This window comes from Pseudomonas lalkuanensis, assembly GCF_008807375.1.
In the GTDB taxonomy this organism is placed as follows: domain Bacteria; phylum Pseudomonadota; class Gammaproteobacteria; order Pseudomonadales; family Pseudomonadaceae; genus Metapseudomonas; species Metapseudomonas lalkuanensis.
Genome location: NZ_CP043311.1, coordinates 491,257 through 597,500, shown reverse-complemented (window position 1 = coordinate 597,500; position 106,244 = coordinate 491,257). Strand labels below are relative to the sequence as shown.

At 64.9% G+C, this 106,244-nt stretch carries 103 protein-coding genes, 1 tRNA gene and 1 pseudogene (2 of these 105 only partly in view); 53 read left to right on the top strand and 52 right to left on the bottom strand.

All coding sequences use genetic code 11. The features are described 5' to 3' along the window. On the bottom strand, positions 1 to 627 hold the 5' portion of the coding sequence (gene tyrS / locus FXN65_RS02780) for a tyrosine--tRNA ligase (RefSeq protein ID WP_151131562.1). 573 nt of this gene lie to the left of the window's left edge; the window shows 627 of its 1,200 coding nt (coding positions 1–627); it begins with the start codon at positions 625 to 627; the stop codon falls past the left edge of the window. 184 nt (positions 628 to 811) lie between these two features. On the opposite strand from tyrS, the gene FXN65_RS02775 reads away from it, so the two are divergent. Both FXN65_RS02775 and FXN65_RS02770 read left to right on the top strand, forming a co-directional pair. Next, positions 812 to 2,251, top strand: coding sequence for a peptidoglycan DD-metalloendopeptidase family protein (locus tag FXN65_RS02775; protein ID WP_151131561.1), 1,440 nt, complete (start codon positions 812 to 814; stop codon positions 2,249 to 2,251). A 4-nt stretch (positions 2,252 to 2,255) separates the two neighbouring features. Further along, a complete protein-coding gene (locus FXN65_RS02770) occupies positions 2,256 to 3,347 on the top strand; it encodes an anhydro-N-acetylmuramic acid kinase (protein WP_151131560.1) in 1,092 nt (363 codons plus the stop codon). 57 nt (positions 3,348 to 3,404) lie between these two features. Here FXN65_RS02770 and erpA read toward each other — a convergent pair whose 3' ends face one another. Both erpA and argC read right to left on the bottom strand, forming a co-directional pair. Further along, positions 3,405 to 3,755, bottom strand: coding sequence for an iron-sulfur cluster insertion protein ErpA (gene erpA / locus FXN65_RS02765; protein ID WP_151131559.1), 351 nt, complete (start codon positions 3,753 to 3,755; stop codon positions 3,405 to 3,407). A 151-nt stretch (positions 3,756 to 3,906) separates the two neighbouring features. After that, on the bottom strand, positions 3,907 to 4,941 hold the full coding sequence (argC, locus tag FXN65_RS02760; protein ID WP_151131558.1) for an N-acetyl-gamma-glutamyl-phosphate reductase: 1,035 nt from the start codon (positions 4,939 to 4,941) through the stop codon (positions 3,907 to 3,909). 133 nt (positions 4,942 to 5,074) lie between these two features. Here argC and hemJ point away from each other — a divergent pair, with 133 nt between their 5' ends. The 5 genes from hemJ to FXN65_RS02735 all read left to right on the top strand — a co-directional run bounded on the left by hemJ (position 5,075) and on the right by FXN65_RS02735 (position 9,721). Continuing rightward, complete coding sequence (gene hemJ / locus FXN65_RS02755) at positions 5,075 to 5,500, top strand: protoporphyrinogen oxidase HemJ (protein ID WP_151131557.1); 426 nt, start codon at positions 5,075 to 5,077, stop codon at positions 5,498 to 5,500. Between the two features lie 20 nt (positions 5,501 to 5,520). After that, positions 5,521 to 6,483 carry an NAD(P)H-dependent flavin oxidoreductase gene (locus FXN65_RS02750; protein WP_151131556.1) on the top strand — a complete coding sequence of 321 codons (963 nt, stop codon included), beginning with the start codon at positions 5,521 to 5,523 and terminating at the stop codon, positions 6,481 to 6,483. Continuing rightward, the gene (locus tag FXN65_RS02745; RefSeq protein ID WP_151131555.1) at positions 6,480 to 7,739 is read left to right on the top strand and encodes an alanine racemase; all 1,260 of its coding nucleotides are present in this window, start codon (positions 6,480 to 6,482) and stop codon (positions 7,737 to 7,739) included. Before FXN65_RS02750 ends, FXN65_RS02745 begins: the two co-directional genes overlap by 4 nt. Before the next feature lie 97 nt (positions 7,740 to 7,836). Beyond that, complete coding sequence (locus tag FXN65_RS02740; protein WP_151131554.1) at positions 7,837 to 8,877, top strand: DUF805 domain-containing protein; 1,041 nt, start codon at positions 7,837 to 7,839, stop codon at positions 8,875 to 8,877. A gap of 55 nt (positions 8,878 to 8,932) precedes the next feature. Further along, positions 8,933 to 9,721, top strand: a complete 789-nt coding sequence (locus FXN65_RS02735) for an SDR family NAD(P)-dependent oxidoreductase (protein WP_151131553.1) — start codon at positions 8,933 to 8,935, stop codon at positions 9,719 to 9,721. A gap of 6 nt (positions 9,722 to 9,727) precedes the next feature. Here FXN65_RS02735 and FXN65_RS02730 read toward each other — a convergent pair whose 3' ends face one another. Beyond that, positions 9,728 to 11,209 carry an AAA family ATPase gene (locus tag FXN65_RS02730; RefSeq protein ID WP_151131552.1) on the bottom strand — a complete coding sequence of 494 codons (1,482 nt, stop codon included), beginning with the start codon at positions 11,207 to 11,209 and terminating at the stop codon, positions 9,728 to 9,730. 91 nt (positions 11,210 to 11,300) lie between these two features. Between FXN65_RS02730 and FXN65_RS02725 the strand changes: the two genes are divergently transcribed. Together FXN65_RS02725 and coq7 are read left to right on the top strand one after the other, a co-directional pair. After that, positions 11,301 to 11,639, top strand: coding sequence for a histidine triad nucleotide-binding protein (locus FXN65_RS02725; protein ID WP_151131551.1), 339 nt, complete (start codon positions 11,301 to 11,303; stop codon positions 11,637 to 11,639). A 118-nt stretch (positions 11,640 to 11,757) separates the two neighbouring features. Further along, positions 11,758 to 12,405, top strand: a complete 648-nt coding sequence (coq7, locus tag FXN65_RS02720) for a 2-polyprenyl-3-methyl-6-methoxy-1,4-benzoquinone monooxygenase (protein WP_151131550.1) — start codon at positions 11,758 to 11,760, stop codon at positions 12,403 to 12,405. Positions 12,406 to 12,465: 60 nt separating this feature from the next. Here the strand turns inward: coq7 and speD are convergent, their stop codons facing one another. Together speD and FXN65_RS02710 are read right to left on the bottom strand one after the other, a co-directional pair. Further along, complete coding sequence (speD, locus tag FXN65_RS02715; RefSeq protein ID WP_151131549.1) at positions 12,466 to 13,260, bottom strand: adenosylmethionine decarboxylase; 795 nt, start codon at positions 13,258 to 13,260, stop codon at positions 12,466 to 12,468. A gap of 247 nt (positions 13,261 to 13,507) precedes the next feature. Further along, complete coding sequence (locus tag FXN65_RS02710; protein ID WP_151131548.1) at positions 13,508 to 13,933, bottom strand: OsmC family protein; 426 nt, start codon at positions 13,931 to 13,933, stop codon at positions 13,508 to 13,510. 226 nt (positions 13,934 to 14,159) lie between these two features. Between FXN65_RS02710 and crp the strand changes: the two genes are divergently transcribed. Then, on the top strand, positions 14,160 to 14,804 hold the full coding sequence (gene crp, locus FXN65_RS02705) for a cAMP-activated global transcriptional regulator CRP (RefSeq protein ID WP_151131547.1): 645 nt from the start codon (positions 14,160 to 14,162) through the stop codon (positions 14,802 to 14,804). Between the two features lie 202 nt (positions 14,805 to 15,006). Here crp and trpC read toward each other — a convergent pair whose 3' ends face one another. From trpC to FXN65_RS02645, 12 genes are all read right to left on the bottom strand, one after another. Continuing rightward, positions 15,007 to 15,843: an indole-3-glycerol phosphate synthase TrpC gene (gene trpC / locus FXN65_RS02700; protein WP_151131546.1), complete on the bottom strand. Its 837-nt coding sequence runs from the start codon at positions 15,841 to 15,843 to the stop codon at positions 15,007 to 15,009. Next, a complete protein-coding gene (gene trpD / locus FXN65_RS02695) occupies positions 15,840 to 16,889 on the bottom strand; it encodes an anthranilate phosphoribosyltransferase (protein WP_151131545.1) in 1,050 nt (349 codons plus the stop codon). Before trpD ends, trpC begins: the two co-directional genes overlap by 4 nt. Further along, positions 16,889 to 17,482 carry an aminodeoxychorismate/anthranilate synthase component II gene (locus FXN65_RS02690; protein ID WP_151131544.1) on the bottom strand — a complete coding sequence of 198 codons (594 nt, stop codon included), beginning with the start codon at positions 17,480 to 17,482 and terminating at the stop codon, positions 16,889 to 16,891. The genes trpD and FXN65_RS02690 overlap by 1 nt, the downstream gene beginning before the upstream one ends. Before the next feature lie 10 nt (positions 17,483 to 17,492). Beyond that, positions 17,493 to 18,980 (bottom strand): anthranilate synthase component I, encoded by a 1,488-nt coding sequence (trpE, locus tag FXN65_RS02685; protein WP_151131543.1) that lies wholly within the window; start codon positions 18,978 to 18,980, stop codon positions 17,493 to 17,495. 94 nt (positions 18,981 to 19,074) lie between these two features. Beyond that, the gene (locus FXN65_RS02680) at positions 19,075 to 19,914 is read right to left on the bottom strand and encodes a phosphoglycolate phosphatase (RefSeq protein WP_151131542.1); all 840 of its coding nucleotides are present in this window, start codon (positions 19,912 to 19,914) and stop codon (positions 19,075 to 19,077) included. 1 nt (position 19,915) lies between these two features. Further along, on the bottom strand, positions 19,916 to 20,584 hold the full coding sequence (gene rpe, locus FXN65_RS02675; protein WP_151131541.1) for a ribulose-phosphate 3-epimerase: 669 nt from the start codon (positions 20,582 to 20,584) through the stop codon (positions 19,916 to 19,918). A 140-nt stretch (positions 20,585 to 20,724) separates the two neighbouring features. Continuing rightward, positions 20,725 to 21,552, bottom strand: coding sequence for an ABC transporter permease (locus tag FXN65_RS02670; RefSeq protein ID WP_151131540.1), 828 nt, complete (start codon positions 21,550 to 21,552; stop codon positions 20,725 to 20,727). Positions 21,553 to 21,663: 111 nt separating this feature from the next. Continuing rightward, positions 21,664 to 22,911, bottom strand: a complete 1,248-nt coding sequence (locus FXN65_RS02665) for an ABC transporter permease (protein WP_151131539.1) — start codon at positions 22,909 to 22,911, stop codon at positions 21,664 to 21,666. Between the two features lie 110 nt (positions 22,912 to 23,021). Beyond that, positions 23,022 to 24,053, bottom strand: coding sequence for an ABC transporter substrate-binding protein (locus FXN65_RS02660; RefSeq protein ID WP_151131538.1), 1,032 nt, complete (start codon positions 24,051 to 24,053; stop codon positions 23,022 to 23,024). 49 nt (positions 24,054 to 24,102) lie between these two features. Continuing rightward, positions 24,103 to 25,212: an ABC transporter ATP-binding protein gene (locus FXN65_RS02655; RefSeq protein WP_151131537.1), complete on the bottom strand. Its 1,110-nt coding sequence runs from the start codon at positions 25,210 to 25,212 to the stop codon at positions 24,103 to 24,105. A gap of 151 nt (positions 25,213 to 25,363) precedes the next feature. Beyond that, positions 25,364 to 25,993, bottom strand: a complete 630-nt coding sequence (locus FXN65_RS02650; protein ID WP_151131536.1) for a response regulator — start codon at positions 25,991 to 25,993, stop codon at positions 25,364 to 25,366. Beyond that, a complete protein-coding gene (locus FXN65_RS02645; RefSeq protein WP_151131535.1) occupies positions 25,990 to 28,380 on the bottom strand; it encodes a PAS domain-containing sensor histidine kinase in 2,391 nt (796 codons plus the stop codon). Before FXN65_RS02645 ends, FXN65_RS02650 begins: the two co-directional genes overlap by 4 nt. A 135-nt stretch (positions 28,381 to 28,515) precedes the next feature. Here FXN65_RS02645 and FXN65_RS02640 point away from each other — a divergent pair, with 135 nt between their 5' ends. Continuing rightward, positions 28,516 to 29,547 (top strand): alpha/beta hydrolase family protein, encoded by a 1,032-nt coding sequence (locus FXN65_RS02640; protein ID WP_151131534.1) that lies wholly within the window; start codon positions 28,516 to 28,518, stop codon positions 29,545 to 29,547. Between the two features lie 35 nt (positions 29,548 to 29,582). On the opposite strand, the gene FXN65_RS02635 is transcribed toward FXN65_RS02640, so the two are convergent. From FXN65_RS02635 to FXN65_RS02625, 3 genes are read right to left on the bottom strand one after another with little or no spacing between them, the layout of a single operon-like run. Continuing rightward, a complete protein-coding gene (locus tag FXN65_RS02635) occupies positions 29,583 to 30,350 on the bottom strand; it encodes a TerB family tellurite resistance protein (protein ID WP_151131533.1) in 768 nt (255 codons plus the stop codon). A gap of 1 nt (position 30,351) precedes the next feature. After that, positions 30,352 to 31,023: an N-acetylmuramate alpha-1-phosphate uridylyltransferase MurU gene (gene murU, locus FXN65_RS02630; protein ID WP_151131532.1), complete on the bottom strand. Its 672-nt coding sequence runs from the start codon at positions 31,021 to 31,023 to the stop codon at positions 30,352 to 30,354. Next, positions 31,020 to 32,045 carry an aminoglycoside phosphotransferase family protein gene (locus FXN65_RS02625; RefSeq protein ID WP_151138640.1) on the bottom strand — a complete coding sequence of 342 codons (1,026 nt, stop codon included), beginning with the start codon at positions 32,043 to 32,045 and terminating at the stop codon, positions 31,020 to 31,022. The genes murU and FXN65_RS02625 overlap by 4 nt, the downstream gene beginning before the upstream one ends. Before the next feature lie 125 nt (positions 32,046 to 32,170). Between FXN65_RS02625 and FXN65_RS02620 the strand changes: the two genes are divergently transcribed. The 12 genes from FXN65_RS02620 (at position 32,171) to FXN65_RS02565 (ending at position 46,810) form a co-directional block, all read left to right on the top strand. Next, complete coding sequence (locus tag FXN65_RS02620) at positions 32,171 to 34,966, top strand: LPS-assembly protein LptD (RefSeq protein WP_151131531.1); 2,796 nt, start codon at positions 32,171 to 32,173, stop codon at positions 34,964 to 34,966. Continuing rightward, positions 34,947 to 36,239 (top strand): peptidylprolyl isomerase, encoded by a 1,293-nt coding sequence (locus tag FXN65_RS02615; RefSeq protein ID WP_151131530.1) that lies wholly within the window; start codon positions 34,947 to 34,949, stop codon positions 36,237 to 36,239. Before FXN65_RS02620 ends, FXN65_RS02615 begins: the two co-directional genes overlap by 20 nt. Before the next feature lie 73 nt (positions 36,240 to 36,312). After that, positions 36,313 to 37,311, top strand: coding sequence for a 4-hydroxythreonine-4-phosphate dehydrogenase PdxA (pdxA, locus tag FXN65_RS02610; protein ID WP_151131529.1), 999 nt, complete (start codon positions 36,313 to 36,315; stop codon positions 37,309 to 37,311). A gap of 123 nt (positions 37,312 to 37,434) precedes the next feature. After that, positions 37,435 to 38,241: a 16S rRNA (adenine(1518)-N(6)/adenine(1519)-N(6))-dimethyltransferase RsmA gene (gene rsmA, locus FXN65_RS02605; protein ID WP_151131528.1), complete on the top strand. Its 807-nt coding sequence runs from the start codon at positions 37,435 to 37,437 to the stop codon at positions 38,239 to 38,241. A 31-nt stretch (positions 38,242 to 38,272) separates the two neighbouring features. After that, positions 38,273 to 38,653 (top strand): Co2+/Mg2+ efflux protein ApaG, encoded by a 381-nt coding sequence (gene apaG, locus FXN65_RS02600; protein ID WP_151131527.1) that lies wholly within the window; start codon positions 38,273 to 38,275, stop codon positions 38,651 to 38,653. A gap of 10 nt (positions 38,654 to 38,663) precedes the next feature. After that, positions 38,664 to 39,491 carry a symmetrical bis(5'-nucleosyl)-tetraphosphatase gene (locus tag FXN65_RS02595; RefSeq protein ID WP_151131526.1) on the top strand — a complete coding sequence of 276 codons (828 nt, stop codon included), beginning with the start codon at positions 38,664 to 38,666 and terminating at the stop codon, positions 39,489 to 39,491. Continuing rightward, positions 39,484 to 39,813: a thiosulfate sulfurtransferase GlpE gene (glpE, locus tag FXN65_RS02590; protein WP_151131525.1), complete on the top strand. Its 330-nt coding sequence runs from the start codon at positions 39,484 to 39,486 to the stop codon at positions 39,811 to 39,813. The genes FXN65_RS02595 and glpE overlap by 8 nt, the downstream gene beginning before the upstream one ends. Before the next feature lie 287 nt (positions 39,814 to 40,100). Beyond that, positions 40,101 to 42,023 carry a PrkA family serine protein kinase gene (locus FXN65_RS02585; protein ID WP_151131524.1) on the top strand — a complete coding sequence of 641 codons (1,923 nt, stop codon included), beginning with the start codon at positions 40,101 to 40,103 and terminating at the stop codon, positions 42,021 to 42,023. A 98-nt stretch (positions 42,024 to 42,121) separates the two neighbouring features. Further along, positions 42,122 to 43,393 (top strand): YeaH/YhbH family protein, encoded by a 1,272-nt coding sequence (locus FXN65_RS02580; protein ID WP_151131523.1) that lies wholly within the window; start codon positions 42,122 to 42,124, stop codon positions 43,391 to 43,393. A gap of 13 nt (positions 43,394 to 43,406) precedes the next feature. Continuing rightward, on the top strand, positions 43,407 to 44,972 hold the full coding sequence (locus FXN65_RS02575; RefSeq protein WP_151131522.1) for a SpoVR family protein: 1,566 nt from the start codon (positions 43,407 to 43,409) through the stop codon (positions 44,970 to 44,972). A gap of 63 nt (positions 44,973 to 45,035) precedes the next feature. Next, on the top strand, positions 45,036 to 45,545 hold the full coding sequence (locus FXN65_RS02570) for a DUF4136 domain-containing protein (RefSeq protein ID WP_151131521.1): 510 nt from the start codon (positions 45,036 to 45,038) through the stop codon (positions 45,543 to 45,545). 32 nt (positions 45,546 to 45,577) lie between these two features. Continuing rightward, the gene (locus tag FXN65_RS02565) at positions 45,578 to 46,810 is read left to right on the top strand and encodes a multifunctional CCA addition/repair protein (protein ID WP_151131520.1); all 1,233 of its coding nucleotides are present in this window, start codon (positions 45,578 to 45,580) and stop codon (positions 46,808 to 46,810) included. Here FXN65_RS02565 and folK read toward each other — a convergent pair. Both folK and folB read right to left on the bottom strand, forming a co-directional pair. Beyond that, positions 46,783 to 47,325 (bottom strand): 2-amino-4-hydroxy-6-hydroxymethyldihydropteridine diphosphokinase, encoded by a 543-nt coding sequence (folK, locus tag FXN65_RS02560; RefSeq protein WP_151131519.1) that lies wholly within the window; start codon positions 47,323 to 47,325, stop codon positions 46,783 to 46,785. The genes FXN65_RS02565 and folK overlap by 28 nt on opposite strands. Beyond that, on the bottom strand, positions 47,316 to 47,669 hold the full coding sequence (gene folB / locus FXN65_RS02555; protein ID WP_151131518.1) for a dihydroneopterin aldolase: 354 nt from the start codon (positions 47,667 to 47,669) through the stop codon (positions 47,316 to 47,318). Before folB ends, folK begins: the two co-directional genes overlap by 10 nt. Positions 47,670 to 47,720: 51 nt before the next feature. On the opposite strand from folB, the gene plsY reads away from it, so the two are divergent. Next, the gene (gene plsY, locus FXN65_RS02550) at positions 47,721 to 48,290 is read left to right on the top strand and encodes a glycerol-3-phosphate 1-O-acyltransferase PlsY (protein ID WP_151131517.1); all 570 of its coding nucleotides are present in this window, start codon (positions 47,721 to 47,723) and stop codon (positions 48,288 to 48,290) included. A gap of 30 nt (positions 48,291 to 48,320) precedes the next feature. Here the strand turns inward: plsY and tsaD are convergent, their stop codons facing one another. Continuing rightward, on the bottom strand, positions 48,321 to 49,346 hold the full coding sequence (gene tsaD, locus FXN65_RS02545; protein ID WP_151131516.1) for a tRNA (adenosine(37)-N6)-threonylcarbamoyltransferase complex transferase subunit TsaD: 1,026 nt from the start codon (positions 49,344 to 49,346) through the stop codon (positions 48,321 to 48,323). A gap of 206 nt (positions 49,347 to 49,552) precedes the next feature. Between tsaD and rpsU the strand changes: the two genes are divergently transcribed. The 7 genes from rpsU (at position 49,553) to FXN65_RS02510 (ending at position 58,684) form a co-directional block, all read left to right on the top strand. Beyond that, on the top strand, positions 49,553 to 49,768 hold the full coding sequence (rpsU, locus tag FXN65_RS02540) for a 30S ribosomal protein S21 (protein ID WP_003085057.1): 216 nt from the start codon (positions 49,553 to 49,555) through the stop codon (positions 49,766 to 49,768). A gap of 189 nt (positions 49,769 to 49,957) precedes the next feature. Beyond that, complete coding sequence (dnaG, locus tag FXN65_RS02535; protein ID WP_151131515.1) at positions 49,958 to 51,952, top strand: DNA primase; 1,995 nt, start codon at positions 49,958 to 49,960, stop codon at positions 51,950 to 51,952. Between the two features lie 67 nt (positions 51,953 to 52,019). Continuing rightward, on the top strand, positions 52,020 to 53,870 hold the full coding sequence (rpoD, locus tag FXN65_RS02530) for an RNA polymerase sigma factor RpoD (RefSeq protein ID WP_151131514.1): 1,851 nt from the start codon (positions 52,020 to 52,022) through the stop codon (positions 53,868 to 53,870). A 141-nt stretch (positions 53,871 to 54,011) separates the two neighbouring features. After that, complete coding sequence (locus FXN65_RS02525) at positions 54,012 to 57,749, top strand: bifunctional diguanylate cyclase/phosphodiesterase (RefSeq protein ID WP_151131513.1); 3,738 nt, start codon at positions 54,012 to 54,014, stop codon at positions 57,747 to 57,749. A 15-nt stretch (positions 57,750 to 57,764) separates the two neighbouring features. Beyond that, a tRNA-Ile gene (locus FXN65_RS02520) sits at positions 57,765 to 57,841 on the top strand. Positions 57,842 to 58,016: 175 nt separating this feature from the next. After that, positions 58,017 to 58,373, top strand: coding sequence for a toxin (locus FXN65_RS02515; protein ID WP_151131512.1), 357 nt, complete (start codon positions 58,017 to 58,019; stop codon positions 58,371 to 58,373). Continuing rightward, entirely contained in the window at positions 58,370 to 58,684 is a 315-nt protein-coding gene (locus tag FXN65_RS02510) for a helix-turn-helix domain-containing protein (RefSeq protein ID WP_151131511.1), read from the top strand. The genes FXN65_RS02515 and FXN65_RS02510 overlap by 4 nt, the downstream gene beginning before the upstream one ends. 213 nt (positions 58,685 to 58,897) lie before the next feature. On the opposite strand, the gene FXN65_RS02505 is transcribed toward FXN65_RS02510, so the two are convergent. Then, complete coding sequence (locus FXN65_RS02505; RefSeq protein WP_151131510.1) at positions 58,898 to 59,395, bottom strand: DUF1543 domain-containing protein; 498 nt, start codon at positions 59,393 to 59,395, stop codon at positions 58,898 to 58,900. A 320-nt stretch (positions 59,396 to 59,715) separates the two neighbouring features. Here FXN65_RS02505 and FXN65_RS02500 point away from each other — a divergent pair, with 320 nt between their 5' ends. Further along, complete coding sequence (locus FXN65_RS02500; protein WP_178119264.1) at positions 59,716 to 60,309, top strand: BRO-N domain-containing protein; 594 nt, start codon at positions 59,716 to 59,718, stop codon at positions 60,307 to 60,309. On the opposite strand, the gene FXN65_RS02495 is transcribed toward FXN65_RS02500, so the two are convergent. Next, positions 60,279 to 61,016, bottom strand: coding sequence for an aspartate/glutamate racemase family protein (locus FXN65_RS02495; protein ID WP_151131509.1), 738 nt, complete (start codon positions 61,014 to 61,016; stop codon positions 60,279 to 60,281). The two genes, FXN65_RS02500 and FXN65_RS02495, sit on opposite strands and share 31 nt — an antisense overlap. Before the next feature lie 8 nt (positions 61,017 to 61,024). Beyond that, positions 61,025 to 61,714, bottom strand: a complete 690-nt coding sequence (locus tag FXN65_RS02490) for a GntR family transcriptional regulator (RefSeq protein WP_151131508.1) — start codon at positions 61,712 to 61,714, stop codon at positions 61,025 to 61,027. Positions 61,715 to 61,856: 142 nt separating this feature from the next. Between FXN65_RS02490 and FXN65_RS02485 the strand changes: the two genes are divergently transcribed. The 7 genes from FXN65_RS02485 (at position 61,857) to FXN65_RS02455 (ending at position 69,306) form a co-directional block, all read left to right on the top strand. Continuing rightward, positions 61,857 to 62,945: an ABC transporter ATP-binding protein gene (locus FXN65_RS02485; RefSeq protein ID WP_151131507.1), complete on the top strand. Its 1,089-nt coding sequence runs from the start codon at positions 61,857 to 61,859 to the stop codon at positions 62,943 to 62,945. Between the two features lies 1 nt (position 62,946). Next, the gene (locus tag FXN65_RS02480; RefSeq protein ID WP_151131506.1) at positions 62,947 to 63,861 is read left to right on the top strand and encodes an ABC transporter permease; all 915 of its coding nucleotides are present in this window, start codon (positions 62,947 to 62,949) and stop codon (positions 63,859 to 63,861) included. Next, positions 63,861 to 64,652 (top strand): ABC transporter permease, encoded by a 792-nt coding sequence (locus tag FXN65_RS02475; protein WP_151131505.1) that lies wholly within the window; start codon positions 63,861 to 63,863, stop codon positions 64,650 to 64,652. Before FXN65_RS02480 ends, FXN65_RS02475 begins: the two co-directional genes overlap by 1 nt. Positions 64,653 to 64,700: 48 nt before the next feature. Then, positions 64,701 to 65,753 carry an extracellular solute-binding protein gene (locus FXN65_RS02470; RefSeq protein ID WP_151131504.1) on the top strand — a complete coding sequence of 351 codons (1,053 nt, stop codon included), beginning with the start codon at positions 64,701 to 64,703 and terminating at the stop codon, positions 65,751 to 65,753. A 175-nt stretch (positions 65,754 to 65,928) separates the two neighbouring features. Next, on the top strand, positions 65,929 to 67,125 hold the full coding sequence (locus FXN65_RS02465; protein WP_151131503.1) for an amidohydrolase family protein: 1,197 nt from the start codon (positions 65,929 to 65,931) through the stop codon (positions 67,123 to 67,125). A 17-nt stretch (positions 67,126 to 67,142) separates the two neighbouring features. Beyond that, complete coding sequence (locus tag FXN65_RS02460; RefSeq protein ID WP_151138639.1) at positions 67,143 to 68,627, top strand: amidohydrolase family protein; 1,485 nt, start codon at positions 67,143 to 67,145, stop codon at positions 68,625 to 68,627. A gap of 4 nt (positions 68,628 to 68,631) precedes the next feature. Then, positions 68,632 to 69,306, top strand: coding sequence for a flavin reductase family protein (locus tag FXN65_RS02455; RefSeq protein WP_151131502.1), 675 nt, complete (start codon positions 68,632 to 68,634; stop codon positions 69,304 to 69,306). A gap of 310 nt (positions 69,307 to 69,616) precedes the next feature. Here FXN65_RS02455 and FXN65_RS02450 read toward each other — a convergent pair whose 3' ends face one another. Then, positions 69,617 to 70,495: a LysR substrate-binding domain-containing protein gene (locus FXN65_RS02450; RefSeq protein WP_151131501.1), complete on the bottom strand. Its 879-nt coding sequence runs from the start codon at positions 70,493 to 70,495 to the stop codon at positions 69,617 to 69,619. Between the two features lie 118 nt (positions 70,496 to 70,613). On the opposite strand from FXN65_RS02450, the gene FXN65_RS02445 reads away from it, so the two are divergent. Then, entirely contained in the window at positions 70,614 to 71,462 is an 849-nt protein-coding gene (locus FXN65_RS02445) for an EamA family transporter (protein ID WP_319000067.1), read from the top strand. 101 nt (positions 71,463 to 71,563) lie between these two features. Here FXN65_RS02445 and FXN65_RS02440 read toward each other — a convergent pair whose 3' ends face one another. After that, positions 71,564 to 71,722, bottom strand: coding sequence for a YqaE/Pmp3 family membrane protein (locus FXN65_RS02440; RefSeq protein WP_003450258.1), 159 nt, complete (start codon positions 71,720 to 71,722; stop codon positions 71,564 to 71,566). A gap of 468 nt (positions 71,723 to 72,190) precedes the next feature. On the opposite strand from FXN65_RS02440, the pseudogene FXN65_RS02435 reads away from it, so the two are divergent. Continuing rightward, positions 72,191 to 72,577 (top strand): annotated as a pseudogene (locus tag FXN65_RS02435) (acyl CoA:acetate/3-ketoacid CoA transferase); the annotation flags it as partial. A gap of 50 nt (positions 72,578 to 72,627) precedes the next feature. On the opposite strand, the gene speB reads toward FXN65_RS02435, so the two are convergent. Both speB and FXN65_RS02425 read right to left on the bottom strand, forming a co-directional pair. Then, positions 72,628 to 73,590: an agmatinase gene (gene speB, locus FXN65_RS02430; protein WP_151131500.1), complete on the bottom strand. Its 963-nt coding sequence runs from the start codon at positions 73,588 to 73,590 to the stop codon at positions 72,628 to 72,630. A gap of 82 nt (positions 73,591 to 73,672) precedes the next feature. Then, on the bottom strand, positions 73,673 to 74,755 hold the full coding sequence (locus FXN65_RS02425; RefSeq protein ID WP_151131499.1) for a polyamine ABC transporter substrate-binding protein: 1,083 nt from the start codon (positions 74,753 to 74,755) through the stop codon (positions 73,673 to 73,675). Positions 74,756 to 74,865: 110 nt separating this feature from the next. On the opposite strand from FXN65_RS02425, the gene FXN65_RS02420 reads away from it, so the two are divergent. Next, the gene (locus FXN65_RS02420) at positions 74,866 to 75,765 is read left to right on the top strand and encodes a LysR family transcriptional regulator (protein WP_151131498.1); all 900 of its coding nucleotides are present in this window, start codon (positions 74,866 to 74,868) and stop codon (positions 75,763 to 75,765) included. Between the two features lie 213 nt (positions 75,766 to 75,978). Here FXN65_RS02420 and FXN65_RS02415 read toward each other — a convergent pair whose 3' ends face one another. The 4 genes from FXN65_RS02415 to FXN65_RS02400 all read right to left on the bottom strand — a co-directional run bounded on the left by FXN65_RS02415 (position 75,979) and on the right by FXN65_RS02400 (position 80,612). Beyond that, the gene (locus FXN65_RS02415; protein ID WP_151131497.1) at positions 75,979 to 77,331 is read right to left on the bottom strand and encodes a glutamine synthetase family protein; all 1,353 of its coding nucleotides are present in this window, start codon (positions 77,329 to 77,331) and stop codon (positions 75,979 to 75,981) included. A 25-nt stretch (positions 77,332 to 77,356) separates the two neighbouring features. Further along, entirely contained in the window at positions 77,357 to 77,914 is a 558-nt protein-coding gene (locus tag FXN65_RS02410) for a helix-turn-helix domain-containing protein (RefSeq protein ID WP_151131496.1), read from the bottom strand. Positions 77,915 to 77,951: 37 nt separating this feature from the next. Further along, positions 77,952 to 79,241 (bottom strand): NAD(P)/FAD-dependent oxidoreductase, encoded by a 1,290-nt coding sequence (locus FXN65_RS02405; protein ID WP_151131495.1) that lies wholly within the window; start codon positions 79,239 to 79,241, stop codon positions 77,952 to 77,954. Positions 79,242 to 79,700: 459 nt separating this feature from the next. Continuing rightward, positions 79,701 to 80,612 carry a LysR substrate-binding domain-containing protein gene (locus tag FXN65_RS02400; RefSeq protein WP_151131494.1) on the bottom strand — a complete coding sequence of 304 codons (912 nt, stop codon included), beginning with the start codon at positions 80,610 to 80,612 and terminating at the stop codon, positions 79,701 to 79,703. Between the two features lie 225 nt (positions 80,613 to 80,837). Between FXN65_RS02400 and FXN65_RS02395 the strand changes: the two genes are divergently transcribed. Next, positions 80,838 to 81,401, top strand: a complete 564-nt coding sequence (locus tag FXN65_RS02395; RefSeq protein WP_151131493.1) for a tetratricopeptide repeat protein — start codon at positions 80,838 to 80,840, stop codon at positions 81,399 to 81,401. On the opposite strand, the gene FXN65_RS28495 is transcribed toward FXN65_RS02395, so the two are convergent. Continuing rightward, positions 81,314 to 82,075, bottom strand: a complete 762-nt coding sequence (locus tag FXN65_RS28495) for a cupin domain-containing protein (protein ID WP_394351295.1) — start codon at positions 82,073 to 82,075, stop codon at positions 81,314 to 81,316. The genes FXN65_RS02395 and FXN65_RS28495 overlap by 88 nt on opposite strands. Between FXN65_RS28495 and FXN65_RS28120 the strand changes: the two genes are divergently transcribed. Beyond that, positions 82,011 to 82,178: a hypothetical protein gene (locus FXN65_RS28120; protein WP_178119263.1), complete on the top strand. Its 168-nt coding sequence runs from the start codon at positions 82,011 to 82,013 to the stop codon at positions 82,176 to 82,178. The genes FXN65_RS28495 and FXN65_RS28120 overlap by 65 nt on opposite strands. A gap of 111 nt (positions 82,179 to 82,289) precedes the next feature. Here the strand turns inward: FXN65_RS28120 and FXN65_RS02375 are convergent, their stop codons facing one another. Next, a complete protein-coding gene (locus tag FXN65_RS02375; protein ID WP_151131492.1) occupies positions 82,290 to 82,547 on the bottom strand; it encodes a DUF2790 domain-containing protein in 258 nt (85 codons plus the stop codon). Between the two features lie 204 nt (positions 82,548 to 82,751). Further along, a complete protein-coding gene (locus tag FXN65_RS02370; RefSeq protein WP_151131491.1) occupies positions 82,752 to 83,204 on the bottom strand; it encodes a YMGG-like glycine zipper-containing protein in 453 nt (150 codons plus the stop codon). Between the two features lie 179 nt (positions 83,205 to 83,383). On the opposite strand from FXN65_RS02370, the gene FXN65_RS02365 reads away from it, so the two are divergent. The 3 genes from FXN65_RS02365 (at position 83,384) to FXN65_RS02355 (ending at position 86,659) form a co-directional block, all read left to right on the top strand. Further along, entirely contained in the window at positions 83,384 to 83,851 is a 468-nt protein-coding gene (locus tag FXN65_RS02365; RefSeq protein ID WP_151131490.1) for an Lrp/AsnC family transcriptional regulator, read from the top strand. A 316-nt stretch (positions 83,852 to 84,167) separates the two neighbouring features. After that, complete coding sequence (locus FXN65_RS02360; RefSeq protein WP_151131489.1) at positions 84,168 to 85,850, top strand: flavin monoamine oxidase family protein; 1,683 nt, start codon at positions 84,168 to 84,170, stop codon at positions 85,848 to 85,850. Between the two features lie 14 nt (positions 85,851 to 85,864). Further along, positions 85,865 to 86,659, top strand: coding sequence for a carbon-nitrogen hydrolase family protein (locus tag FXN65_RS02355; protein WP_151131488.1), 795 nt, complete (start codon positions 85,865 to 85,867; stop codon positions 86,657 to 86,659). A gap of 44 nt (positions 86,660 to 86,703) precedes the next feature. Here FXN65_RS02355 and FXN65_RS02350 read toward each other — a convergent pair whose 3' ends face one another. From FXN65_RS02350 to FXN65_RS02335, 4 genes are read right to left on the bottom strand one after another with little or no spacing between them, the layout of a single operon-like run. Further along, positions 86,704 to 87,408 (bottom strand): type 1 glutamine amidotransferase, encoded by a 705-nt coding sequence (locus tag FXN65_RS02350; protein WP_151131487.1) that lies wholly within the window; start codon positions 87,406 to 87,408, stop codon positions 86,704 to 86,706. Between the two features lies 1 nt (position 87,409). Next, a complete protein-coding gene (locus FXN65_RS02345) occupies positions 87,410 to 88,606 on the bottom strand; it encodes an aminotransferase class III-fold pyridoxal phosphate-dependent enzyme (RefSeq protein ID WP_151131486.1) in 1,197 nt (398 codons plus the stop codon). Then, on the bottom strand, positions 88,599 to 88,838 hold the full coding sequence (locus FXN65_RS02340; protein WP_151131485.1) for a hypothetical protein: 240 nt from the start codon (positions 88,836 to 88,838) through the stop codon (positions 88,599 to 88,601). Before FXN65_RS02340 ends, FXN65_RS02345 begins: the two co-directional genes overlap by 8 nt. Then, a complete protein-coding gene (locus tag FXN65_RS02335; protein ID WP_151131484.1) occupies positions 88,835 to 89,533 on the bottom strand; it encodes an MOSC domain-containing protein in 699 nt (232 codons plus the stop codon). Before FXN65_RS02335 ends, FXN65_RS02340 begins: the two co-directional genes overlap by 4 nt. Positions 89,534 to 89,636: 103 nt before the next feature. On the opposite strand from FXN65_RS02335, the gene FXN65_RS02330 reads away from it, so the two are divergent. Beyond that, the gene (locus tag FXN65_RS02330; protein WP_151131483.1) at positions 89,637 to 90,536 is read left to right on the top strand and encodes a LysR family transcriptional regulator; all 900 of its coding nucleotides are present in this window, start codon (positions 89,637 to 89,639) and stop codon (positions 90,534 to 90,536) included. A 371-nt stretch (positions 90,537 to 90,907) separates the two neighbouring features. Then, entirely contained in the window at positions 90,908 to 91,558 is a 651-nt protein-coding gene (locus FXN65_RS02325) for an endonuclease I family protein (RefSeq protein WP_151131482.1), read from the top strand. A 115-nt stretch (positions 91,559 to 91,673) separates the two neighbouring features. On the opposite strand, the gene FXN65_RS02320 is transcribed toward FXN65_RS02325, so the two are convergent. The 10 genes from FXN65_RS02320 to bioB all read right to left on the bottom strand — a co-directional run bounded on the left by FXN65_RS02320 (position 91,674) and on the right by bioB (position 103,953). Next, entirely contained in the window at positions 91,674 to 93,452 is a 1,779-nt protein-coding gene (locus tag FXN65_RS02320; RefSeq protein WP_151131481.1) for an acyl-CoA dehydrogenase C-terminal domain-containing protein, read from the bottom strand. A 186-nt stretch (positions 93,453 to 93,638) separates the two neighbouring features. Beyond that, complete coding sequence (locus tag FXN65_RS02315; RefSeq protein ID WP_151131480.1) at positions 93,639 to 95,432, bottom strand: acyl-CoA dehydrogenase C-terminal domain-containing protein; 1,794 nt, start codon at positions 95,430 to 95,432, stop codon at positions 93,639 to 93,641. Between the two features lie 105 nt (positions 95,433 to 95,537). Next, entirely contained in the window at positions 95,538 to 96,833 is a 1,296-nt protein-coding gene (locus FXN65_RS02310; protein ID WP_151131479.1) for a GGDEF domain-containing protein, read from the bottom strand. 164 nt (positions 96,834 to 96,997) lie between these two features. Continuing rightward, the gene (locus FXN65_RS02305) at positions 96,998 to 98,803 is read right to left on the bottom strand and encodes a phenylacyl-CoA dehydrogenase (RefSeq protein WP_151131478.1); all 1,806 of its coding nucleotides are present in this window, start codon (positions 98,801 to 98,803) and stop codon (positions 96,998 to 97,000) included. 279 nt (positions 98,804 to 99,082) lie between these two features. Next, positions 99,083 to 99,328 (bottom strand): hypothetical protein, encoded by a 246-nt coding sequence (locus tag FXN65_RS02300; RefSeq protein WP_151131477.1) that lies wholly within the window; start codon positions 99,326 to 99,328, stop codon positions 99,083 to 99,085. Between the two features lie 63 nt (positions 99,329 to 99,391). Next, positions 99,392 to 100,087, bottom strand: coding sequence for a dethiobiotin synthase (gene bioD, locus FXN65_RS02295; protein ID WP_151131476.1), 696 nt, complete (start codon positions 100,085 to 100,087; stop codon positions 99,392 to 99,394). Between the two features lies 1 nt (position 100,088). Beyond that, complete coding sequence (bioC, locus tag FXN65_RS02290) at positions 100,089 to 100,904, bottom strand: malonyl-ACP O-methyltransferase BioC (RefSeq protein WP_151131475.1); 816 nt, start codon at positions 100,902 to 100,904, stop codon at positions 100,089 to 100,091. Further along, positions 100,897 to 101,622: an alpha/beta fold hydrolase gene (locus FXN65_RS02285; protein WP_151131474.1), complete on the bottom strand. Its 726-nt coding sequence runs from the start codon at positions 101,620 to 101,622 to the stop codon at positions 100,897 to 100,899. The genes bioC and FXN65_RS02285 overlap by 8 nt, the downstream gene beginning before the upstream one ends. After that, a complete protein-coding gene (gene bioF, locus FXN65_RS02280) occupies positions 101,615 to 102,796 on the bottom strand; it encodes an 8-amino-7-oxononanoate synthase (protein WP_151131473.1) in 1,182 nt (393 codons plus the stop codon). The genes FXN65_RS02285 and bioF overlap by 8 nt, the downstream gene beginning before the upstream one ends. A gap of 98 nt (positions 102,797 to 102,894) precedes the next feature. Beyond that, entirely contained in the window at positions 102,895 to 103,953 is a 1,059-nt protein-coding gene (gene bioB, locus FXN65_RS02275) for a biotin synthase BioB (protein WP_151131472.1), read from the bottom strand. Between the two features lie 226 nt (positions 103,954 to 104,179). Between bioB and FXN65_RS02270 the strand changes: the two genes are divergently transcribed. From FXN65_RS02270 to FXN65_RS02255, 4 genes are all read left to right on the top strand, one after another. Next, positions 104,180 to 104,473 (top strand): hypothetical protein, encoded by a 294-nt coding sequence (locus tag FXN65_RS02270; RefSeq protein WP_151131471.1) that lies wholly within the window; start codon positions 104,180 to 104,182, stop codon positions 104,471 to 104,473. Positions 104,474 to 104,497: 24 nt separating this feature from the next. Then, on the top strand, positions 104,498 to 105,226 hold the full coding sequence (locus FXN65_RS02265) for a ComF family protein (protein WP_151131470.1): 729 nt from the start codon (positions 104,498 to 104,500) through the stop codon (positions 105,224 to 105,226). A gap of 65 nt (positions 105,227 to 105,291) precedes the next feature. After that, positions 105,292 to 106,056 (top strand): TOBE domain-containing protein, encoded by a 765-nt coding sequence (locus FXN65_RS02260; RefSeq protein WP_151131469.1) that lies wholly within the window; start codon positions 105,292 to 105,294, stop codon positions 106,054 to 106,056. A 68-nt stretch (positions 106,057 to 106,124) separates the two neighbouring features. Beyond that, positions 106,125 to 106,244: the 5' end (the start) of a serine/threonine protein kinase gene (locus FXN65_RS02255; protein ID WP_151131468.1), read on the top strand. It continues 855 nt past the right edge of the window; the window shows 120 of its 975 coding nt (coding positions 1–120); it begins with the start codon at positions 106,125 to 106,127; its stop codon lies off the right edge, out of view.

Below are 106,244 nucleotides of genomic sequence, written 5' to 3'. Positions count from 1 at the left end.
GGATTCTTGCCCATAGGCACGCTGCAGTTCGCGCCCCATCAGCAGGTTGAACTTCTGGTCAGTACCACCCAGCTCGACATCCGCACGCAGCGCAACGGAGTCATACCCCTGCACCAGCGGATAGAGGAACTCATGAATGGCGATCGGCTGATTGGTGCTGTAGCGCTTGTTGAAGTCATCGCGCTCGAGCATGCGAGCAACGGTGTACTGGGACGCCAGGCGAATGAAGTCAGCCGGGGTCAGCTTGTCCATCCAGGTGGAGTTGAATGCCACTTCGGTCCTGGCCGGATCGAGGATCTTGAATACCTGAGCCTTGTAGGTTTCGGCATTCTCCAGGACCTGCTCACGGGTCAGCGGCGGGCGAGTGGCGCTCTTGCCGCTGGGGTCACCGATCATCCCGGTGAAATCGCCAATCAGGAAGATCACCTGATGGCCCAGCTCCTGGAACTGGCGCAGCTTATTAATAAGGACGGTGTGACCGAGGTGAAGATCGGGAGCAGTCGGGTCGAAGCCCGCCTTGATGCGCAGCGGCTGGCCACGCTTGAGCTTTTCCACCAGCTCGGACTCGACCAGGACCTCTTCCGCACCGCGCTTGATCAGCGCCAGCTGCTCTTCAACCGACTTCATGACAGGACTCGTAGACCGTTGGATGGACAAAAGGGGAACCAACCATACAAGATCGCGAACTAATTACAAGTTTTGCGCCCAGCCCCATGCCAGTCAGCGGAAGGCACCATCCCAAGGTTGCCTAGGGCGGATTTTGATTATATTTTAGGCAGTTAGTTCACATTCCAAAACAACACCACACGCCATGACGCATTCAGTACCTAAAGCGCCGCCGTATCCGAAGAGCCATTTGCTGGCTGCAAGCGGTGTGGCTGCGCTGCTCAGCTTGGCCCTGCTGGTGTTCCCGTCTCGCGAGGTCGAGGCGAAGAAGACCTTCATCAATCTGGAGCTGGAAAACGGCTCGGAGATGGTGATCCAGGAGAAGGACGACCTCCGACCAGGATCCGTCACCGGGGATGAGGGTATCTCGCCATTCGCCAAGATCGAGAACCCAGCTGAAAACCAGAACAGCGCCGGAAAAGACGCGGACAAGAAGAAAGAAGAGACCACCGACCTCGCCACCAAGCAGACGCCTACCGATCCCAGCCTCAAGACTGTGACCGTGGGCAACGGTGACACTTTGTCCACTGTGTTCGACAAGGTCGGCCTGTCCGCAAACGTCCTGCACGACGTCCTGAACAGCAGCAAGGACGCCAAACAGCTCAGCCGCCTCAAGGTAGGCCAGAGCTTTGAATTCAAGCTGACCCCCAGCGGCGAACTCGAGAAGATCAGCACCAAGCTGAGCGGCCTCGAGAGCGTTCACCTGGAAAAGACTTCCAAGGGTTATGCCTTCAAGCGTGACCTGATCAAGCCGGAGCTGCGCTCGGCTTACGCCCGCGGCGTGATCGACAGTTCCCTGTTCCTGTCGGCCAAACGCGCGGGTCTGTCCCATGATCTGACCATGGATCTGGCCAACATCTTCGGCTACGACATCGACTTCGCCCTCGACATCCGCGAAGGTGACGAGTTCGAGATGATCTACGAAGAGAAGGTGGTCGAGGGCAAGAAGGTGGGCAGCGGGGAAATCCTGGCCGCGCGCTTCACCAACCGAGGCAAGACCTTCTCCGCGATCCGTTACGTCGACAAGCAGGGCACGGCCAGCTACCTGCGCGGTGACGGCACCGCCATGCGCAAGGCCTTCATCCGTACCCCGGTGGACTTCGCCCGCATCAGTTCGCGCTTCTCCAACGGCCGCCGCCACCCGATCCTGAACAAGATCCGCGCCCACAAGGGTGTGGACTACGCCGCTCCCCGTGGCACCCCGATCAAGGCGACCGGCGACGGCAAGATCGTCCTGGCAGGTCGCCGCGGCGGTTACGGCAATGCAGTGATCATTCAGCACGGCAGCAAGTACAAGACGCTCTACGGCCACATGCAGGGCTTCGCCAAGGGCATCCGTACCGGCGGCAGCGTGAAGCAGGGCCAGATCATCGGCTACGTGGGCACGACGGGTCTTTCCACTGGCCCGCACCTTCACTACGAGTTCCAGGTGAATGGTGTGCACGTCGACCCACTGGGGGTGAAGCTGCCGATGGCGGACCCGCTGATTGCCAGCGAGAAGAAGCGCTTCCTGCAAATGAGCCAGCCGCTGATGGCGCGCATGGACCAGGAAAAGGCCAGCATGCTGGCCTTGAACAAGCGCTGACCCGATGCCGCGCTACCTTGGGGTGATGTCCGGGACCAGCCTTGATGGCCTGGACATCGCTCTGGTCGAACAGACCGATCGCATCACCCTCCTCGATACCCACTACATTCCCATGCCGGGCTCGCTGCGCAGCGAGCTGCTGGCACTTTGCGCTTCCGGCCCTGACGAGCTGGCCCGGGCGGCCCTCGCGGAGAACGGCTGGGTCGAACTGGCCGCCGCGGGGATCAACGCCCTCCTGGTACGCAACAATCTGGGGAGCCGGGACATTCGCGCCATCGGCAGTCACGGCCAGACCGTGCGCCACGAACCAGCACGCGGTTTCACCATCCAGATCGGCAATCCCGCCCTGCTCGCCGAGCTCACCGGCATCACCGTAGTCGGCGACTTCCGGCGACGCGATGTAGCAGCTGGCGGCCAGGGTGCGCCGCTGGTTCCGGCGTTCCACGAGTCCCTTTTCAGCGACGCGAACTGCAACCGTGCCGTGCTCAACGTTGGCGGCTTCAGCAACCTGAGCCTCATCGAGCCGGGCAAGGCAGTGCATGGATTCGACTGCGGCCCAGGCAACGTCCTGCTGGACGCCTGGATTCATCTCCAGCGCGGTGAGAGCTACGACCGCAATGGCGACTGGGCTGCCACCGGCACCCTGCAGCAGAAGCTGCTGGATACCCTGTACGGCGATGCCTTCTTCACCACACGAGGCCCGAAGAGCACCGGCCGCGAGCTGTTCAACCTCGGCTGGCTGCAGTCCCACCTGGCGCGTCTGCCCCGCTTCAAGCCCGAAGACGTGCAGGCCACGCTGCTGGAACTCACCGCCCGCAGCATCATCGAGTCCCTGCGGGCGGCACAGCCGAAGACCGACGACCTCCTGGTCTGCGGCGGTGGCGCCCATAACCGGCAACTGATGCTGCGTCTGGCTACCCTGTTACCGGGCGCCCGCGTCAGCAGCACTGCAGATTTTGGCGTGGATCCGGACTGGGTCGAGGCCATGGCCTTCGCCTGGCTCGCTCACTGCTGCCTCGAAGGCATTCCCACCAATCGCCCCAGCGTCACCGGCGCCAAAGGGCTGCGCATCCTCGGCGCGATCTACCCCGCCTGAGCCACAAACGAAAACGCCGTGCCCAAGGGCACGGCGTTTCTGTGTTCGGAAAGTGAATCAGATCGAGAAGGACGAACCGCAACCACAGGTGGTGGTGGCATTCGGGTTCTTGATGACGAAACGGGAACCTTCGAGGCCTTCCTGATAATCCACTTCGGCGCCGGCGAGGTACTGGAAGCTCATCGGGTCGACGACCAGGCTCACACCGTCGCGCTCGACGATGGTGTCATCATCAGACACGTCCTCATCGAAGGTGAAACCGTACTGGAAGCCCGAGCAGCCGCCGCCGGTCACGAAGACACGGAGCTTCAGGCGCGGATTGCCCTCTTCATCGATCAGGTTCTTCACCTTGTTGGCCGCACCTTCGGTGAACATCAGGGCTGAAGGGGTGAAAGTTTCGACGCTCATGCTGCAACTCTCCCGGCTCGACGCCGCCATACTGCGCTAAGGCGAGGCATTATCCGCTTACCCTAGAAAACTGGTCAACTATTAAGCGATCCGACTCGATCGACAGACCGAAGTGCGGCGCCGGCGAGCAAGTCGCCGGCGCCGACGGACATCAGGGCAGCAGCGCAGCGTGGGACAGGCCCAGGCTCTCTTCGAGGCCGAACATGATGTTGAGGTTCTGCACCGCCTGGCCCGATGCACCCTTGACCAGGTTGTCGATCACCGAGAGCACCACCACCAGATCGCCACCCTGGGGACGATGCACCGCGATGCGGCAGACGTTGGCACCGCGCACGCTGCGGGTTTCCGGATGGCTACCGGCCGGCATCACGTCGACGAAGGGCTCATTGGCATAGCGCTTCTCGAACAGGGCCTGCAGGTCCACCCCCTTGTCCGCGACGTTCGCGTAGAGGGTCGCGTGGATACCACGGATCATCGGCGTCAGGTGCGGCACGAAGGTCAGGCCGACCGGGCCGCCGGCTGCGCGACGCAGGCCCTGGCTGATTTCCGGCAGGTGACGGTGCCCCTTCACCGAGTAGGCCATCATGCTCTCGCCGGCCTCGCAGAACAGCGAACCCACCTTGGCACCACGGCCGGCGCCGCTGACGCCGGACTTGCAGTCGGCGATCAGTCGACTGGTATCGGCCAGGCCGGCTTCCAGCAGCGGGATGAAGCCAAGCTGGGTGGCGGTCGGGTAGCAGCCGGGAACAGCGATCAGGCGCGCACCCTTGATGGCTTCGCGGTTCACTTCCGGCAAGCCATAGACGGCTTCCGGCAGCAGCGCCGGGGCACCGTGGGGCTGGCCGTACCAGTTGGCCCACTCTTCAGCATCCTGGAGGCGGAAGTCCGCGGACAGGTCGATGACACGGGTACCGGCATCCAGCAATTCGCCAGCCAGGGCATGGGCGACGCCGTGGGGAGTGGCGAAGAAGACCACATCACAGGCGCCCAGGGTGGCCACGTCGGGCACGCTGAACGCGAGGTTGTCATAGTGACCGCGCAGGTTCGGATACATGTCGGCGACCTTCACCCCGGCCTCGGATCGCGAGGTAATCACCGCGACCTCCGCCTGCGGGTGCTGAGCCAACAGACGCAGCAGTTCGACACCGGTGTAGCCCGTGCCGCCGACGATTCCGACCTTGACCATCACTTGCCCCTCAAAGAACCGATTGGAAAGCTGCCGATGATAAGGCCGCATCGGTCAGGGGCCAACCGCCGAGGTGACGTGCGGCCCATCTAGCCTCTACTATCCGGGCAATCTGCCCGATGGAAACCGTCCCATGCTCTACCTGTGGCTCAAGGCCCTGCACATCATCGCCGTCATCTGCTGGTTCGCCGGCCTGTTCTACCTGCCTCGCCTGTTCGTCTACCACGCCATGGCGGAGGACGAACCCAGCCGCGAACGCTTCAAGGTCATGGAGCGCAAGCTCTATCGCGGCATCATGGGCCCCTCGATGATCGCCACCCTGGTCTTCGGCATCTGGATGCTGTACCTCAACTCCGGATGGCTGAGCCAGGGCTGGCTCCATGCCAAGCTCACGCTGGTGGTCCTGCTGATCGGCTACCACCACGCCTGCGGATCCCTGCTCAAGCGCTTCGCCCGTGACGAAAACCGCCGTGGCCACGTGTTCTACCGCTGGTTCAACGAAGTCCCGGTGTTGTTCCTGATCGCCATCGTCATCCTGGTGGTGATCAAACCCTTCTGACCTGACAAGAGGAATGCCAGATGTCCCTGCCCGCCCTGCTCGATCAACGTCTGCGCTTGCCGGTGGTGGCTGCGCCGATGTTCCTGGTGTCCAACCCCAAGCTGGTCCTGGCGTGCTGCAACAACGGCATCGTCGGCAGCTTCCCGGCCCTGAACCAGCGGGAGAGCAGCGGCTTCCGCGCCTGGCTGGAGGAGATTGAAGCAGGCCTGGGAGCGGACGCGGCGCCCTTCGCGGTCAACCTCATTGTCCATCACAGCAATCCGCGCCTGCAGGCCGACCTGGCCATCTGTGTGGAAAAGCGCGTCCCGATCGTCATCACCAGCCTGGGCGCGGTGAAGGAAGTGGTGGACGCCGTGCACAGCTATGGCGGCCTGGTGTTCCACGACGTGACTACCCGCCGCCATGCGGAGAAAGCCGCGGAGGCCGGCGTTGACGGCCTGATCGCGGTTGCCGCCGGCGCGGGTGGCCACGCCGGGACCTGGAGCCCCTTCGCCCTGATCGCAGAGATCCGCCAGTTCTTCGACAAGACTCTGCTACTCGCCGGTTGCCTCAACCACGGCCACGAGATCTTCGCCGCACAGATGCTCGGCGCCGACCTGGCCTACCTCGGCACCCGCTTCATCGCCACTCAGCAGAGCGATGCCGAAACCCGCTACAAGCAAATGATCCTCGACGCCCGCGCCGCCGACATCATCCACACCCCGGCGGTATCCGGCGTCCCCGCCAGCTTCATGCGCCAGAGCCTGGAAGCCGCCGGCTACGACCTGAAGCGCCTCGCCGACAAGGGCGACATCAACTACGGCGAGAAGCTGAAGCCGGTCAGTGACGAAGCCAAGGCGTGGAAGACCGTATGGTCCGCCGGCCAGGGCGTCGGCAATATCCGCGACCTGCCGACGGTTGACGAGCTGATCGCCCGCCTTGACCAGGAGTATCGGGCCGCACGCGAGACAGCCGTGCAACTGGGCCAGCGCTGGGCCCGATGAGGCGACGCACCCTGCTCGGGCTCGGGGCGATCGGTGCACTGGGACTGTGGACGGCGCGCCCGAGGGATCATGGCCGCCCCCACGACGCCTACTTCGCACGCCTGAATGAATTGCTGCGCCTGGAGGGCGGTGGCATCCCGCAGTTGGTCATCGACCTGGACCGACTGGATGCCAATGCCGACCTGCTGGTCTCCCGGCTCGGCCAGCGCCCCCTGCGCCTGGTGACGAAATCCCTGGCTTGCGGTGGATTGCTCGACTATCTCGCGCGCCGCCTGAGCTGCACGCGCTTCATGGTCTTCCACCAGCCGCAGCTGAACCAACTGGCCCGGCTCTTCCCCAATGCCGATCTGCTGCTGGGCAAGCCCCTGCCCGCCGCCGCAGCCCTCGCCTTCTACCAGCAACTGCCCCGCCACCTGGGATTCGATCCCAGCCGCCAGGTCACCTGGCTGGTGGACAGCCCCCAGCGCCTGCAGGAATACGCCGAGCTGGGCCGGGCCCTGGGCCGGCCGCTGCAGGTCGCGCTGGAAATCGATATTGGCCTGGCCCGGGGAGGATTCCCCACGCCCGAGGCGATGGGCAGTGCACTCCAGCACTTCGCCAACAGCCAATCCCTGCTGCAACTGCGCGGTCTGATGGGCTACGACGCCCAAGTCGCCCACGCCCCATTCTGGGTAAGCCGGGCGAAGGCATTGGACGAGAGCAACGCGCGCTACCAGGCCTTCATCCACGCCGCCCAGGCATCACCGCTCTGGCCGCAAGCGCCGCTACTGAATGGCGGCGGCAGTCAGACTTACCCTCTGCACGGCGACAGCAGTGGGCCCTTGAACGAGATTGCCGTGGGCTCGGCGCTACTGAAGCCCGCCGGCTTCGACAGCGATCTGCTCAAGGAGCACCAGCCAGCCCTGTGGATAGCCGCACCGGTACTCAAGGTGCTCGATGGCGCCCTCCCCTACCTGGAAGGGACACAAGCCTTGGCGCAGGGCTGGAACCCGAATCGCCAGCGCGCCCATTACCTCTACGGTGGCAACTGGCAGGCCGAACCGGTTTCCCCGGCCGGGCTTGCGTACGACAGCCTCTACGGCCGCAGCACCAACCAGGAGCGTCTGATCGGTTCACGCGCCACGAAGCTCGCCGTGGACGACTGGGTCTTCCTGCGCCCCATGCAGTCCGAGGGCACCCTTGGCGATTTCGCCGACCTGAGGCTGCTGCGCCGCGGCAGCCTGGTCGGCCGCTGGAGCCCGCTCGGACTCACCTGAGCCCTGTGCGTTTTGTGCGCCAGGCCGCTTGTGCCGCGGGCCGCAGCGCAATTACGCTGTGCCATCATCCATTTCTGTCGTCGACAAGGACGCCCGCATGACCGAAGCCCGCTACAAGATCGTCTTCGATGGTCAACCGATGCCCGGTGTGGCACTGGAAACCGTCAAGGAAAACCTCGCCCGCCTGTTCAAGAGCGATGCCGACAAGATCGAAAGCCTGTTCGGCGGTCGCAGCGTCGCCCTCAAGCGCGACCTGGTGGAAGCCGAGGCGGACAAGTACCTGGCCGCATTGCAGCGGGCCGGCGCCAAGGTGCGCAAGGAGCAGGACGTCGCGGCAGGGCTGAGCCTGGTGGCCACCGATGACCACCCGGAACCGGCGACCGCTGCAGCCGAAGCTGCGGCTGCATCCAACGACAGCATGAGCTGCCCGAAATGTGGTCATGAGCAACCCAAAGCGGCTGAATGCCAGGCCTGCGGCATCATCGTCGACAAGTACCTGGCCCGCCAGGCGCAATTGGCCCAGGAAGCCCCCCAGGAAGGCGCCTCGAATGGCGGCAGCGCAGCCACTTCCCCCTATGCGCCGCCACAGGCCCAGGTGGGCGAGCAACTTCCTGAATTCGGCGAACTGAAAGTCTTCGGTACCAGTGGCCGGATCGGCCGGGTTCGCTACCTCGGCTGGAGCATGGCGTTGATGCTGGCCTTCCTGCCCATCGGCGGCGTGATCCTCGGCAGCTACGCGCTTTCCGATGCCCTCGCCGGCCTGCTGACGATTGCCGCCTGCCTTGCGCTGGTGGTAGCGAGCGTATGCATCGGCGTACAGCGCCTGCACGACATGGGCTGGTCCGGCTGGCTCTGGCTGTTGAACTTCGTCCCCGTCGTCGGCAGTGTGTTCGCCTTGCTGATGCTGTTCATGCCGGGTACCGACGGCCCCAACCGCTATGGCCCGCCGCCGCCGCCCAACAGCCGTGCAGTCAAAGTGCTGGCCTGGTTGATCATTCTTGTGCCGGTTATCGGTATAGTCGCCGCCATTTCGATACCGGCCTACCAGGACTACGTGATGCGCGCCCAGATGGGCGATGCCGCCAGCTTCGAGCAGCCCGCCGAAGCGCCCACCCTTGAAGGCGAGTCCGCCGAGTAAGCAACCTCCCGGGGCCGGCGCTGTCCAACCCGGCCCCGTTACGGAGAACCTCCAGATGCCTCGTTATGCCCTGATCACCGGCGCCTCCAGCGGTATTGGCCTGGCCATGGCCGAGGCGCTGGCACGCCGGGGTCGGCACCTGCTGCTGGTCGCCCGGCAGCGGGATGTGCTGGAGAGCGTCGCCTGCGAGCTGACCCAGCGTTTCGGCGTGGAAGTGCTGTTCCGCTACTGCGACCTGGCTGAGCCCCTGCAGGTTTCCGGACTGTTGATGGACCTGGAACAAGGGGAGCGGGAGATCGACCTGCTGGTGAACAACGCCGGCATCGGCACTTCCGGGGCCTTCGTCGACCAGGACTGGGGACGCGAGCAGGAACTGATCGAAGTGAACATCCTGGCCCTCGCCCGACTTTGCCATGGCATTGGCGGCCTGATGGCGCGCCAGGGCGGCGGCCAGATCCTCAATATCGCCTCGGTGGCCGGCTTCCAGCCCGGTGCCTGGATGAGCAACTACTACGCCAGCAAGGCCTACGTCCTGAATTTCACCGAGGGGCTGCGCGAGGAACTGCGTCCGCGCGGCGTGAAAGTCTCGGTGCTGTGCCCCGGCCCCACCCGCACGGCCTTCTTTCGCGGAGCCCACATGCAGGTCGGCAGCCTGGAAGGCAGCAAGCTGATGATGAGCCCCGAGGAAGTGGCACTGATCACCGTGCGCGCGCTGGAGAAGAACCGTGCAATCATCATCCCCGGCTGGCGCAACCGGCTGGCCGCCTTCCTCCCCCGACTGGCCCCGCGCTGGCTGGTGCGCCGCATGCTGGGCCAGGTCATTCGCCGCTTCGCCCAGCCCTGAGCGACGTCAGTCGGCTTTCACGCAACGGCCATTCGCCCAGGCCCGCAGGCTCGCCAGTTGCTCTGCCATCAGTACCGATAGCGGCGCGGTACCCTTGATCTCACGCAGCAGCAGCGCCTGGTCTGCCGGGCATTGCTGGGCCTGCGCCGCATAGAGCATCCCCACCACCGCCTGCTCGATCTCGGCGCCGGAGAAACCATCACTGGCGGCCACCAACTGATGCAGATCGAACTGCGCCGGGTCGAGTTCGCGGCGTCCCAGGTGGATACAGAAGATCTCCGCACGGACTTCGGGCTGCGGCAGGTCGACGAAAAACAGCTCGTCGAAACGCCCCTTGCGCAGCAGTTCCGGTGGCAGCCGGTCGATGGCGTTGGCAGTGGCCACCATGAACACCGGCGCCTTGCGCTCGGCCATCCAGGTCAGCAGCGTGCCCAAAACCCGCTGGCTCACGCCGCCATCGTGATCGCCGCTGGCCAACCCCTTCTCCACTTCGTCCATCCACAACACGCAAGGCGCCATCTGCTCGGCGAGTTTCAGGGCCTCTCGCAGATTGCGTTCGGTCTCGCCGAAGAACTTGTTGTACAGGCAGGCGAAATCCAGGCGCAGCAACGGCAACCCCCAGAGACCGGCGACCGCCTTGGCCGCAAGACTTTTGCCGCCGCCCTGCACACCGACCAGCAACACGCCCTTGGGCCGGTCCACCGGCTTTTCCTCCAGCACCGCCGCCTGGCGCTCGGCCAGCCAGCGCTTGAGGTTGGCCAGGCCGCCCACTTCGGCGAAGCGCGCCGTTTCGTACTCGAAGCTGAGCACGCCTTCCAGATCCAGCAACTGGAACTTCGCCTTGTTCAGTTCCGGCAGGTCTTCCTGGGTGATGGCGCCGTCGTCGCAAATCACGTTGCGCGCCAGGGCGCGGGCTTCGCCGTGGCTCATGCCACGCAGGTTCTTCACCACCTGCTGCAGGGTGCGGTTGTCCGTGCGAACCCGCGCACCGCGATTGCGCTCGCTCCAGCGGGCCGCTTCCTCACGGACGATGCTCATCAGCTCGTCCTCCCCGGGCAGCGCCAGGTCGAAGCGCGCGGCATAGCGCTGCACTTCCGGCGGCAGCTTCAGGGCATGGGATACCAGCACCAGCGTCGGCTTGTGGTTGCCCTCGGCCATCGCCACCTCCTTGAGCAATCGCACCACCTTGGGGTCGTCGTCGAGGAAGGGATGCAGGTCGCACATCACATAGAGGTTGGGTTGCGGGTCGGCCTTGATCAGCTTGAGTGCGGTTTCCGGCTCGCGGCTGTCCCCTTCACCCAGGCTGTCGCCACCGAATCCCAGGCGCTGGAGCCCCTCGCTGATCGCCCAGGTGAACAGGCCGAGCCCGCGCTTGACCGCCAGGCTGGTGAGGGTTTCCAGTACCCGGCGCTCATCCCAGGACTCGATCAGGATCAGCTTCACGCGCGAATCCAGCACCAGGCCGAGGTCGTGGATGTCGTTCTTCACAGGGGCTCCTTGGGGGGGGGCGGCCGGCGCTGGCCGGGGCATTCGCTCGCCGTTAAACTCGGGACCTCTTATAACAGGCCGGAGAATTCCCGTGGACTGTCTGTTCTGCAAAATCGCCGCCGGGCAAATTCCCGCCCGCAAGCTCTATGAAGACGATCACGTCGTCGCCTTCCACGACATCGCGCCGCAAGCCCCGGTGCACTTCCTGGTGATCCCGAAGAAGCACATTCCCGTCCTCACCGACCTCACCGAAGACGACAAGGCCCTGGTTGGCCATATCGCCTACACCGCCCAGCGCCTTGCGGCCGAACAGGGTTGCGACGAGGGCTTTCGCCTGGTGATGAACTGCAATGAGCAGGGCGGCCAGACCGTCTACCACATCCACATGCATGTGCTTGGCCAGCGCCAGATGCATTGGCCTCCGGGCTGATCCGCCAGCACCGTCCGGGGCGGGAAGCCTCCCGCCCGTCAGGCTCGGCCTGACGCCAGTCAAGCCTTGATCATGGCCTTGCGGTAGAATGCCCGCCGACGACCCACGGAGGTGCCGCATGGCCAGCGAACGTTCCTACTCCCCCGCCGACCGCCTGCTGCTGCAGGCCGATGCCGCACTGCGCACCCTGCTGCCGTTCACCGGCCAGCCTTTCCGCCCGTCCCCGGCCGAGGGCCAGCCCGATGCCGAGCTCAAGCCCGAGGATGCCCGCCATATCGCCGGCCTGATGCGCATCAACCATACCGGCGAGGTCTGCGCCCAGGCGCTCTACCAGGGCCAGGCACTGACCGCCAAGCTGCCCGAGGTGCGCGAAGCCATGGAGCACGCCGCCGAGGAAGAGATCGACCATCTGGCCTGGTGCGAACAGCGCATCCGCGAACTGGGCAGCCGCCCGAGCATCCTCAATCCGGTTTTCTACGGCCTGTCCTTCGGCGTCGGCGCCATGGCCGGCCTGATCAGCGACCGCGTCAGCCTGGGCTTCGTCGCGGCCACCGAGGACCAGGTGTGCAAGCACCTCGACGAGCACCTCGAACAACTGCCGGCGGACGACGCCCGTTCTCGCGCCATCCTCGAGCAAATGCGCATCGACGAAGAGCAGCACGCCACCAGCGCCCTGGAAGCCGGCGGCCTGCGTTTCCCGGCGCCAGTCAAGTTCGGCATGACCCTGCTCTCCAAGGTCATGACCAAGAGCACCTACCGGGTCTGATCCCGCAAATGAAAAAAGGGCGCCATCAGGCGCCCTTTTTCTTTCCCGAGTCGAACCGCCTCAGTTGGGCATGTTCCGCGCGTAGAAGATTTCCAGCATCTCGTGGCGCACGCGCGCCTCGACTTCCTTGCGCTGCTCCGCAGTCAGGTTGCTGGTGGCGTCGCCGAACAGGTAGTTGTCCAGTTCGAAGTCCTTGAGCAGCATCTTGGTGTGGAACATGTTCTCCTGGTACACGTTGACGTCCGTCATCTGATAGGCGTCCTGGGTGTCCTCGGAGAGGTAGTTCTGGATCGAGTTGATCTCGTGGTCGATGAAGTGCTTCTTGCCTTCCACGTCACGGGTGAAGCCGCGCACGCGGTAGTCCACGGTGACGATGTCCGAATCGAACTGGTGGATCAGGTAGTTGAGCGCCTTTAGCGGGGAGATCACGCCGCAGGTGGAAACATCGATGTCCACGCGGAAGGTGGCGATACCCGACACCGGATGGATTTCCGGATAGGTGTGAACGGTGATGTGGCTCTTGTCGAGGTGCGCCAGGATGGTTTCCGGCAGCGGGCCGGGGGATTCCTCGATCTGGCTTTCAGTGGGCGTCACCGGCTGCTCGGAGATGAGGATGGTCACGCTCGCGCCCTGGGGATCGTAATCCTGGCGGGCGATGTTGAGGATGTTGGCACCGATGATGTCCACCACGTCGGTGAGGATCTGGGTCAGGCGCTCGGCGTCGTACTCTTCATCGATGTACTGGACGTAGGCCTGCTGGTCCTCGGGGGTTTCCGCGTAGCAGATGTCATAGATGTTGAAGCTCAAGGTCTTCGTCAGGTTGTTGAACCCGTGGAGCTTGAGTTTGCTTTTCACCGTTGAGAGCTCTCTTTGCATATGCGGCTCTGCCGCGTGGTTGAGCATGCCCGTCAGAAGCGCACGACACTTCTGCGTAGGACGGTTTACACCTCTTCGCGTTGGCGATTGTGGTCGTATTTTCGGGGCCCGGAGCCCCGGAATCTGGGAGGGGGCGAATTATGCAGACGACGGGCGCCGTCTGCCAGAGTTTGCCGCGCAAATATGATGGCCGGATGTCTTCAGACAACCGGCCATCGATACGGGGTCAGGCACCCAGTTCGACGATCTCATAGTCGTGGGTAATCTCGACGCCGGCGCGGCCGAGCATGATCGAGGCGGAGCAGTATTTCTCGGCGGAGAGTTCCACGGCGCGTTTGACCTGGGCTTCCTTCAGGCCCCGGCCCTTCACCACGAAGTGCACGTGGATCTTGGTGAAGACCTTGGGGTCCTCGCTGGCGCGTTCGGCTTCGAGGAAGGCTTCGCAGCTTTCCACCGGCTGGCGGGATTTCTTCAGGATCGCTACGACGTCGAAGTTGGTGCAGCCGCCGAGGCCAAGCAGGAGCATTTCCATGGGACGCACGCCCAGGTTACGGCCGCCGGCCTCGGGCGGACCGTCCATCACCACTGCGTGGCCGCTACCGGATTCGCCAAGGAACATGGCTTCGCCAGCCCATTGGATGCGTGCTTTCATCACCTGAAACTCCGCTTGAAAAAAGGTCCGGTAGCTTATCACAGCGCATTTTCCATTCCGGGCCTCAAATAGTTCCCGGACGGGTGTTAGGTGCGTCGCAAAATCACGTTGTCGAATCAGGGACGTCTGTTAAGCTGGCGCCGGATTACTGGCACACTTGGCCGGACAACTATTAGAAAATTGCCTGTTGGACAAAGGCTTACCTTCTCTTTTTCGGGACTCGGGCATGGTCGCAATTACCCTTACACCAAAAATAAAGAGCCTGGACAAACTACTCGCACATTGTCACCGCCGCCGCTACACGGCCAAGAGCACCATCATCTATGCGGGCGATCGCTGCGAAACTCTCTTCTTCATCATCAAGGGCTCCGTCACCATCCTGATCGAGGATGACGATGGCCGGGAAATGATCATTGCCTACCTCAATGCCGGTGACTTCTTCGGCGAGATGGGCCTGTTCGAAAAGGAAGGCTCAGAAAAGGAACGCAGCGCCTGGGTCCGCGCCAAGACGGAGTGCGAAGTGGCGGAGCTGAGCTACGCCAAGTTCCGCGAACTCACCCAGCAGGACCCCGAAATCCTCTACGCCCTGGGCAGCCAGATGGCCGACCGCCTGCGCAACACCACACGCAAGGTGGGCGACCTGGCCTTCCTCGACGTGACCGGCCGCGTGGCGCGTACCCTGCTCGACCTGTGCAAGCAACCCGACGCCATGACCCATCCCGACGGCATGCAGATAAAGATCACCCGTCAGGAAATTGGCCGGATCGTTGGCTGCTCGCGCGAGATGGTCGGTCGCGTGCTCAAAAGCCTGGAAGAACAAGGCCTGGTGCATGTGAAGGGTAAGACGATGGTGGTCTTCGGCACCCGCTGAGAACCTGTTCACGATCAGCTACGCGTCGGCCCTGCTGCGTTAAAAGTAGACTCGGAATGCTCATTTACAGCTGTAAACTCCGCTTCCTCGCCAACTTTTGCCTTGCATGGCGCTAGCTAGCAAGATCGAAAACAGGTTCTTCCAACAGACATGAAAAAGCCGGCGCAAGCCGGCTTTTTCATGTCTGGAGGTCAGCGCCGGATCAGTCCGGATCGATGCCTGCCACCACGCGGTTGCGCTCGGGGAAGAACAGTCGGCCCAGTTCGGTGCCCGGCTCTTCGGCGCGCATGAAGGCCTCGCCCACCAGGAAAGCGTATACGCCGCTGACTTCCATCAGCTCCACATCGGCACGGTTGAGGATTCCGCTCTCGGTTACCACCAGCCGGTCGCGCGGGATGCGCGGCAGCAGGTCAAGGGTGGTTTCCAGGCTCACCTCGAAGGTGTGCAGGTTGCGGTTGTTGATGCCCACCAGCGGCGTGTCCAGGCAGTTCAGTGCGCGGTCCAGTTCTGCTGCGTCATGCACTTCCACCAGCACGTCGAGACCGACATCCTTGGCGGTCGCGGCCAGCTCCTTCATGCGGCTGTCTTCCAGGGCGGAGACGATCAGCAGGATGCAGTCGGCGCCAATGGCACGGGCCTCGACCACCTGGTAGGGGTCGATCATGAAGTCCTTGCGGATCACCGGCAGCGAGCAGGCTGCGCGAGCTTCCTGCAGGTAGGCGTCGGCGCCCTGGAAGAAGTCCACGTCGGTCAGCACCGAGAGGCAGGCTGCACCGCCAGCCTCGTAGCTCCTGGCGATCTGCGCAGGAACGAAGTTCTCGCGCAGCACGCCCTTGCTTGGGGACGCCTTCTTCACCTCCGCAATTACCGCCGGTTCGTGGCGCTCGGCACGCTCCAGCAGGGCTCGGGCGAAACCACGGGGCGCATCGGCGGCACGCGCCAGCGCCTCGATTTCAGACTGGGAAACGCGTGCACGGCAGGCGGCCACTTCCTCGGCCTTGCGCGCCAGGATCTTCTCAAGAACGGTTGGGATGCTCACGCTTCATTCTCCACTCGGAACACCGCGGTAAAGGAGGCCAGCTCGTCCAGTTTCTCGCGGGCGAGGCCAGTGTGCAGGGCGTCCTGCGCCAGGCGTACACCTTCTTTCAGGCTGGAAGCCAGGTCGGCGGCATAGAGGGCCGCCCCGGCGTTCAGCACGATCATGTCGGCGGCCTTCTGGCCATTCTCGGTCTTGCGCTTGCCCAGGGCGTCGCGGATCAGTTCGAGCGACTCCTGCGGGCTGCCGACAGTCAGGCCGATCAGGCTCTGGCTCTTGATGCCGAAGTCCTCGGGCTGGATCTGGTACTCGGTGACTTCGCCGTCCTTCAGTTCGGCGACATGGGTCGGCGCGGCGAGGCTCACCTCGTCGAGGCCATCACGGGAATGCACGACCAGGATGTGCTCGCTACCCAGGCGCTTGAGCACTTCGGCCAGCGGGCGGCACAGCGCCTGGCTGAACACGCCGACCACCTGGCGCTTCACTCCGGCCGGATTCGTAAGCGGGCCGAGCATGTTGAACAGGGTGCGCAGCCCCAGTTCGCGGCGCGGACCGGCGGCGTATTTCATCGCCTTGTGGTGAACCTGGGCGAACATGAAGCCCACGCCGATGCTTTCTATGCAGCGCGCCACCTGTTCCGGCTTGAGGTCGAGGTAGATACCGGCGGCTTCCAGCACATCGGCGCTGCCGGTCTTGCCGGACACCGCGCGGTTGCCGTGCTTGGCCACCTTGCCGCCCGCCGCGGCGACCACGAAGGTGGCTGCTGAGGAGACGTTGAAGATATTCGCGCCATCACCACCGGTGCCGACCACGTCGACCACGTGATCGAGCGTGGAGAGCTCGACGCGGGTAGCCAACTCACGCATGACCGACACCGCACCGACGATCTCTTCGATGGTCTCGCTCTTCATGCGCATGCCCATGAGGAAGGCGCCGATCTGGGCGTCGGTGCACTGACCGGTCATGATCAGGCGCATCACGTCCTGCATTTCTTCGGTGGTCAGGTCCAACTGGTTGACCACACGGTTCAGGGCTTCCTTGATGTCCATCAGCGCACTCCACCGGTCTGCTTGAGGAAGTTGGCCAGCAGTTCATGGCCTTGCTCGGTAAGGATGGACTCCGGATGGAATTGCACACCCTCGATGTTCAGCGTCTTGTGACGCAGCCCCATGATTTCGTCCACCGAGCCGTCGGCATGCTGGGTCCAGGCGGTGACTTCCAGCTCTTCGGGCAGGGTTTCCAGCTTCACCACCAGGGAGTGGTAGCGGGTGACGGTCAGCGGGTGGTTCAGGCCTTCGAACACGCCCTGGTCCTTGTGGAACACCGGGCTGGTCTTGCCGTGCATGGCCTGGCGTGCGCGCACCACGTCACCGCCGAAAGCCTGGCCGATGCTCTGGTGACCCAGGCACACGCCGAGGATCGGCAGCTTGCCGGCGAAGTGACGGATCACTTCCAGCGACACGCCAGCCTCGTTGGGCGTACAGGGACCAGGGGAGACCACGATGCGCTCAGGTTGCAGCGCCTCGATCTCGGCGATGGAGAGCTCGTCGTTGCGAATCACGTGCACGTCCGCGCCCAGCTCGCCGAGGTACTGCACCACGTTGTAGGTAAAGGAATCGTAGTTGTCGATCATCAGCAGCATGGTGCAATCCTCAGGCGTCGGTCTTGGCGGTCTGTTCGGCAAGGGCCACGGCACGGAACATGGCGCGGCGCTTGTTCAGCGTCTCTTCCCATTCCAGCGCCGGAACCGAGTCGGCGACGATGCCAGCGCCGGCCTGTACGTGCAGTTCGCCGTCCTTGATGACCGCCGTGCGGATCGCGATGGCCGTATCCATGTTGCCGTTCCAGGCCAGGTAGCCCACGGCGCCGCCGTAGACGCCACGCTTGACCGGTTCGAGGTCGTCGATGATTTCCATGGCGCGGATCTTCGGTGCGCCGGAGAGGGTCCCGGCCGGCAGGATGGCGCGCAGTGCCGACATGGCGGAGACGCCTTCCTTGAGCTGGCCGGTGACGTTGGAAACGATGTGCATCACGTTGGAGTAACGCTCGATCACCATCTTCTCGGTGACCTTCACCGAACCGGTGCTGGAAACACGGCCGACGTCATTGCGGCCGAGGTCGATCAGCATCAGGTGCTCGGCGAGCTCCTTGGCGTCGGAGAGCAGGTCCTCCTCCAGCGCGCGGTCGGCTTCCTCGGTCGCGCCACGGGGGCGGGTGCCGGCGATCGGGCGCACGGTGACCAGGCCATCCTCGACACGCACCAGCACCTCCGGCGAGCTGCCCACTACGTGGAAGTCGCCAAAGTTGAAGAAGTACATGTAGGGGGTGGGGTTGAAGCAGCGCAGGGCGCGATAGAGATCGATGGGAGCGGCCTTGAAGGGGATCGACATGCGCTGGGAAATCACCACCTGCATGCAATCGCCGGCCAGGATGTATTCCTTGATTTCCCGCACCGCCTGCTCGTAGTCATCGCGAGTGAAGCTGGAGCGGAACTCCGGCTCGCCGCCCGCCGGCAGGCTCGGGTCCACACCGAGGCGCGGCACGACCGGCTGGCGCAGTTTCTGGCGGATTTCCATGAGGCGCGCCTGGCCCTGCTCGTAGGCGTCCGGCTGGCTCGGGTCGACCAGGACGATGGCGTGCAGCTTGCCCGCCAGGTTGTCGAAGACGATCACCGCGTCCGAGACCATCAGCAGGATATCCGGGGTACCCAGCGGATCGGGGTTCGGGCAGTTGGCCAGGCGCTTCTCGACGTAACGCACGCAGTCATAGCCGAAGTAACCCACCAGGCCGCCGTTGAAGCGCGGCAGGCCGGCAATCGGAGCCACCTGGTAGCGCTCCTTGAAGTCTTCGACGAATGCCAGCGGATCTTCGCAGTCGTGGGACTCCACTTCGGCGTCGTCGACGCTGACGCTGACCTTCAGGCCGTAGGCACGCAGCACGGTGCGGCTCTGCAGGCCGATGATCGAGTAACGGCCCCACTTCTCGCCGCCCTGCACGGATTCCAGGAGGTAGGAATACGGCGTATCGGCGAGCTTCAGGTAGAGGGACAGGGGGGTGTCGAAATCCGCCAGTGTCTCGAACGCAAGCGGAATGCGGTTATAGCCTTCGGCGGCCAAACGCAGGAATTCTTCGCGGGTCATGATCAGCCTCGTGGGCGGGGAGCCCCGTGGGGCTCCTGGAGATGAAAACGTCGGTGTGCAAGCAAGCGCGCCGGAGCATCCGGCCAGAATGAATTCAGGCGCGCCAGCGCCAACGGGCGATAGCCTTGATGATGCTCATTCCGGCTCGTGTGAGCCGATGCTTGCTGGAAACCACCACGTTTCTGTCTCGTTGAGGCGGATTGTCGGAGGGGTCCGGCGACATTAGCGCAGCGCCGTGGGCGGCGCAACCTCCCGGAAGCAGCTCACGCAGGTCATCCACCACGAGGGCCGGCTCTTCCTCGGCAATGGGCCGGCCGTGGTTGTAACCGTAGCTCAGCGCCACGCATTTCACCCCGGCGGCCTTGGCAGCGAGCACGTCGTTGCGCGAGTCACCGACGAACAGCGCTTCGCTGCGACTGACCCCGGTGATGTGCATCACGTGGAGCAGCGCGGCCGGGTCCGGCTTCTGCTGCGGCAGGGTGTCGCCACCGATGATCAGCGAGAAGTAACGGCCAAGCTTCATTTCGTCCAGCAAGGGGGCAACGAAGCGTTCAGGCTTGTTGGTCACCAGTGCCAATTCCACGCCTTTCTTCTTCAGCCACTTGAGGGTTTCCGCTACCCCTGGATAGACCGTGGTCAGCGCATGGCTTTCGGCGTAGGCCGCCATGAACAGTTCCAGGCCACGCTCGGCATCGCTGTCGTGCACGGAGGAATGGTCAAGGCCACCAGCCAGGGCGCGGCGCACCAGCACCCGGGCACCGTTGCCAACCCATTCACGGACCTGCTCGACTCCGGCGGCCGGGCGCCCGAGGGCAACCAGCATGCGGTCGACAGCAGCGGCCAGGTCCGGCACCGAGTCCACCAGGGTGCCGTCCAGGTCAAACATCACCAGGCGTGGCAGTCGCCCGTCAAACAGCCGGTACAACGTGCCCATATCAGGCCTGGGCCAGTTCGGCGCGCATGGCGGCAATGACTTCGGCGTAGTCCGGGGCGTTGAAGATGGCCGAACCGGCGACGAAGGTGTCGGCACCCGCCGCAGCGATCTCACGGATGTTCTTCACGTTGACGCCGCCGTCGATCTCCAGGCGGATGTCGCGGCCGGAGGCGTCGATCAGGGCGCGGGCCTCGCGCAGCTTGTCGAGGGTGCCAGGGATGAACTTCTGCCCGCCGAAGCCGGGGTTCACGCTCATCAGCAGGATCATGTCGACCTTGTCCATCACGTACTTGAGCACATCCAGCGGGGTGGCCGGGTTGAACACCAGGCCGGCCTTGCAGCCACCGTCGCGGATCAGTTGCAGGGAGCGGTCGATGTGCTCGGACGCTTCCGGGTGGAAGGTGATGTAGGTGGCGCCCGCTTCGATGAAGTCGCCGATGATGCGGTCCACCGGCTTGACCATCAGGTGCGCGTCGATCGGCGCGGTGATGCCGTACTTGCGCAGCGCCGAGCAGACCATCGGGCCGATGGTCAGGTTGGGCACGTAGTGGTTGTCCATCACGTCGAAGTGAACGATGTCGGCGCCGGCGGCGAGGACGTTCTCCACTTCCTCGCCCAGGCGGGCGAAATCGGCGGAAAGGATCGACGGTGCGATGGCGAAGGGCTGCATGGCTGACCTCAGGGGGGGAATCACGGTGGCGCGAATTGTAGCCGGGATGGATGGCGCGCGGGGATTCGACCGATGACTGAGGCGGGAGGTAAAAGCACCTGCCCGCTACGGGGACGCGGGCAGGCGAAGGTTGGACAGGTTTATTCCGGCATGGAAGTGCGCATGCGCTCGCTACGGCCGCGCAGCCACTCCAGTACCAGCAGCAGGACGATGGAGAAGCCGATCAGCAAGGTTGCCGCGGCGGCGATGGTCGGGCTGAGGTTCTCGCGAATGCCGCTGAACATCTGCCGTGGCAGGGTGGCCTGCTCCGGTCCGGCGAGGAACAGCGTCACCACCACTTCGTCGAAGGAGGTGGCGAAGGCGAACAACGCCCCGGAAATCACCCCCGGCGCGATCAGCGGCAGGGTCACCTTGAAGAACGCGGTCAGCGGCGGCGCGCCCAGGCTGGCGGCGGCGCGCACCAGGTTGTAGTTGAAGCCCTGGAGGGTGGCCGACACCGTAATGATCACGAAGGGCACGCCCAGCACCGCGTGCACCAGGATCAGCGACAGGTAGCTGTTGCCCATGCCCAGCGGGGCGAAGAACAGGTAGCTGGCGACACCGATGATCACCACCGGCACCACCATCGGCGAAATCAGCAGGCTCATCACCAGCGCCTTGCCGCGAAACTCGCCACGGGTCAGGCCGATGGACGCCAGGGTGCCGAAGACCATGGCCAGCAAGGTGGCCGCGGGGGCGACGATCATGCTGTTGGTCAGCGAACGCATCCACTCCGCCGAGCTGAAGAAGTCGGCGTACCAGCGCAGGGAGAAGCCCTGCAGCGGATAGACCAGGAAGGTGCCGGAGTTGAACGACAGCGGCACGATCACCAGCACCGGCAGGATCAGGAACAGCAGCACCAGGCCGCAGAGGATGCGCAGGGTGTAGAACCACAGGCGCTCGACCGGGGACATGTAGGGACTCAGCATGAAGCTCTCTCCTCAGAATCTTTCTTGTTACCTCACCCTCACCCGGCCCTTCGGGCCACCCTCTCCCGCAAGCGGGAGAGGGGGATCGGGCGGCCTCCTTCGGAGGCTCTCTTAACCCAGTCGCAGGCGGCCGGCGCCGACCAGCCAGGTGTAAACCACATAGAGCAGCAGGGTGGCGAACAGCAGCATGCCGCCCAGGGCCGTGGCCATGCCCCAGTTAATGGTGGTGTTGGTGAAGAAGGCGACGAAGTAGCTGACCATCTGGTCGTTCGGGCTGCCCAGCAGCGCCGGGGTGATGTAGTAGCCGATGGACAGGATGAACACCAGCAGGCAGCCGGCGCCGACGCCGGCCACGGTCTGCGGGAAGTACACCCGCCAGAAGCTGGCGAACGGGTGGCAGCCGAGGGAAATCGCCGCACGCATGTAGCTGGGGGAGATGCCCTTCATCACGCTGTAGATCGGCAGGATCATGAACGGCAGCATGATGTGCACCATGGCGATGTAGACGCCGGTACGGTTGAACACCAGCTGCAACGGCTGGTCGATCAGGCCCAGCTTGATCAGCGCGCCGTTGATCAGGCCGCCGGACTGCAGCAACACGATCCAGGCGGCGACGCGCACCAGGATCGAGGTCCAGAACGGCAGCAGCACCAGGATCATCAGCAGGTTGCTCTGGCGCGTCGGCAGGTTGGCCAGCAGGTAGGCCAGCGGATAGGCCAGCAGCAGGCAGATGACGGTGATCACCGCGCCCATCCAGAAGGTGCGGGCGAAGATGTCGAGGTAGATGGCCTGGTCCGGCGTGGCCGGGGCCAGTTCGCCCAGGTCATCGATGCGATGGTCGAGGGAGGCCAGCAGGTAATAGGGGGTCAGGTGACTGGCATTGCGACGGATCGCCTGCCAGTAGGCCGGGTCGCCCCAGCGCTCGTCCAGGCTCTCCAGGGCGTCCTTGTAGGAAGCCGGCTCAGTCTTGAACGGCAGGGCGCGGGCGGTCTTGGCCATCAGGCTGCGGTAGCCGGCCAGTTCCATGTTCAGGCGCTTGGAAAGATCGCCGATGGTCTGGTTCTTGCGCGCTGCGGCCAGGTCTTCGGCCAGCGCCTTGTACACAGGCTCGGCGGGCAGCGCCTTGCCGTCCCAGCTGGAAATGGCGTCGACGGTGCGCGGCATGGAGCCGACCACTTCCGGGTTGTTCACGCTCTTGTAGAGCAGCGCGCCGATGGGCACCAGGAAGGTCAGCAGGAGGAAGATCAGCAGCGGCAGGATCAGCGCCTGGGACTTCAGGCGGTTCATCCGCTCGGCTCGGGCGAGGCGCTGCTTGAGGCTGGGGCCGGCGACCTCGTTCAGGGGCACTGCAGTGGCCATGGCGAACTCCGTTGGAACAGGATTGGACTTTCGGCCCGAAGGCCAGGGTGAGGCGATGGGGCCCTCACCCCCGGCCCCTCTCCCATGGGGAGAGGGGGGATGCGGCAGGCTTACTTGGCCGCCCAGGCGTTGAAGCGTTGTTCCAGCTGCTCGCCGTAGTCAGCCCAGAAGGTGACGTCCATGGCGACCTGGTCCTTGATGTTCTCCGGGGTGGTCGGCATGTCCTTCAGCAGGCCCTTGTCCAGCAGCGGCACGGCCTGGGTGTTGGCCGGGCCATAGGCGATGTTCTCGGAGTAGGTCTTCTGCTGCTCGGGCTTGACCGAGAAGGCAATGAATTCCTTGGCCTTGTCGACATCCTTGGCACCCTTCGGGATGGCCCAGGAGTCGAAGTCGTAGATGCCGCCGGTCCACACCACTTTCAGGTTGCTTTCCTTCTGCACGGCGGCGATACGGCCGTTGTAGGCCGAGCTCATGACCACGTCACCGGACGCGAGGAACTGCGGCGGTTGGGCGCCGGCTTCCCACCACTGGATGCTCGGCTTGATTTCGTCGAGCTTCTTGAAGGCGCGGTCCTGGCCTTCCTTGGTGGCCAGCACGCTGTAGACGTCCTTCGGTGCAACGCCGTCGGCCATCAGGGCGAACTCCAGGGTGTACTTGGCGCCCTTGCGCAAGCCGCGCTTGCCGGGGAATTTCTTCACATCCCAGAAATCAGCCCAGCTGGTGGGAGCGGACTTCAGCTTGTCGGCGTTGTAGGCCAGCACGGTGGACCATACGAAGAAGCCGACACCGCAGGGCTGGATGGCGCCGGGAACGAAGTCCTCGGTCTTGCCGAACTGGGCGGCGTCCAGCTCTTCGAACATGCCTTCGTCGCAACCACGGGCGAGCTCAGGCGACTCCACTTCCACCAGGTTCCAGGAAACGCTGTTGGTGTCGACCATGGCCTTCACCTTGGCCATTTCGCCGTTGTATTCGCCAGCGATGATCTTGTCGCCGGTGCTCTTCTGGTAGGGCTCGTAGAACGCCTTGACCTGCGCATTCTTGTTGGCACCGCCGAAGGACACCACGGTCAGGTCGGCAGCCATGGCCTGTGCGGCGCAGGCCAACCCGAGGGCGATGGCGGTGAGTTTCAGGGATTTCGACATTGTTGTTTTCTCCACAGTGCAGGGTTGCTAATGCGTTGGCGCCGCCGCGTCATTCCGCCAGAAGCGGGTCCAGTGCGCGGACGTGCTCCACTTGCCAGCCGAGCGGCACCACATCGCCTACCGCCAGTGCGGGGTCGAGCTCAGCAATAGGTTGCTTGACGAAAAAGTCGGGCTTGCCGCAGACCTCCATGCGGATACGCACGTGGTCGCCCAGGTAGATGAACTCGGCGACACGCCCGGAGAAGCGATTCACGCAGCTCTCGCTGTGGCCGTTCAGGCGCACGCGCTCGGGGCGGATCGACAGGGTCACCGGCTCGCCCGGCTGGCCGACGTTGATCGCCAGCGCCTCGACCTTCTCGCCACGGGCCAGGCGAACCACGCACTTGCCGCCCTCGCGGCTTTCCAACTGGCCGTTCAAGCGGTTGTTCTCGCCGATGAAGTTGGCCACGAAGGTGTTCTTCGGCAGCTCGTAGAGCTCTCGCGGCGGGGCGATCTGCTGGATCTCGCCCTGATGGAACACGGCCACGCGGTCGGACATGGTCAGGGCTTCACCCTGGTCGTGGGTCACGTAGACCACGGTCACGCCGAGGCGCTGGTGGATGTGCTTGATCTCCATCTGCATGTGTTCGCGCAGCTGCTTGTCCAACGCACCGAGGGGTTCGTCCATCAGCACCAGCTGGGGTTCGAACACCAGGGCACGGGCCAGGGCGACGCGCTGCTGCTGGCCGCCGGAAAGCTGTCCGGGGTAGCGGTTGCGGAAGCTGTCCAGCTGGACCATGGACAGCGCGCGCTTGACCCGCTCGCTGGCGTCGGTCTTGCTCATGCCGCGCACGGAAAGCGGGAAGGCGAGGTTCTCGGCCACCGTCATGTGCGGGAACAGCGCGTAGTTCTGGAACACCATGCCGATGTCGCGCTTGTGCGGAGGCACGTTGTTGATGGAGCGACCGGCCAGGAGGATTTCGCCGTTGGTGGGGGTCTCGAACCCGGCGAGCATCATCAGGCTGGTGGTCTTGCCGGAGCCGGACGGTCCGAGCAGGGTGAGGAATTCGCCTTTGCGAATGTCCAGGTTGAGGTCTTTGACGATCAGGGTCTCGCCGTCGTAGCTCTTCTGCACGCCGCGAAAGCTGACCAGGATGTCGTTGCCTTGTGTCTCGGCCATAACCGCACCTTTATTTTTGTGTCTGCCGTAGACCAAAGCCTAGAGAAGGCGGCAAAGCACGCAAATCGGGCGGTATGAGAGATTGCTATAAGGCTTAGAGAGGATTTTTTGTAGGGATTGCCCTACAAATCAGAGCGCGATTGTCGGACATTCACAAAAGCTTGTGCTCCACGGCGTACTTCACCAGGTCAGCCACCGAGTGCAATCCGAGTTTCTGCATCAGGCGCGCCTTGTGAGTGCTTACGGTCTTGCTGCTGACCGCCAGTTGCTGGGCGATTTCGTTCACTCCCTCGCCACGCACCAGGCGCTCGAATACCGAGAACTCACGCTCCGAAAGCAGGGTATGCGCCGGCCGGGCGTCGGTCAGTCCCACCTCGAAGACCATGCGGTCGGCCAGGTCCGGATCAATGTAACGACCGCCTGAGGCCACCTTGCGGATCGCGGTGAGCAGCAGGGCCGGGTCGCTGTCCTTGGTGGCATAGCCGGCGGCGCCGATCTTCAGCGCCCGCGCCGCCATCTGCGCCTCGTCGTGCATGGACAGCACCAGCACCGCCGGCGGGTTGCTCAGGGCGCGGATGCGCGGAATGGCTTCCAGGCCGTTCACCCCGGGCATGGAGATGTCCAGCAGGACCACTTCGCAGGGTGTCTGGCGCAGCGCATCCATCAGCTGCTCGCCGTTGCCGGCCTCCCCCGCCACGCATAGGTCCTTGGCCAGCCCGATGAGCTGCTTGATGCCCTCGCGGACGATGGTGTGGTCTTCGGCCACCAGTACTCGGATCACGCCACTTTCTCCTTATCCAACGCCACGCGCACGCAGAGGGTGGTGCCCTCGCCCGGCTGGCTCTCGATCTGCAGACTGCCGCCCAGCATCAGCACGCGCTCGCGCATGCCCACCAGGCCGAATGATCCGCCGCCCTTGGCGCCGGTATCGAAACCACGGCCATCGTCGCTGATGCGCAGGCAGATCATGTCGTCCTCCTCGCTGAGGCGAACCGCGACAGTATGCGCCTCGGCATGGCGCATGACGTTGGTCAGCGCTTCCTGCAGCACGCGGAACAGGCCCACCGCCTTGGCATCGGACAACTGCGGCAGCTGTTCGGGCACTTCCACCAGGCAGGGAATCTGTGTGCGGGCCTCGAAGCGCCGTGCCTGCCATTCGATGGCCGAGGCGATACCGGCGTCGAGGATCGGCGGCCGCAATGCCGTCGCCACATCGCGCACCAGCTGGAACAGCTGGGCGATCAGCCGCTTCATGCTGTCCAGTCGCTCCTTGAGCCCGGCGTCAAGTCCGGCGTAGGCCAGTTCGCACATGGAGGTCTCCAGCTTGAGCACCGTGAGCACCTGGCCCAGTTCGTCATGGACCTCCCGGGCGATACGCGCCTTCTCTTCCTCGCGCACGCTTTCCAGGTGCGCCGACAGCTCGCGCAACTGGGCACGGGAAGCCCCCAGTTCCAGTTCGATCTGCTTGTTGCTGGTGATGTCCCAGACCACGCCGTCCCAGACCGCGCGGCCATCATCGAACACCCGTGCACTGGCCTTGATATCGGCCCAGCGCAGCGCACCGTCGCGGGTGAGGATGCGCCCCTGCCAGTGCCAGTCGCGATCGGCGTCCAGCGCCCGCATCTGGCTCTCCCAATAGCCATCTCGGTCGTCGGGATGGACCAGGCCGCGAATGCCACGCCCGGTGTCCAGCAACTCGCTGGCGCTGTAGCCCACCAGCCCCTCGCTGCCTTCACCGATGAAGGCGAAATCGGAGGGCGCGCCGGCCTTCGGCCGCTCCAGGCGGAACACCAGGCCGGGCACGTTGGACGCGATGCCCTTCAGGCGCGCCTCGCTCTCTTCGAGGGCCTCGCGGGCGCGGCGGCGCTCGGTGGCGTCGGAAAGGAACACCACCAGGTATTCCGAGGAGCCGAAGCGCAGGAAGCTCAGCGACACATCCGCCGGCAGCCAGCTTCCATCGGGGCGCAGGCAGCGTGTCTCGGAGCTCAGCGGCCCCTCGTCGCTGTTGCGCGCACGGCGCCAGAGATCGAGCCAGCGATCCATGTTCAGTTCGGGCTGGAAGTCGGCCAGTGGGCGATCCGCCAGGCTACCCGGCGCATAGCCGAGCATCTGTTCGGCGGCACGGTTGGCGTAGCGCACATGGCTGTCCCAATTCACCCAGAGGATGCCCAGGGTGCTGTGATCGATGGAGAACTGGGTGAGGCGCAAGGCTTCTTCGGCCGCTTCGCGCAATTGCAGGGCATGGCGGGCATCCAGCAATTGCCGCTCCAGCCGACGCCGCTGCCGACGCAGCCAGGCGATGATGGCCGCAGCGGTCAGCAGCAATACACCCAGCAGCAGGCTGAGGTTCTGCCAGAAGCCCGCGGACTCGCCCAGGCGCGGATACTTGGGCTGCAGCCAGCGCTCGTGGAGCTGATCGAGATCCTTGGCCGGCAGGCTGCGCAGGGCAATGTCGATGATCGCCGCCAGCTCCGGCCAGTCCCTGCGCGAGGCGACCCGCAGCAGCTGCGGAAAACCGATATCCCCCACCACCGCCAGCCCGGCGAACTCCTGCTCGCGGGACAGGCGACTGAGTTGGGCCTCATCCAGCACGGCATAGCGCACCTGCTCGGCGAGCAATGCCTGCAGCGCCTGCCGCTCGCTGGCCATCGGCTTGAGATCGAGGTTGGAATAGGTGGCGCGCAGGTAATCGGCTACGGCGCTCGGCTGGCGCAGGGCCACGGGCGAGGTGGCATCGAGCTGCTCCAGGTCCACCGCCGCACTGCCCTCCCGCTCGCCCACCAGCAACTGGGAAACCCGCAGGTAGGGATCGGAGAACAACCACAGACGCAGGCCGGCAGGCGTCTGGCCAAGGCCCGGGGCCAGGTCGATCTGCCCGCTGCGCATGGCCTGCTCCAGCTCGACCTGACTGTCGTAGGTGCGCCAGACCAGCTCCACGCCCAAGTCCCTGGCCAGCCAGCCCATCAGCTCGACGTTGGCGCCCGACAGTTGCTGCAGTCGACGATCCAGCTGGACATAGGGCGCCTGGAGCGCGGCGCCGACACGCAGTTGGGGGTGATTCTCGAGCCATTGCCGCTGACTTTCGTCCAGGGGCAGATGGCTTGGCGCGGCCGGTGCGGGCATCGCCAGGCAGCAGGCGAACAACAGGGACAGGAGCGCACGGATCATGAATGGCCAACCGCAACCAGGAGAAACAGCCGACATACCTTACTCCAGCTGTGGCGAACCATGCGAAGGCTCGGCCTGACAAATGCGAGACGAGCCATTAGGCTCCTGCTTCCCAGCTTGACCAGGAAGTCCCCGATGCCTCGTGCCATTCGCCCTGCCCTCGCGGCCCTTTGCCTCGCCCTGCTGCCCGCCTCCCCCGTGCTGCAGGCGGAAGAAGACGCCGCCGCGCCGAAGGAAACCGCACCGGCGGTAGAGCGGGCACCCCTGGAAGAACGCAGCCAGGAGGAGGCCAGCAACCTGGCGCGCCAGCTCCCCGCGCGGGAGCAACAGCAGCTCAAGGCCGGCGAGGAGAGTTTCCTCGTGCTCTGGCAGCCCGCGAATGTCAGTGAGCCCAGCGGGCTGGTGATTCTCCTCCCCGGCGAAGGCGAGAGCGCCGACTGGCCCGAGGCCATCGGGCCACTGCGGCGCAAACTGCCGGACTCCGGCTGGAGCACCCTCTCCGTGACCCTGCCGGACCCCAGCGGCGACCCGCCGCCGCCCCGCCCGCTGAAGACCGGGGAGCCGTCCAAGGCGGAGCCGGCGGTAAGTCCGGAAAAGGCCGAGGAGGAAGGCCCTGCCAATACCGAGCAGGCCGGTAGCGCCGAACCCGATACCGATCCGGCACCTCCGCCGCTGTCCCGCGATGCCATCCAGAAGACCCAGACCGAGCGCGTGTTCGCCCGTATCGACGCGGCACTGGCCTTCGCCCGCCAGCAGAATCCCGGGGCGATCGTGCTGTTGGGGCATGGCACCGGCGCCTACTGGGCAACGCAGTACCTCACCGCCAGTGAACCGAAGGATGTGCGCAACCTCCTGCTGGTGGCCGCGGAATTGCCCACTGGCTACGAGCCCGCGCTGGAAGATTCATTGCCCGCACTGAAACTGGCCACCGGCGACTTCTATTACAAAGACCAGCCCACCGACCGCGATGCCGCCCTGCGTCGCCTGCACGCGAGCAAGCGGCAGAAGCACCCGGCCTATATCCAGATCGCCATGAAAGGTCTACCGGCCGATCGGCGCACCGAACAGGAGCAGCTCATCCGGCGCATTCGCGGCTGGCTGAGCCTGCATCTGGAAGCGGACGCCAGCAAGGCGCCATCAAAGGCCGCTTCAGGCCCCTCGATCTAGGCAGGTAACCGGCGCAGCGCCTCCCGGAGCCCCCTTCAGCGGAAACCGTGACGCTCGCGGATCAGGTTGTAGGCGCTGTGCAGTTCGCGGGTGCGGTCGGTAGCGGCACGCACCAGCGCGGGACTTGCGCCCGAGCCGGCAAGCTTGTCCGGGTGGTTCTGGCTGAGCAGGCGGCGGTAGGCACGCTTGATCACCGCTGGTTCGCAGTCGGCGGTCACCCCCAGCAGGATCAGGGCTTCCTTGTAGCTGTTACCAGGCTTGGGTGGCAGGCCATGGGGGATGTCGTAACCCGCCCCCAGCGCCTCGATCCGGGATGTCGGAAGGCCGAGCCAATGCCCCCATTGCAGGATGAGCTCGCGCTCGTGTTGACCGATCCGGCCATCGGCAGCCGCCATCTGCCAACAACTGCGCAGCAGGCGTTCCACAGTCAGTCGCTCGTCCTTCAACACGCGCAGGCTGGGCTGCAGATTGTCGCTGCCGGCCTTGCCTCGGTTGAAAGCCGCAATGGCCCGACGGGTAGCGGCGGCGTCCAGGCCGACCCGTTTCATTTCCAAGCGCGCCTGCTGGATGTGGGCGTCCTGCACCCGCCCATCGCTCTTGGCCAGACGGCCGAGCAGGACGAACAGCAGATCCTGCTCTTCGATGGCCGGATCGCCCCGCAGGCGCGCACGCAGGTCGCCCCAGGACTCCAGTTTCAGGCGCCGGTCGAATACCTGGCCCAGCAGCGCACCCAGCATCGCACCCGGGATGCTCGCCAGGGCGAAACCGGCCGCGGCGCCTATCAGAGTGGCAGGCCAGACCAACTCAGGCCTCCGCCGTCAGCAGGCGTTCGACTTCCGCCAGGCGCTCGTGGGTGCCGACATCCACCCAGCGCCCCATGAAGCGCTCCCCGCTCACCTGGCCGGCAGCCATGGCCTGGCGCAGCAGCGGCGCCAGCTTGAAGGCACCGGGTCGGCAGTCGGCGAACAGGCGCGGATGGAGCACGGCGATGCCGCTGTAGGTGAGACTGGGCTCCCCTTGCACCGCATCGCTCACCCGGTCGCCGTCCAGGCGGAAGTCGCCATGCGGATGGTGAGCAGGGTTGTCCACCAGCACCAGGTGGGCCAGGCCGTCCAACGGTTGACGCAGGTGGCGGAAGTCGAAGTCGGTCCAGACATCGCCATTCACCACCAGGAAGGGGTCATCTCCCAGCAGCGGCAGCGCACGGTAGATGCCGCCGCCGGTTTCCAGGGGCTCACCCTCGGCGGAATAGCGGATGGACAGGCCAAAGCGTGCGCCATCGCCCAGGTAATCCTCGATCTGCTGGCCGAGCCAGGCATGGTTGATCACCAGCTCGCGAAAACCGGCGTCCGCCAGCGCCCGCAAATGGAACTCGATGAGCGGGGTGTCGGCAACGCGCACCAGCGGTTTCGGGGTATGCAGGGTCAGGGGGCGCATGCGCTCGCCCTTGCCCGCGGCAAGGATCATGGCCTTCATTGGGCGACGGCCTCGTCCCGGGGCAGGCTGGCGAGCAGCTCACCCAGTTCGGCCAGTTCCGGACGACGCTCGATCACTGCCTTTATATAGGTGAAGAAGCGCGGCACATCGCCCAGGTACTTGGGCTTGCCGTCGCGATGGCAGATGCGCGCGAAGATGCCGATGACCTTGAGGTGGCGCTGCACGCCCATCAGGTCGCTGGCACGGCGGAACTCGGCGAAGTCGGCATGGACCGGAATCCCCGCCGCGCGGGCCTGGGTCCAGTAGCGTTCCAGCCAAGCGGCGACGCGCTCCTCGGGCCAGCTGAGGAAGGCATCCTTGAACAGGCAGGTGACGTCGTAGGTGACCGGGCCGTAGACGGCATCCTGGAAGTCCAGCACGCCCGGGTTCGGGGCGCTCAGCATCAGGTTGCGCGGCATGTAGTCGCGATGCACCAGCACCTGCGGCTGAGCCAGGGCGCTGTCGATCAGCAGGTCGGAAGTGCGTTGCCAGGCCGCCAGGCGCTCGCCTTCCAGCTCGACCCCGAGGTGACGTTGCAGGTACCACTCGGGGAACAGCTGCAGTTCTCGACGCAGCAGGGCATCGTCGTAGCTGGGCATGGGGACGTCGAGGCTGCTCTTCTGGAACGTCAGCAGTGCCTGCAGGGCGTCATCGAACAGAGCGTCGGCGTTATCGGCATTGATGACGTCAAGGTAGGTCTGGCGCCCCAGATCATCGAGGATCAGGAAGCCCTGCTCGACATCGGCAGCCAGGATGCGCGGCACATGCACACCCGCTTCGGCGAGCATGCCGGCCACCTTGACGAAGGGGCGGCAGTCTTCACGCGGCGGCGGCGCGTCCATCAGGATCAGGGTGCGGCCGTCGGCCTCCCAGCGGAAGTAACGGCGAAAGCTGGCGTCGCTGCTGGCCGGAACCAGCGTGGCGGCGGGCACGGGGCCCCAGCCTTCGGCAGCGAACAGGGTGGGCAACTGCTGGTCCAGCCATTGGCTCAGCTGCTGAAGGCGCAGGTCTTCGTGGTGCATCGGGTGGTCTCCGGCGGCGCTAGCCGTTGTGCGGGTCATGCTTTATTATCCAGCATCTTTTTCAGCCCATCGAGAGGCGTGCGGCCCAGCGGGCCGATGGCGCGCAGGAAGCCCGGACTAATAAGATGGCAGTAAGATCCCCCGCGTTTCGTAGAAAGTTCCCCCTGCTGGTGACCGGTAGCCTGCTGGCCCTCCAGCCAGTAGCCACCTCGTTCGTCGTCGCCGCAGAGCAGTTCGATTGCAAGGCTTCCACTGCTGGCGGCTGGGCTTGTTCGCCCAAGGCCAGCGCCGAGAGCCTGCCGCCACGCCCGGTGCACAGCGACAGCGCCGTGAGCTCGACCATTGGCGTCGCGCCCCAGGCCACCGAAGGCGGTGAGGCCGAGGGCGGCAAGCCGACCCTGGTCACCGAGGCCGAAGGCAAGGGCCTGGCATCCCGCAGTGCCGACTACAGTCACCTCGACTGGGTGCCGCGCGACAAGCTCACCGCCGCGCAATTGGCCGAAGCTGGCCCCTATTGCGCCGGTGCCTATGTCGAGCCGCCGCGCCCGGGCATCGACGACGACACCGCGCCGGAAGATGCGCCGACCTACATCTCCGCCAAGGCCTCGCGCTACGAGCAGGAGAAGCAGATCGCCACCCTCGCCGGTGACGTCGTCCTGCGCCAGGGCAGCATGCAGGTGGAGGCCGACGAAGCCAACCTGCACCAGGCAGAGAACCGTGGCGAGCTGGTCGGCAACGTCAAGCTGCGTGACAAGGGCGCCCTGGTGGTCGGTGATCACGCCGACCTGCAACTGGACAACGGCGAAGCCAAGATCGACAACGCCGAGTACGTCCTGCATCAGTCGCATACCCGTGGCAGCGCGCTGTACGCCAAGCGCCAGGAAGATGCAGTCATCCGTCTGAAAGACGGTACCTACACCCGTTGTGAACCGGGTGACAACGCCTGGCACCTGAAAGGCAACAACATCAAGCTGAACCCGGCCACCGGTTTCGGCACCGCGACCAACGTCACCCTGCGGGTCAAGGACATTCCGGTGTTCTATACCCCGTACATCTATTTCCCGATCGACGACCGTCGCCAGTCCGGCTTCCTGCCGCCGACCATCGGCAGCAGCAGCGATACCGGCTTCCTGTTGGTCACCCCGTACTACTTCAACCTGGCGCCGAACTACGACGCCACCCTGTACCCGCGCTACATGGCCAAGCGCGGCCTGCTGATGGAAGGCGAGTTCCGCTACCTGACCCGCAGCAGCGAAGGCCAGCTTGGCGCCGCCTACCTCGACGACAAGGAAGACGAGCGCAAGCTCATGTCCGAGTACGAGAAGAAGCGCTGGCTGTACAACTGGAAACACACCGGCGGCCTGGACTCCCGCCTGCTGGCCGAAGTCGACTACACCGACATCAGCGACCCGTACTACTTCGACGACCTGGACACCGACCTGGGTGTGGACACCCCCACCTACGTCAACCAGCGCGGCACCCTCACCTATCGCGGCGATACCTACACCGCGAAGCTGAATGCCCATGCGTATGAGCTGGCGACCATTTCCGACGTCACGCCCTATGACCGCCTGCCGCAGATCACCCTGAACGGGGCACTGCCCTTCCAGCCTGGCGGCCTGAACTTCGCCTACAACACCGAGTTCGTCCGTTTCGACCGCAACCTGCGCGACGGCCTGTTCACTGATATCGACGGCAACACTACGCCGTGGCTCGACGAAAATACCACGGGGCTCGCGCGCGCCAATGGCGATCGGACCCATCTTGAGCCGAGCGTCAGCCTGCCGATGAACTGGACGTGGGGTTTCCTCAAGCCGCAGGTCAAGTACGCATACACGCAATATGATCTGAGCCTGGATGGCACAGGCAAGAGCGATCTGGCACGGGCCAATCAAAGCTTCGATGGCAATCCGGATCGCCAGCTGCCCATCTACAGCGTTGACAGTGGCCTGTATTTCGATCGCAAGACCCAGTTCTTTGGCAAGAACTACACACAGACCCTGGAACCTCGGCTGTTCTACCTCTACGTGCCGGAAGAAGACCAGACCGATATCCCGGTATTCGATACCAGCGAGCCCAGCTTCAACTACGCATCGCTGTGGCGCGACAACCGCTTCTCCGGCCGCGATCGCATCGGCGACGCCAATCAGGTCTCTCTGGGCGTGACCAATCGCTGGATCGAGTCCAATGGCTTCGAGCGCCAGCGCTTCAGCATCGGCCAGGCCTTCTACTTCCAGGATCGGAAGGTACAACTGCCAGGTATCGACGCCGACACCCGTGCCGACGCTCAGGCCTCTGTTTCGCCCTACGCACTGGAATACCTGTACCGTTTCAACCGCGACTGGCGCGTAACCTCGGACTTCAACTGGGACCCGGATTCCCATCGCACCCGCTCCGGCAGCGCGATGTTCCACTACCAGCCTGAAGACAACCCGAACAAGGTGATCAATGCCGGTTACCGCTACCGCAATGACACCATCCGGTACGACCAGACGACCGGCCAATGGACGTTCAGCCCCGACTACGGCACGCCCACGTTGGCGAATGGCCAACCCAACCCCAACTTCATCAAGGACTACTACAAGATCAGCCAGCACGACTTCTCGGTCATCTGGCCGATCGTCCCGCAATGGAGCGCCCTGGCCCGCTGGCAGTATGACTACAGCCAAAACCGTACCCTGGAAGCCTTCGGCGGCTTCGAGTACGACAGCTGCTGCTGGAAGCTGCGCCTGATCAACCGCTACTGGGTGGACTACGACGAGTTCGACCAAACCCCCGACTCGACCAACGAAAGCGGCGACCGCGGGATCTTCCTGCAAATCGTCCTGAAGGGCCTCGGCGGCATCGTGGGCAACAAGGCCGAAGGCTTCCTGGAAAAAGGCATTCAAGGTTACCGTGAACGTGAAGACCAAGCTCTCTGATCGTCTGCGCCCGCTGCTGTTGGGCGCCCTCCTCCTCGGCGGCCTCGCGCACGCCGAGGTTCGCTCCATCGACCGCGTGGTCGCCATTGTCGACAACGATGTGATCATGCAGAGCCAGCTGGACCAGCGCCTGCGTGAAGTGCAGCAGACCATCGCCAAGCGCGGCGCCTCGCTGCCGCCCGAGCATGTGCTGAGCCAGCAGGTGCTGGAACGCCTGATCATCGAGAATATCCAGCTGCAGATCGGCGACCGCTCCGGCATCCGTATCGCCGACGAAGAACTGAACCAGGCCATCGAAGCCATCGCCCAGCGCAATGGCATGACGGTCGACCAGTTCCGCAGCGCCCTTGCCCGTGACGGCCTGTCCTATGACGACGCCCGCGACCAGGTTCGCCGCGAGATGGTGATCAGCCGTGTCCGTCAGCGCCGCGTGGCAGAGCGCATCCAGGTCACCGACCAGGAAGTGCAGAACTTCCTCGCTTCCGACATGGGCAAGATCCAGCTGTCCGAGGAATTCCGCCTGGCCAACATCCTGATCCCGGTACCAGAAGGCTCTTCGCCGAGCACCATCCAGGCTGCCGAGCGCCAGGCCCAGGAGCTGTACCAGCAGCTCCAGCAAGGCGCCGACTTCGCCCAGCTGGCGATTTCCCGCTCCGCTGGCGAAACCGCGCTGGAGGGCGGCGAGATCGGCTGGCGCAAGGCCGCCCAGCTGCCGCCCCCCTTCGACGCCATGATCGGCGCCCTGCAGCCTGGCCAGGTGACCGAACCGGTCCGTACCCCGGGCGGTTTCATCATCCTCAAGCTGATGGACAAGCGCGGTGGCGACACCCTGGTTCGCGACGAAGTGCATGTCCGCCACATCCTGCTCAAGCCCAGCGAAATTCGCAGCGAAGCGGAGACCAAGCGTCTGGCCGAGCGGCTGTACGAACGCATTCAGTCCGGTGAAGACTTCGGCGAGCTGGCCAAGAGCTTCTCCGAGGACCCGGGTTCGGCCCTCAACGGCGGCGACCTGGACTGGATCGACCCCAACGCCCTGGTTCCGGAGTTCCGCGCGGTCATGGCCAAGACCCCTGCCGGCGAGCTTTCCACGCCGTTCAAGAGCCCCTACGGCTGGCACGTCCTGGAAGTGCTGGGCCGCCGCGCTACCGACAGCAGCGAGAAGTTCCGCGAGCAGCAGGCCATCAACATCCTGCGCAACCGCAAGTACGACGAGGAACTGCAGGCCTGGCTGCGCCAGATCCGCGACGAAGCCTACGTCGAAACCAAGCTGTAAGTCGCTGGGTCCTGTCCAGCTCGCTGGCGGTACAATCACCGCCAACGCGCTGGACACCAAGCAAGGACCCGCAATGAAACCTCTCCGCTTCGCCCTCACCCCAGGTGAACCCGCCGGCATCGGCCCCGACCTTTGTCTGCTGCTCTCCCGCTCCGCCCAGCCCCACGCCCTGATTGCCATCGCCAGCCGCGACCTGCTCGAGCAGCGCGCCACTGAACTGGGCCTGTCGATTCAGCTGATCGAAATTGATCCCTCTCGTTTGCCGGAGGTCCCGGCCCCCGCCGGCAGCCTCTATGTCTGGAACACGCCCCTGCGAGTCGCGGCCAAGCCAGGCCAGCTGGAGCCGGAAAACGCCGACTACGTGCTGGAAACCCTGACCCGCGCCGGCCAGGGCTGCCTCGACGGGCTGTTCGCCGGGATGATCACCGCCCCTGTGCACAAGGGCGTGATCAACGAAGCGGGCATCGCGTTCTCCGGGCACACCGAATTTCTCGCCGATCTGACCGCCACCCGGCAGGTCGTGATGATGCTGGCCACGCGTGGCCTGCGCGTGGCTCTGGTAACCACTCACTTACCGCTCAAGGACGTCGCTGCCGCGATTACGCCCGACCGGCTCCAGCGGGTCAGTCGTATCCTCCATGCGGACCTGGTGAACAAGTTCGGCATCGCCCGACCGCGCATCCTGGTCTGCGGCCTCAACCCCCATGCCGGCGAAGGCGGACACCTGGGCCGGGAAGAACTGGAGGTCATCGAGCCGACGCTCGACGGCCTGCGCGATGAGGGCCTGAACCTGATCGGCCCGCTCCCCGCCGACACCCTGTTCACCCCCAAGCATCTGCAACATTGCGATGCAGTGCTCGCCATGTACCACGATCAGGGCCTGCCGGTGCTCAAGTACAAGGGTTTTGGCGCGGCGGTGAACGTCACCCTGGGTCTGCCGATCATCCGTACCTCGGTGGACCATGGCACCGCCCTGGACCTGGCCGGCACCGGGCGTATCGACTGCGGCAGCCTGGAAGTCGCCCTGGAAACCGCCTACCAGATGGCCGCCGCGCAACAAGCCTGTCAATGAACCGCACCTCCCGCGCCGCTTTCGCGGCCAAGCCTTAGGCGGCGCGGGCTGGCGCCTGATAGACTGCGCGACTCAAGTTTCCACGCCAGGCTCCCAGCCTGGCCCCAAGGCCTGGAGCCTTCGATGTCCGAACACTACCAACACCGTGCGCGAAAGCGTTTCGGCCAGAACTTCCTGCATGACGCTGGCATCATCCACCGCATCCTGCGCAGCATTCACGCCCGCGCGGGCGAGCGCCTGCTGGAGATCGGCCCTGGCCAGGGCGCCCTCACCGAAGGCCTGCTGGCCAGCGGCGCCCAGCTCGACGTCATCGAGCTGGACCTGGACCTGATCCCCATTCTGAAGCACAAGTTCGGCCTGCTGCCGAACTTCCGCCTCAACCAGGGCGATGCGCTGAAGTTCGACTTCCGCCAACTCGACGCCGAACCCCACAGCCTGCGGGTGGTGGGCAACCTGCCGTACAACATCTCCACCCCGCTGATCTTCCATCTGCTGGACCACGCGGACCTGATCCGCGACATGCACTTCATGCTGCAGAAGGAAGTGGTGGAGCGCCTGGCCGCCGAACCCGGCGGCGGCGACTGGGGCCGGCTGTCGATCATGGTTCAGTACCACTGCCGCGTGGAGCACCTGTTCAACGTCGGCCCGGGCGCCTTCAATCCGCCGCCCAAGGTGGATTCGGCCATCGTGCGCCTGGTTCCCCACGAAGTCCTGCCGCACCCGGCCAAGGATCCCGCCCTGCTGGAACGCGTAGTCCGTGAAGCGTTCAACCAACGCCGCAAGACCCTGCGCAATACCCTGAAGGGCCTGCTGGACGCTTCCGCAATCGAAGCCGCGGGCGTCGACGGAGGGCTGCGCCCCGAGCAGCTTGACCTGGCCGCCTTTGTCCGCCTGGCTGATCAACTGGCTGCCTCCAGCGCGACCCCCTAGACTCCAATTCCAGCAATTCGAGAACTTTCGCGTGTCCGATCCCCGTTACAAGGTCGACGTCAGCGTCGTCACCCGCTTCCTCCCGGAACAGTCGCAGCCGGACGAGAACCGCTTTGCCTTCGCCTACACCGTGACCATCCAGAACAACGGCGAGCTGCCGGCCCAACTGCTCACCCGCCACTGGGTGATCACCGATGGCGATGGCCATGTGCAGGAAGTCCGCGGGGCCGGCGTGGTCGGGCAGCAACCGCGAATCGATCCGGGCGCCAGCCACACTTACACCAGCGGTACAGTGATGGCCACGCGCGTCGGCAGCATGCAGGGCAGCTACCAGATGGTCGCCGACGACGGCAAACGCTTCGACGCCATCATCACCCCCTTCCGCCTGGCCGTTCCCGGCTCGCTGCACTGAGGACACCGGCATGACGGCTTATGCGGTGGGCGACCTCCAGGGTTGCCTCGATCAACTGAAGTGCCTGCTGGAACAGGTCCGCTTCGACCCGGCCAAGGACGAACTCTGGCTGGTGGGCGACCTGGTGAACCGGGGCCCCAAGTCCCTGGAGACCCTGCGCTTCCTCTATTCCATCCGCGAATCGGTGGTTTGTGTGCTCGGCAACCACGACCTGCACCTGCTGGCCGCGGCGAACAACATCGAACGACTGCGCAAGGCCGACACCCTGCGCGAGATCCTCGACGCACCGGATCGCGCCGAGCTGCTGGACTGGCTGCGCCGGCAGAAACTGCTGCACTACGACGAGCAGCGGGACATTGCCCTGGTACACGCGGGGATTCCGCCCCAGTGGTCGCTGAAGAAAGCCCTCAAACGCGCCGCCGAAGTCGAGGAAGCCCTGCAGGACGACGCCCGCCTGCCGCTGTTCCTCGATGGCATGTACGGCAACGAGCCGGCCAAGTGGGACGGCGACTTGCACGGCGTCACGCGCCTGCGGGTCATCACCAACTACTTCACCCGCATGCGCTTCTGCCGCGCCGACGGCACCCTGGACCTCAAGTCCAAGGAAGGCCTGGATACCGCGCCCCCCGGTTTCGCCCCCTGGTTCAGCTACCCCGAGCGCAAGACCCGTGGGCAGAAGATCATCTTCGGCCACTGGGCAGCGCTGGAAGGCAATTGCAACGAACCTGGCCTGTACGCCCTCGACACCGGCTGCGTCTGGGGCGGCAGCTTGACCCTACTGAACATCGACAGCGGCGAGCGCATCAGCTGCAGCTGTGAGGAGAACCGCCATGAGTGAATTCCAGCGCATCGCCCCCGAACAGGCCCAGACCCTGCGCGAGCAGGGCGCAGTGGTCGTGGACATCCGCGACCCGCAGAGCTTTGCCCTCGGCCACATCAGCGGCTCGCACCACCTGGACAACTACTCCCTGGCCGACTTCATCGCCAAAGCCGACTTCGACAAGCCGCTGATCGTCGCCTGCTACCACGGCAACTCCAGCCAGGGCGCAGCCGCCTATCTCGCGCATCAGGGCTTCTCCGAGGTCTATAGCCTCGACGGCGGCTTCGAACTGTGGCGCAGCGTCTATCCCGGGGAAGTCGCCCAGGGCAACGTCGAGTAAAAATTTTTCGGCGAGGCGCAATACCGCGCTATCTCTGGCTTGGCGCCACTTCCCCGACGGACGGTAATCCCCTGTTATCGATCCGTCACGCTTGACGTTGCCGATAACGAACTACTCTTAGCTCAGGCCATCCAAAAAAGGGGAGAGCCGGTACACCGGTTCCGGGCCATCGGCAGCGACCATTCAGGTGTTCTGGGGGACTTTCATCAGCCGACCTTCTCCGGCTGACTGCCCGCACCCGCACAACCGACCCCGCGCCGGCTTCCTGATCCCAGCGAGGTGACGTCATGAGCATTTTCAGCCACTTCCAACAACGCTTCGAAGCGACTCGCCAGGAGGAATATTCCCTTCAGGAATACCTGGACCTGTGCAAGCAGGACCGCAGCGTCTACGCCACCGCCGCCGAACGCATGCTCATGGCCATCGGTGACCCGGAGCTGCTCGATACCTCGGTCGACCCGAGGCTGTCGCGGATCTTTTCCAACAAGGTGATCCGCCGCTATCCGGCCTTCGCCGACTTCCACGGCATGGAAGAGTGCATCGACCAGATCGTGTCCTACTTCCGCCATGCCGCCCAGGGCCTGGAGGAGAAGAAACAGATCCTCTACCTCCTGGGGCCGGTGGGTGGCGGTAAATCGTCCCTGGCGGAAAAGCTGAAGCAGTTGATGGAACGTGTGCCTTTCTATGCGATCAAGGGATCGCCGGTTTTCGAATCGCCCCTGGGGCTGTTCAACGCCGATGAGGACGGCGCCATCCTCGAGGAGGAGTACGGCATCCCGCGCCGTTACCTGCGAACCGTGATGTCGCCCTGGGCCACCAAGCGCCTTAACGAAATGGGCGGTGACATCAGCAAATTCCGCGTGGTGAAGCTGTATCCGTCGATCCTCAACCAGGTCGCCATCGCCAAGACCGAGCCGGGCGACGAAAACAACCAGGACATCTCCGCGCTGGTAGGCAAGGTGGATATCCGCAAGCTGGAGGAGTTCCCGCAGAACGACGCCGACGCCTACAGCTATTCGGGCGCTCTGTGCCGGTCCAACCAGGGCCTGATGGAGTTCGTCGAGATGTTCAAGGCGCCGATCAAGGTCCTGCACCCGTTGCTGACCGCCACCCAGGAAGGCAACTACAACAGCACCGAGGGCCTGGGCGGACTGCCTTTCAACGGCATCATCCTGGCCCACTCCAACGAATCGGAATGGCACAGCTTCCGTAACAACAAGAATAACGAGGCCTTCATCGACCGGATCTACATCGTCAAGGTGCCCTACTGCCTGCGCGTCACCGACGAAATCAAGATCTACGACAAGCTGCTGGTCAGCAGCTCCCTGGCCCACGCCCACTGCGCCCCGGACACCCTGCGCATGCTGGCGCAGTTCTCCGTGCTGTCCCGCCTGAAGGAGCCGGAGAACTCCAACATCTATTCGAAGATGCGCGTCTACGACGGCGAAAACCTCAAGGACACCGATCCGAAGGCCAAGTCGATCCAGGAATACCGCGACGCGGCCGGGGTGGACGAGGGCATGAACGGCCTGTCGACCCGTTTCGCCTTCAAGATCCTTTCCAAGGTGTTCAACTTCGACCCCCACGAAGTGGCGGCCAACCCGGTGCACCTGCTCTACGTACTGGAGCAGCAGATCGAGCAGGAACAGTTCCCGGCGGAAATGCGCGAGCGCTACCTGCGCTACATCAAGGAATACCTGGCGCCGCGCTACATCGAGTTCATCGGCAAGGAAATCCAGACCGCGTACCTGGAGTCCTACAGCGAGTACGGCCAGAACATCTTCGACCGCTACGTGCTCTACGCGGACTTCTGGATCCAGGACCAGGAATACCGCGACCCGGAAACCGGCGAGATCCTCAACCGTGTGGCCCTGAACGAGGAGCTGGAGAAGATCGAGAAACCGGCCGGCATCAGCAACCCGAAGGACTTCCGCAACGAGATCGTCAACTTCGTGCTGCGCGCCCGGGCCAACAACAACGGCAAGAACCCGAGCTGGCTCAGCTACGAGAAGCTGCGCGTGGTCATCGAGAAGAAGATGTTCTCCAACACCGAGGACCTTCTGCCGGTTATCAGCTTCAATGCCAAGGGCAGCAAGGAGGAGCAGCAGAAACACAACGACTTCGTCAAACGCATGGTCGAGCGCGGCTATACGGAGAAACAGGTACGCCTGCTGTCCGAATGGTACCTGCGGGTACGCAAGTCGCAGTAAAACAGTCTCAAGCTGCAAGCCTGGAACATGCACGCCGGAGGCGCCGTTACACGCGGCGTCCTCCGTGCCTTGCAGCCTGAAGCTCCCCGGAGGGGTCTATGAGCTATGTCATCGACAGGCGTTTGAACGGCAAGAACAAGAGCACGGTGAACCGCCAGCGGTTCCTGCGCCGTTACCGCGACCACATCAAGAAGGCCGTGGAGGAGGCCGTCAGCCGCCGCTCCATCACCGACATGGAGCATGGCGAACAGATCAGCATCCCCGGCCGAGATATCGACGAACCCGTCCTGCACCACGGCCGAGGTGGCCGGCAGACCATCGTCCACCCCGGCAACAAGGAATTCACCACCGGTGACCGCATCCCCCGCCCCCAGGGCGGCGGCGGTGGCCGTGGCGGCGGCAAGGCCAGCAATCAGGGCGAAGGGATGGATGACTTCGTCTTCCAGATCACCCAGGAGGAATTCCTCGACTTCATGTTCGAGGACCTGGAACTACCCAACCTGGTCAAACGCCACCTCACCGGGGCCGATACCTTCAAGACCGTGCGCGCCGGCATCAGCAACGAAGGCAACCCGTCGCGGATCAATATCGTCCGCACCCTGCGCTCGGCCCATGCACGTCGCATCGCCCTGTCGGGCAGCAGCCGCGGCAAGCTGAAGGAAGCGAAGGAGGAACTGGAGCGCCTGAAGCGCGAGGAGCCGGACAATTTCGGCGATATCCAGGAACTTGAAGCGGAAATCGCAAGACTTCGCGCCAGGATCGAACGCGTTCCCTTCCTCGACACCTTCGACCTCAAGTACAACCTGCTGGTCAAGCAACCCAATCCGTCCTCCAAGGCGGTGATGTTCTGCCTGATGGACGTCTCCGGCTCCATGACCCAGGCGACCAAGGATATCGCCAAGCGCTTCTTCATCCTCCTGTACCTGTTCCTCAAGCGGAACTACGACAAGATCGAGGTCGTGTTCATCCGCCACCACACCAGCGCACGCGAAGTGGACGAAGAGGAATTCTTCTACTCCCGGGAAACCGGCGGCACCATCGTCTCCAGCGCGCTGAAGCTGATGCAGGAGATCATGGCCGAGCGCTACCCCATCAACGAATGGAACATCTACGCCGCCCAGGCCTCGGACGGCGACAACTGGAATGACGATTCGCCCATCTGCCGGGATATCCTGATCAAGCAGATCATGCCGTTCGTGCAGTACTACACCTATGTCGAGATCACCCCGCGCGAACATCAGGCGCTGTGGTACGAATACGAACAGGTCTGCGATACGTTCGCCGACACCTTCGCCCAGCAGCAGATCGTCTCGGCGGCGGATATCTACCCGGTGTTCCGCGAGCTGTTCCAGCGCAGGCTCGTGACCTGAGGGGAGGCGTGAAATGACTGCCAGCAAGAAGGAACGCAAGCCCATTTCCACCGGGTCGGAATGGACCTTCGACCTGATCCGCACCTATGACCGCGAGATCAGCCGGATCGCCGAGCGCTATGCGCTGGACACCTACCCGAACCAGATCGAAGTGATCAGCGCCGAGCAGATGATGGATGCCTACGCGTCTGTCGGCATGCCCATCGGCTATCACCACTGGTCCTACGGCAAGCACTTCCTCGCCACCGAAAAGGGCTATTCCCGGGGCCAGATGGGCCTGGCCTACGAGATCGTGATCAACTCCGATCCCTGCATCGCCTACCTGATGGAGGAAAACACCATCACCATGCAGGCACTGGTGATCGCCCACGCCTGCTACGGCCACAACAGCTTCTTCAAGGGCAACTACCTGTTCCGCACCTGGACAGACGCCAGCTCGATCATCGACTACCTGGTGTTCGCCAAGCAGTACATCGCCCAGTGCGAGGAGCGCCACGGCATCGACGCCGTGGAAGACCTGCTGGACTCCTGCCACGCCCTGATGAACTACGGCGTGGACCGCTACAAGCGCCCCTACCCCATTTCAGCCGAGGAAGAGCGACGCCGGCAGAAGGAACGCGAGGAGCACCTGCAGAAGCAGATCAACGACCTCTGGCGCACCATTCCCAAAGGCAGCGGCAAGGGCGGCGAGAAAGACAACCAGCGCTTCCCGGCCGAACCGCAGGAAAACATCCTCTACTTCATCGAGAAGCACGCGCCGCTGCTGGAACCCTGGCAACGGGAAGTGGTTCGCATCGTGCGCAAGATCGCCCAGTACTTCTACCCACAGCGCCAGACCCAGGTGATGAACGAAGGCTGGGCCACCTTCTGGCACTACACCATCCTCAACGACCTGTACAACGAGGGCCTGGTCACCGACGGCTTCATGATGGAGTTCCTGCAGTCGCACACCAGCGTGGTCTACCAGCCACCCTTCGACAGCCCCTATTACAGCGGCATCAACCCCTACGCCCTGGGCTTCGCCATGTACCGAGACATCCGCCGCATCTGCGAGGAGCCCACGGATGAGGACCGCTACTGGTTCCCGGACATCGCCGGCAGTGACTGGCTGTCCACCCTCAAGTTCGCCATGAACAGCTTCAAGGATGAGAGCTTCATCCTGCAGTTCCTCTCACCCAAGGTGATCCGCGACTTCAAGCTGTTCAGCATCCTTGACGACGACCAGAAGGATGAGCTGTACGTCCCGGCCATCCATGACGAACAGGGTTACCGGTTGATTCGCGAAACCCTGGCGGCGCAGTACAACCTCGGCAACCGCGAGCCCAACGTGCAGATCTGGAGCGTGGACCGCCGCGGCGACCGCTCGTTGACCCTGCGTCACCAGCAGCACGACCGCAAGCCACTGGGTGAGTCGACCGATGAAGTGCTCAAGCACCTGCATCGCCTCTGGGGCTTCGATATCCACCTGGAAACCCGCCACGGCGAGCAGATAACAGGGAGCCATCATGTCCCCCCAAAGGGGGAACGCACTGAGGACGGGGAATACCCGCGCCTGGACCTGATCATTCCACCCATTTGATCGGTTGACCGCATGCCCGGTCCGCGCCGAGCATGCGGTTCCCCCAATGGGAGCCGCCCTCAGATGCGCCTGTTCCTCGTCCTGCTGCTGTGCCTGGCCCTGGCCACCTGTTCCACGCCCATTCCGCAGGTCCATATCCTGCAGCCCGCCACAGCCGGGTTGGCAGGGCGCAGCAGCTTCCAGCTGATCTCGCCGGAACAGGCGGTCGACGGCGAACTGCCTTACCCGGAGCGCTACGCCCAGCTCGGCCCACTGATCCGCCAGGCCCTGGAGGAGCGCGGTTATCGCAGCACCAATGATGCCCAGGTGCGCGTGTACTACTGGTTGGCGGTGAACGATCAGCCGCTGGAATTCAAGGTCAACCAGGCACCGCCCAGCCCCCTCGGCCCGTACCAGGCCATCCACCGGCTGCACGACGAAACCGGCACCTTGCGCCTGCGCCTGACCGACCCCTCCGGCCAGATACTCTGGGAAGGCCTGGCCAGCACCGGCCTCAGCCCCTCCTGGGACAGCGCCGAGCTGCTGGAAAGCGCCGCGCGCGCGCTGGCCGCCCAGGTCCCTGCAGCTCGCTAGGCTGCTATCCTCCGCAGCCACGGAGGCAAGCCATGCAGATATACAAAGTGGGCGGAGCGGTACGCGACCGTCTGTTGGGCCGCGAGGCGACCGAAATTGACTGGGTAGTGGTCGGCGCCACGGCCGAGGAGATGCTGGAGCAGGGTTACCGCCCGGTGGGCGCGGATTTCCCGGTGTTCCTGCACCCCCAGAGCGGCGAGGAATACGCCCTCGCGCGCACCGAGCGCAAGAGTGGTCGCGGCTACGGCGGCTTCATCTTCTACGCCAGTCCTGATGTAACCCTCGAACAGGACCTGATCCGCCGCGACCTCACGGTCAACGCCATGGCCGAGGACGACCACGGCAAGCTGATCGACCCCTACGGTGGCCAGAAGGACCTCTCAGCACGCGTGCTGCGCCATGTCTCCCCCGCGTTCGCCGAAGACCCCCTGCGCGTGCTGCGCGTCGCACGCTTTGCCGCGCGCTACGCGCCACTGGGCTTCACGGTCGCCGAGGAAACCCTGGCGCTGATGCGACAGATCGCCGAATCCGGTGAACTTGACGCCCTGACGCCTGAACGCAGTTGGAAGGAAGTTTCCCGCGCCCTGATGGAACCGCGCCCGGACGTGTTCATCCAGGTCCTGCGCGACTGCGGCGCCCTCGCCGCCTGGTTGCCGGAAGTGGACCGCCTGTTCGGCGTGCCACAGCCGGAGAAGCACCACCCCGAGGTGGATTCAGGCGTCCATGTGCTGGCCGTGCTACGCCAATGTGCGGAGCACCAGCAGCCGCTCACCGTGCGCTGGGCCTGCCTGCTGCATGACCTGGGCAAGGGCCTGACCCCGGAAGAGGAATGGCCGCAGCACATTGCCCACGAAAAGCACGGCCTGAAGCTGATCAAGGCGGTGAACGAGCGCTGCAAGGCTCCACGGGATTGCCAGGAACTGGCGCTGCTGGTGGGCGAGTACCACACCCACGCGCATCGCGCGCTGGAACTCCGTCCGACCACCCTGCTGGAGCTGCTGCAGAGCTTCGATGTCTATCGCCGGCCGCAGCGCTTCGAAGAATTCGTCGCCGCTAGCGAAATGGATGCCCGCGGCCGCACCGGCCTGGAACAGCGCGACTACCCGCAGGCCACCTACCTGCTGGGCGCAGCGGCGGCCGCCCGCGCAGTGACGGTGCAGCCGCTGCTGGAGAAGGGACTGAGAGGCGCCGAACTGGGTGAAGCACTCAAGGGCGAGCGCCTCAAGGCCCTGAAGGCTTACAAGGAAGGTCGCGGGAAGGCCTGAATCAGCTCGGCGGGCGTCAACTCGGCGCCCCTCCACGAGAAGGACGCCGGCCAGAGCACCTGCTGGATGGAGGCGCCCTGCCACAACTCCGCAAAGCTGCGACGCTCCTCCGGATGCAGCACCTCAGGCGCCAGCAGCGACAAGGGCCAGAGTACGAAAGCGTTCTTCAACACCTCGGGACGCGGCAGGATCAGACCGTCGAAATTGCCCACGCGGTCGCCATACAGCAGCACGTCGATGTCCAACGGCAGGCCCTTGCGGCCCGGCGCGTAGCGGCCGTTGTCGGCTTCGATTTCCTTGAGCCTGCGATCCAGCTCATGGAGCGACAGGTCGGTGCGGGCGGCCACCACGAAATTGAAGAAATTCCCGCTCTTGATGCCAACGGGCAGGCTCTCGAACACCGCCGAGCAACGGATGTCCTTAAGGAAACCGGCGAGGGCCTCGAGCCCGGCGGTGAGATTGCGCTCGCGCTCGATGTTGCTGCCGAGGCCAAGGTAGATAGTGGTCAGCGGCATCCGCGCTCGATCTCCACGCCAACACTGCTGGCCGCAGCGACGGCGCCAGGCTTGTGCAACTTCAGGCGGACCCAGGGGATGTTGAACTCGGCCATCAGCACGGCCACCAGGCGCTCGGCAAAGGTCTCCACCAGGAGGAATTGCGCTTCAGCGGCGAAGGCCTGGATACGCTGGGAGACGGCGGCGTAGTCGAGCGCCTTGTCCAGGTCATCGCCTTCGGCGGCCGGGCGGTTGTCCCAGCCCAGTTGCAGGTCCAGGCGCAGGCACTGGCGAATGCTGCGCTCCCAGTCATAGGCACCGATTACGGTGTCGACTTCCAGACCCTCGATGAAAACCGTGTCCACGTCAGTGCTGCCCCGCTAGAATCGGGACTTCCTCGCCCCGGAATGGATACCATGTTTTGGCTGCTGGCGACTCTCGCCTACCTGCTCGGATCGTTGTCCTTCGCCATTCTGCTCAGCCGTCTGTTCGGCACGGGCGACCCGCGTGCCCAGGGCTCCGGCAACCCTGGCGCCACCAACATGCTGCGGGTGGCAGGAAAGAAGCTGGCGATCCTGACCTTGCTCGGCGACCTGCTCAAAGGCCTGCTGCCGGTGCTGGTCGCCCGCTACTGCGGCTTCGACATCCAGCAACAGGCCTGGATCGGCCTTGCCGCGGTGCTCGGGCACCTCTATCCCCTGTACTTCCGCTTTCGTGGCGGCAAAGGCGTCGCCACCGCCGCCGGCATGCTGCTGGGGCTCTATCCCCCGGCCGCGCTGCTGGCCATCTGCGTCTGGCTGCTGACCTTCTACCTGACCCGCACCAGCTCCCTGGCGGCGCTGATCGCCACGCCGCTGACCCTGCCATTGCTGGCCTGGCAGCAACCCGGTGCGCTCCTGCCGATGACCGTTCTGACCGGGCTCATCGTCTGGCGCCATCGCGGCAATCTACGCGACCTTTTCGCCGGACGCGAACGGCATTTCTGATCAATTGAACGAAATCGGCTCAACCAGCCGTCAGACAGCGGGTAGCTGCTCCATCGGCCAGCGCGCCTGCACACCAATCGCCGGACCATCCTGCTGCCCCGCCAGCAAACGCTGGCAGCCGGCATAAGCGATCATCGCGCCGTTATCGGTGCAGAAGCGCGGCCGCGCATAGAACACGTCGCCCTTCATCTCACCGAGCATCTTGCCCAGCGACTGGCGCAGCGACTGGTTGGCGCTGACGCCACCGGCGATCACCAGGCGTTCAAGGCCGGTCTGCTTGAGGGCGCGCTTGCACTTGATGGTGAGAGTGTCCACGACAGCCTGTTCGAAGGCCAGAGCGATGTCGCAACGGGTTTGCTCGCCGTCGTCCCCAGCATTGCGGCACTGCTGCCAGGTGTTGAGGGCGAAGGTCTTGAGGCCACTGAAGGAGAAATCCAGGCCGGGACGATCCGTCATCGGTCGCGGGAAGGTGAAGCGACCGGGTGTACCGCTCTGGGCCAGGCGGGCGATCTCCGGACCACCGGGGTAGCCGAGGCCGATCAGCTTGGCGGTCTTGTCGAAGGCTTCGCCAGCGGCGTCGTCCACCGACTCGCCAAGCAACTGGTAGCGACCGATGCCATCGACCCGAACCAACTGGGTGTGGCCGCCGGACACCAGCAAGGCGACGAACGGAAACTGCGGCGGTTGCTCTTCCAGCATGGGAGCCAGCAAGTGACCTTCCATATGGTGCACGCCGAGCGCCGGCACACCCCACGCGAAGGCCAGGGCCTGGGCGCAGGAAGCACCCACCAGCAGCGCGCCCACCAGGCCGGGGCCGGCGGTATAGGCGATGCCGTCGATGTCTTCGGGTTTGCGACCGGCCTCTTCCAGCACCTCGCGCAGCAGCGGCAGCAGGCGCTTGACGTGGTCACGGGAGGCCAGCTCGGGTACGACGCCGCCGTAGACCCGGTGCAGGTCGATCTGACTGAACAGCGCGTCGGCCAGCAGGCCGCGTTCACTGTCGTAAAGGGCGACGCCGGTTTCGTCGCAAGAGGTTTCCAACCCCAGCACTAGCATGGGTACGAGCCTTTCTGGCCTGGCAAAAGAAGAAGGCGCGAATCATAATCGCCGCCCCTTGTGCCGACTAGCGGTTTTCGACTGAAGGCTTTGCATTCCGTGCCTTGAGGCGTTAATATCCGCAGCCCTTGAAATCCGACGCGCCACCGAGCCAACTTTTGCCGGAATGCGTCGACCATTCGGTAATTGATGAAGGTACGACCTGGATGCCAGCCGTCAAAGTTAAAGAGAACGAACCCTTCGACGTAGCCCTGCGTCGTTTCAAGCGCTCCTGCGAAAAAGCCGGCGTACTGGCCGAAGTCCGCAGCCGTGAGTTCTACGAGAAGCCCACTGCCGAGCGCAAGCGCAAAGCCGCCGCCGCGGTCAAGCGTCACGCCAAGAAAGTGCAGCGCGAGCAGCGCCGCCGCGAGCGCCTGTACTGAGTTAACAGGCTCCGCCGCACGCTCAAGCGTCGCCCGGCTCCGGCCGGGCGAGTGCATGCTGAGCACACAGAAGACTCCGCTTCGCCTTGGCGAATGGCGGAGTTTTTTGCTTTCCAGCTCAAGACTCTTGCCTGTCTTCACCAACCGGGCGCGAGTATGCTTTGAACCTCCCCGCGCCCCGAGCACCCTATGGCTGGCCTGATCCCCCAAGGCTTCATCGACGACCTGCTGAACCGCACCGACATTGTCGAAGTGGTCGGCGCGCGCGTGCAGCTGAAAAAGGCCGGCAAGAACTTCACCGCCCGCTGCCCCTTCCATAACGAAAAGACGCCCTCCTTCAGCGTCAGCCCGGACAAGCAGTTCTACTACTGCTTCGGCTGCGGCGCCGGTGGCAACGCCCTCGGCTTCATCATGGACCACGACCACCTGGACTTTCCCCAGGCGGTCGAGGAACTGGCCAAGCGCGCCGGTCTGGAAGTTCCCCGGGAGGACGGCGGCCGCAGCAGAGGCCCGCGCCAGCCAACCGACTCCCCGCTCTACGCACTGCTTACCGCCGCATCGGACTACTACCGCCATGCGCTGAAACAGCATCCGACGCGCAAGGCCGCGGTCGAGTACCTCAAAGGCCGCGGCCTGACTGGCGAGATCGCCCGCGACTTCGCCCTGGGCTTCGCCCCACCCGGTTGGGACAATCTGCTCAAGCACATGGGCGGCGACAGCCTGCAGCAGAAGCACATGATCGACGCTGGCCTGCTGATCGAGAACGCCGACACCGGCAAGCGCTACGACCGCTTCCGTGACCGGGTGATGTTCCCGATCCGCGACAGCCGCGGACGCATCATCGCCTTCGGCGGCCGGGTGCTGGGCGACGACAAGCCCAAGTACCTGAACTCTCCGGAAACTCCGGTTTTCCACAAGGGCCAGGAACTCTACGGGCTGTTCGAGGCGCGCAAGCACAACCGCAACCTCGACGAAATCATGGTGGTCGAGGGCTATATGGACGTCATCGCCCTGGCCCAGCAAGGTCTGCGCAATGCCGTCGCCACCCTGGGCACCGCAACCAGCGAGGAGCACATCCGCCGCCTGTTCCGCCTGGTGCCGAACATTCTCTTCTGTTTCGACGGCGACCAGGCCGGACGAAAAGCCGCCTGGCGAGCCCTGGAAGCGACCCTGCCGGGCCTGGAAGACGGCCGGCGGGCGCGCTTCCTCTTCCTGCCCGAAGGCGAAGACCCGGACAGCCTGGTTCGCAAGGAAGGCACTGACGCCTTCCGCGCCCGCATTACCCAGCACGCGCAGCCGCTGGCCGACTATTTCTTCCAGCAACTGACCCAGGAAGCCGATCCGACCTCCCTGGAAGGCAAGGCCCACCTGGCCACCCTGGCCGCACCGCTGATCGAGCGCATTCCCGGCGCCAACCTGAAGGTGCTGATGCGCCAGCGACTGGCCGAAATCACCGGCCTCAACGGCGAAGCCCTCGGCCAATTCGCCCGCAGCGCCGCCCCGAGCGTCAGCCACGACAACCAGGGCTACCCGGAAGATTCCTACTACGAAGCCTTCTCCGGCCACGACGACCAGCAGTACGAGCCGGACCACTCGCAATACTTCGAACAGCCAGCTGCGCAGCAGGGAAATTGGCAGAAGGACGAAAAGCGCAAGGAAGGCTGGAGAAAGGACGACTGGAAGAAAGACGGCAAGAAGTGGAACAAGCAGGGTCGTGAAGATTTCAAGCGCCCGCCACGCACCGAAGTGAAGGTGGAATCCCCTACGCTCACCGCCCTGCGCACCCTGCTTCACCATCCCTCACTGGCGCAGAAAGTGGAAGATGCCAGCCATTTCGCCGCTGAAGACGACACCTACGCCCAGCTCATGGTGTCACTGGTGGAAGCCGTGCAGAAGAATCCGAAACTGCGTTCGCTGCAGTTGATCGCCCGCTGGCACGGCACCGACCAAGGCCGTCTGCTACGGGCCCTGGCGGAGAAGGAATGGCTGATTTCCGACGACAACCTTGAACAACAGTTTTTCGACACTATAACTAGGTTGTCGGCTCGCCAGCGGGAACGCCGCTTGGAAAATCTGCTGCGGAAAGCACGGCAAAGCGAACTCAGCGCAGAGGAAAAAGATCAGCTGCGCGACCTTCTCAGCCGCAACACGTCTCCACTGACTCCGACCTCAACTGGCGCGTGATGCCCCGGATCAGGTATAATCCTCGGCTTGTTTTCAGCCCGCCAAGACCTTAAGTGGATAGGGTGCTATGTCCGGAAAAGCGCAACAGCAGTCTCGCCTCAAAGAGTTGATCGCCCGTGGCCGTGAGCAGGGATACCTGACTTACGCGGAGGTCAACGACCACCTGCCGGAGGATATTTCCGATCCGGAACAGGTGGAAGACATCATCCGCATGATCAACGACATGGGGATCAACGTATTCGAGAGTGCCCCGGATGCGGATGCCCTGTTGCTGGCCGAAGCCGACACCGACGAAGCCGCAGCTGAAGAAGCCGCCGCCGCCCTGGCTGCCGTGGAGACCGACATCGGCCGCACCACCGACCCCGTGCGCATGTACATGCGTGAAATGGGCACCGTGGAGCTGCTGACCCGCGAAGGCGAGATTGAAATCGCCAAGCGAATCGAGGAAGGCATCCGCGAAGTGATGAGCGCCATCGCCCACTTCCCCGGTGCCGTCGACGGCATCCTTGCCGAATACCAGCGCGTCACCAGCGAAGGTGGCCGCCTGTCCGACGTTCTCAGCGGTTACATCGACCCGGATGACGGCACCCTGCCGGCCGAGGAAGTCGAACCCGTCGATCTGAAGGACGATTCCGCTTCGGCCAAGGACAAGGACGAAGACGAGGACGAAGAAAGCGAAGGCGACGAAGAGGAAGAAGGCGACGGCGGCCCGGATCCGGAGGAGGCCCTGCGCCGCTTCACCGCGGTTTCCGATCAGCTCGACAAGGCCAAGAAAGCCCTGAAGAAGCACGGCCGCGACAGCAAGCAGGCTACCGAGGAGCTGCTGGCCCTGGCCGAACTCTTCATGCCGATCAAGCTGGTGCCGAAGCAGTTCGACGCCCTCGTGGAAAAAGTTCGCAGCGCCCTGGACCGCGTCCGCGGCCAGGAACGCGCCATCATGCAGCTCTGCGTGCGTGACGCCCGCATGCCGCGCGCCGATTTCCTGCGCCTGTTCCCGGGCAACGAAGTCGACCTCGACTGGGCCGACGGCCTGGCCAAGGGCAAGGCGAAATACGCCGAAGCCATCGGCAAGCTGGTGGACGACATCAAGCGCAACCAGCAGAAGCTGGTGGATCTCGAGCAGGAAGTCGAACTGACCGTCAACGAGATCAAGGACGTCAACCGCCGCATGTCCATTGGCGAAGCCAAGGCTCGCCGGGCGAAGAAAGAGATGGTCGAGGCCAACCTGCGTCTCGTGATCTCCATCGCCAAGAAGTACACCAACCGCGGCCTGCAGTTCCTCGACCTGATCCAGGAAGGCAACATCGGCCTGATGAAGGCGGTGGACAAGTTCGAATACCGTCGCGGCTACAAGTTCTCGACCTACGCCACCTGGTGGATCCGCCAGGCGATCACCCGCTCGATCGCCGATCAGGCACGCACCATCCGTATCCCGGTGCACATGATCGAGACCATCAACAAGCTCAACCGCATCTCCCGTCAGATGCTGCAGGAAATGGGCCGCGAGCCCACTCCGGAAGAGCTTGGCGAGCGCATGGAGATGCCTGAGGACAAGATCCGCAAAGTGCTGAAGATCGCCAAAGAGCCGATCTCCATGGAAACCCCGATCGGTGACGACGAAGACTCGCACCTGGGCGACTTCATCGAGGACAGCACCATGCAGTCCCCGATCGACGTGGCCACCGTGGAAAGCCTCAAGGAAGCCACCCGCGAAGTCCTGGCCGGCCTCACCGCCCGTGAAGCCAAGGTCCTGCGCATGCGCTTCGGTATCGACATGAACACCGACCACACCCTCGAGGAAGTCGGCAAACAGTTCGATGTAACCCGCGAGCGTATCCGCCAGATCGAAGCCAAGGCGCTGCGCAAGCTGCGTCACCCGTCGCGAAGCGAGCACCTGCGCTCCTTCCTGGACGAGTAAAGCGATACGAGAACCCCCGGCCAGTCCGGGGGTTTTCTTTTGTCCGCGAACCAGATCGCAGCTGCGTTGTTTCCCCTTCCAGATGCCGAGCGGCCACGTCTACACTTCCGTCTTACATCCCATCAAGGAATGAGGCCGCCAATGCTGCGAGTGCGGGCCCTACTGATGTTCTGGCTGGCACTCTGGACCATTCCGGCCGGAGCCTTGACGCTCACCCCGGACGAACAGGCCTGGCTCGACCGGCACGGCGAATTGCAACTGGGCATAGACACCTCCTGGCCTCCCTTCGAATTCCGGGATCCCCAGGGCCGCCACCAGGGCCTGGCCGCCGACTATGTCGAGCTGATCCGGCGGCGGCTGAACGTGAAAGTCACCCCCATCGAGTCCAGCAATTGGGGGGAAGTGCTCAAGCGGGCCCGCGCAGGCGAACTGGATATCCTGCCCGGCATCATGTCCACCCCCGAACGCCAGCAATACCTGAACTTCACGCGGCCCTACCTCGATTTCCCCATCGTCATCCTTTCCCGCACCAAGGGCCCCCAACCTTCGAATATCCAGGACCTCTACGGCCTGCGCGTCGGCATCGTGTCCGACTACGCCCCCCATGAGCTGCTGCGCAACCAGCACCCCGACCTCAGCCTGCAGGGCTACCCCACCGTCGCAGCCGCACTCCAGGCCCTGGCCACCGGCGAGGTGGACACCTTCGTCGGCGACCTCGCCTCCAGCGTCTGGAGCCTGCGCCAGCTCAAGCTCAACGGCATCAGCATCAGTGGCGAAACGCCTTATCGTTACCAACTGGCCATGGCGACACCGAAGATTCATCCGCTGCTGGCCGGTATCCTCGACCGGGTCTTCGCCGAAATCACCCCGGAAGAAACCGCGGCCATCCAGGAGCGCTGGGTGGGCGACGCCCTCTACCAGCGAACCGACTGGCAGCGCATCCTCCTCTACGGACTCCCCGCGCTATTGTTGGTGGCCGGCGCCCTGACTTTCGTCCTGCGCGTCAACCGCCGCCTCAGCAACGAAATGGCCGGTCGGGCCGCGCTGCAGGACGAACTGCGCAGCAGCGAGCAGCACTACCGCGGCCTGGTGGAAAGCCTGAACGCCATCGCCTGGGAAATGCGCGTCGACGACTACTGCTACACCTATGTCTCGCCCCACGCCGAGCGCCTGTTGGGCTACCCCTTGAGCGACTGGCTGGAGCCCGGCTTCTGGCGCCGCGCCCTGCACCCCGACGACGACGCCCGGGCCAACACCTTCTGTGAAACCGAAACCGCCGCGGGCCGCGACCATAGCCTCGACTACCGCATGATCGCCGCCGACGGCCGGGTACTCTGGGTGCGCGACATCATCACCCTCATCCCCCACGGTGAAACCCAGATGATGCGCGGCCTGATGATCGACATCACCGAGGCCAAGCAGACCGAGCAGGCCCTGCGCCTGTCCGAGCAGAAGTTCGCCTCGGTGTTCCACAACTGCCCCGACATCATCGTCATCGCCCGCCGCACCGATGGCAGCCTGCTGGCCATCAACCACACCTTCGAACAGCAGATAGGCCTCAAGGCCAGCGAAGCCCTCGGCCGCACCGCCACCGAACTCGACATCTGGGGCATCCCCGGCATCGGTCCGAAACTCCTCCAGCGCCTGCAGCAGGGCAACCCGCTGCACAACCTGGAAATGCCCTTCCGCCGCGCCAATGGCGAAACCTTCATCGGCCTGATCTCCGCCCAGGCCATCGACCTGGACGACACGCCGGCCCTGGTGGTCGTGGTGCGCGACATCACCCAGCTCAAGGAAACCCAGCGCCTGCTGCAGGTTTCCGAAGAAAAGTTCGCCAGCGCCTTCCATGCCTCCCCAGACGGCCTGCTCATCACCCGCATCAGCGATGGCCTGCTGGTGGAGGCGAACGACGGGTTCAGCCGCATTACCGGCTACAGCCAGCAGGAGATCGCCGAGCGTTCCACCCTGGACCTCGGCCTGTGGGCCAACCCGGCGGAGCGCGAGCGTATGATCCAACTCGTCCGCGACCAGGGCAGCCTGCACAACTTCACCACCGCCGTGCGCACCAAGCGCGGCCAGGTGCGCATCTGCGAACTCTCCGCCCAGCCGATTCCCATCGGCGGCGAGCCCTGCATGCTGACCATCGCCCGCGACATCACCGAGCGCCAGCAGATGCAGGAAAAACTGCTGCAGGCAGCCACCGTCTTCGAAAGCACCGCCGAAGGCGTGATGATCACCGACACCGAACAGCGCATCACCGCGGTCAACCGCGCCTTCAGCGAAATCACCGGCTACAGCGAGGAAGAAGCCCTCGGCCAATCACCGCACATGCTCGCCTCGGGTCAGCACGACAGCGCCTTCTACGCCGCCATGTGGCACCAGTTGGAGCGTGAAGGGCACTGGCAAGGCGAGATCTGGAACCGCCGCAAGAACGGCGAGCCCTACCCCGAATGGCTCACCATCAGCGCCGTACGCGATCGTCATCAGCAGGTCACCCACTACGTCGGCGTGTTCGCCGACATCTCGCCGCTCAAGCACGCCCAGGCGCGCCTCGACTACCAGGCCCACCACGACCCGCTCACCGGCCTGCCCAACCGCCTGCTGTTCGAGAGCCGGCTGCAACTGGCCCTGGTCGAGGCCGCCAACGACGACCTTCACGGCGCCGTCCTCTTCATCGACCTCGACCGCTTCAAACACATCAACGACAGCCTCGGCCACCCGGTGGGCGACCTGCTGCTCAAGGGGATCGCCCACCGCCTGCGCGAACAGCTGCGTGACATCGATACCGTGGCCCGCCTGGGCGGCGACGAATTCATCATCCTGCTGCCCGGCCTGCACGGCCCCGACGACGCCCAGGCTGTCGCACACAAACTGCTGACCTGCTTCGAAGCGCCGCTCCCTGCCGGCCGGCACGAGTTTTTCATGAGCGCCAGCATCGGCATCAGCCTGTTCCCGGAGCACGGGCTGGACGTCGCCACCCTGGTGAAGAATGCCGACGCCGCCATGTACCGGGCCAAGGCCCGTGGCCGCAACCGCATCGAGTTCTACACCCGCGACCTCACCAGCCAGGCCACCGAGCGCATGGCGCTGGAAACCGAACTGCGCCGCGCCCTGGAGCGCAACGAGCTGTCCCTCTCCTACCAGCCCAAACTCAGCCTGCAGAACCAGGCCCTGGTGGGCGCCGAAGCCCTGGTGCGCTGGTACCACCCGAAACTCGGGGAGATTCCTCCGGAGCGCTTCATCCCGCTCGCGGAAGAGAGCGGCCTCATCCTCCCGCTGGGCGACTGGGTACTGGAGCAATCCTGCCGGCAGATGCAGCGCTGGCAGGAAGCCCACGCGCCGTTCGGCCCGCTGTCAGTCAACCTCGCCGGCGCCCAACTGCGCCAGCCGCTGCTGGTGGAACGCCTGCAACACCTCATCGACAGCCTTGGTCTGGAGCCCCAGCGCCTGCAGCTGGAGATCACCGAAGGCTTCATCATGAGCCAGGCCGAAGAAGCCCTCAGCGTGCTCCACAACCTCAAGACCCTCGGCGTACAGCTGGCCATCGACGACTTCGGCACTGGCTATTCCTCCCTCAGCTACCTCAAGCGTCTGCCGCTGGATGTGCTGAAGATCGACAAGTCCTTCGTACGCGGCCTGCCCGACGATCCCAACGACGCCGCCATCAGCCGCGCCATCATCGCCCTCGGCCGCAGCATGCAACTCACCGTGATCGCCGAAGGCGTCGAAACCAAGGCCCAGGAATACTTCCTCGCCGCCGAAGGATGCCAACAGATTCAAGGTTTTATCGTCAGCACACCCTTGCCGCCAGAAGCGTTCGAACGCAAATTCCTCAGCCCCCTCCCCGCGATTGGCACCCAGCAAAGGGCGCCTGTATAATCCGCCGGCCTTCTGGGGCCTATAGCTCAGTCGGTTAGAGCAGAGGACTCATAATCCTTTGGTCCACGGTTCGAGTCCGTGTGGGCCCACCAAATCAAAAGCCGCGCAGTGCGCGGCTTTTGCGTTTCTGACTTCCTCGTCATCCGTTTCACCCTCCCGCTCAGCCCCTGCATGCCAAAGCACCGGATAAGGTGGCGCTCCAGCATTGGCGCGACTTGACCGTTACCGACATGCGCGCCCAATCTATACGCAACTTACGTAGAGAATATGGAAGCACTCTTCGTGGAGCTGCCGCCGTTCCAGCGGCACCGAACGGACCATCTGGACGACGATGCCTACGCAGCCTTGCAACATCTGCTGCTGACGCAGCCGGACGCCGGGAACCTCATTCAAGGAACCGGGGGCCTTCGCAAGTTGCGTTTTGCAGACGAGGGACGAGGCAAAGGCAAAGGCAAAGGCAAGCGTAGCGGCATCCGCGTGATCTATTACTGGTGGCTGGGTGGAGCGCAGTTCTGGCTTTTCACCCTCTACGGCAAGGACGTTCGCGAATACCTGAGTGCGGCCCAGAAAAAGGTATTCAGGCAGCGGCTGGAAGCGGAACTAGAAACGAGGAAGACGGAATGAAACGGGACATTTTTGCCGAACTGGTGGAAGGTATCGAAGCACTCGCAGAAGAGCGTGAGGGCAAGTTGACGCTTCGCTCGCACCGGCTCATCTTGCCGGAGCTACGCGCGGTGACTGCGGAGGAGCTGGTTTCAATTCGTGAGCGGCTGAAGATGTCGCGCCCGGTCTTTGCCATGTATCTGCGCACCAATCCGCGAACGCTGGAAAATTGGGAGCAGGGACGAGCCAAACCCAACGCCCAGGCCACCACGTTGATTCGCCTGGTGCAGCAATATCCGGAGACGGTAGAGCACCTGGCAACCCTGGCGTGAGGCCTGAGCAGAAGAGGATGGATCAGCCTCGTCCATCGTCCGAAACTTCGCATCGCAGTTTGCAGGAAGGTTGAGACCGCGACGCCCATCAACCGTCACCCGCATGGGTATCGCACCGCTCAACCCATCCTACGAATCGCTTGATCTCTGCTGCCCTGTGCCACAGCAGTGGTCAAATAGGGCGCCCTCACCGCCTGGTGTCTTTACCCGCTCCTAGGACAGCACGATGTAATCACTGCCATACCTGATCCCCGCGTTATCGCCTTCCACCAGGTGCACATAGCGCCCCGCCACGCAGTCCACCGGGATGCAGTCGTCCACGTCATGCAGGTTGTCGGTGTGGGGCTTGTCCCAGCGGAGTTCGGCCAACTGGCGTTTGCCCTTGGCCTTGGCTTCGGCCTTGTCGCGGGCGACCACCAGCAGGTAGCTGTGGGCTTCGCCGAAGATGCCGGTTTCGTAGCCGCCGAGGTTGATGAAGTAGAGGCGCGGGTCATTCGCGGCGGGGGCCTGGTCGGTGAAGGCCAGCTTGTAGCCTTCCACGCCGTCCACCGCCATCCACGAATCGATGTGCATACCCGCCGGGCTGCCGAACCAGCCCTCGCGCAATTGCGAATAAGTGCCTTCCAGGCTTTCCGCCACGGCAAACACCACATCGTGCACTTCGATCTTCGCGCGGGGGTGTCGGCCGCCCAGCATCACCACGTACAACATGTCTGACTCCTTGGTTTCACGGTCTCTCGCTATATAGATCCATACATAGCGAAGACCGGGATCTTAGCATCGGTAGCGTCCTCCCCCGTCGCAGCCTTGGCTGTGGCCGGGAGTGGAACCCTGAAGCATCACAAAAAAGCACCAATGCCATAAGCAGGATCAGCGAGTGGACGTTTCATTCGATGACTCTGGACGTCTATGGCGGACCGTGCGAGGAAGGCCCAGCCCACCCGATTTGTGATGCGCCGGTATTCCAAACCTCGAACGGTCCGCCACCCTCTCTGGTGGCGGACTCTTCGATATCAGAAAGGAGTCTGCTCATGTCCCACGACTATTTCGTCCCCAGCGTTCTTCATCGCCATCGCCGCCCAGTGCGCGCCCTGCTGATCGATGATCAGGCCTGGGTCGTGGCTCGCGACCTCGGTGCCCTGACCAACTGCCATTCAAACGATCGCCTCGCCGAGAAACTCGACCGCAACCAGTGGCGCATCGCAACCCTGCCAAAGCCCAAGGGCGATTTCGAGCAGCAGTGGCTGATCAGCGAGAGTGCGGTGTGCGAAGTGCTCAGGACGAATTACTACCACCCGGAAAATCGCAGTCTGCGGCAGTGGTTCACCAGTGAAGTGGTGCCTGCTCTACGCGCGACTACCCATCCGCAATTGCCCCGGCGACGCCGGGTGGAATGGCAGGGCAAGGAGTACGGCCTGATGGAATGGCAGGGCTCAGCTGGGTGCGGATGGTGGATGTGGCGAAGTTGTTTGGGGAGAAGGCGCCTTGATACGTTGTGGGCGCGAATTTATTCGCGATGGGCCGCATCGCGGCCGCTATTGTTTCGCGAACGAATTCGCTCCCACGCCATAGAGATTCAGCCCCCGCGCCACTCTCAGGCGCCGACGGCAAACCCTCGCAGGTAACCCGCATAGGGCTTGGGCAGCGGGAAATCAAGGTCCCCTCGCTTGCTGGTGGAGAGCCGCAGTTCTCCCAGCAGTTCCACCATCTTCAATGCGGCGCTGACGCCGTCGATCACCGGCACGCCGATCTCCTCCTGCAGCGCCGCAGCCAGGTGGCTCATGCCGGCGCAGCCGAGGACGATGGCGCCCGACTCATCCCGCTCCAGCGCGTCCAGGCAGGCCGTGCGCATGATGCGGAACAGACCGTCCGGGTCGTCGTCCAGCGCCAGCACCGGAATCTCCACGGCGTGGATGCCCCGGCAGTGCTGGTGAAAGCCGTAGCGTTCCACCAGATGACGGGCGATGACCTTGGTGCGGCCGAGCGTGGTAACGACGCTGAAGCCGGTGGCGACCCAGGTGGCCAGGTGCATGGCCGCTTCGGCGATGCCGATCACCGGGTACCGTGCGATCTCCCGCGCCGCCAGCAGGCCGGGGTCGCCGAAGCAGGCGATCACGTGTCCTTCGGCGCCGTCCCGCTCGCCATCGCGAATGGCCTGGAGCAACCCGGGCACGGCAAGCGCTTCGTCGTAATGCCCCTCGATGGAAGCCGGACCTGCGCTGTTGGTCACCGCCAGCAACTGATTGCCAGGGCGAAGCAGATGGCTGGCGGCTTCGGCAATGCCGGAGGTCATCGCCACGCTGGTGTTCGGGTTGATCAGCTGGATTTTCATGGCCGAGGTCAGGTCTCGATCAGGTGCTTCAGCGGGTGGTAGTTGGCCTTGAGCTTGCCGGCCGACTCGACGATGGCGGTTTCAATGGCCGCCAGGTGGAAGCAGGTCAGCTCGATGGCGGCGTTCTGGTTGCCGGCCTCGATGAACTCGATCAGGCGCAGGTGCTCGTCGTCACGGCAGGCGTCGTGGCGTTCGTCGTCCAGGGCGGCGGCGTAGAGCGAGGCGCGCGAGATCAGCTTGCGGAACCAGTCCAGCAACACCGGGTTGTTCAGCGCCTCGGCCAGTTTGATGTGGAATTCGCCGAGCAGGTGGATCAGCCGCTCGTGGTCATGATTGCGCCGGGCTTCCTCTTCCAGCAGCAGGTGCTCGCGCAGATCGAGCATGGCCGCGCTGTCGCGACGCCGGCACAGCTCGGTGACGATGCCAATCTCGATCAGCCGCCGCGTCTCGAACAACAGGCGGATTTCATCATCGCTGGGCAGTGACACCCAGCAACCCTTGTTCGGTTCGGAGGACACCAGGCCATCGGCCTCCAGTTGCTTCAACGCGGCCCGCACCGAAGTGCGACTCACGCTGAACAGCTCTGCCAGGGAAGCTTCCCCGAGTTTCATGCCAGGCCGCAGCGAGCGGTTGCTGATGGCCTGGTAAACCCCCTGGTAGACACGGTCCACCGTGGTTTCCAGCTTCTTGTCTGCCATTCGTGACTCCGTAAATGCGTTCGCAATCCAGGTGCTGCGTGAAACAAGCAGGCAGAAAAACCCGGTTGCGTTGTCAGCATAATCCGAGTATTTCTAGATTGCATTCAATTTTTGCATACAAAAACAAGAGGAATGCACCATTATGAAGCACACGTCCTCCATCGAGGTGCAACGCGTCAGCAAGCGCTATACCGATGACCCCGAAGTAGCACCGGCGCTCGACGATGTTTCGGTCAGCATCCGCCACAACGAGTTCTTTACCCTCCTGGGCCCCTCGGGCTGCGGCAAGACCACCCTGCTGCGCTCCATCGCCGGTTTCGAGCAGGTCACGTCCGGCTCCATCCAGATCGGCGGACAGCGCGTGGACCAGCTCCCGCCCTACAAGCGCCGGGTCAATACCGTGTTCCAGAACTACGCGCTCTTCCCGCACATGAGCGTGGCCGAGAATATCGCCTTCGGCCTGGAGATGCAGGGGCTGGAGCGCAGCGCCATCCCCGGTCGGGTCAAGGAAATGCTGGCCCTGGTGCAGATGGAACACCTGGCCCGCCGTCGCCCTGCGGAACTCTCCGGTGGCCAGCAGCAGCGGGTGGCCCTGGCCCGCGCCCTGGCGCCGCGCCCGGACGTGCTGCTGCTGGACGAACCGTTGTCGGCGCTGGACCTGAAGCTGCGCAAGGAGATGCAAGTCGAGCTCAAGCGCGTGCAGCAGGAAGCCGGCATCACCTTCATCTTCGTCACCCACGACCAGGAAGAAGCGCTGACCCTCTCCGACCGCATCGCCGTGATGTCCGCCGGCAAGATCCTGCAGATCGGCACCCCCAACGAGATCTACGAACGCCCGCAGCACCGTTTCGTCGCCCACTTCATCGGCGACATCAACTTCCTCCCCGGCCAGCTGCGCCAGTGTCCGCAGAACGGTCACCTGTTCCGCCCCGATGGCATTCCGGTGGATATTCCCTGCGCCAACGAAGCCAACGCCCGCACCGGCATTGCCCAACTGGCCTTCCGCCCGGAACGCTCGAGGCTGGTGGACCCGTCGGAGCCACATCACCTGCGCGGCGTGGTCGAAGCCGTGCTCTACGTGGGCACGGCCACCCTCTATCAGTGCCGCCTGGCCAACGATATCAAGGTGATGCTGCGCGAAAGCAATGAAGGCGCCACCAGCGCCCGTCCCGTGGGCTCGCCGGTGGCGGTGCACCTGCCGCCCCACGCCTGCCTGCTGATGGAGGCCTGAGATGAGCGTCAGCGCCACCTCCCCCAGCCTCAACCGGCTGTTGCTGCTGTCGCCGGTGCTGCTCACCCTGCTCTGCCTGATCGCCATTCCGCTGGGCATCATGGGCTACATCAGCCTGCTGCCACGCAACCTCTACGGCGGGGTCGACTGGAGCGCCAACTGGCAGTGGCAGAGCTACATCCAGCTGTTCTTCCAGGAAGATTTCGACGGCAACCTGGAAGTGAACTGGGTCTACGCCCAGGCCCTGCTGCGCTCGGTGCTGCAGGCCGGGGGCACGACCCTGCTGTGTTTTGTCGTCGGCTTCCCCGTGGCCCTGTGGATGAGCAGCCTCAGCGAGCGCTCGCGCAACGTCATGGTGCTGCTGATCACCATCCCGTTCTGGACCAACCTGCTGATCCGCAACTACGCCTGGCTGATCATCCTGCGCGAGCACGGTTGGCTGGCCCAGAGCCTCAATGCCCTGTTCCCGCAGGCCGGCGGCATCACCCTGCTGTACAACGATTTCGCCGTGGTGGTCGGGCTGGTCTACAGCTTCCTGCCGTTCATGATCCTGCCGATCTACTCCACCCTGGAGAAGCTCGACTGGCGCCTGGTGGAAGCCGCCTATGACCTCGGCGCCAACCGCGCCAAAGCCCTGCGCCGGGTGATCCTGCCGCTGTCCATGCCGGGCGTGGTGGCCGGGTCGCTGCTGGTGTTCGTGCCGAGCCTCGGCGCCTTCATCACCCCCGCCATCCTCGGCGGCGGCAAGACCCTGATGATCGGCAACCTCATCCAGCAGCAGTTCGGCACCGCCCGCAACTGGCCGCTGGGCAGCTCGCTGTCCTTCCTCCTGCTCGGGCTGATGCTGCTGGCCCTGGTGCTCTACGCCCTCTACGCCAAAAAGGCGGCCAAGGCCGTCCGCCAGGGAGTCCGCTGATGATCGCCTCGCACCTGAAGAAACTCCCGCTGACCCGCGAAACCAGCCTGCTGGTACTGGCCTACCTGTACCTGCCGATCCTGGTGCTGATCGCCTACAGCTTCAACGCCAACCGCACGGCCACCGTGTGGACCGAGTTCTCCTTCGCCTGGTACGGGCGCATCCTCGCCAACCCGTCGATCCAGGCCGCCGCGCTGAACTCGGTGATCGTTGCCGGCATCGCCACCGTCTGCGCCACCGCCATCGCGCTGCTGGCGGCGCTGGCCACCTACAGGCCGTTCTACGGACAGAAGATGGTGGAAGGCGGGATCAACCTGCCGCTGATCCTGCCGGAGATCGTCACCGCCGTGGCCACCCTGCTGCTGTTCATGGCCCTCGGCATCAAGCTGGGTCTCTTGACGGTGATCATCGCCCACATCGGCTTCTGTATCCCGTTTGCCTACCTGCCGATCCGCGCTCGCCTGAACGACCTCGACAAGAGCCTGCTGGAGGCGGCCAACGACCTCTACGCCAACCCCTTCCACACCTTCCGCCGCGTCACCCTGCCGCTGCTGTTCCCGGCGGTGCTGTCCGGCGCGGTGCTGGCGTTCGTGGTCAGCCTGGACGACTTCATCATGACCTTCTTCGTCGCCGGCCCCGGCTCGACGACGCTGCCGGTCTACATCTTCTCGGCCATCAAGGCCGGGGTAACCCCGGAGATCAACGCTATCTCCACCCTGATGCTGGTGATCTCCATCGTCCTGGTGGTGCTCTCGTACTGGCTCGGCCAGCGAGGCAAACCAGCCGCCTGAACCTTGTTCCACCTCTGCCCAACCTGTTCTTCAACCCGGAGAAAAACAATGAAGTTGAAAGCATTGCGTCATGGGGTAGCCGGATTCGCCCTCAGCTGTTTCGCCGCCACCGTCGCCCAGGCGGACGAGCCCAAGGAGCTGTTCTTCTACAACTGGACCGACTACTACCCGGTGGAACTGCTGGCCAAGTTCGAGAAGGAAACCGGCATCAAGGTCACCATGGACGGCTACGACAGCAACGAGACCCTGCTGGCCAAGCTGCAGGCCGGCGGCGCCAGCTACGACGTCATCGTGCCGTCCCACTCCATCATGCGCACCCTGATCGAACAGAACCTGCTGCAGGCAATCGACTCCCCCAGCCTGCCGAACTTCGCCCACGTGAAGCCGGCCTTCCGCAACCCGGACTTCGACCCCGGCCGCAAATACTCGGCACCTTACCTCTGGGGCACCACCGGCTTCTCCTACGACAGCGCGCGGGTGCCGGGCGGCAAGCTGGATGATTCCTGGAAGGAGTTCTTCGAGCCGCGTCCGGAACTGCAGGGCCAGGTGGCCGCACTGGACACCCCGAGCAGCGTGATCAACGCCGCCAGCCACTACCTGGGCGTGGACGAGTGCACCGAAAACCCGCAGGACGCCAAGCGCATCCTCGAACTGCTGCAGAAGCAGAAGCCCTTCCTGAAGATGTACAGCTCCGACAACACCGTGGACCGCATGGCCTCGGGCGAAGTGATCATGATGCAGAACTGGAACGGCTCCACCGCCCGCGCCACCCTGCAGAAGAACACCATCAAGTACGTCTACCCGCGTGAAGGCGTGGCCATGTTCCAGGACAACTTCGCCGTGCCGAAAAGCGCGCCGCACCCGGGCAACGCCAGGGTCTTCATCGACTGGATGATGAAGCCCGAGAACGCCGCCGCAGTGTCCAACGCCATCGCCTACGCCAACGGCATCGACAGCGATGCGCTGCTGGACAAGAAGTGGAAGGTGATGGACGCCATCAACATGCCCGACGAGTTCGCCGAACGCCTGCGCCCGGAGAAGGAATGCAGCAACCAGGCCCGCGAGCTGCAGGACCGCATCTGGTCCAGGCTCAAGGGCTGACGCCGCTTTTGCAGGATGCGGTAGAGCGGAGCGAAACCCGTCGGTCCGAGCATCGGCAGCATGGGATTCGCAAGCTCTACCCATCCTACGAACTGAGCCACCTGTGGGAGCGAATTCATTCGCGAACGACCGCGCAGCGGTCCCCCAACCTCTGCAATCTGCCTTTGAGGTCCCCATGACCGACACCTATTGGCTGCGCAATGTCCGCCCCTTCGGCGGCGCGGCTGAAGACTTCCTCATCCAGAGTGGCCGCTTCGCCGAGCGCCGCCCCACCAGCGATGCCCCGCTGGCCGCCGGCGATATCGACGGTGGCGGCCAACTGATGACCTGCGCCCTGGTGGAAAGCCACATCCACCTGGACAAGACCCTCTGGGGCCAGCCCTGGCGTCCCAACAGCGCCGGCCCGACGCTCAAGGACTACATCGCCAACGAGCGCCGCGTGCTGCGCGAGGTCACCGCGCCCATCGCTGAACGTGCCGGTGCACTGCTGGAGAACTGCATCGCCCGTGGCTCGCTGACCCTGCGCTGCCACGTGGACATCGACCCCGAGTTCGGCCTGCGCCACGTGGAAGCCATGCAGGCCCTGCGCGAGCGCTACCGCGACCTGATCGACCTGGAGCTGGTGGTGTTCCCGCAGACCGGGCTGGTCAGCCGTCCGGGCACCGCCGAACTGATGCGCGAGGCCATGGGCCTTGGCGTCGAGAACGTCGGCGGCCTCGACCCCTGCGGCATCGACAACGACCCCATCGCCCAGCTCGATATCGTCTTCGGCCTGGCCAGCGAGTTCGACCGGGGCGTGGACATCCACCTGCACGACAAGGGTGAACTGGGCCTCTGGCAGATCGCCCGCATCGCCGACTACACCGAGCGGTTCAATCGTCAGGGCCGGGTGATGATCAGCCACGCCTACTGCCTGGGCATGGCGCCCTGGAGCCAGGTGAAGCCGCTGGCCGAGCGCCTCGCCGCGCTCAACATCTCGCTGATGAGTTCGGCGCCCGCCGACTGCTCCGTGCCGCCCTTCCTCGCCCTGCACGAGGCCGGCGTGAACCTCTGCCTCGGCTCCGACGGCATCCGCGACGCCTGGTCCCCCATGGGCAATGGCGACATGCTCGAACGCGCCATGCTCCTGGCCTTCCGCTTCGACCTCGCCAAGGACGAGGAACTGGCCACCGCCTTCGATGCCGCCAGCCAGCACGGCGCCAAGGCCCTTGGCCTTGCGGAACACGGCCTCACCCTCGGTGCCCGCGCGGACTTCCTGCTGATGGACGCGCAAAGCCTGGGCGAAGCCGTGGTCGCGCGGCCGCCTCGCCAGGTCTATCGCACCGGCAAGCTGATCGCCACCCAGGGCCGCCTGCTGGAGAGCCGCCTGTGAACGCGCCGCGCATCGGCATGAAAGCGAGCTGCGTGGTCGGTTTCGACGGGACGCGCCATGTGCTCTGGCGCGACGGTGAAGTGGTGATCGAAGGTTCGCGGGTGCTCTTCGTCGGCCGGGGCTTTCCCGGCCCGGTGGGCCAGTGGATCGACTACGGCAACGCCCTGCTCGGTCCCGGCTTCATCGACCTCGACGCCCTCGGCGACCTCGACTCCACCGTGCTCTCCATGGACAACGGCGACGAGAACGCCATGGGCCGCATGTGGTCGGCGGAGTACCTCGCCCGCGGGCCGCAGGAGAGCTACAGCTTCGATGAGGAGGTCTTCAAATACCGCTACGCCTTCACCCAGCTGATCCGCAACGGCATCACCACCGCCATGCCGATCACCTCCATGTACTACCGGGAGTGGGCGGAAACCTACGACGAATTCGCCGCCGTGGCCGGCGTTGCCGCCGAGTTGGGCCTGCGTACCTACCTCGGCCCCTGCTACATGAGCGGCATGCAGTACCTGCAGGCGGACGGCAGCCGCGCCGAACACTGGGACGAAGCGCGCGGCCTGGCCGGACTGGACGCCGCCGAGCGCTTCTTCCGCGATTTCGATGGCACCCGGGGCGGGCTGATCCGAGGCGCCCTGCTGCCCGACCGCATCCAGACCTGCACCCCGGCGCTGTTGCAACGAACCGCCGCCCTCAGCCGCGAACTGGCCGCACCGGTACGCCTGCATTGCTGCCAGGGTCCCGGCGAGGTCGCATTGGTCAAGGCGCTGCGCGGCAAGGCACCGTTGGCCTGGCTGGAGGAACTGGACCTGCTCGGCCCACGCGCCGTGCTGCCTCACGGCATCTACATCGAAGGCGACGACGACCTCGCACGCCTGGCGCACAGTGGCGCCAGCCTGGTGCACTGCCCGGTGGTGTTCGCCCGTGACGGCGAGGCGCTGGACTCCTTCGGCCGCTACCGCGCCCATGGCGTCAACTTCGCCCTCGGCACCGATACCTGTCCGGCGGACCTTCTGGACAACATGCGCCAGGGCCTGAACATCGCCCGGCTCAAGGAAGGTGGCAGCACACAGACCAGCGCCCTCGACCTCTACAACGCTGCCACCCTCGGCGGCGCCAAAGCCCTTGGGCGCGACGACCTCGGCCGCCTGGCACCCGGCGCCAAGGCCGACATCACCCTGTTCAGCCTCGACGGCCTGCACCTCGGCCCGCTGTTCGACCCGCTGAAGAACCTGATCCTCGCCGGCCGCGGCGACGACTGCATCGCCAGCTGGATCGACGGCCGCTGCGTGATGCAGGACGGCCAGGTCAACGGCGTCGATTACGCCAGCCTCCAGCGACAAGCCCAGCGGCAGTTCCACAGGCTGATGCAAAGCCATGCCGATCGGGCATTCGGCCAACCCGACTGGCGCACGCTGTTCCAGCCGGCGATTCCCTTCGCCGACGCCTGGAGCGCGGACCGCCCGCTCTGCACCCTTGCCAGCCCGAACGACGACAAGAGATGACGCCATGCTGAGCTTCGACTTCGCCAAACTGAGCCCCCGCGAGAAGTACAAGATCCTCATTGGCAGCGTGGTGCCCCGGCCCATCGCCCTGGTCACCACGGTGGACGCCGAAGGCCGCGCCAATGCCGCGCCCTTCAGCTTCTTCAATGCGCTGTCCGCCGACCCGCCGATCCTCGCCCTGGGGGTGGAAAACCACGCCGACCTCAGTCCCAAGGACACTACGCGCAACGCCCAGCTGAACCAGGAATTCACCGTGAACATCGTCAACGATGCCCTGGTGGAAGCCATGAACGTCTGCGCCGTGCCCTTCGAGCCGGGCTTCGACGAGCTGGTGGCGGCGGGGCTCACCGCACTGCCTGGCAGCCGTGTCGGATGCCCCTACATTGCCGAGGCCCCGGTGGCCCTGGAGTGCCGGCGGATGATGGGCCTGTCCATCGGCCAGTCGCGGGAAATCATCCTTGGCGAAGTGCTGATGGTTCACGTGCGCGACGACCTGATCGATCCGGCCACCCTCTACATCGACCAGCTCGGCCTCGACGCCATCGGCCGCATGGGCGGCCACGGCTATGCGCGGACGCGGGAGTATTTCGATCTGCCGACCCGCTCCCTGCAGGCCTGGCGCGACGATCCCCACGGCGGTGAGCGCCAGTGGCCTCCTGAGCCAGCGCATCGCCAATGAACGCAGCCTGCTGCGCAGCATCGCCCCCCGATCGAGGAGCGCGCGAGTGCGGGATCGCCACCGTGCGACAGTCGACACTGCTCGAAGGTGCAGCTGTAACCCGTCCGCTCAGGCGCAAGTCCCCCCCTCTCCTCTCCAGGGACGAAGCGCCACGCTATTGGAAGCACCGCTTCCAGTGCCGATGAGCGACTGAGCGCGAAGCGATCAGGCTGGGGCGCATGGCGGGAGCCGGGCGGGGGTGAGGGGTGCAGGCCAGCGCCGAGCCGATCCCCTTCGCCAGTGAATTCGCTCCCACGAAGAAAAGCCGAGCCTAGGGGCTCGGATACCCCACATCCCCGGCCACCTCGAAGAACGCCTTCACCACCCGCAACTCCGCATGGCGCTGCTGGCAGGCGAGGAAGTGCCGGCTCACCAGCCCTTCACCCTTGAGCGGAAGCACCTTCACGCGCGGGTCCTTCGGCGCCTCCTGGCCGTAGATGACGCTCACGCCGATTCCCGCCGCCACCGCCTCGATCACCGCCTCGCGGCTATTCAGCTCGAGGTCCGCCGGCAGCTCCAGCTCCTGGCTGGCACAGGCCCGCTCGAAGGTGCGGCGGGTCAGGGAGCCGGGTTCCCGTTGCAACAGCACTTCGCCCCGAAGTTCGTGCAGGGCCACATCCTCACGGCTGCCGATCCAGGGATGTGCCGCCGGCAGCAGCAGGCAGAGCCGCGCTTCCCCCAGCGGCAGCAGGTGCAGGCCCGCACGCGGCGCGATATCGCTGACCAGCGCCAGGTCCACCCGCTCGCCATGCAGCGCCGTGAGGGTTTCCTGGGTGTTGCCCAGGCGCAGGTTGATGCGCACGCCGGGGTAGCGCTCGCGCATCCGCGCCAGCAGCGGCATGACCAGATGCGGGCTGTCGGCCGCGAGATCGAGGCGACCCGATGTCAGCGCCTGGCTGCTGTCCAGCAGGTCTTCGGCGCGGTCCGCCAAGGCGAACAACTGATGGCTGATGGCGGCCAGGCACCGGCCCAGTTCGGTGGGTTCCACCTGCCGCGCGGTGCGTCGCAAGAGCTGCACCTGGTAGTGCTCCTCCAGCGCCTTCACGTGCCCGGTCACCGCCGGCTGGCTGATGCACAGGCGCTCGGCGGCGCGGGTGAAGCTGCCCTCGCGGACCACCGCATCGAAGGCGCGGAGCTGGAACAGGTTCATGGCCACCCCATCAACAAGACTTATTCAACGGATAACGATAAACGATTTGAATGATAGATCGATGAACCCGCACGCTACGCCGCATCGCCCCCTTTCATCTCGCCGCTGGAGTTTTTCCGTGCTCGCCACTAACGACCTCGCCACGCTGGTGGTGCTGCTTTCCGCGCTGATGCACGCCAGCTGGAACGCGGTGATCAAGGCCGGCAGCGACCGGCTTTCTTCCATGGCACTGGTGGATGGCGTGGCCTTCTGCTTCAGCATCGCCCTGCTCCCCCTTGTGAGCCCACCGCCGCTGGTGGTCTGGGGGCTGATTGGCTTGTCGGTGGTGGTGAACACGCTCTACCGGCTGCTGCTGATCCGCGCCTACCACTACGGCGACTTCGGCCAGGTCTACCCGGTGGTGCGCGGCCTGCCGCCGCTGCTGGTGGCGCTCAGCGCCGGACTGGTGTTCGGCGAGCATCTGTCGGGCGCCATGCTGCTGGGCATCGTGCTGATTTCCGTCGGCATCCTCAGCCTGCTCTCCACCCGCCTGGAATCCAGCGCGCTCAAAGCCCTGGGCTGCGCGGCGCTGGCGGGGGGCGGAGTGGCGTTGTACACCCTGATCGACGCCCAGGGCGTGCGCCGCGCCGACAGCGTGCTGCAATTCGTGGTCTACCTGACGCTGATGCAGAGCATGACCATTCCGCTGGTGGCCTGGATGCGCCGCGGCCCGCTGGTCCTGCGCTTCGCCCGCGACAACTGGCGCATCGGCCTGTTCGGCGGCTTCAACTACTGCGTGGCCTACGGCCTGGTGCTGTTCGCCATGACCCTGGACAACGTGGCCAAGGTCGCCGCCCTGCGCGAAAGCAGCGTGATCATCGCCGCCATCATCGCCAGCCTGGTGTTCAAGGAACCCTTCGGCATCCGCCGCATCCTCGCCGCCTGCGTGGTCACCGCCGGCATCCTGCTGATCAAGTTGGTGGATTGACCGATGGGAATCGCTCCGCTCGTCCCATCCTGCGTGAACGCTCAGCAGGATGGGACGAGCTTGCGATACCCATCAATCGTCGTGCCCCGCAACCATGGGCTCTACCGCTTGGCGATGATGTACACCGCGTGGACGATGCCCGGGATGTAGCCCAGCAGGGTCAGGAGGATGTTCAGCCAGAAGGCGCCGGCGAACCCCACCTGCAGGAACACGCCCAGAGGCGGCAGGAGGATGGCGATGAGGATGCGGATAAGGTCCATGTAGTTGCTCCTTTTTGTGAAAAGCCGTACGTCTGGATACCGACCCTGGTACAGGCTAGGCGTTCATCACGGCCCCCCCATAATCGCTGCCTGATGTTTCAGCCCGATGCCCCTGCCATGCCCATCGCCAGCGAAGACATTGACCAGGACAGCCAGGCCATCGTCGCAGCCCCGGGCTCCTTCACCTTCACCATGACCGCCCCGGCCGAATGTCATGGGCCTTTGCTTGTGGGGGCGAAATCATTCGCTGTGTCTGCATTAAGTGTTGCAAGTAGCTGCATTACACGTAGGGGCTGCCTTTCCAGCGCCTGGGTCTGCCGCGCAAGCCATAGCGATTGAAATCGCCCCGACAGATAAAGCAGTCCCGCGGATTCAGACGACCGCTCGAGGAATTCCATGAGCAAAGTAATGAGCGCTGCCGAGGCGGTGGCCAGGATTCCGGGTAACGTCAACCTGGCCACGGGGGGCTTCGTCGGCATCTTCAGCACCGGCAGCCAGGACATCCGCATCGAGGACGGCGAACTGCGCATCGTGAAGGACGGCGACGTACGCAAGTTCGTCCGCGAAGTGGAGCACCGTACGTTTGCCGGCCGGCTGGCCGCCGAAGCGGGCAAGCCGGTGCTCTATGTCACCGAGCGCTGCGTGTTCCGCCTGACGAGCGAAGGCCTGGAGTTGCTCGAGATCGCGCCAGGCGTGGAGCTGGAACGGGACATCCTGCAACGCATGGATTTCCGCCCCATCGTGCGCGAACCGAAGTTGATGGATGCGCGGCTGTTCCGCGCGGCGCGCATCGGGTTGCGCGGGCTGATCCAGCCCTGTTTGAGTTTCGTGCGTGAAAACGCGGCCTCGTCTTGAGCCCGCGTCTTTTTCGCAGCACGTAGTGCCTCATGGCCCGGCCGTCGCGCCTAGCGCATCCCCAACTTATGCCGCGCCGCATACAGGCAGACCATCTCCATCGCCAGGGTCGCGCCGGCCAGGGCGGTGACTTCGGCGTTGTCGTAGGGCGGGGCCACTTCCACCACGTCCATCCCCACCAGGTTGATGCCACGCAGGCCGCGGAGGATTTCCAGCGCCTGGTGGCTGGACAGCCCGCCGCAGACCGGCGTGCCGGTGCCGGGTGCGAATGCCGGGTCGAGGCAGTCGATGTCGAAGGTCAGGTACACGGGGTTGTCGCCCACCCGCGCACGGATGCGCTCGGCGATCTGTTCCGGCGTGTGGCGATGCACTTCACGGGCGTCGAGCACCTTGAAGCCCATCACGTCGTCGTTGGTGGTGCGCAGGCCCACTTGCACCGAGCGCGCCGGGTCCACCAGCCCCTCGCGGGCGGCGTGATAGAACATCGTGCCGTGGTCGATGCGTTTGGACTCTTCGTCCGGCCAGGTGTCGCTGTGGGCATCGAAGTGGATCAGCGACAGCGGGCCGTGCTTCGCCGCATGGGCCTTCAGCAGCGGGTAGCTGATGAAGTGGTCGCCACCCAGGGTGAGCATGGCGGCGCCGGATTCGAGGATGCGCGCCGCATGCGCCTGGATGGCTTCCGGGGTGTCTTGCGGGGTGCCGTGGTCGAAGGCGCAGTCACCGTAATCGATCACTGCCAGGTGGTCGAAGGGATCGAACTCCCAGGGGAAATGCCGGGCCCAGGCCATCTGCACCGAAGCGGCGCGGATGGCGCGCGGTCCGAAGCGGCTGCCGGGGCGGTTGGTGGTGGCGGTGTCGAAGGGCACCCCGCTCACCACCAGGTCGACGCCGCGCAGGTCGCGGCTGTAGCGGCGGCGCATGAAGCTGGTGATGCCGGCATAGGTGGATTCGGCAGCGGTGCCATAAAGGCTGTCGCGGGTAATGGCCTGGTCGTTGTCGAAGGCATGGTCCATATCAGGCTCCTATTGGTTCTTCTCCCCTCTCCCTCAGGGAGATGGGCCGGGCTGCGTTCAGATGAGGGTGGTTGAAGGCGGTTCAGTACTGGGTACGGAAACTGGTCCAGAGGCGGGTGCGGGCGCGCTGCTCCTTGAGCGTCTGGATCTGCTCGCCGAACAGGCGGTCGCGTACGTCCTTGCTCGGGTAGATGTCCGGGTCGCCCGCTACCTCCGGTGTCACCAGCGCGGTAGCCGCCTTGTTGGCGTTGGCGAAGAACTGGCTGTTGGTCAGTTCGGCGATGGCCTCGGGCCGCAGCATGTAGTCGATGAAGGCATGGGCGGCCTGGGGGTGCGGCGCGTCGGCGGGGATGACCATGGTGTCGAACCAGATCAGCGTGCCCTCGCGGGGAATGCGGTAGATCACCTCGAAGGGCATCTTCGCCTGGCGGGCCTGGTCAGCGGCGATGGCGGCATCGCCATTGTAGGTCAGGGCCAGGCAGATCTCGCCCTTGGCCAGGTCGTTGATGTGCTTGCCGGCGCCGACATAGCGCACGTTGGGCTGCAGCTGCGCGAACAGCTCCTGCACGGCTTTCAGGTCGGCCTTGTCGGTGCTGTAGGGGGCCTTGCCGAGGTAGTGCAGGGCGACGCTGATGACCTCCTGCGGCGAGTCGATCACGGCGATGCCGCAATCCTTCAGACGGCTGGCGTACTCGGGCTTGAACAGCAGGTCGAGACTGTTCAGCGGCGCATCGGGAATGCGCTTCTCTACCGCCTCCTTGTTGATGCCCAGCCCCACGGTGCCCCAGGTGTAGGGCACACCGAAGCGGTTGTCGGGGTCGACAGTGGCCAGCTTGGCCAGCAGCTCGGGATCGAGGTTGGCGAAGTTCTTCAGGCGCTCGCGCTGCAGCGGCTGCACCGCCCTGGCCTGGATGGCGCGGGCCAGGCCGCTGCTGGCGGGGAAGACGACGTCATAGCCGCTGCCACCGGTGAGCAGCTTGGCGTCGAGGGCTTCGGCGCTGTCGAAGATGTCGTATTTGACCTCGATGCCACTTTCGTCCTTGAAGCCTTGCAGGGCCTTCTCCGGGATATAGGCCGACCAGCTGTAGAGGTTCAGCGCCTTGTCTTCGGCGTGCACCGGCAAGGCGCAGGCGAACAGGGCGGCAAGCAACAAGGGACAACGCATGATGGACTCCTGGGGGATTGCAGGTGGGGCCATGCTGCGCCGGGCTTTGCTTCGGATAAATATGAAGTGTTCTACTTTGGCATCTACAGCCATCAATGTTTGGTGCCGCCATGCTCAGCCAGCTCCATGATCTCGACCTGCAACTGCTGCGCATCTTCATCACGGTGGTGGAGAGCGGCGGCTTCAGCGCGGCCCAGGGGGAGTTGGGCATCGGCCAGTCCACCATCAGCACGCAGATGGCCAAGCTGGAAACGCGACTGGGCTTTCGCCTCTGCGAGCGGGGCAAGGCGGGCTTCCGCCTGACGCCCAAGGGCGAGCAGGTACTGGCCGCCACCCGCAAACTGTTCGGGGCCATCGAGACCTTCAAGGGTGAGGCGCGGGGCATGGCGGACATGCTCTTGGGCGAGCTGCGCATCGGCCTGTCCGAATCCCTCGACAATCAGGTCCTGCAACACCTGGGCGCGGCCATCGGGCGCTTCCGCCAGCGCCACCAGGCCGTGCAGTTCGAGCTGATCAGCGCCATGCCCGCCGAGCTGGAGCGGCGCCTGCTGCAGGACCAGTTGCACCTGGCCATCGGCTATTTCTCCGGTACCCAGGCAGCGCTGGATTTCCAGCCGCTGTTCAGCGAGCAGCAACGCCTGTTCTGCGGGGCCGGGCACCCGTTGTTCGCCCGTCGCGGCCTCAGCCTCGACGATCTCGCTGCCTGCGACCTGGTGCAGCACCCCTACCGCTTCGAGGAAGCCCGGCAATCCTTCCCGAGCGGCCCCAGCAGCGCCCGCACGGAGCAGGTGGAATGCAGCCTGGCGTTCATCCTCTCCGGAGCGCATATCGGCTACCTGCCGGAACACATCTCCGCACCCTGGGAGGCCAGCGGGCAACTTCGCGCCCTGCTGCCGGAAGAAACCGGCTACCGCGTGCAGTTCCACCTCAGCCGCCATCGCGGACGGCAGCCGAGCGAAGCGCAGGTGGCGTTTGTGGAGGATCTGTTGGCCGCTTTCGGGGGTTTGTAGGTACGCGTTTTTTGTGGGGGCGAATTCATTCGCCAGGCAGGCCGAAGGCCTGCCTCTGTAGGAGCGAATTTATTCGCGAAAAAGGGTTGGCATCGCGCAAGCCGATGAACACCCTCTCCCCCGGTCCCTCTCCCAGAGGGAGAGGGGGGACTCTCCGTGCACCACCGTGCCTGTAGGGGCGATTTCAATCGCCAAGAAGGCAGGACGCCGGGGTTACATGTACCAGCGGTACTCCCGCGCGCTGACCTCGTTCATGAAGTCGAGGAATTCCTGCCGCTTGTTCTCGCAATAGACCATCACGAACTCGCTACCCAGGCCCTGGTTCACCACGGGGTGGCTGCGCATGGCCGTGACGGCGGTGAGCATGTCCTTGGGGAAGTCGATGCCGCTTTCGCGGTCTTCGTTGAGCGGGGCGATGGGTTCGCGGGCGGCGTCCAGTCCGTGCTCCATTCCGCTGAGGATGGCGGCCAGCACCAGGTAGGGGTTGGCGTCAGCACCGGCCAGGCGGTGTTCGATGCGCAGGTTGCGGCCGTCGGATTCGGGGATGCGGATGCACGCATCGCGGTCCTCGAAGCCCCAGCTCGCGCGGCTGGCGGCGTTGACCATGGCGCCGTAGCGGCGGAAGGCGTTGTGGTTGGCGGCGAAGATCGGCATGCAGTGGGGCAGCAGGTCCAGGCAGCCGGCCACGGCGTGGCGCAGCGGGCGCTGGTCGTCGGCGGCCAGCAGGTTGTTGCCGGCGCGGTCGTAGAGGCTGACATGCACGTGCATGCCGCTGCCCGGCGCGTTCAGGTAGGGCTTGCTCATGAAGCTGGCGCGCTGGCCGTGCTTCATCGCCACGCCACGGGTGCTGCGGCAGAACAGGGCGGCCCAGTCGGCGGCCTTGAGGCCATCGTCGCAGTGGCCGAAGTTGATCTCGAACTGGCCCGGGCCGAGTTCGGCGGTGATGACGTTGGCGGCCACGCCCTGCTCGTTGGCGGCCTCGACCATTTCATGCAGCACGCTGGAGAAGCGCGACAGGCGCTCGATGTGCATGTTCGGCTGGTCGTCCTCGTCCTCGCAGAGCGGGTCGCGGGGGAATTGCGGCAGGCCATCCTTGAGCTTGCGGTCGAACAGGTAGAACTCCAGCTCGAAGGCCACCACCGGATGGATGCCGCGTTTTTCCAGACGCTTGATGACCTGCGCCAGCACCTCGCGGGGCTCGAACTCGATGGGGGCCTCGGTCCCGTCGGAGGTGATGAGCATCTGCCCCAGGGGTTCCTTCTCCCAACGCACCGGTACCAGGGTGCCGGGCACCAGGCGGCGCGGCGCATCCGGGTCGCCGTCGGCGAAGCAGTAATCGCCAATGGGATAGAGCCCGCCCTGGGTGCCCAGCAATACGCAGTTCTGCGGCACTTTCAGCGGGCTGCCAGCTGCCACCTTTTCCACCATCTCGATGGGATAACGCTTGCCGTAGAAGTGGCCGGGGATGTCCAGGCAGATCAGGTCGACATAGCGGATTTCCGGGTACTTGCCACGGAAGGCACGTACTTCGCTGAGCAGGTCGGGGTACGGGTTTGTTGTTGTCATCACTGCGGTCCTGCGAGCTGGGGCTTCAGGTGAAGACCCACAAAACTCGCGTCGGTTTGTCGGAAAGATTGGCGTAGCGGAACTGGGCATGCGGCGGCAGCTGGAAGCTGTCGTTGGCGTGGAGGGTCACAGGCTTGGTGTCGTCGCCGTACCAGACCGTCAGCTCGCCTTCGAGGACGAAGCCGCCCTGCTCGGAACTGTCATCCAGGTGGCCCTCGCCGCTGGTGGCGCCCGGGTCGAGAAGGCTCTCCAGCATGGAGAAGCCCGCCGACATGTTGGGCGAGACCAGCACGTCGGTGATGCCGCTGGCGTAGTAGAGGGTGCGGCGGTCACCGGGACGGGTCACCCAGGGCAGCTCGCGGGGTTTTTCCAGGCTGTAGAAGTAGGTGGTGGGCACGCCGAGAGCTTCGCTGATGGCGGTGAGGTCGGCCACGGTCGGGCGGGAGAGCCCGCGCTCCACCTGGGAGAGGAAGCCCACCGAGCGGTCGATGCGCGCGGCGAGGTCACCCAGGGTCACGTTCTTGTGCTTGCGCAGGTCGCGGATCAGGATCGCGAGGCCTTCGATTTCGTCTTGCTTGTCCATCTGGGAACTCCGGTTGCCGGACTCGAAAGGCGCGACCTTAAATCACATCCCTCAAGCGGTAATAGGCTTTCCCCGCAGCCTCCAGCGGAGCTGCCAGCAACGAGCCGCCCGGGAAGCGCGGATTGCCGATGGCCTGGTAAAGGTCGAGCAGCTCGTGGTTGCCGAGGATCGCATCGCTCACCGCCTTGGCCCCGGCCAGGGTGGGCAGCACGCCGTGGCCAGAGAACCCTTGCAGCCAATAGCGCGAGCCTTCGCGGCCGATGTCCGGGGTGCGCTTCATGCTGACGTCGATGTGGCCGCCCCAGCCGAACTCGATCTCCACGCCTTTGAGCTGCGGGAAGACACGTTCCAGATAGGGGCGCGTCGCAGCCGGCACGTCCCTGGGCAGGCCGCCGAGGTAGGTGCAGCCACCGCCGAACAGCAGGCGATGGTCCGGGGTGAGGCGGAAGTAATCGGGCACGAACTGGTTGTCGATCACGCAGCTGTTCTTCGGCAGCAGCGACTGCGCGAGCTCCGGGTCCAGCGGCGCGGTGGCCACCTGGTAGGAGCCCACCGGCAGCAAGCGGCTGGAGAGCTGCTGGTCGAGGCGGTCGACATACGCATTGCAGGCCATCACCAGGATGCTACCGCGCACTTCGCCCTGCGCCGTGCGGGCCACATAGCCGGAGGGCGTTTCACGGTACTCGAGCACCTGGCTCTGTTCGTAGATGCGTCCTCCACGGGCTTCGATGGCCGCAGCCAGGCCCTGGGCCAACTTGAGCGGGTTGAGGTGGGCAGCTTCCGGGTCGTACAGCGCAGCCTGGTAACGCGGGCTGTCGATCCACTCGGCGAGTTCATCGCGACGGATCAGGCGCATCCTGTCGTAGCCCCATTTGTGGATGGCATCCTCCTGGGCTTCTTCGAGGAGCTTCACCCGGCGCTCCATCACGGCGGTCCACAGGCTGCCAACGCGGTAGTCCACATCGAAGCCGTGGCGGCCCGGCAGCTCGCGCATCTCATCGGCGGCCCAGCGCATGCTGTCCCACAGCCGGCGAGTGCGCTCCAGCCCCAGCGCCTTCTCCAGCGGCGGCATATCGCAGGACCAGCCCAGCAACGCCTGCCCGCCATTGCGCCCGGAGGCGGCCCAGGCGACTCGGCTGGCTTCCAGCAGGGTCACGCGCTTGCCGGCCTCGGCCAGGCGCAGGCCGGTGTGCAGGCCGCTGAAGCCGGCGCCGATGATCAGGACATCGGTCTCCTCGCTGCCAGCCTGGATCGGGCGCAGGGGAATGCTGCCGGGATAGGTGCGGGCGTAGTAGGTGCCGACATGCTGGGCGGACTGCTTGAACATGGGTGCCTCGTGAATTTTTGTTTTAAGAATTTCATGAAAAATTACACGACATAATTCACGAAGCCAAGCTTAATGTTTGATATTCAGAACAAGCAGACAAATGGACAAGGTTGAAGCCGCAGAAAATTAGGTAGTTAGCTCAAGCAAGTGATTGAAATTACGTACAGGGCAGGACTGCGTCCTGCTTGGAGAATAAATTCGCCCCTACAGGACTGTGCCGAAGATGAGCCGTGGCTCACCCCTCTCCTCTTCTGGGGTGCAGAGGCAGGCTTTTGGCAGCAACGCTTCCAGCGCCGATGAACGCCTGAGCGCAAAGCGATCAGGCCGGGGCGCAGAGCAGGGGCCGGGGTGAAGGTGGTCACCGGCTGGCACGGTGTCCCACCATTTCGCGAACGAATTCGCTCCCACAAGAGCAGGCCCCAGAGGGGCGCCCTGCTCACGCAGAGGGCCGCGTGAGGATCAGCTCGTGCGCTGCGCCCACGCCTGCTGCTTGAGGCTCGCGGCGACGTAATCGAGGAAGCAGGCGATGCGCGAGGCCAGGGCGGTATTGCGGTAATACACGGCATTGATCGGCTGGCGGACTTCGAGGGTGTCGCCGGACAGCAGCTGCACCAGGCTGCCCCTGGCCCGGTCGGACTGGGTCATGAAGTCCGACAGGCAGACAATGCCGGCCCCGGCCAGGGCGAGCTGCCGCAGGGTTTCGCCGCTGGAAACCTTGATCGACGGCTCGATCTGCAGGCCGTCGCCCTGGGCATGGCGCAGGGGCCACTGGTTGAGGCTTTCCGGCTGGGTGAAACCGAGCAGGCTGCGGGCCTGCAATTGTTCCACCGTCTCCGGCGTGCCGTTGGCCTCGAGATACGCGGGGCTGGCCAGGACTCGGATGCGGCTGCTGCCCAGGGGGCGGGCATGCAGGGTGGAGTCACGCAGGGTGCCGATGCGGATGGCGATGTCGGTGCGGTGCTCGATCAGGTCGATGATCTGGTCGCTGCTGTGCAGTTCCAGCTCGATCTCCGGGTAACGCTCGCGAAAGCCCGCTACCAGCGGTACCAGCACATGCAGCATGAAGGGCGAAGCGGCGTTGATCCGCAGGCGCCCGGCCGGCTTCTGGCGGCGCAGGGCCATTTGCTCTTCCGCCTCCTCCACCTGCGCCAGGATACGCCGCGCCTGGGCCAGGAACGCCTCGCCCTCTTCGGTCAGCTCCAGGCGGCGGGTGGTACGCCGCAGCAGGGTGACGTCGAGCTTGTCTTCCAGGCGACTGAGGGCGCGGCTGACGCCGGAGGCGGTCTGCGCCAACTGCTCGGCGGCAGCGGTGATGGAACCCGTGTCGACCACGGCGGTGAAGGCTTGGAGTTCGTCCAGGGTGGTTTTCATTCGTGACTTCCGAGCAAATATCCTGCCCTTGATAGCCGGGATTTCCGCATGAGTCGAGGGGTGAGACCTGACGGGGATGGTGGATGCAAAGAGCAACATCCACTCTACGCAGCTTCACCGCTCCAGCGTGAGGCGCACGACGTCCGCGCACCATCAACACGCCGGGTGACGGGGCCAGCGTATGCAACTACCCTCCTCCCTGTTCTGCCAGGGAGAAATCAGCCCATGTCCACCCAACGCGCCCTGCCGCGCTTCCTCTGTGTTGCCGCACTCGCCCTGCTCGGGGCCTGCGTACAGCAAGCGCAGCAACAACAGCCCGCCACTCCACCCGCCGGTCAGCCCCAGGCTCCGGCCAGTGCACCGCAAGACCAGCACGCCGCCGAGTTCGAGCGCATTCGCCAGCAGGCCATGCGCGGCGATCTCGACAGCCAGTACCAACTGGGCAGCCTCTACTTCGTCGGCAAGCCGCAGAAGGACCTCAAGCAGGCCGAGTACTGGTGGAAGCAGGCCGCCGACAAGGGGCATTCCCAATCGGCCGTGAGTCTCGCCTTTCTCTACACCGGCCGCGCCGACCCCGCCTTCGCCGACCAGCGCGCCATGCACAAGTACCTCAGCCAGGCTTCCGCCGCCGGCAACGCCATGGCCCAGCACGTGCTCGGCAAGATGTACGCCCAGGGCGCCGAAGGCCTGAAGCGCGATCCCTACCAGGCCCGCGCGCTGTTCCAGAGTGCCTGCGACAAGCAGTACGCGCCGAGCTGCGAGGCGCTGAAAACGCTGCAGATGAATTGAGCGGCTGGCGAGAAGCTTCGGCACCGATCGCCTTGTAGGGTGCGCCCTGCGCACCAGATATCCCGCAGGGGCTTCCCGGTGCGCGCGGCGCACCCTAGTGTCCGGCTCTGCGGGTGGGCCGAAACACGCCCCAGGAAGCTGCGCGCCAGCGAATTCGCTTTTAAGGACCCCCAAGCGAGGATAGTGCCCCGCGGCGGGCAGCCCCCGGCGCCACGCCGTGACACCGCTTGAAGGCCCGGCTGAAGGCGGCTTCGGTCTGATAGCCGAGGCGCTCCGCCAGGGCGCATCGCCCGCGCCTCGTCGCGCATGAAGCGCAGGGTGCCCTGCAGCCAGTCGGCATGCTCGGCGCGGGCCGCTTCCACCTGGAGCACCGGCGGCAGCAGGCGCACCAGCTGCCGCGCCACCGGGTGGCCGAAACGTACCGCACCGCACACCAGGCTGATCGGCGCGCTTCCACCGCCGTGACGAATGATTTCGTAACGCTCGCCAAGGCATTCCCTCGGCAGGTCGAAGAGCAGAACCGCCGCCCCCCCTTCGCACTCAGCAGGCTGTGTCCATGACCATGGGGCACCCGCGCGAGGTCGCCGCCACGCAGACGAGATGGCGGGGATGCTGCAGGAGGCCAGCTTCTCCAGCGACCTGGCCGGGCTGTACGCCGAGTTGGCTCGCGGCATCAACGAACGGGCGGTGAAGTCCCTGGAGGGGCGGCGGCCGGAGAACACCACGGCGACGTCGTTCGAGGCGTTCGAGGCGTTCGAGGCGGAGGTGGTGAGGTGACTCTCGCCCCCCCACAGGGCAATCCTGCTCGCTTCTCTGTGGAGGCGATTTCAATCGCTGTGCAGGACGCAATCCTGCCAAGGTCGGTGCTGGGCGATTCAGGGCCTGGCGTCAGCTGTTGGCGCAGGCGCTGGACTCTTTCAGGTAGGTCACGGACTTCTCCTCGCCCTGGGAGTCGACGTAGGTCATCTTCGCCTGGATGGTTTCGCAGGTCAGCGAATTCGGTTCGTCGATGGAGATGACGCGGGCGACGTCCAGCGGCATGCCGTAGCTGTAGGGCACGGCGTCGGCGGACTCAGCGGCGAAGACGCTGCCACTGGCCAGAAGGGTGAGCAGCAGGCTGGCACTGGTGAAGATTGCACGGTTCATGATGGAGCTCCTGGTTTGCCTTGGAAGGCCTTGGCATCGCCTGGCGATGCGTTCTCGGCCCATGTGCCAATTCGACTCCACTCACGGCGCGTGAAAAAGACGGCTTTGCTGAAAGCGCTTTTCCGTGGCGCGTAACAATCCACACCGCCAGACGGTCATCACCGGTCATATGGCCAGGTCTATCGCTCCCTGGCCGTGATCGGCCTATGGATTCACCTGGTAACCACGCTGCTGCAGGCAATTCATGTAGGCCGACGAGGCTGAGCTGCTGGCCTGCTGGTTGGCGCGGCGGTCCTGCCGGCGCTCCTGGCGCTGGCGCGAGCCACCGACCACCATCCCGGCCACCGCGGCGTCCTTGGCCTTTTCCTGCCGGTATTCCTGCTGCAGGTCGTCATCGATCCGGTCGTAGTCGTTGCTGCGCGCCTGGGCGACTGCGGCACCCGCCACGGCGCCGGTGGCGGCCCCGCGGACGCGGCCTCCGCTCGGGTTGGAGGTGGTAGTGCTCGTGGAACTGCCGGCCTGGGCCTGGCAATTGGCGATGTCCTGCTGGATCTGTTGCTGGGTCTGGCCCTGCAGCGGCACCACGGTTTCGGCGAAGGCAGGCGTGCAGATGAGCGAGGCGAGCAGGGTCCAGCGGCAAGGGGCGAAGGAGATCATGGAGGTGAGGCTCTCGAAGGAAGTGGATGGGGCCGACGTGTCTCCGACCCTGTGGAGTTCAGTCTGGTTCGGCTCCGGGCAGCGCGACGGCGGCGCCGACCAATGGGCGCGGTCCGTCGGCTTCAGGTAGCCTTGCGCACCCGCTAACCTCTACGCAGCCAATCGCACCGAGCCAATCCATGTCCGACCTGCCACTCGATGAAATCGACCGCCAGCTGATCGCCGCCCTGCAGATCAACGCCCGCGAGAGCGTGGCCACGCTGGCCCGGCGCCTGGGCATCGCGCGCACCACGGTGACCTCACGCCTGGCACGGCTGGAGAAGGCGCAGGTCATCACCGGCTACGGCGTGCGCCTCGGAAGGCGCGTGGCCGATGGCGGCCTGCAGGCCTACGTGGGGATCACGGTGAAACCGCGCAGCGGCAAGGACGTGCTGCGGCGCCTGACCGGCATGGCGGAAGTGCAGGTGCTGTGCGCGGTGAGTGGCGAGTTCGACTACGTTGCCTGGCTGCGCGCCGACTCCCCCGAGCGCCTCGACGAACTGCTGGACCTGATCGGCAGCGTCGACGGGGTGGAGAAGACCACCACCTCAATCATCCTCAGTTGCAAGATCGACCGCGGCCAGCCGTTGGCGCCTGCCGCTCTGTGATCTTCGCGCCGTAGGGTGCCGAGTCCGACCTCCGAAGGTGGACATGAAGAGCGATTTCCACCCTACGAAAAGCAGTCCGTGGGAGGGAGTCGCAGAGTACCGCCCGCCAACCCGATCCTGATTCCCCAGGTCGCCGACTAACCTGATGGAAAGCAGGCGCGCCCCGTTTTCGTCATATCGAATCAATCATTCGTCGTTTTGCATGCCACTACTGCCAAATGACGACACTCTGCGTCTTATGGACGAAAACGACGCTCCCTAGAATGGCCCCACCGCGCCCAACCGGCCGCACTCCCACAAGCCTTCAAGGTCCAGCATGAACAACAACAATCGTCACCCCGCCGACGGCAAGAAACCCATCACCATTTTTGGCCCGGACTTCCCCTTCGCCTTCGATGACTGGATCCAGCATCCGGCCGGCCTGGGCAGCATTCCCGCCGAGCATCATGGTGCCGAGGTGGCCATAGTCGGAGCCGGTATCGCCGGCCTGGTGGCGGCCTACGAGCTGATGAAGCTGGGCCTGAAACCCGTGGTGTACGAAGCCTCCAAGATGGGTGGACGCCTGCGTTCGCAGACCTTCGAAGGCACCGACGGCATCATCGCCGAGCTGGGCGGCATGCGCTTCCCGGCCTCCTCCACCGCCTTCTACCACTACGTGGACATGCTGGGCCTCAAGACCCAGCCCTTCCCCAACCCGCTGACACCGGCCTCGGGCAGCACGGTCATCGATATCGAAGGCAAGACCTACTACGCCGAGAAGATGGCCGACCTGCCGGCGCTGTTCCAGGAAGTGGCCGACGCCTGGGCCGATGCGCTGGAAGACGGCGCCCGCTTCGGCGACATCCAGCAGGCCATCCGCGACCGCGACGTGAAGCGCCTGAAAGAGCTGTGGAACACCCTGGTGCCGCTGTGGGACGACCGCACCTTCTACGACTTCGTGGCCAGCTCCAAGGCCTTCGCCAAGCTGTCCTTCCACCACCGCGAGGTGTTCGGCCAGGTGGGTTTCGGCACCGGCGGCTGGGACTCGGACTTCCCCAACTCGATGCTGGAAATCTTCCGCGTGGTGATGACCGCCTGCGACGACAACCAGCACCTGATCGTCGGTGGCGTGCAGCAAGTGCCCATGGGCATCTGGCGCCACGTCCCCGAGAAATGCGTGCACTGGCCGGCGGGCACCAGCCTGGCGTCCCTGCACAACGGCGCTGCCCGTCCCGGCGTGAAGCGCATCGCCCGCGCCGCCGATGGCCGTCTCGCCGTCACCGACAACTGGGGTGACACCCGCCACTACGCGGCGGTGCTCGCCACCTGCCAGAGCTGGCTGCTGACCACCCAGATCGAGTGCGAGGAATCGCTGTTCTCGCAGAAGATGTGGATGGCCCTGGACCGTACCCGCTACATGCAGTCGTCCAAGACCTTCGTGATGGTCGACCGCCCCTTCTGGAAGGACAAGGATCCGGAAACCGGCCGCGACACCCTGAGCATGACCCTCACCGACCGCCTCACCCGCGGCACCTACCTGTTCGACAACGGCGACGACAAGCCGGGCGTGATCTGCCTGTCCTATTCCTGGATGAGCGACGCGCTGAAGATGCTGCCGCACCCGGTGGAGAAGCGCGTGAAACTGGCCCTGGACGCGCTGAAGAAGATCTACCCGGACGTGGATATCGCCAGCCATATCATCGGCGACCCCATCACCATTTCCTGGGAATCCGACCCGCACTTCCTCGGCGCCTTCAAGGGCGCGCTGCCGGGCCACTACCGCTACAACCAGCGCATGTACGCGCACTTCATGCAGGACGACATGCCCGCCGAGCAGCGCGGCATCTTCATCGCCGGTGACGATGTGTCCTGGACCCCTGCCTGGGTGGAAGGCGCGGTGCAGACCTCGCTCAACTCGGTATGGGGCATCATGAAGCACTTCGGCGGCAGCACCCCGGCCGAGAACCCCGGCCCCGGCGACTGCTTCGCCGAACTCGGTCCCATCGCCCTGCCGGACTGACTCAGGAGACGTCCATGCGCATCGCCCTCTATCAGTGCCCGCCCCTGCCGCTGGAGCCTGCGGCCAACCTCGACCGCCTGCGCCAGCGGGCGGCGGAGGCGGCGCGGCGTGGCGCGGCCCTGCTGGTCACGCCGGAGATGTACCTCAGCGGCTACAACATCGGCCTGGAAGCGGTCAGCAGCCTGGCGCAGGCCGCCGACGGCGACTGGGCCGGGCAGGTGGCCGGAATCGCCCGCGAGCATGGCATCGCCCTGCTCTACGGCTACCCGGAGCGCAGTGCCGAGGGAAACATCTTCAACTCGGTGCAACTGATCGATGCGCAGGGGCAGCGCCTTGGCAATTACCGCAAGACCCACCTCTTCGGGGAACTGGACCGGAGCATGTTCAGTGCCGGCGGCGACGACTATCCGCTGCTGGAACTGAACGGCTGGAAGCTGGGGATGCTGATCTGCTACGACGTGGAGTTCCCCGAGAACGTGCGGCGCCTGGCCCTGGCCGGCGCTGACGCGATTCTGGTGCCGACCGCCAACATGGAGCCGTACGATTTCGTCTGCGACGTGCTGGTGCGCGCCCGCGCCTTCGAGAGCCAGTGCTACCTGGCCTACGCCAACTACTGCGGCGCCGAAGGGGAAATCCGCTACTGCGGCCTTTCCAGCGTTTCCGCCCCGGACGGCAGCCAGGCTGCCATCTGCGGTCGCGAGGAAACCCTGGCCTTCGCTGACCTCCGACGGGACAAGCTGGAGGCCTCGCGGGAGGGACTCACCTACCTCAGGGATCGGCGGGCGGAGTTGTATCGCCCATTGCTGTAGTTGGGCTGAAATCCTCCAGGGTCGAATTCATTCGCCCCTACACCTCAGGTCAGCGCGGCGTGCGGCCCGGTGAGGTAGTCGAGCAGACGGAACAGTGTGGGCGCCAGGGCGCTGCAGTGGGGGAAGCCATCGCGGATGGCCGCTGCGTCCTCCACCGAGCCGGGTAGCTCCAGATCCGCCGCGCAGGCCTCCAGCATCGCCTCGATGCTTTCCGGAGTGCCTTCCAGATGGCATTGCAGGCCGATGGCGCGCTCTTCCCAGACGAAGCCCTGGTTGGTGCAGGCCGCCGAGCCATAGAGCGGGATGGCCCCAGTCGGCAGGTCGAAGGTCTCGCCGTGCCAATGCATCGCCAACAGCCGCTGGGGCAGCATGCGGCCCAGCGGTGAGCAGTCCGCTTCGAGGCGCTTTTCCATGGGCCACCAGCCGATCTCCGCCTCGCCCTTGCGCACCTCGGCACCCAGGGCCTGGGCCAGGAGCTGGCCGCCCAGGCAGATGCCGAGGATCCGCTTGCCGGCATCCAGCGACTTGCGGATCAGTTTCTTCTCGGCCTTGAGCCAGGGCAGCTCTTCCTCGTCATGCACGCTCATGGGGCCGCCCATGACGATCAGCAGGTCGAAGTCGTCCAGCTTCGGCAGGTGCGCATCGGCGTAGAGATTGAACACCCGCACCTTGGCGGCGCGCAGGTCGAGCCATTGGCTGATGCGGCCAGGGCCTTCGAAGGGGGCGTGCTGCAGGATGGCGACGTGCATGTCAGGCAATCTCCAGGGGTTTGCTCTTGGCCAGGACGAAGGCGCGGTTCAGGCGTTTGAGCATTTCATCGACATTGGCGCGGCTTACGGTCAGCGCCGGGGTGAAGCGCAGGCAGTCCGGCTGCGGCGCGTTGATCAACAGCCCTTCATCGAAGGCATGACGGGCCACCAGCGGCGCGGACTGGTGGATCAGCGGCAGGCCGACCATCAGACCATGGCCACGCAGGGGGCCATGACCGTGGCGGCGGGACATCCGCGCCAGGCCTTCGCGCAGGTGCTGTGCCACGTCGCGCACCTGTTCCATGAAGCCAGGCTCCAGCACGGTGTTCAGCACCGCCAGGCCGGCAGCGGTCATCAGCGCGTTGCCATGGTAAGTGCCGCCCTGCTCGCCCGGCTCGAAGCAGCAGGCGTTGCCACGGGCCAGCAGCGCCGCCAGGGGCACGCCACCACCCAGGCCCTTGCCGAGGGTGATGATGTCGGCGCGGATGCCGTAGAGCTCTTCGGCCAGCAGGGTGCCGCAGCGGCCGATGCCGGTCTGCACTTCATCGAGGATCAGCAACACGCCCCGTTCGCGGCACAGGCGCTCGGCGCCCTGCAGGTAGTCCAATGTGGCAGGCACCACACCGGCCTCGCCCTGCACCGGCTCCAGCATCACCGCAACCGTCTGCTCGTCCACCGCGGCGGCCAGGGCGTCGAGGTCGTTGTAGGGGACCTTGGTGAAGCCGGGCACCTTGGGTTCGAACAGCGTTTCGAACGCCGGCTTTCCGGATGCGGACATGGCCGCCAGGGTGCGACCGTGGAAGCTGTTGCAGGCGGTGACGATGCGATGGGCACCGCCACGGTGCAACTGGCCCCACTTGCGCGCCAGCTTGATGGCGCCTTCGTTGGCCTCGGCGCCGCTGTTGAGGAAATAGACCTGGTCGCTGCCGCTGGCCTGGCACAAGCGTGAAGCCAGTTCGAGCATGCCGCGGTTGTAGTAGGCCGGGCCGGGGTTGATCAGGCTTTCCGCCTGGCGCTTGAGGGCGTCCACCACCACGCTGGGGCTGTGGCCCAGGCTGTTGACTGCCCAGCCCTGGGTGAAGTCCAGGTAGGCACGGCTTTCGGAGTCCCAGAGCCAGGAACCCTGGCCGCGCACGAAGAGCTGCGCCGGACGTTCCACGGTCTTCATCAGGCGCAGGCTGGCGAGGGGGTCACGCATGCTCGGGGACCTTTTCATGGCGGTATTCGACGCCCAGCAGGCGCAGGCCGTCCGGGCTCTGTTCGAGAATCCGGCGTACTTCGCGACGCCGCTCGATGTGCAGGCTGAAGCCGTCCTCACGGGGGAAACGCGCGCGCAGCTCGCGGGTCAACTCGACGTAGCGCGTCTGGCTGACGCTGAGTTCCGCCAGCAATACGTCCTCGCGATGCAGGCTGATGCGGTAGTCACTCATGCGCGCATTCCCTCCAGCGGCAGCCCGAACAGGCGGGCGTTCCAGTCTTCGACAAGGCCGCTGCTCAGGCGTCGCGCGGCGGTATCGCGCCAGCGGCTGGACAGCGCTTCGCACTGCTGCAACTGCTGCAGGCCGGCGTGCTCCAGCGGGTAATGGAAAAAACTCCGGATGGCATGGGCAACGGTCAGGCCGGGGTAGCTGCGCTGGATCAGCTCCACGGCGTCTTCGCGGCTGACGTAGCCTGGCCGCAGGACGCGGTAGAACCAGCCGCAGCGGCCGCTCTCCTGCACCTCCTCGGGCAGGCTGGGAATACCCCAGCGGCGGCTCAGGCGATAGCAGGGCGAACGCGGCTGGCTGACCTGGATGAACGCCTGGCCCCAGCGGAAGATGTCGCCGATGCACACCTGGTCTTCGGTCAGGCCGCAGGTGGACAGGTTTTCGCCGAAGCTCGGCGCCTTCCAGTCGAGGTGACGGTAGTGCCTGCGCCAGTAGCGGTAGTGTTCGACGGGATAGTGGTGCAGGGCACGTTCAGGTCCGCCATGGAATCGCGGGTCACCCTGTTCGTCGCTGCCCAGGCCCTGGGGCCAGAGCCAGAGGCGGTGGTCGACCGGCAGCTTGTCGATTGCACTGGACAGACCTCCACCTATATCTTCGGCTTTACCTATGAAAACCCCATTCACGACTAACGCGCACATTCGCCCTCTCCAGCGCGAGAAACAGTCTCTACGCGGTATAGGCTATGGGCTTGCGGCACTCAGGGACATTTCGATTTTCCAGCTTTATCGATAAGTAACGCTTATGGATTTTCGCCAGCTTCGCTACTTCGTCGCACTCTACGAGGAAGGCCATGTGGGGCGCGCCGCCGAGCGCCTGAGCCTGTCGCAACCCGCGCTTTCGCAGCAGATCCGCCAGCTGGAACAGGGCCTGGACGTCAGCCTGTTCCAGCGCAGCGGCAAGCGCCTGCTGCCGACCCTGGCCGCCCATACCCTCTACAACCACGCCCTGCCGCTGCTGGATGGCCTGGAACGCGTCCGCGAAGCATTGCGCGGGTTCCGTGGCCAGTCGCCGCGCAGTCTGGCGATCGGCGTGCTGCAGACGGTCAATGCTTCGCTGGTACCGATGCTGCTGGAGCGCCTGCGCGAGGCGCAGCCGCAATTGGTGGTGCAGATCTACGAACTGTCGGGCCTGGATATCGAACGGCGCCTGCTTACCGGCAACCTGGACATCGGCATCGGCTTCCTGCCGCCGCGCCAGCCGGGGCTGCACAGCCTGCTGCTGTACGAAGACGAGCTGCAGCTGGTGATCCCCAACGAACACCCGCTGAAGGAGTTCAAGAAGGTGTCGCTGAGCCAGGCAGCCGAGCTGCCGATGCTGCTTCTGGGCGAGGAGTTCCGCGTGCGGCAGATCTGGCAGGAACAACTCGCACTGCTCGGCCGGCGCCCCCACGTACAGGCGGAGCTGAACCATATGGCCGGGATTCTCGACAGCCTGCCGCACACCATGCTGGCCACCGTTCTGCCCGGCCGCGCAAGGCAGATGCACGCCAACCAGGGGTTGCTGTGGAAGCCGCTGAGCGAGCCACGGGTGCCGTTGAAGGTGGGATTGGTGTTTCGCGATGCGCAGCGCCAACAGGCGACCCTGGAATTGCTGCGCTCCTTGCTGGAAGGCGCGATCGGGCCGAAGGAACCACTGCTCTAGAATTGTCGGGATGCAGAAAAAGAAAAACCCCGCCGAAGCGAGGTTTTGCAGACTGTGTCCCGACATCCCTGATCTGACCGCCATCCTGGCGGAAATCCGGCGTATCCCTGTTCTTCAGTGCGCTTCCTGCGCGACGTCCAATGGAGTGAAGATTAATCCCGGTCGCATGGCCCCGAAAGGAGCTATAGCCACCAGCGCTTGTAAGCCAATGCTTACACGATTTAGCGATTAATCCGGGGGATCTTATTGCAACCGAAGGTGCAACCAAGCAAGCGATCGGTTGGTCTTGGTTTGCGCACGGCGCTCTTGTTAGACTCGTTTTGTCCTACAAGAACAACAGACCCCGACAAGGCGGTCCCAGGGTCAAGACCATGCGCCCAGTCCTTACTGCCCTTTCCTGCCTGGCGGCCGTTGCCGCCGGTTTCGCGTTCGCCGGTGGCCAGGATCGCCTGGCCGATCCCAAGGCCGCGGTCGAGCAGGCCTTCTGGCAACAGCTCTATGCCGACGGCGGCACCACTCTCTATTGCGGCAAGGCCTTCAGCAGCCCCGGCGGCCTGCTGAGCGCCAGCCCGGTGTACAGCACCAAGCAGATCAAGAGCGCCCTTCGCTGCGTCACCGACAGCCAGTGCCAGACGGCCAACCCGCACTATCCCTACATGCTTTCCGACCTGCACAACCTCTACCCGGACCAGTCGCGCATCGAACTGGCGCGGCGCAACGCCCTGTTCGGCAACGTGGGCGATGGCGGCCAGAGTACGCTGGCCGACTGCGACTTCAAATCCGCGTACCAACTGGTCGAGCCCCGCGACGCCGCCAAGGGCAACGTGGCGCGGGCGATCTTCTACATGCACACGGAATACGGCCTGCCCATCGTCGGGCAGCTGCAGATGTTCCAGCAGTGGAACCGCCTGGACCCGGTGGATGGCGAGGAACGCGCCCGCAACGGCCGCATCGAAGCCCTCCAGGGCAATCGCAACCGCTACATCGACGATCCGAGCCTGGCGGATTCGTTGCAGCCCTGATGTTCCCGGGTGGGAGCGAATTCGTTCGCGAATGAATTCGCCCCCACAGCTAAGGCCGGCAGCCTGAAAACACAAAGCCCCGCAATTGCGGGGCTTTGTGTTTGCCGGGTAGCGCTTAGAACTGCTCGGCGTCCAGCAGGTAGAGCGACTCGCTGCCGGCCTTCACCGAGGCGGTCAGGGAGTGGATGCGCGGCAGCAGGCGGGCGAAGTAGAAACGCGCGGTGCCGAGCTTGCTGGCGTAGAACTCGTCCTGTCCTTCCTTGCCCAGGGCAGCGCGCGCCATCAGCGCCCACATGTAGGCGTAGGCGGTGTAGCCGAACACGTGGAGGTACTCCACCGACGCAGCGCCGATTTCGTTCGGGTTGTTCTTCGCGCGGTCCAGGACCCAGGCAGTCAGCTCGTCGAGGTTGGCGACGGCGGCTTTCAGCGGCTCGACGAACTCGGCCAGCTCGGCGGAGGCGCCATTGGCGAAGGCCTTGATCTCGTCGGCGAAGTGCTTGTAGAACGCGCCACCGCTGGCCACCACCTTGCGACCCACCAGGTCGAGGGCCTGGATGCCGTTGGTGCCTTCGTAGATCTGGGTGATGCGCACGTCACGCACCAGTTGCTCCTGGCCCCACTCGCGGATGAAGCCGTGGCCGCCGAAGACCTGCTGGCCGTGTACGGTAGTTTCCAGACCGAGGTCGGTGAGGAACGCCTTGGCCACCGGGGTCAGCAGGGCGACCAGCTCTTCCGCACGTTTGCGGGTGGTGGCGTCTTCACTGTACTTGGCGGTGTCCAGCTGCATGGCCACGTAGCTGGAGAAGGCGCGACCGCCTTCGTTCGCTGCCTTCATGGTCAGCAGCATGCGGCGCACGTCGGGGTGCACGATGATCGGGTCGGCGGCCTTTTCCTTGGCGACCGGGCCGGTCGGTGCGCGGCTCTGGATACGCTCGCGGGCGTATTCCACGGCGCTCTGGTAGGAACGCTCGCCGGAAGCCAGGCCCTGGATACCGACGCCCAGACGCTCGTAGTTCATCATGGTGAACATGGCGGCCAGGCCCTTGTTCGGGGCGTCGACGATGTAGCCGGTGGCGCCATCGAAGTTCATCACGCAGGTAGCCGAGCCCTTGATGCCCATCTTGTGTTCGATGGAGCCGCAGGACACGGCGTTCGGCTCACCCAGGGAGCCATCGGCGTTGACCATGACCTTCGGCACCAGGAACAGCGAGATGCCTTTCGGGCCCGCAGGGGCATCCGGCAGCTTGGCCAGTACCAGGTGGATGATGTTCTCGGTCAGGTCGTGCTCGCCACCGGTGATGAAGATCTTGGTGCCGGTGATCTTGTAGCTGCCGTCGGCCTGGGGTTCGGCCTTGGTGCGGATAATGCCCAGGTCGGTACCGGCGTGCGGTTCGGTCAGGCACATGGAACCGGACCAGACACCTGCGTACATGTTCGGCAGGTACTTTTCCTTCAGCTCTTCGCTGGCGTGGGCGTTGATCGACAGGCAGGCGCCGGCGGTCAGCATCGGGTACAGGCCGAAGGACAGGTTGGCCGCGTTGACCATCTCTTCCACCTGGGCGGAAATCACCTTGGGCATGCCCATGCCGCCGAAGACGGGGTCACCGCCCACACCGACCCAGCCGCCCTCGGCGTAGGTCTTGTAGGCCGCGGGGAAACCCGCCGGAGTGGTCACGGAACCGTCCTTCCACTGGCAGCCTTCTTCGTCGCCGCTGCGGTTCAGCGGGGCGATCACGCCGCCGGTGACCTTGCCGGCTTCTTCCAGGATGGCGGAGGCGGTGTCGGCGTCGACCACTTCGGCCAGGGCAGGCAGTTCAGCCCAGAGCTTGGCGACCTCGAAGACTTCATTGAGGACGAAGCGCATATCGCGCAGGGGCGCTTTGTAGTCAGCCATGTGCAAACCTCGTAATCACTCACAGGTGGCCAGTGGGGCCGGTTTCACGGATAGACCCGGAGTGTACATGAACAACTTTTTAGAGACATAGTGTCACTTCGTGACCATATGTTCACAGTCAGTCACGGCGCTCCTTGAAAAGGAAAAGGCCCGCTCCAGACGGGCCTTCGACCGTCCATCGGCGGATCAGAGCGCGAAGTTCTCCGCGGGCAACTGCATCAGGCAATCGCTGCCCGCCTCCACCGCCGCCCGGTGGGCCTCGGTGCGCGGCAGCAGGCGCTTGAAGTAGAAGTCGCAGGTCGCCAGCTTGGTCTGATAGTAGGCGCTGTCGCCCTCGCCCGCCTGCAGCTTGTCTTCGGCCACCAGGGCCATGCGCAGCCAGAGCCAGGCCAGGGTGATGTAGCCGGAGTACATGAGGTAGTCGAGGGCGGCGGCGCCCACTTCGTCCGGGTTCTTCATGGCGGCCATGCCGACCTTCTGGGTCAGTTCGCCCCACTGCTGGTTGAGGCGCGCCAGCTCGGCGACCTGCGTCTTGAAGCGCGGGTGCTCGGCCTGGGCCTGGCAGAACTTGTGGATCAGTCTGGTGAAGCCGCGCAGCAACTTGCCCTGGCTGCCGAGCACCTTGCGGCCGAGCAGGTCGAGGGCCTGGATGCCATTGGTGCCTTCGTAGATGGGGGCGATGCGGCAGTCGCGTACCAGCTGCTCCATGCCCCATTCACGGATGTAGCCGTGGCCGCCGAACACCTGCATGCCGAGGTTTGTCGCCTCCAGGCCGGACTCGGTCATGAAGGCCTTGCAGATGGGGGTGAGGAAGGCCAGCAGGTTTTCCGCTTCTTCCCGCTGCTCGGCGCTGTCGCTGCGATGGGCGATGTCCAGTTGCTGGGCGGTGAAGTAGGCCAGGGCGCGGTTGCCCTCGTTGAAGGCCTTCATGGTCAGCAGCATGCGGCGCACATCGGGGTGCACGATGATCGGGTCGGCCGGCTTGTCCGGCGCCTTGGGCCCGGTGAGGGCACGCATCTGCAGGCGATCGTTGGCGTAACGCACGGCGCCCTGGTAACTGGCTTCGCCGAGGCAGAGGCCCTGCATGCCGGTGCCGAGGCGGGCGTGGTTCATCATGGTGAACATGCAGTTCAGGCCCTTGTTGGCTTCGCCGATGAGGAAGCCTGTGGCGCCATCGAAGTTCATCACGCAGGTGGCCGAGGCCTTGATGCCCATCTTGTGTTCGATGGAGCCGCAGGACACGGCGTTGCGCTCGCCGATGCCGTCACCGGCCGGGAGGAACTTGGGCACGATGAACAGGGAGATGCCCTTGGTGCCCGCCGGCGCATCGGGGAGCTTGGCCAGCACCAGGTGGATGATGTTCTCGCTCATGTCGTGTTCGCCGGCGGAGATGAAGATCTTGGTGCCGGAGATCGCGTAGCTGCCGTCGGCCTGGGGCACGGCGCGGGTCTTGATGATGCCGAGGTCGGTGCCGCAATGGGGCTCGGTGAGGCACATGGTGCCGGTCCAGCGGCCTTCGGTGAGGCGGGTCAGGTAGGTCTGCTTCTGCTCTTCGGTGCCGTGGGCGTGGATGGCCGACATGGCGCCGTGGGTCAGGCCCGGGTACATGGCCCAGGACTGGTTGGCCGAGGCGACCATCTCGCTGATGATCAGTCCGAGGGAATGGGGCAGGCCCTGGCCGCCGTAGGCCGGGTCCGCCGCCAGGCCATTCCAGCCCCCTTCGACGTACTGGGCGAAGGCTTCCTTGAAGCCCTTGGGCGTGGTCACCACACCGTCGCGCCACTGGCACTCTTCTTCATCGCCGGAACGGTTGATGGGCGAGAGCACCTGCTCGCAGAACCTGGCGCCCTCTTCGAGGATGGCGGCAACCATGTCCGGGGTGGCGTCACTGGCGCCCAGCGCCGCGTAGCTGGCCGGGTAGTCGAAGACTTCGTCGATGAGGAAACGGATGTCGCGCAGCGGGGCCTTGTACTCGGGCATTAGGGTGCTCTCCTTGAGGGGGACTCGAACTCTCGACCCTACTTTGCACCCGCCATCCCTACAACGACGCTGCCGCTGCTGAATGGAGCGTCATAACCCACCGCGTCAGCTACTGGCGGCCTTCTTCACCCGCACCGCTCCCCGGCGATTCTCGCCATGGCGGAAGACCCGGTTGCGCCCCGCGCTCTTGGCGCTGTAGAGCGCCTGGTCGGCGACCTTGATGACCTCTTCCGGGGTGCGCTGTTCAGCATCCCGTTCGGCCACACCGATGCTGATGGTCACCGACACGGTCTGTCCGCTGGCGGCCCCACGCCTGGCACGGCCGGCGTCGTCACTCTTCGGCCGGCTGTCCTGGTCACGCAGGTGCATCTGGTACTGCTCGATGGCCTGGCGCACCGCTTCCAGGTGGGGCATGCACTCCTCCACCGATTTACCGGGGAAGAGGATGGTGAATTCCTCGCCGCCATAGCGATAGGCCTTGCCACCGCCGCCCACCTTGCGCAGACGGCTGGCCACCAGGCGCAGCACCTGGTCGCCTACGTCGTGGCCGTAGGTGTCGTTGAATTTCTTGAAGTGGTCGACGTCGGTCATCGCCAGCACGTAGTTGCGTCCGAGGCGCCGCAGGCGCTCGTTCAATGCACGACGACCGGGCAGGCCGGTGAGTTCGTCGCGAAAAGCCATCTGGTAAGCCTCATGGACCACGGACGCGGTGAGCGCGAGCATCACCAGGCTGCTCATTACGTGGAGCGCGTGGGGCAGCATGAAGGCCCTGGGCAACATCCACAGCAGGCCGACCAGCCCGAGCAGTTGAGCCGCATGCTGCGGTCGCGGCTGGCGCAGGTAGGCGACCAGCAAGGCCACCAGGGCGACGACGAACGCCAGGTAGGCCAGCTGGACCATGGTCATCCAGTTGCCGTGCAGCAAGGGCCAGTAGATCTTGCCGATCATGCCCAGCACCGCATCCGGGTAGTTGCTGCCCAGCGCCACCGTTACGCCGAGTACCGCCATCAGCACCGCGCCGCGGGCGACGAAATCCTGCAGCAGGTGAGTGCGTTCCTCCCAGCAGCCGTACAGGCCATAGAGCATGGGCAACAGCAGGCTGGCGAGATGGAAGACCAGTCCGGCATCCTCTCGCACCACTCGCTCGGCCTGGTAGTAATCGACCTGGGTATCGAGCTGGTAATAGGCCAGGTAGACCACCAGCAGCAGCGCCACCTGGCGAACCCGGCCATAAGCCGAACAGAAGGCGCCGCCCAGCAGGAGCAGCAAGGTGGGCAGCACGTTGAAGAGGGAGGTGAAGAACTCGTTCATCCCCGACAGCGAGCCCACCACCCCACCCCCGACCACCAGCAGCAGTGGGGGCAGGAAATGGCTGACGCGATAGGACACACGAGGCCGCACGGGGTCTGATCCTGGGATTCTAAAGACGGGGAAAAATCGAGCTGGCGATATGATTGCACAGGCGCGATACACGCGCACGGGGCGGTGCTGCGAACTTCCGCACAACCCGATACCCGGAACGAAAAAGCCCGCCGGATGGCGGGCTCTTCGTGTAGCGCTGAACCTTAGTAACCCAGGTCGAAGTCTTCTTCGGCCAGGTCCATCAGGTTGCTCGCACCGGACAGCATGGCTTCCACGTGGGTGCGGGTACGCGGCAGGATGCGCTTGAAGTAGAAACGCGCGGTCTGCAGCTTGGCCTTGTAGAAGGCGGCATCGCCTTCGCCGGCAGCCAGTTTCTCGGCAGCCAGGCGAGCCATGTCGGCCCAGAAGTAAGCCAGGCAGGCGTAACCGGAGTACATCAGGTAGTCCACCGAAGCGGCACCCACTTCCTCGCGGTCCTTCATGGCGGCCATGCCGATCTTCATGGTCAGCTCGCCCCACTCCTTGTTCAGCCTGGCCAGAGGCTCGACGAATTCCTTGACGGCTTCGTTGGATTCGTTGGCCTGGCAGAACTTGTGCACGATCTTGGTGAAGCCCTTCAGCGCTTCGCCCTGGGTCATCAGGATCTTGCGCCCCAGCAGGTCGAGGGCCTGAACGCCGGTGGTGCCTTCGTACATCATGGAGATGCGGCAGTCGCGCAGGTTCTGCTCCATGCCCCACTCGCTGATGAAGCCGTGGCCGCCGTAGATCTGCATGCCATGGGAAGCGGATTCGAAGCCCACTTCGGTCATGAAGGCCTTGGCGATGGGGGTCAGGAAAGCCAGCAGGCCGTCAGCAGCTTTCTTCTGCTCTTCGTCCTGGCTGTACTTGACGATGTCCACTTGCTTGGCGGTGAAGTAGACCATGGCGCGGTTGCCTTCGGCGAAGGCCTTCATGGTCAGCAGCATGCGACGCACGTCCGGGTGGACGATGATCGGGTCGGCAGCCTTGTCCGGCGCTTTCGGGCCGGTCAGGGAGCGCATCTGCAGGCGTTCGCGAGCGTACTTGATGCCACCCTGGAAACCGATCTCGGCGTGGGCCAGGCCTTGCAGCGCGGTACCCAGGCGAGCGGTGTTCATGAAGGTGAACATGCAGTTCAGGCCCTTGTTCGCCGGACCGATCAGGAAGCCGGTGGCGCCGTCGAAGTTCATCACGCAGGTGGCGTTGCCGTGGATGCCCATCTTGTGCTCGATGGAACCGCAGGAAACGGCGTTGCGCTCGCCGGCCGAACCATCGGCATTCGGCATGAACTTCGGAACGATGAACAGGGAAATACCCTTGGTGCCGGCCGGAGCGTCGGGCAGGCGGGCCAGGACGATATGGACGATGTTGTCGGCCATATCGTGTTCACCGGCGGAGATGAAGATCTTGGTGCCGGAAACCTTGTAGGAACCGTCGGCCTGGGGCTCGGCCTTGGTGCGCAACATGCCCAGGTCGGTACCGCAGTGCGGCTCGGTCAGGCACATGGTGCCGGTCCACTCGCCGGATACCAGCTTGGTCAGGTAGGTGTGCTTCTGCTCGTCGGTGCCATGGGCGGACAGGGTGTTCATCGCGCCATGGGACAGGCCGGGGTACATGCCCCAGGACCAGTTGGCCTCGCCAACCATCTCGCTGATGGCCAGGCCCAGGGACTCCGGCAGGCCCTGGCCGCCGTGGTCGACGTCATGGGCCAGGCTCGGCCAGCCGCCTTCGACGAACTGCTTGTACGCTTCCTTGAAGCCGGTCGGGGTCTTCACGCCGGACTCGCTCCAGGTGCAGCCCTCGGTGTCACCCACACGGTTCAGCGGAGCGATCACCTGCTCGCAGAACTTGGCGCCTTCCTCGAGGATGGCGTTGACCATGTCCGGGGTGGCGTCCTGGCAGCCAGGCAGGCTCTGATAGTGCGCTTCGTAGCCGAGCAGCTCGTCACGAACGAAGCGGATATCACGCAAGGGGGCCTTGTAATCAGGCATAGCGGTAAACCTCTGCAGTGGGTTCCTGGTTCAGCTGACCGGAGCGCCGGTCGCTAACGGCATCTTGTGGCAATTGCGGGAGCAATCAAACAGGCGTTTGAAACATACGTTTACTCCAAATCCCTGTCAAGCGCTCCGCCCGACCGACCGGTCATATCCCTGGCAGGCAGCCGAAGGCCCTGCCTGAAGACAGTAAAGATCAAGAACCAGCGCGACAGCGCCGGACCAGGCAGAAGAAGGCGATGCGAAAAGGGCCGCGAGAAGCGGCCCTTGGGGGGATCAGGCGAAGGTGTCGATGAGGCTGCCGATCATCTGGTCGGTGGCCTTGGCGACCATGCTGCCGGCTTCGGCCTGGACTTTGCCGGCCTCGAGGGCGAGCAGGATGGAGGTGAGGTCGGCGGGTTGCTGCGAGTCGGCGCCTGCGACTGTGCTGCTGGCGATTTCGCCGGCGGCCTTCTCGACCATGCGCTGGCCGGACTGGATGGCGCCAAGACCGGCGCTGAAGCCACTACCCTGGATTTCCATGGCGGATACCGAAGCTCGTTTGACGATGCCGGCAATTGAAGCAGCCGGCGTGGCACTGTGCAATCAGCGCTGGACGAACGTACCGAGCGGCGCCAGGTCGAGATGGCGCGCCACCGCCGCCGGGCTTGCCTCGGCCAGGTGCGGTACATGACCCAGGCAAGGCGCCGGCAGGCGCTCGCCCAGGGTGGCGAGGTTCTCTTCCAGACGCGATGTCTGCGGGTCGACTACGTTGGCGACCCAACCAGCGAGGGTCAGGCCATCACGCCGGATCGCCTCGGCAGTCAGCAGCGCATGGTTGATGCAGCCCAGCCGCACGCCCACCACCAGGATCACCGGCAGGCCAAGGGCGATAGGCAGGTCGGACAGGGTGGCGGAACCGGCCAGGGGCACGCGCCAGCCGCCCGCTCCCTCCACCAGGCTGAAATCGGCGCCCATGGCCAGGACCCGGCGTACCGGACCGGCAAGGGCGTCCAGATCCAGATGGATGCCGGCCTCGAGTGCGGCAAGGTGCGGCGCGATGGCCGGGGCGAAGGCCAGCGGATTGACCTCCTCATAGGCCAGCGGCAGCGTGCACTCGCCCAGCAACGCCAGGGCATCGCTGTTGCGCAGACCGTCGGCGGTCTCCTCGCAGCCGGACGCCACCGGCTTGGCCGCCGCGGTGGACAACCCCAGCGTCCGGGCGGCGTGCAGCAGCCCTGCGGCAATGGTGGTCTTGCCGATCTCGGTGTCGGTGCCGGTCACGAAGTAGGCCGCGGCCATTTCAGTCTTCCTTCTTCAGTACGCCGTAGACCACCTGGTAGGTGGCCGGCAGGCCCTGCGGCTGGCGGAAGCGCTCGTAGGCCTCTACCAGCGCCAGGATGCGCGCCCGCCCGGTCAGTCCGCCCGGGCGGCCTGGATTGAGGTTGTGGGCGCCAAGGGCCTTGAGTTCGTGGGTCAGGGTGCGCAGGTCGGCGTAGTGCAGCACCTGGGGCTCGCTGTCCAGGTCCAGCGGCAGCAGGCCGCTGGCCGCGCACAGGTCCTGGTAGTCCTCCAGGCGACGGAAGCGGTTGACGTGGACGAAGCCATCCACCGCCTGCCAACTGTCGCGCAGCTCCTGCAGGGTGCCGACGCAGAGGCTGCTGAAGGCGAATACGCCTCCCGGCTGCAAGACGCGACGGGCCTCGGCAAGCACGGCGGCGAAGTCGGCGCACCACTGCACGGCGAGGCTGGAGAAGATCAGTTGCAAGGTACCGCTGGCCAATGGCAGGTGCTCGGCATCCCCGGCGATGAAGCGCCGCGCGCCCCCCAGCGGACGCGCATGGCGCAGCATGCCTTCGGCGATGTCCACGGCAAGTCCGTCGCCCGCGGGGAAGCGCTCGGCCAGGGCACGGGAGAAGTAGCCGGTGCCGCAGCCCAGGTCGAGCCAGCGCTGCGGCTCGAAGCCTTGCGGCAGCCGACTCAGCAGTTCGTGGCCGACTGCCCGTTGCAGGGCGGCGACGCTGTCGTAGCTGTCCGCCGCGCGGGAAAAGGACGCGGCCACCTGGCGCTTGTCCGGCAGTTGGCCTTCGGCCTCGGCAGCGATCCGTGGATCAGACATCGTCACCCTCGCGCATGAAACCGAGGATGGCCGCCGCCACCTCTTCCGGCCGCTCCAGTGGCAGGCCGTGGCTGGCGTCGGCGAAAACCTGCACTTCCACATCCGGCAACCAATCCAGCAGCGCATCGGCGGCGGTGGCCGGCACCAGCGCATCGCGACCAGCGAACAGGTAGAGCTGCGGACCGCCGAAGCCCTGGATCGCCGCGCGAATATCCAGCACGTCGAGCAGGCGCAGGCCGGCATCCAGCACCTTGGGCTCGCCGGGCACCTGGGTGACCTGGAGCTGCCGCGCCAGGGTACGGGCATCCCGCGCTCCCTGGGCCACCAGCATGGTGAAGCGTTTCAAGGTCTGCGCGGGGTCGAGGCGGCAGGCCTCGTAGAAGGCCGCGAAGATCTCCTGGGACATGGCGCAGGGCCAGTCGTCGCGGTCGCGGAAACTCATGTTGCTGCACAACCCGATCAGGCCACGGCAGGCGTCGCCACGACGCGCGGCCAGTTGCGCAGCGAGCATGCCGCCAAGGGACCAGCCGGCCAGCCAGCTGTCCTCAGGCAGGCGCGCGTCCAGCTCGTCGAGCCAGGCGCCGGCCTGGTCCAGGGCGGGCAAGGGTTCGATCTCCACCGCCAGGTGCGGCGCACGCTCCAGCAGGGCTTCACGCAGGGGTTCGAGGGCAGCCGGGCCAATGGCCCAGCCCGGTAGCAGTATCAGGCGCTCACGCATCGGGGGCTTCCTCCTTCGCCAGGGTTGCCCAGCACTCGGCCAGGGCACTCAGCAAGGATTCAAGCTGCTCTTCGCTGTGAGCGGCGGAGAAAGTGACGCGCAGCCGCGCACTGCCGGCCGGCACGGTGGGCGGGCGGATCGCACCGACCAGGATGCCGCGATCGCGCAGGAGCGCGGACAGTTTCAGGGCGCGGGCGCTGTCGCCGATCAGGATCGGCTGGATAGGCGTCGGGCTGTCCATCAGGGTCAGGCCGATTTCGGCCGCACCCTCGCGGAAGCGCCGGATCAGCTTGTTCAGGTGCTCACGGCGCCAGCTTTCGCGCTGCAGCAGTTCCAGGCTCTTCAGGGTGGCGCAGGCCACGGCCGGGGGCTGGCTGGTCGTATAGATGTAGGGGCGGGCAAACTGGATCAGCGTCTCGATCAGCTCTTCGCTGCCGGCAACGAAGGCGCCGGCAGTGCCGAAGGCCTTGCCCAGGGTGCCCACCAGCACGGGCACATCCTCCAGGCCCAGGCCGAAGTGCTCGACGATGCCGCCGCCAGTGGCGCCCAGCGGACCGAAACCATGGGCGTCATCCACCATCACCCAGGCGCCACGGGCCTTTGCGGCGGCGCAGAGGGCCGGTAGTTCGGCGAGGTCGCCGTCCATGCTGAACACGCCGTCGGTGACCACCAGGGTATTGCCTTCCGCCTTTTCCAGACGACTGGCGAGGCTGTCGACATCGTTATGCAGGTAGCGCGAGAAACGCGCACCGGAGAGCAGCCCGGCGTCCAGCAGGGACGCATGGTTGAGGCGGTCTTCCAGCACGGTATCGCCTTTGCCCAGCAGCGCGGTGACGGCACCCAGGTTGGCCATGTAGCCGGTGGAGAACAGCAGCGCGCGGGGCCGCCCGGTGAATTCGGCGAGGGCCAGTTCCAGGTCATGGTGCGGGCCGCTGTGGCCGATCACCAGGTGCGAAGCACCACCGCCGGCGCCCCAGCGCTCCACGCCACGCTGCAGGGCGGCCTTCACCTCGGGGTGGTCGGCCAGGCCCAGGTAGTCATTGGAGCAGAAGGCCAGCATGGGTCGGCCGTCCACCACCACCTCGGGCCCCTGTGGGCTTTCCAGCAACGGGCGCTGGCGATAGAGGTTGTCCGCATGGCGGGCGGCGAGGCGGGATGCGAGATCAAAAGGCATGGGCGGTTCGGTCTTTCGTAGGAGCCAGCTTGCTGGCGAACCTGCAGGAGCCGCCCTTCGCGAGCAAGCTCGCTCCTACAGGGTTCGATGGTGCGGTATCAGACGGAAGCGGCGTTGTAGAACAGCTGCGAGTCGCGCTGCTCGACCAGGGCCTGCTCGATGGCGGCCTGGTGCACTTCGTCGGCGTGCTCTTCGCGCTCTTCCGGCTTGATGCCAAGACGGGCGAACAGCTGCATGTCCTTCTCGGCCTGCGGGTTCTTGGTGGTCAGCAGCTTCTCGCCGTAGAAGATCGAGTTGGCGCCGGCCATGAAGGCCAGGGCCTGCATCTGCTCGTTCATCTGCTCGCGCCCGGCGGACAGGCGCACGTGGGACTTCGGCATCATGATGCGGGCGACCGCCAGGGTGCGGATGAAGTCGAACGGATCGACGTCCTTCTCTTCGGCCAGGGGGGTGCCCTTGACCTTCACCAGCATGTTGATCGGCACCGATTCCGGGTGCTCGGGCAGGTTCGCCAGCTGGATCAGCAGGCCGGCGCGGTCTTCAACGGACTCGCCCATGCCGAGGATGCCGCCGGAGCAGATCTTCATCCCCGCCTCGCGCACGTACGCCAGGGTCTGAAGGCGCTCGCTGTAGGTGCGGGTGGTGATGATGTTGCCGTAGAACTCCGGCGAGGTATCCAGGTTGTGGTTGTAGTAGTCGAGGCCCGCTTCGGCCAGCGCCACGGTCTGCTCCTGGGTCAGCTTGCCGAGGGTCATGCAGGTTTCCAGGCCGAGTTTCTTCACGCCTTTGACCATTTCCAGCACGTAGGGCATGTCCTTCGCGGACGGGTGCTTCCAGGCGGCGCCCATGCAGAAGCGGGTGGAACCGATGGCCTTGGCTTCGGCAGCGGCTTCGAGCACCTTTTGCACTTCCATCAGCTTTTCCTTGTCCAGGCCGGTGTTGTAGTGGCCGGACTGCGGGCAGTATTTGCAGTCTTCCGGGCAGGCGCCGGTCTTGATCGACAGCAGGGTGGAAACCTGTACCCGATTCGGGTCGAAGTTCGCGCGGTGGATGGTCTGGGCGTGGAACAGCAGGTCATTGAACGGCTGTTCGAACAGCGCCTTCACCTCGGCGAGGGACCAGTCGTGACGGGTAGCGATGGAAGCGGTTGCACTCATGGAGGTTTCCTTCGACGCTTGTGTGGCGCCTCTTGTCGGGGATACCCGGAACAAAATTCCGGGAATTCAGGCTTAGGGCATCATAAGTGGGGCTGTGACGCTGTCAACCAGGATTACGACACAGGTCGACATCTGATCATTTTTTAATCACAAACACCACTGAACCAGATTTCCCGGCGCGGCTCCAATCCAGGGCAGCCCGCCGCTGAAGGAGCAATACACCGCAATGCGTACCGAGGGATTTTTCGAGTGGTTCGGCCGGATGATCGGCACCGTCATCCGCTTTTTCGTCGACCTGCTCTCTGGAGTGCTGGGCGGCATTGGCCAGGCCATCGACGACTTTTTCAACGGCCTGGCGCGGGCCATCGGCATGGACGTGTCCTTCTTCAGCCTGTTCCTGCTGGTTATCGGCCTGCTCCTGCTCTACAGCGGCATCCGCGCCTTCATTCGCAAGTCCATCATCGGCGGCCTGGTGCTCACCTTCCTCGGTCTGGTGGTGATGAGCTGGCTGATCGTCTGAACCCCATGTCCCACGGAGGGGACCATGTTCGCTCTGCTCGCTCGGCTGCGGCCGGACTGGTTTCGCCACACGCCCACCTGCCTGCTTTGCCGCGCGCCAGGGGGCAGCCTGCCCATCTGCAGCGGCTGTGAGACCGAGCTTCCCTGGCTCGCCGGGCACTGCTCGGTGTGCGCCCTGCCCCTGCCCACCCATGGACTGCCGTGCGGCGAGTGCCTGAAACGGCCACCGCCCTTCACCCGGGTGGAGGCCGTCTGGCGCTACGGCTTTCCGGTGGACAGCCTGATCACTCGCTTCAAGCATCAGGGCAACTGGCCCCATGGCCGCCTCCTCGGGGCGTTGCTTGCGCGCCATCTGGAGCATGCCTTCAACGAAGGTTTTCCACGCCCCGCCGCGCTTCTGCCGGTTCCGCTGGCCCCTCCCCGTCTGCGCAAGCGCGGTTTCAATCAGGCACAGATGCTGGCCCGCTGGCTGAGCAAAGAGCTGGACATCGCGCAGCGGGATGACTGGCTGCAGCGGGTCGAGGACGGGCCGCCCCAGCAAGGACTGGATGCCGCCGCACGACGCCGCAACCTGCGCCACGCCTTCGCCCTGGCGCCGCGCGCCGAGGCGAAAGGCCTGCACGTGGCGCTGGTGGACGACGTGCTGACCACAGGCACCACCGCGCATTTCCTCGCCCGCCTGCTCAAGCGTGCAGGTGCGACGCGGGTGGACGTCTACTGCCTGGCCCGTACGCCGCGCCCCGGCGACCGCTGAAGGCTTGACGCGATGGACCCGCGGGCGCAGCCTGCGCGCCAGAACCCCTGACGATCCGCCTGCCCATGAGCCTGACCAGTGCCCTCACCCAGCAACTCACCCGCCGCCCGCAGCGTCTGGCGCTGCTGGAGCAGATCGCCGTGCAAGGTTCCATCACCCGCGCCGCCAAGGCCGCCGGCCTGAGCTACAAGGCCGCCTGGGACGCCATCGACGAGCTGAACAACCTCGCCGAGCGGCCCCTGGTGGAACGCTCGGTGGGTGGCAAGGGAGGTGGTGGCGCGCGGCTGTCCGCAGAGGGCGAGCGCCTGCTGGCGCTCTACAAGCGCCTGGAAAGCCTGCAGGCACGCCTGCTGGAAAGCGCCGAAAGCGAACAGGACCTCGAGCTGCTGGGCCGCCTCATGCTGCGCACCAGCGCCCGCAACCAGCTGAGCGGCCGGGTGCTCGACATCCAGCCCAGGGGCCGCAATGACCTAGTGAAGGTCGAACTGGCCGGGGGCGCCCACCTGCTGGCGCAGATCACCCGCGACAGCACCGAGAAACTGGAACTGGCTCCGGGCCGCAGCGTGGTGGCACTGATCAAGGCCGGCTGGCTGCGCCTGCTGCCGCTTTCCGAACCGGCCGACGAGTCGCTGAACCAGCTGCAGGGCCGGATCGAGGAAATCTTCGACGCCGCCGACGGCCCCAGCGAAGTGCGCATCGCCCTGGCCAGCAGCCAGACCCTTTGCGCCCTGGTCGAACCCGAGCGCCTGGCCCAGTTCGGCCTCAAGCCAGGCGACGGGGTCCGCGCACAGTTCGCCCCTGGCCAGGTACTGCTCGGTACTGCGCTCTAGGCCGTTATTCCGACGCGCAGCAAATCGCTCGCAGGGATAGACTGGGCGCCTGACTGCCGGAGCCTTCCATGTCCCACCCCTTCGATGACCTTACTCCCGACCTGGTACTGGATGCCGTTGAAAGCCTCGGCTTCCTCAGCGACGCGCGCATCCTCGCGCTGAATAGCTACGAGAACCGCGTGTACCAG

Coding starts and splice junctions, on each gene's coding strand:
- FXN65_RS02595 (WP_151131526.1), top strand. CDS start 38,664: ATGACGGCTTATGCGGTGGGCGACCTCCAGGGTTGCCTCGATCAACTG.
- FXN65_RS02405 (WP_151131495.1), bottom strand. CDS start 79,241: ATGTTCAAGCAGTCCGCCCAGCATGTCGGCACCTACTACGCCCGCACC.
- FXN65_RS02335 (WP_151131484.1), bottom strand. CDS start 89,533: ATGTGCGCGTTAGTCGTGAATGGGGTTTTCATAGGTAAAGCCGAAGAT.
- FXN65_RS02740 (WP_151131554.1), top strand. CDS start 7,837: ATGACCGAAGCCCGCTACAAGATCGTCTTCGATGGTCAACCGATGCCC.
- FXN65_RS02325 (WP_151131482.1), top strand. CDS start 90,908: ATGCGCCCAGTCCTTACTGCCCTTTCCTGCCTGGCGGCCGTTGCCGCC.
- folK (WP_151131519.1), bottom strand. CDS start 47,325: ATGCCGCTGACCACTATCTACCTTGGCCTCGGCAGCAACATCGAGCGC.
- FXN65_RS02625 (WP_151138640.1), bottom strand. CDS start 32,045: ATGCACCACGAAGACCTGCGCCTTCAGCAGCTGAGCCAATGGCTGGAC.
- FXN65_RS02365 (WP_151131490.1), top strand. CDS start 83,384: ATGTCCGACCTGCCACTCGATGAAATCGACCGCCAGCTGATCGCCGCC.
- FXN65_RS02260 (WP_151131469.1), top strand. CDS start 105,292: ATGAGCCTGACCAGTGCCCTCACCCAGCAACTCACCCGCCGCCCGCAG.
- FXN65_RS02420 (WP_151131498.1), top strand. CDS start 74,866: ATGCTCAGCCAGCTCCATGATCTCGACCTGCAACTGCTGCGCATCTTC.
- FXN65_RS02620 (WP_151131531.1), top strand. CDS start 32,171: ATGGCAGTAAGATCCCCCGCGTTTCGTAGAAAGTTCCCCCTGCTGGTG.
- FXN65_RS02330 (WP_151131483.1), top strand. CDS start 89,637: ATGGATTTTCGCCAGCTTCGCTACTTCGTCGCACTCTACGAGGAAGGC.
- FXN65_RS02415 (WP_151131497.1), bottom strand. CDS start 77,331: ATGACAACAACAAACCCGTACCCCGACCTGCTCAGCGAAGTACGTGCC.
- FXN65_RS02315 (WP_151131480.1), bottom strand. CDS start 95,432: ATGCCCGAGTACAAGGCCCCGCTGCGCGACATCCGTTTCCTCATCGAC.
- pdxA (WP_151131529.1), top strand. CDS start 36,313: ATGAAACCTCTCCGCTTCGCCCTCACCCCAGGTGAACCCGCCGGCATC.
- FXN65_RS02585 (WP_151131524.1), top strand. CDS start 40,101: ATGAGCATTTTCAGCCACTTCCAACAACGCTTCGAAGCGACTCGCCAG.
- FXN65_RS02525 (WP_151131513.1), top strand. CDS start 54,012: ATGCTGCGAGTGCGGGCCCTACTGATGTTCTGGCTGGCACTCTGGACC.
- FXN65_RS02440 (WP_003450258.1), bottom strand. CDS start 71,722: ATGGACCTTATCCGCATCCTCATCGCCATCCTCCTGCCGCCTCTGGGC.
- FXN65_RS28495 (WP_394351295.1), bottom strand. CDS start 82,075: ATGCCGCGAGCCAACTCGGCGTACAGCCCGGCCAGGTCGCTGGAGAAG.
- FXN65_RS02505 (WP_151131510.1), bottom strand. CDS start 59,395: ATGTTGTACGTGGTGATGCTGGGCGGCCGACACCCCCGCGCGAAGATC.
- FXN65_RS02640 (WP_151131534.1), top strand. CDS start 28,516: ATGCCTCGTGCCATTCGCCCTGCCCTCGCGGCCCTTTGCCTCGCCCTG.
- FXN65_RS02580 (WP_151131523.1), top strand. CDS start 42,122: ATGAGCTATGTCATCGACAGGCGTTTGAACGGCAAGAACAAGAGCACG.
- FXN65_RS02680 (WP_151131542.1), bottom strand. CDS start 19,914: ATGGGCACGTTGTACCGGCTGTTTGACGGGCGACTGCCACGCCTGGTG.
- plsY (WP_151131517.1), top strand. CDS start 47,721: ATGTTTTGGCTGCTGGCGACTCTCGCCTACCTGCTCGGATCGTTGTCC.
- FXN65_RS02655 (WP_151131537.1), bottom strand. CDS start 25,212: ATGGCCGAGACACAAGGCAACGACATCCTGGTCAGCTTTCGCGGCGTG.
- tsaD (WP_151131516.1), bottom strand. CDS start 49,346: ATGCTAGTGCTGGGGTTGGAAACCTCTTGCGACGAAACCGGCGTCGCC.
- FXN65_RS02455 (WP_151131502.1), top strand. CDS start 68,632: ATGCTGAGCTTCGACTTCGCCAAACTGAGCCCCCGCGAGAAGTACAAG.
- coq7 (WP_151131550.1), top strand. CDS start 11,758: ATGGCCAGCGAACGTTCCTACTCCCCCGCCGACCGCCTGCTGCTGCAG.
- rpsU (WP_003085057.1), top strand. CDS start 49,553: ATGCCAGCCGTCAAAGTTAAAGAGAACGAACCCTTCGACGTAGCCCTG.
- FXN65_RS02410 (WP_151131496.1), bottom strand. CDS start 77,914: ATGGACAAGCAAGACGAAATCGAAGGCCTCGCGATCCTGATCCGCGAC.
- bioB (WP_151131472.1), bottom strand. CDS start 103,953: ATGAGTGCAACCGCTTCCATCGCTACCCGTCACGACTGGTCCCTCGCC.
- crp (WP_151131547.1), top strand. CDS start 14,160: ATGGTCGCAATTACCCTTACACCAAAAATAAAGAGCCTGGACAAACTA.
- FXN65_RS02265 (WP_151131470.1), top strand. CDS start 104,498: ATGTTCGCTCTGCTCGCTCGGCTGCGGCCGGACTGGTTTCGCCACACG.
- FXN65_RS02320 (WP_151131481.1), bottom strand. CDS start 93,452: ATGGCTGACTACAAAGCGCCCCTGCGCGATATGCGCTTCGTCCTCAAT.
- FXN65_RS02360 (WP_151131489.1), top strand. CDS start 84,168: ATGAACAACAACAATCGTCACCCCGCCGACGGCAAGAAACCCATCACC.
- FXN65_RS02645 (WP_151131535.1), bottom strand. CDS start 28,380: ATGATCCGTGCGCTCCTGTCCCTGTTGTTCGCCTGCTGCCTGGCGATG.
- FXN65_RS28120 (WP_178119263.1), top strand. CDS start 82,011: ATGCTGCAGGAGGCCAGCTTCTCCAGCGACCTGGCCGGGCTGTACGCC.
- dnaG (WP_151131515.1), top strand. CDS start 49,958: ATGGCTGGCCTGATCCCCCAAGGCTTCATCGACGACCTGCTGAACCGC.
- FXN65_RS02690 (WP_151131544.1), bottom strand. CDS start 17,482: ATGCTGCTGATGATCGACAACTACGATTCCTTTACCTACAACGTGGTG.
- FXN65_RS02270 (WP_151131471.1), top strand. CDS start 104,180: ATGCGTACCGAGGGATTTTTCGAGTGGTTCGGCCGGATGATCGGCACC.
- FXN65_RS02355 (WP_151131488.1), top strand. CDS start 85,865: ATGCGCATCGCCCTCTATCAGTGCCCGCCCCTGCCGCTGGAGCCTGCG.
- FXN65_RS02565 (WP_151131520.1), top strand. CDS start 45,578: ATGCAGATATACAAAGTGGGCGGAGCGGTACGCGACCGTCTGTTGGGC.
- FXN65_RS02745 (WP_151131555.1), top strand. CDS start 6,480: ATGAGGCGACGCACCCTGCTCGGGCTCGGGGCGATCGGTGCACTGGGA.
- FXN65_RS02575 (WP_151131522.1), top strand. CDS start 43,407: ATGACTGCCAGCAAGAAGGAACGCAAGCCCATTTCCACCGGGTCGGAA.
- FXN65_RS02490 (WP_151131508.1), bottom strand. CDS start 61,714: ATGGCAGACAAGAAGCTGGAAACCACGGTGGACCGTGTCTACCAGGGG.
- FXN65_RS02485 (WP_151131507.1), top strand. CDS start 61,857: ATGAAGCACACGTCCTCCATCGAGGTGCAACGCGTCAGCAAGCGCTAT.
- trpD (WP_151131545.1), bottom strand. CDS start 16,889: ATGGACATCAAGGAAGCCCTGAACCGTGTGGTCAACCAGTTGGACCTG.
- FXN65_RS02370 (WP_151131491.1), bottom strand. CDS start 83,204: ATGATCTCCTTCGCCCCTTGCCGCTGGACCCTGCTCGCCTCGCTCATC.
- FXN65_RS02480 (WP_151131506.1), top strand. CDS start 62,947: ATGAGCGTCAGCGCCACCTCCCCCAGCCTCAACCGGCTGTTGCTGCTG.
- glpE (WP_151131525.1), top strand. CDS start 39,484: ATGAGTGAATTCCAGCGCATCGCCCCCGAACAGGCCCAGACCCTGCGC.
- rpe (WP_151131541.1), bottom strand. CDS start 20,584: ATGCAGCCCTTCGCCATCGCACCGTCGATCCTTTCCGCCGATTTCGCC.
- FXN65_RS02570 (WP_151131521.1), top strand. CDS start 45,036: ATGCGCCTGTTCCTCGTCCTGCTGCTGTGCCTGGCCCTGGCCACCTGT.
- FXN65_RS02510 (WP_151131511.1), top strand. CDS start 58,370: ATGAAACGGGACATTTTTGCCGAACTGGTGGAAGGTATCGAAGCACTC.
- FXN65_RS02665 (WP_151131539.1), bottom strand. CDS start 22,911: ATGGCCACTGCAGTGCCCCTGAACGAGGTCGCCGGCCCCAGCCTCAAG.
- FXN65_RS02460 (WP_151138639.1), top strand. CDS start 67,143: ATGAAAGCGAGCTGCGTGGTCGGTTTCGACGGGACGCGCCATGTGCTC.
- FXN65_RS02465 (WP_151131503.1), top strand. CDS start 65,929: ATGACCGACACCTATTGGCTGCGCAATGTCCGCCCCTTCGGCGGCGCG.
- FXN65_RS02305 (WP_151131478.1), bottom strand. CDS start 98,803: ATGCCTGATTACAAGGCCCCCTTGCGTGATATCCGCTTCGTTCGTGAC.
- murU (WP_151131532.1), bottom strand. CDS start 31,023: ATGAAGGCCATGATCCTTGCCGCGGGCAAGGGCGAGCGCATGCGCCCC.
- FXN65_RS02670 (WP_151131540.1), bottom strand. CDS start 21,552: ATGCTGAGTCCCTACATGTCCCCGGTCGAGCGCCTGTGGTTCTACACC.
- FXN65_RS02710 (WP_151131548.1), bottom strand. CDS start 13,933: ATGAAAGCACGCATCCAATGGGCTGGCGAAGCCATGTTCCTTGGCGAA.
- rpoD (WP_151131514.1), top strand. CDS start 52,020: ATGTCCGGAAAAGCGCAACAGCAGTCTCGCCTCAAAGAGTTGATCGCC.
- FXN65_RS02475 (WP_151131505.1), top strand. CDS start 63,861: ATGATCGCCTCGCACCTGAAGAAACTCCCGCTGACCCGCGAAACCAGC.
- FXN65_RS02515 (WP_151131512.1), top strand. CDS start 58,017: ATGGAAGCACTCTTCGTGGAGCTGCCGCCGTTCCAGCGGCACCGAACG.
- bioC (WP_151131475.1), bottom strand. CDS start 100,904: ATGTCTGATCCACGGATCGCTGCCGAGGCCGAAGGCCAACTGCCGGAC.
- rsmA (WP_151131528.1), top strand. CDS start 37,435: ATGTCCGAACACTACCAACACCGTGCGCGAAAGCGTTTCGGCCAGAAC.
- argC (WP_151131558.1), bottom strand. CDS start 4,941: ATGGTCAAGGTCGGAATCGTCGGCGGCACGGGCTACACCGGTGTCGAA.
- FXN65_RS02340 (WP_151131485.1), bottom strand. CDS start 88,838: ATGAGTGACTACCGCATCAGCCTGCATCGCGAGGACGTATTGCTGGCG.
- FXN65_RS02395 (WP_151131493.1), top strand. CDS start 80,838: ATGTCCACCCAACGCGCCCTGCCGCGCTTCCTCTGTGTTGCCGCACTC.
- FXN65_RS02400 (WP_151131494.1), bottom strand. CDS start 80,612: ATGAAAACCACCCTGGACGAACTCCAAGCCTTCACCGCCGTGGTCGAC.
- trpE (WP_151131543.1), bottom strand. CDS start 18,980: ATGACCCGCGAAGAATTCCTGCGTTTGGCCGCCGAAGGCTATAACCGC.
- FXN65_RS02750 (WP_151131556.1), top strand. CDS start 5,521: ATGTCCCTGCCCGCCCTGCTCGATCAACGTCTGCGCTTGCCGGTGGTG.
- FXN65_RS02495 (WP_151131509.1), bottom strand. CDS start 61,016: ATGAAAATCCAGCTGATCAACCCGAACACCAGCGTGGCGATGACCTCC.
- FXN65_RS02350 (WP_151131487.1), bottom strand. CDS start 87,408: ATGCACGTCGCCATCCTGCAGCACGCCCCCTTCGAAGGCCCTGGCCGC.
- FXN65_RS02285 (WP_151131474.1), bottom strand. CDS start 101,622: ATGCGTGAGCGCCTGATACTGCTACCGGGCTGGGCCATTGGCCCGGCT.
- hemJ (WP_151131557.1), top strand. CDS start 5,075: ATGCTCTACCTGTGGCTCAAGGCCCTGCACATCATCGCCGTCATCTGC.
- FXN65_RS02735 (WP_151131553.1), top strand. CDS start 8,933: ATGCCTCGTTATGCCCTGATCACCGGCGCCTCCAGCGGTATTGGCCTG.
- bioD (WP_151131476.1), bottom strand. CDS start 100,087: ATGGCCGCGGCCTACTTCGTGACCGGCACCGACACCGAGATCGGCAAG.
- FXN65_RS02345 (WP_151131486.1), bottom strand. CDS start 88,606: ATGCGTGACCCCCTCGCCAGCCTGCGCCTGATGAAGACCGTGGAACGT.
- FXN65_RS02500 (WP_178119264.1), top strand. CDS start 59,716: ATGTCCCACGACTATTTCGTCCCCAGCGTTCTTCATCGCCATCGCCGC.
- FXN65_RS02375 (WP_151131492.1), bottom strand. CDS start 82,547: ATGAACCGTGCAATCTTCACCAGTGCCAGCCTGCTGCTCACCCTTCTG.
- bioF (WP_151131473.1), bottom strand. CDS start 102,796: ATGCCTTTTGATCTCGCATCCCGCCTCGCCGCCCGCCATGCGGACAAC.
- FXN65_RS02660 (WP_151131538.1), bottom strand. CDS start 24,053: ATGTCGAAATCCCTGAAACTCACCGCCATCGCCCTCGGGTTGGCCTGC.
- FXN65_RS02300 (WP_151131477.1), bottom strand. CDS start 99,328: ATGGAAATCCAGGGTAGTGGCTTCAGCGCCGGTCTTGGCGCCATCCAG.
- FXN65_RS02450 (WP_151131501.1), bottom strand. CDS start 70,495: ATGAACCTGTTCCAGCTCCGCGCCTTCGATGCGGTGGTCCGCGAGGGC.
- FXN65_RS02770 (WP_151131560.1), top strand. CDS start 2,256: ATGCCGCGCTACCTTGGGGTGATGTCCGGGACCAGCCTTGATGGCCTG.
- FXN65_RS02775 (WP_151131561.1), top strand. CDS start 812: ATGACGCATTCAGTACCTAAAGCGCCGCCGTATCCGAAGAGCCATTTG.
- speB (WP_151131500.1), bottom strand. CDS start 73,590: ATGGACCATGCCTTCGACAACGACCAGGCCATTACCCGCGACAGCCTT.
- FXN65_RS02425 (WP_151131499.1), bottom strand. CDS start 74,755: ATGCGTTGTCCCTTGTTGCTTGCCGCCCTGTTCGCCTGCGCCTTGCCG.
- erpA (WP_151131559.1), bottom strand. CDS start 3,755: ATGAGCGTCGAAACTTTCACCCCTTCAGCCCTGATGTTCACCGAAGGT.
- FXN65_RS02470 (WP_151131504.1), top strand. CDS start 64,701: ATGAAGTTGAAAGCATTGCGTCATGGGGTAGCCGGATTCGCCCTCAGC.